General features: G+C 34.7%; 82 protein-coding genes and 2 tRNA genes (2 of these 84 cut by a window edge). 21 read left to right on the forward strand and 63 right to left on the reverse strand.

Going from position 1 to position 115,343, the window contains the following annotated elements; translation table 11 throughout:
- The 34 genes from fucP to CLV33_RS04000 all read right to left on the reverse strand — a co-directional run.
- Positions 1 to 560, reverse strand: partial view of an L-fucose:H+ symporter permease gene (gene fucP, locus CLV33_RS03835; protein ID WP_105472785.1) — the start only. It extends 760 nt beyond the left edge of the window; only the first 560 of its 1,320 coding nucleotides appear in the window; its start codon is at positions 558 to 560; the stop codon falls past the left edge of the window.
- A 110-nt stretch (positions 561 to 670) separates the two neighbouring features.
- On the reverse strand, positions 671 to 2,896 hold the full coding sequence (locus CLV33_RS03840; RefSeq protein ID WP_105472786.1) for a GH92 family glycosyl hydrolase: 2,226 nt from the start codon (positions 2,894 to 2,896) through the stop codon (positions 671 to 673).
- 11 nt (positions 2,897 to 2,907) lie between these two features.
- Positions 2,908 to 5,208, reverse strand: a complete 2,301-nt coding sequence (locus CLV33_RS03845; RefSeq protein ID WP_105472787.1) for a family 20 glycosylhydrolase — start codon at positions 5,206 to 5,208, stop codon at positions 2,908 to 2,910.
- Between the two features lie 10 nt (positions 5,209 to 5,218).
- The gene (locus CLV33_RS03850) at positions 5,219 to 6,721 is read right to left on the reverse strand and encodes a sulfatase-like hydrolase/transferase (protein WP_105472788.1); all 1,503 of its coding nucleotides are present in this window, start codon (positions 6,719 to 6,721) and stop codon (positions 5,219 to 5,221) included.
- A gap of 28 nt (positions 6,722 to 6,749) precedes the next feature.
- Positions 6,750 to 8,051 (reverse strand): alpha-L-fucosidase, encoded by a 1,302-nt coding sequence (locus CLV33_RS03855; RefSeq protein ID WP_211297530.1) that lies wholly within the window; start codon positions 8,049 to 8,051, stop codon positions 6,750 to 6,752.
- A gap of 27 nt (positions 8,052 to 8,078) precedes the next feature.
- Entirely contained in the window at positions 8,079 to 10,406 is a 2,328-nt protein-coding gene (locus CLV33_RS03860; protein ID WP_105472789.1) for a GH92 family glycosyl hydrolase, read from the reverse strand.
- A gap of 34 nt (positions 10,407 to 10,440) precedes the next feature.
- A complete protein-coding gene (locus tag CLV33_RS03865) occupies positions 10,441 to 11,928 on the reverse strand; it encodes a sulfatase family protein (protein WP_105472790.1) in 1,488 nt (495 codons plus the stop codon).
- 5 nt (positions 11,929 to 11,933) lie between these two features.
- A complete protein-coding gene (locus CLV33_RS03870) occupies positions 11,934 to 13,796 on the reverse strand; it encodes a beta-N-acetylhexosaminidase (RefSeq protein ID WP_105472791.1) in 1,863 nt (620 codons plus the stop codon).
- A complete protein-coding gene (locus tag CLV33_RS03875) occupies positions 13,797 to 14,585 on the reverse strand; it encodes an SGNH/GDSL hydrolase family protein (protein WP_105472792.1) in 789 nt (262 codons plus the stop codon).
- A gap of 8 nt (positions 14,586 to 14,593) precedes the next feature.
- Positions 14,594 to 16,021 carry a glycoside hydrolase family 30 protein gene (locus CLV33_RS03880; protein WP_105472793.1) on the reverse strand — a complete coding sequence of 476 codons (1,428 nt, stop codon included), beginning with the start codon at positions 16,019 to 16,021 and terminating at the stop codon, positions 14,594 to 14,596.
- Positions 16,022 to 16,028: 7 nt separating this feature from the next.
- Positions 16,029 to 18,719: a glycoside hydrolase family 3 C-terminal domain-containing protein gene (locus tag CLV33_RS03885; RefSeq protein ID WP_105472794.1), complete on the reverse strand. Its 2,691-nt coding sequence runs from the start codon at positions 18,717 to 18,719 to the stop codon at positions 16,029 to 16,031.
- Positions 18,720 to 18,731: 12 nt separating this feature from the next.
- Positions 18,732 to 20,297: a sulfatase family protein gene (locus CLV33_RS03890; protein ID WP_211297531.1), complete on the reverse strand. Its 1,566-nt coding sequence runs from the start codon at positions 20,295 to 20,297 to the stop codon at positions 18,732 to 18,734.
- Positions 20,297 to 21,685, reverse strand: coding sequence for a sulfatase family protein (locus CLV33_RS03895; RefSeq protein ID WP_105472796.1), 1,389 nt, complete (start codon positions 21,683 to 21,685; stop codon positions 20,297 to 20,299). The genes CLV33_RS03890 and CLV33_RS03895 overlap by 1 nt, the downstream gene beginning before the upstream one ends.
- A gap of 6 nt (positions 21,686 to 21,691) precedes the next feature.
- Positions 21,692 to 24,028 carry a glycoside hydrolase family 95 protein gene (locus CLV33_RS03900; RefSeq protein WP_105472797.1) on the reverse strand — a complete coding sequence of 779 codons (2,337 nt, stop codon included), beginning with the start codon at positions 24,026 to 24,028 and terminating at the stop codon, positions 21,692 to 21,694.
- Between the two features lie 17 nt (positions 24,029 to 24,045).
- Positions 24,046 to 25,818 carry an arylsulfatase gene (locus CLV33_RS03905; RefSeq protein WP_105472798.1) on the reverse strand — a complete coding sequence of 591 codons (1,773 nt, stop codon included), beginning with the start codon at positions 25,816 to 25,818 and terminating at the stop codon, positions 24,046 to 24,048.
- Between the two features lie 6 nt (positions 25,819 to 25,824).
- Positions 25,825 to 27,153: a sulfatase gene (locus tag CLV33_RS03910; RefSeq protein WP_105472799.1), complete on the reverse strand. Its 1,329-nt coding sequence runs from the start codon at positions 27,151 to 27,153 to the stop codon at positions 25,825 to 25,827.
- 31 nt (positions 27,154 to 27,184) lie between these two features.
- Entirely contained in the window at positions 27,185 to 28,759 is a 1,575-nt protein-coding gene (locus tag CLV33_RS03915) for a sulfatase family protein (protein WP_105473122.1), read from the reverse strand.
- A 10-nt stretch (positions 28,760 to 28,769) separates the two neighbouring features.
- A complete protein-coding gene (locus tag CLV33_RS03920) occupies positions 28,770 to 31,361 on the reverse strand; it encodes a glycoside hydrolase family 3 C-terminal domain-containing protein (protein WP_105472800.1) in 2,592 nt (863 codons plus the stop codon).
- A 19-nt stretch (positions 31,362 to 31,380) separates the two neighbouring features.
- Entirely contained in the window at positions 31,381 to 32,778 is a 1,398-nt protein-coding gene (locus CLV33_RS03925; RefSeq protein ID WP_105472801.1) for a glycoside hydrolase family 30 protein, read from the reverse strand.
- 6 nt (positions 32,779 to 32,784) lie between these two features.
- Positions 32,785 to 34,389, reverse strand: coding sequence for an alpha-L-fucosidase (locus CLV33_RS03930; RefSeq protein WP_105472802.1), 1,605 nt, complete (start codon positions 34,387 to 34,389; stop codon positions 32,785 to 32,787).
- Positions 34,390 to 34,404: 15 nt separating this feature from the next.
- Positions 34,405 to 35,925 carry a sulfatase-like hydrolase/transferase gene (locus CLV33_RS03935; RefSeq protein WP_105472803.1) on the reverse strand — a complete coding sequence of 507 codons (1,521 nt, stop codon included), beginning with the start codon at positions 35,923 to 35,925 and terminating at the stop codon, positions 34,405 to 34,407.
- Between the two features lie 11 nt (positions 35,926 to 35,936).
- Positions 35,937 to 37,004: an alpha-L-fucosidase gene (locus tag CLV33_RS03940; protein ID WP_105472804.1), complete on the reverse strand. Its 1,068-nt coding sequence runs from the start codon at positions 37,002 to 37,004 to the stop codon at positions 35,937 to 35,939.
- Between the two features lie 25 nt (positions 37,005 to 37,029).
- On the reverse strand, positions 37,030 to 38,661 hold the full coding sequence (locus CLV33_RS03945; protein WP_105472805.1) for a sulfatase family protein: 1,632 nt from the start codon (positions 38,659 to 38,661) through the stop codon (positions 37,030 to 37,032).
- Between the two features lie 422 nt (positions 38,662 to 39,083).
- On the reverse strand, positions 39,084 to 40,187 hold the full coding sequence (locus CLV33_RS03950; RefSeq protein ID WP_105472806.1) for a LamG-like jellyroll fold domain-containing protein: 1,104 nt from the start codon (positions 40,185 to 40,187) through the stop codon (positions 39,084 to 39,086).
- Positions 40,188 to 40,538: 351 nt separating this feature from the next.
- Positions 40,539 to 41,642 (reverse strand): LamG-like jellyroll fold domain-containing protein, encoded by a 1,104-nt coding sequence (locus CLV33_RS03955; RefSeq protein ID WP_105472807.1) that lies wholly within the window; start codon positions 41,640 to 41,642, stop codon positions 40,539 to 40,541.
- Positions 41,643 to 41,848: 206 nt separating this feature from the next.
- The gene (locus CLV33_RS03960) at positions 41,849 to 43,027 is read right to left on the reverse strand and encodes a PNGase F N-terminal domain-containing protein (protein ID WP_105472808.1); all 1,179 of its coding nucleotides are present in this window, start codon (positions 43,025 to 43,027) and stop codon (positions 41,849 to 41,851) included.
- Entirely contained in the window at positions 43,024 to 45,243 is a 2,220-nt protein-coding gene (locus CLV33_RS03965; protein WP_105472809.1) for a GH92 family glycosyl hydrolase, read from the reverse strand. The genes CLV33_RS03960 and CLV33_RS03965 overlap by 4 nt, the downstream gene beginning before the upstream one ends.
- 1 nt (position 45,244) lies before the next feature.
- Positions 45,245 to 47,581, reverse strand: coding sequence for a glycoside hydrolase family 20 protein (locus CLV33_RS03970; RefSeq protein WP_105472810.1), 2,337 nt, complete (start codon positions 47,579 to 47,581; stop codon positions 45,245 to 45,247).
- 11 nt (positions 47,582 to 47,592) lie between these two features.
- Positions 47,593 to 48,609 (reverse strand): N(4)-(beta-N-acetylglucosaminyl)-L-asparaginase, encoded by a 1,017-nt coding sequence (locus tag CLV33_RS03975; protein WP_105472811.1) that lies wholly within the window; start codon positions 48,607 to 48,609, stop codon positions 47,593 to 47,595.
- 9 nt (positions 48,610 to 48,618) lie between these two features.
- Complete coding sequence (locus tag CLV33_RS03980) at positions 48,619 to 49,734, reverse strand: family 10 glycosylhydrolase (RefSeq protein WP_105472812.1); 1,116 nt, start codon at positions 49,732 to 49,734, stop codon at positions 48,619 to 48,621.
- 2 nt (positions 49,735 to 49,736) lie between these two features.
- Entirely contained in the window at positions 49,737 to 50,807 is a 1,071-nt protein-coding gene (locus tag CLV33_RS03985) for a carbohydrate-binding family 9-like protein (RefSeq protein ID WP_105472813.1), read from the reverse strand.
- Positions 50,808 to 50,810: 3 nt separating this feature from the next.
- The gene (locus tag CLV33_RS03990; RefSeq protein WP_105472814.1) at positions 50,811 to 51,779 is read right to left on the reverse strand and encodes a glycoside hydrolase family 130 protein; all 969 of its coding nucleotides are present in this window, start codon (positions 51,777 to 51,779) and stop codon (positions 50,811 to 50,813) included.
- Between the two features lie 38 nt (positions 51,780 to 51,817).
- On the reverse strand, positions 51,818 to 53,698 hold the full coding sequence (locus tag CLV33_RS03995; protein ID WP_105473123.1) for a sodium:solute symporter family protein: 1,881 nt from the start codon (positions 53,696 to 53,698) through the stop codon (positions 51,818 to 51,820).
- Positions 53,698 to 55,950, reverse strand: a complete 2,253-nt coding sequence (locus tag CLV33_RS04000) for a GH92 family glycosyl hydrolase (RefSeq protein ID WP_105472815.1) — start codon at positions 55,948 to 55,950, stop codon at positions 53,698 to 53,700. The genes CLV33_RS03995 and CLV33_RS04000 overlap by 1 nt, the downstream gene beginning before the upstream one ends.
- A 361-nt stretch (positions 55,951 to 56,311) precedes the next feature.
- Between CLV33_RS04000 and CLV33_RS04005 the strand changes: the two genes are divergently transcribed.
- The 7 genes from CLV33_RS04005 to nagB all read left to right on the forward strand — a co-directional run bounded on the left by CLV33_RS04005 (position 56,312) and on the right by nagB (position 69,776).
- A complete protein-coding gene (locus CLV33_RS04005) occupies positions 56,312 to 57,136 on the forward strand; it encodes a sensor histidine kinase (RefSeq protein WP_317045149.1) in 825 nt (274 codons plus the stop codon).
- A 55-nt stretch (positions 57,137 to 57,191) separates the two neighbouring features.
- Positions 57,192 to 57,902: a LytR/AlgR family response regulator transcription factor gene (locus tag CLV33_RS04010; protein WP_105472817.1), complete on the forward strand. Its 711-nt coding sequence runs from the start codon at positions 57,192 to 57,194 to the stop codon at positions 57,900 to 57,902.
- 246 nt (positions 57,903 to 58,148) lie between these two features.
- Entirely contained in the window at positions 58,149 to 60,656 is a 2,508-nt protein-coding gene (locus CLV33_RS04015) for a T9SS type A sorting domain-containing protein (protein ID WP_105472818.1), read from the forward strand.
- A 550-nt stretch (positions 60,657 to 61,206) separates the two neighbouring features.
- Complete coding sequence (locus CLV33_RS04020; RefSeq protein WP_105472819.1) at positions 61,207 to 64,515, forward strand: SusC/RagA family TonB-linked outer membrane protein; 3,309 nt, start codon at positions 61,207 to 61,209, stop codon at positions 64,513 to 64,515.
- 13 nt (positions 64,516 to 64,528) lie between these two features.
- Complete coding sequence (locus CLV33_RS04025; protein ID WP_170063971.1) at positions 64,529 to 66,250, forward strand: RagB/SusD family nutrient uptake outer membrane protein; 1,722 nt, start codon at positions 64,529 to 64,531, stop codon at positions 66,248 to 66,250.
- Between the two features lie 244 nt (positions 66,251 to 66,494).
- Entirely contained in the window at positions 66,495 to 67,826 is a 1,332-nt protein-coding gene (locus tag CLV33_RS04030) for a sugar MFS transporter (RefSeq protein ID WP_105472821.1), read from the forward strand.
- Positions 67,827 to 67,847: 21 nt separating this feature from the next.
- Positions 67,848 to 69,776 carry a glucosamine-6-phosphate deaminase gene (nagB, locus tag CLV33_RS04035; RefSeq protein WP_105472822.1) on the forward strand — a complete coding sequence of 643 codons (1,929 nt, stop codon included), beginning with the start codon at positions 67,848 to 67,850 and terminating at the stop codon, positions 69,774 to 69,776.
- Positions 69,777 to 69,869: 93 nt separating this feature from the next.
- Here the strand turns inward: nagB and CLV33_RS04040 are convergent.
- From CLV33_RS04040 to CLV33_RS04050, 3 genes are all read right to left on the reverse strand, one after another.
- A tRNA-Pro gene (locus tag CLV33_RS04040) sits at positions 69,870 to 69,944 on the reverse strand.
- Positions 69,945 to 69,966: 22 nt separating this feature from the next.
- Positions 69,967 to 70,050: transfer RNA gene (locus CLV33_RS04045), tRNA-Ser, on the reverse strand.
- 97 nt (positions 70,051 to 70,147) lie between these two features.
- On the reverse strand, positions 70,148 to 72,196 hold the full coding sequence (locus CLV33_RS04050; protein ID WP_105472823.1) for an HD family phosphohydrolase: 2,049 nt from the start codon (positions 72,194 to 72,196) through the stop codon (positions 70,148 to 70,150).
- Positions 72,197 to 72,324: 128 nt separating this feature from the next.
- On the opposite strand from CLV33_RS04050, the gene CLV33_RS04055 reads away from it, so the two are divergent.
- A complete protein-coding gene (locus tag CLV33_RS04055; RefSeq protein WP_105472824.1) occupies positions 72,325 to 73,503 on the forward strand; it encodes an acetyl-CoA C-acyltransferase in 1,179 nt (392 codons plus the stop codon).
- Positions 73,504 to 73,695: 192 nt separating this feature from the next.
- A complete protein-coding gene (locus tag CLV33_RS04060; protein WP_042243301.1) occupies positions 73,696 to 74,445 on the forward strand; it encodes a C40 family peptidase in 750 nt (249 codons plus the stop codon).
- A gap of 47 nt (positions 74,446 to 74,492) precedes the next feature.
- Here CLV33_RS04060 and CLV33_RS04065 read toward each other — a convergent pair whose 3' ends face one another.
- The 5 genes from CLV33_RS04065 to CLV33_RS04085 form a co-directional block, all read right to left on the reverse strand.
- Positions 74,493 to 74,975 (reverse strand): hypothetical protein, encoded by a 483-nt coding sequence (locus tag CLV33_RS04065; protein ID WP_042243298.1) that lies wholly within the window; start codon positions 74,973 to 74,975, stop codon positions 74,493 to 74,495.
- Between the two features lie 82 nt (positions 74,976 to 75,057).
- Entirely contained in the window at positions 75,058 to 75,849 is a 792-nt protein-coding gene (locus tag CLV33_RS04070) for a (Fe-S)-binding protein (RefSeq protein ID WP_105472825.1), read from the reverse strand.
- Positions 75,850 to 76,005: 156 nt separating this feature from the next.
- Positions 76,006 to 77,319, reverse strand: a complete 1,314-nt coding sequence (locus CLV33_RS04075) for a (Fe-S)-binding protein (protein WP_105472826.1) — start codon at positions 77,317 to 77,319, stop codon at positions 76,006 to 76,008.
- A 15-nt stretch (positions 77,320 to 77,334) separates the two neighbouring features.
- Entirely contained in the window at positions 77,335 to 78,297 is a 963-nt protein-coding gene (locus CLV33_RS04080; RefSeq protein WP_105472827.1) for an MlaD family protein, read from the reverse strand.
- A gap of 51 nt (positions 78,298 to 78,348) precedes the next feature.
- Positions 78,349 to 79,437 carry an N-acetylmuramoyl-L-alanine amidase gene (locus tag CLV33_RS04085; RefSeq protein WP_105473124.1) on the reverse strand — a complete coding sequence of 363 codons (1,089 nt, stop codon included), beginning with the start codon at positions 79,435 to 79,437 and terminating at the stop codon, positions 78,349 to 78,351.
- Between the two features lie 159 nt (positions 79,438 to 79,596).
- On the opposite strand from CLV33_RS04085, the gene CLV33_RS04090 reads away from it, so the two are divergent.
- Both CLV33_RS04090 and CLV33_RS04095 read left to right on the forward strand, forming a co-directional pair.
- Positions 79,597 to 82,377, forward strand: coding sequence for a putative LPS assembly protein LptD (locus CLV33_RS04090; protein ID WP_105472828.1), 2,781 nt, complete (start codon positions 79,597 to 79,599; stop codon positions 82,375 to 82,377).
- Positions 82,378 to 82,414: 37 nt separating this feature from the next.
- Positions 82,415 to 82,795, forward strand: a complete 381-nt coding sequence (locus CLV33_RS04095; RefSeq protein WP_105472829.1) for a RidA family protein — start codon at positions 82,415 to 82,417, stop codon at positions 82,793 to 82,795.
- Between the two features lie 4 nt (positions 82,796 to 82,799).
- On the opposite strand, the gene CLV33_RS04100 is transcribed toward CLV33_RS04095, so the two are convergent.
- Positions 82,800 to 84,233, reverse strand: a complete 1,434-nt coding sequence (locus CLV33_RS04100; protein ID WP_105472830.1) for an ATP-binding protein — start codon at positions 84,231 to 84,233, stop codon at positions 82,800 to 82,802.
- A 129-nt stretch (positions 84,234 to 84,362) separates the two neighbouring features.
- Here CLV33_RS04100 and CLV33_RS04105 point away from each other — a divergent pair, with 129 nt between their 5' ends.
- Positions 84,363 to 85,403 (forward strand): GMP reductase, encoded by a 1,041-nt coding sequence (locus tag CLV33_RS04105; protein WP_105472831.1) that lies wholly within the window; start codon positions 84,363 to 84,365, stop codon positions 85,401 to 85,403.
- 68 nt (positions 85,404 to 85,471) lie between these two features.
- Here CLV33_RS04105 and CLV33_RS04110 read toward each other — a convergent pair whose 3' ends face one another.
- From CLV33_RS04110 to CLV33_RS04130, 5 genes are all read right to left on the reverse strand, one after another.
- The gene (locus CLV33_RS04110; RefSeq protein WP_170063972.1) at positions 85,472 to 86,698 is read right to left on the reverse strand and encodes an ATP-binding cassette domain-containing protein; all 1,227 of its coding nucleotides are present in this window, start codon (positions 86,696 to 86,698) and stop codon (positions 85,472 to 85,474) included.
- Between the two features lie 23 nt (positions 86,699 to 86,721).
- Positions 86,722 to 87,582 (reverse strand): N-acetylglucosamine kinase, encoded by an 861-nt coding sequence (locus tag CLV33_RS04115; protein WP_105472833.1) that lies wholly within the window; start codon positions 87,580 to 87,582, stop codon positions 86,722 to 86,724.
- A gap of 86 nt (positions 87,583 to 87,668) precedes the next feature.
- Entirely contained in the window at positions 87,669 to 88,673 is a 1,005-nt protein-coding gene (gap, locus tag CLV33_RS04120; protein ID WP_042243273.1) for a type I glyceraldehyde-3-phosphate dehydrogenase, read from the reverse strand.
- Positions 88,674 to 88,691: 18 nt separating this feature from the next.
- On the reverse strand, positions 88,692 to 89,678 hold the full coding sequence (gene pfkA / locus CLV33_RS04125) for a 6-phosphofructokinase (RefSeq protein ID WP_105472834.1): 987 nt from the start codon (positions 89,676 to 89,678) through the stop codon (positions 88,692 to 88,694).
- Between the two features lie 146 nt (positions 89,679 to 89,824).
- A complete protein-coding gene (locus CLV33_RS04130) occupies positions 89,825 to 94,228 on the reverse strand; it encodes a translocation/assembly module TamB domain-containing protein (RefSeq protein WP_105472835.1) in 4,404 nt (1,467 codons plus the stop codon).
- A gap of 201 nt (positions 94,229 to 94,429) precedes the next feature.
- On the opposite strand from CLV33_RS04130, the gene tsaD reads away from it, so the two are divergent.
- The 7 genes from tsaD (at position 94,430) to CLV33_RS04165 (ending at position 100,584) form a co-directional block, all read left to right on the forward strand.
- Positions 94,430 to 95,452 (forward strand): tRNA (adenosine(37)-N6)-threonylcarbamoyltransferase complex transferase subunit TsaD, encoded by a 1,023-nt coding sequence (tsaD, locus tag CLV33_RS04135; protein ID WP_105472836.1) that lies wholly within the window; start codon positions 94,430 to 94,432, stop codon positions 95,450 to 95,452.
- 167 nt (positions 95,453 to 95,619) lie between these two features.
- The gene (locus tag CLV33_RS04140) at positions 95,620 to 96,258 is read left to right on the forward strand and encodes a peptidylprolyl isomerase (protein WP_105472837.1); all 639 of its coding nucleotides are present in this window, start codon (positions 95,620 to 95,622) and stop codon (positions 96,256 to 96,258) included.
- Positions 96,258 to 96,977 carry a 16S rRNA (uracil(1498)-N(3))-methyltransferase gene (locus CLV33_RS04145; protein WP_042243258.1) on the forward strand — a complete coding sequence of 240 codons (720 nt, stop codon included), beginning with the start codon at positions 96,258 to 96,260 and terminating at the stop codon, positions 96,975 to 96,977. Before CLV33_RS04140 ends, CLV33_RS04145 begins: the two co-directional genes overlap by 1 nt.
- Positions 96,978 to 96,990: 13 nt before the next feature.
- Positions 96,991 to 97,632 carry a DUF4159 domain-containing protein gene (locus tag CLV33_RS04150; protein ID WP_105472838.1) on the forward strand — a complete coding sequence of 214 codons (642 nt, stop codon included), beginning with the start codon at positions 96,991 to 96,993 and terminating at the stop codon, positions 97,630 to 97,632.
- Positions 97,633 to 97,715: 83 nt separating this feature from the next.
- Complete coding sequence (locus tag CLV33_RS04155; RefSeq protein WP_105472839.1) at positions 97,716 to 98,216, forward strand: TrmH family RNA methyltransferase; 501 nt, start codon at positions 97,716 to 97,718, stop codon at positions 98,214 to 98,216.
- Between the two features lie 85 nt (positions 98,217 to 98,301).
- A complete protein-coding gene (locus tag CLV33_RS04160; RefSeq protein ID WP_105472840.1) occupies positions 98,302 to 99,390 on the forward strand; it encodes an AI-2E family transporter in 1,089 nt (362 codons plus the stop codon).
- A gap of 6 nt (positions 99,391 to 99,396) precedes the next feature.
- On the forward strand, positions 99,397 to 100,584 hold the full coding sequence (locus CLV33_RS04165; RefSeq protein WP_105472841.1) for a class I SAM-dependent methyltransferase: 1,188 nt from the start codon (positions 99,397 to 99,399) through the stop codon (positions 100,582 to 100,584).
- Here CLV33_RS04165 and CLV33_RS04170 read toward each other — a convergent pair.
- On the reverse strand, positions 100,568 to 101,026 hold the full coding sequence (locus CLV33_RS04170) for an RNA methyltransferase (RefSeq protein ID WP_042243244.1): 459 nt from the start codon (positions 101,024 to 101,026) through the stop codon (positions 100,568 to 100,570). The two genes, CLV33_RS04165 and CLV33_RS04170, sit on opposite strands and share 17 nt — an antisense overlap.
- A 150-nt stretch (positions 101,027 to 101,176) precedes the next feature.
- Here CLV33_RS04170 and CLV33_RS04175 point away from each other — a divergent pair, with 150 nt between their 5' ends.
- Positions 101,177 to 101,641 (forward strand): universal stress protein, encoded by a 465-nt coding sequence (locus CLV33_RS04175; protein WP_211297532.1) that lies wholly within the window; start codon positions 101,177 to 101,179, stop codon positions 101,639 to 101,641.
- 331 nt (positions 101,642 to 101,972) lie between these two features.
- Here CLV33_RS04175 and CLV33_RS04180 read toward each other — a convergent pair whose 3' ends face one another.
- Together CLV33_RS04180 and CLV33_RS04185 are read right to left on the reverse strand one after the other, a co-directional pair.
- Positions 101,973 to 102,338, reverse strand: a complete 366-nt coding sequence (locus CLV33_RS04180; RefSeq protein ID WP_105472842.1) for a hypothetical protein — start codon at positions 102,336 to 102,338, stop codon at positions 101,973 to 101,975.
- 147 nt (positions 102,339 to 102,485) lie between these two features.
- On the reverse strand, positions 102,486 to 103,136 hold the full coding sequence (locus CLV33_RS04185; RefSeq protein ID WP_105472843.1) for a hypothetical protein: 651 nt from the start codon (positions 103,134 to 103,136) through the stop codon (positions 102,486 to 102,488).
- 82 nt (positions 103,137 to 103,218) lie between these two features.
- Here CLV33_RS04185 and CLV33_RS04190 point away from each other — a divergent pair, with 82 nt between their 5' ends.
- Entirely contained in the window at positions 103,219 to 103,458 is a 240-nt protein-coding gene (locus CLV33_RS04190) for a helix-turn-helix domain-containing protein (RefSeq protein ID WP_105472844.1), read from the forward strand.
- 77 nt (positions 103,459 to 103,535) lie between these two features.
- On the opposite strand, the gene CLV33_RS04195 is transcribed toward CLV33_RS04190, so the two are convergent.
- The 12 genes from CLV33_RS04195 to CLV33_RS04245 all read right to left on the reverse strand — a co-directional run.
- On the reverse strand, positions 103,536 to 103,973 hold the full coding sequence (locus CLV33_RS04195; protein WP_105472845.1) for a JAB domain-containing protein: 438 nt from the start codon (positions 103,971 to 103,973) through the stop codon (positions 103,536 to 103,538).
- Between the two features lie 48 nt (positions 103,974 to 104,021).
- A complete protein-coding gene (locus tag CLV33_RS04200; RefSeq protein ID WP_105473125.1) occupies positions 104,022 to 104,414 on the reverse strand; it encodes a hypothetical protein in 393 nt (130 codons plus the stop codon).
- 223 nt (positions 104,415 to 104,637) lie between these two features.
- A complete protein-coding gene (locus CLV33_RS17495; RefSeq protein ID WP_170063973.1) occupies positions 104,638 to 104,796 on the reverse strand; it encodes a hypothetical protein in 159 nt (52 codons plus the stop codon).
- 51 nt (positions 104,797 to 104,847) lie between these two features.
- The gene (locus CLV33_RS04205; RefSeq protein WP_105472846.1) at positions 104,848 to 105,366 is read right to left on the reverse strand and encodes a hypothetical protein; all 519 of its coding nucleotides are present in this window, start codon (positions 105,364 to 105,366) and stop codon (positions 104,848 to 104,850) included.
- Between the two features lie 121 nt (positions 105,367 to 105,487).
- On the reverse strand, positions 105,488 to 105,937 hold the full coding sequence (locus tag CLV33_RS04210) for a hypothetical protein (RefSeq protein ID WP_105472847.1): 450 nt from the start codon (positions 105,935 to 105,937) through the stop codon (positions 105,488 to 105,490).
- A 2-nt stretch (positions 105,938 to 105,939) separates the two neighbouring features.
- A complete protein-coding gene (locus CLV33_RS04215; protein ID WP_105472848.1) occupies positions 105,940 to 106,314 on the reverse strand; it encodes a helix-turn-helix domain-containing protein in 375 nt (124 codons plus the stop codon).
- A 2-nt stretch (positions 106,315 to 106,316) separates the two neighbouring features.
- Positions 106,317 to 106,841 carry a hypothetical protein gene (locus CLV33_RS04220; RefSeq protein ID WP_105472849.1) on the reverse strand — a complete coding sequence of 175 codons (525 nt, stop codon included), beginning with the start codon at positions 106,839 to 106,841 and terminating at the stop codon, positions 106,317 to 106,319.
- Between the two features lie 84 nt (positions 106,842 to 106,925).
- Complete coding sequence (locus tag CLV33_RS04225; RefSeq protein WP_105472850.1) at positions 106,926 to 108,770, reverse strand: DUF262 domain-containing protein; 1,845 nt, start codon at positions 108,768 to 108,770, stop codon at positions 106,926 to 106,928.
- 24 nt (positions 108,771 to 108,794) lie between these two features.
- Positions 108,795 to 109,448 carry a M48 family metallopeptidase gene (locus CLV33_RS04230; RefSeq protein WP_105472851.1) on the reverse strand — a complete coding sequence of 218 codons (654 nt, stop codon included), beginning with the start codon at positions 109,446 to 109,448 and terminating at the stop codon, positions 108,795 to 108,797.
- A complete protein-coding gene (locus CLV33_RS04235) occupies positions 109,448 to 112,504 on the reverse strand; it encodes a type I restriction endonuclease subunit R (protein ID WP_105472852.1) in 3,057 nt (1,018 codons plus the stop codon). The genes CLV33_RS04230 and CLV33_RS04235 overlap by 1 nt, the downstream gene beginning before the upstream one ends.
- Positions 112,505 to 112,509: 5 nt before the next feature.
- Complete coding sequence (locus CLV33_RS04240; RefSeq protein ID WP_105472853.1) at positions 112,510 to 113,772, reverse strand: restriction endonuclease subunit S; 1,263 nt, start codon at positions 113,770 to 113,772, stop codon at positions 112,510 to 112,512.
- On the reverse strand, positions 113,769 to 115,343 hold the 3' portion of the coding sequence (locus tag CLV33_RS04245) for an N-6 DNA methylase (protein ID WP_105472854.1). It continues 465 nt past the right edge of the window; only the last 1,575 of its 2,040 coding nucleotides appear in the window; the start codon falls outside the window, past its right edge; its stop codon occupies positions 113,769 to 113,771. Before CLV33_RS04245 ends, CLV33_RS04240 begins: the two co-directional genes overlap by 4 nt.

Below are 115,343 nucleotides of genomic sequence, written 5' to 3' on the forward strand. Positions count from 1 at the left end.
TTAGAAGCTTCATCTAAAGCACTAAAATCTGTAATATCATCAGATTGTAAATTCTTCAAAACAAATTGTTGTGCCACAAACAAGCCAACAATCAGCCCTAATGGATTAAAGGCTTGTGCTAAATTTAAGCGTTGAGTTGCAGTATCTTTAGCTCCCATAGCCAGAATATATGGGTTTGCAGCCGTTTCTAAGAAAGCTAAACCAAAAGTTAATATGTATAAACCTAAACAAAAAAACCAAAATAACTCTGTAACAGCAGCCGGATAAAATAATAATGCGCCTCCTGCATATAGACCTAAGCCAATTAAAATACCTACTTTATAAGAATATTTTCGCATAAACATTGCTGCTGGTAAAGCCATACAAAAATATCCGCCATAAAAGGCCATTTGTACCCAAGCAGCTTGAGAATTGCTAAGCTCTAAAACCTTTTTAAACGCTTGTACCATAGGATCTGTAACTGCGTTTGCAAATCCCCACAACGCAAATAATAATGTTACTAAAATAAAAGGCACTACTATTTTTTTTGAAACTACAGGAGATTTGTGAATATTTTCCATATACTATTTTTAATTAATTGATTAGTTAATATTATCTATTTTTAATAGATGATAAATTAGGTGTTTAAATTAACATTATAATACTATTGCGAGTTATTGTATGTTAAGTTTTAGTTTTTTTGTGCTATGTGTTTATTTGGTGCACTACCCAATACAAAATGCAAAACACCTCCTTTTATAATGTCTTGATGACTTATGGTTAACTTATTATAAGGCGCTCCATTTAAAGTCATGGCTTGGATATAGGTATTCTCGTCCGATTGATTTTCGGTAGTTATTTTAAATTGTTTGCCATTTTCTAAATTAATCGTGGCTTCTTTTACATAGGGTGATGTTAAACTATATACACCATCTGCTGGATTTATAGGGTACATGCCCATTGACGAAAACACTAACCACGCACTCATTTGTCCGCAATCCTCGTTACCACAATATCCATCTGGTTCGGTGCTGTATTGGGTTTTTATTATTCTTCTAACCATTTCCTGTGTTTTCCATGGTTGTCCAATATTGTTGTAGAGATATGCTACATGATGACTAGGCTCGTTACCATGCGCGTATTGCCCAATCATGCCTGTGCTGAATATAGGCAATCTATCATCTTTCGAGGGATAATAGGTGAACATAGAATCTAACTTTGTGGCGAATTGTTCTTTACCCACAATTTGCTCTAAACCATTAATATCGTGCGGCACAAACCAAAAGTATTGCCATGCGTTGCTTTCACAAAATTCTTTTGAATATTCTTTGGGGGAAAACGGACTGATAAAATTTCTATTTGCATCTTTCGGGCGGAAAAATGTGGATTCTGAATCGTACAAATTCTTCCAATTGTCGGCTCTTTCGGCAAACGTTTTAGCTATATCATCTTCACCTAAATCTTTCGCTAATTGGGCAATACACCAATCGTTATAAGCATACTCCAATGTTTTAGATACCGACCAATTTTCGTGATGTTCACCAGTGGGCACATAGCCTAATTCTCTGTAAACATCTATTTGTCTGCCATCTTCATTTGCCGAGGCTACACAAGCTTCCAATACTTTTTTAGCATCCATAGGAATGCCTTTAAAATAGGCATCTACAATTACAGGAACCGCATGATAACCAATCATCATATTGGTTTCATTTCCTGCTAAAGACCACACGGGAAGTAATCCCGTTTCGTCGTAATGCGAAAGGAAAGACTTAATCATATCTTCGGTTTCTTTCTGTGCAATAATGGTGTATAACGGATGCGTTGCTCTAAAGGTGTCCCAAAGTGAAAACGTATCATATTTGTTATAGCCTTCGGCTAAATGGTTTTCGCCATCGGCACCTTTGTAAGCTCCATCAACATCACTGTGCAACGATGGTGTTAAAAACACATGGTACAAATTGGTGTAAAACAATTCTTTTTGAGCTTCGCTGGCTTCAATTGTAATTTTAGAAAGATATTTTTCCCAAACAGCATCGGCATCATCAACTGTTTTTTCGAAATCCCAATGTGGTAATTCGGCTTCTAAATTTTTTCTAGCACCTTCTATACTTGCAGAAGACAACGCCACTTTCACTTTTATTTTTTCGCCTTCGGAAGTTTTATAGAACGCAACAATTTTGGTAAACTGACCTTCAACAGAATTCTCATTTATTTTTTCTGAATCTTTAAAGAGTTGTGCGTCATCAAATGGTTTAGAAAATTGCATTACGAAATATACCCTTTGGTCGGCTGCCCACCCTTTAGATTTTCTATATCCCACAATAGTTTGTTGGTCTTCAATAGTGATTTTAGTGTCAACCGGTTTGTCCCAATTCAAACTATAACCTAAATCGAGAATTATTTGACTTTCATCATCCTTTGGAAAGGTATATTGATGAAACCCGACCCGCTCCGTAGCAGTTAATTCGGCTTTAATACCAGAGCTCAGTAAATCTACCGCATAATACCCTGGGCTAGCTTCTTCCCTATCATGGGAAAATTTAGAATAAGGTCTGTAAGCTCCTTCTGGGGTTAAACTTTCAGTAAACCTACTGTTTAAAGGCATCACCAATAAATCGTACATATCGCCTGCACCTGTACCAGAAAGATGGGTATGACTAAATCCTGCAATGGTAGAATCTGGATAAAAATACCCCGCAATCCTATCCCAACCCGGTAATCCGTTGTCTGGACTTAATTGTACCATCCCAAAAGGCACAACAGCACCAGGATAGGTGTTTCCAGGACCATCTGTCCCAGTGAATGTATTCACATAACTGGTTAATCTTTTAGCTGAAAGTTTATCTGGCGTTTTTTCTGATTTACAAGCAAAAAAACCAAAACTTAAAACAACCAATAAAAAACTATATAATTTCATTTTTATCCGCTTTAAAAACCTGTTACTTTTGAGTCTATCGGTTTTAATTTTTCACCTTGTAAACCGTACCACGCATTAATCACCCTTGGATTATCACTCGGTCTGTATTTTATAGTAATTGGGTGCCAACCGGCTTTAAGGGCTACGTTTCCGTAACGTTTTCTTGGTCCGTGCCAACCGCTATTATCCACTACAAGCGTATCCCCTATGTACAAATAATCACCACCATCAGAACGCGTTTCAAACTGATAAATTCCATCTTTTTCAGCTTTAAAATATCCAGAAAACACCATGTTTACAGGTTTTTTTCCTTTAAACTCTGCAATATCAATACTATCTACTGCAACCCATTTTGATGCGCTTTTAATATTTACATCTGTTACACTTTTTAATTTGCCTTGTATTAAATAACGCTTTAACCCCTTTTCAGTAGGTGATATATTAACAGAAGATATATATTCTTTTCTTACAACTTTGGTTTTCTTTATATCGTTATAAATATCGCCTTTATAGGCTCTCGCTTTAATTTCAACGGTATCATTCACCGTAAATGGTTCGGTATATTTGTTGGTCTCTTTTGTTGGAATAGACCCATTGGTAGTATAATATATGTCAACACCTTCTAACGGATAAGCCAATTCTAACTTTACCATAGTGCTATCGACCAAACCGATGGTTTTATCCAACCCTTTTACAATAGGAATGTAATAGTATATGCCGAGTTCTTCAAGTCTTGGATAATGTTGTTCTACTCTGGTATTAAACGCTTCAAAATCTTTATTTTCTTTTGATGCCCAAGCATTTTCCGCAACCGCTAACATACGAGGAAAAGCTTGATATTGCAGGCGTGTAAAACTTGGAATCCACTCAGACCATAAATTGGCTTGAATCCCTAAAACATTGGCTTCTTCTTCGGCAGTAAAGCTTTCTGGTACGGGTTCGTAATTATAAACTTTTTCTAAGCTATTTCCGTCATTTAAATAATCGAAATAATAAGCATCGGTTGGTGTGATTACTAATTCGTTTCCATTTTCAGCAGCCTTTTTCGGTGCTTCTGGTCGCCAACCTCTCCACCACATTACGGCTGCATCTTTGGTTAAACCGCCTTCAACAATTTCGTCCCAGCCCATCAATTTTTTTCCTTTAGAATGTAAAAACTGTTCTATATCACGGTTAAAATGCGATTGCAATTCATGCTCGTCTTTCAAATTATTGTCTTTAATGGCTTTTTGGCAACGCGGACATTCTTCCCATGATCTAATGTTTACTTCGTCACCTCCAATATGGATGTATTCGTAAGGGAACAACTCTACCACTTCGCTTAAAATGTTCTTCATAAACTCATACGTGGTTTCTTTCCCTAAACATGACGGATGTGTAAACACGGTATCCCAACCCGACTCACCAGTACATGATAAAAATGGATAATTATCTATGGCTGCCTTGAAATGCCCAGGCATATCAATTTCCGGAACTACGGTAATGCATCTTTCTTCGGCGTAGGCCACAATTTCTTTTATTTGTTCTTGTGTAAAGAAACCGCCGTATTTGCGCTCGCCATCAATGGTTTTAAACTTAGCTTCATCGATGGTATAAAGCTTGTTTTCTTGGGCACGTTCCATACAAATAGAATCTTGATTATTTGGTGTTCTCCACGCTCCTTTTTCGGTTAATAACGGATATTCTTTAATTTCAATTCTCCAACCTTGGTCGTCGGTTAAATGCATGTGATACGTGTTCATTTTATACAATGCCAAATAATCTAAAAAAGACTTTACCTCATCAATATCAATAAAATGGCGGCTAAAATCGTTATGCATACCACGCCATTTAAAACGTGGCTCGTCCTCTATAACTACCGACGGTACATACCATTCTGCCGAAACTTTTTCCTTACTTTCTATCTCTATAGGCAATAATTGACGAATGGTTTGAATAGCATTAAAAAATCCGCTTTCATCTGATGCACTAATGTTTATTAACATAGGGTTAACCACCAATTTATAAGCTCCTTTTTTTAACCCCGTAACACTTTCAAATATCACAGATGCATCGGTTTCAGAATTCACTTCAGTAAAATTATATCCTGCAGCTGATGCAAATAACCCTTTCAAATAATTAGCTGCCTTTTGTTGGCTGTTATCTTGTACAACCAGCTTTGTATCGGCATTAAATTCAAAAGAACCAGCATTTATTTGCAAACTTGTGGGTTTGGGTATTAAAGCAATATCTTGCTTATTAAAAGAAGGATTTGTTTGCGTGCATGAAATAATTAATACTACTAAAATTAAAAATGTTAAGAGGTTTTTCATTGCTTAGGTTTTATTTTTCGTTTGTTTGCGTACTACTCAACTTTAAAAATTGTTCTTCTGTTGCTAAGCCCATCATGTTATTTTTTCTATGCTTAACACGTTCGGCAGCCTTGTTTAAAAATTCCAAATCTACATCGGTTGGCAAACCTTTTGTTTTGATATACTTTGGGTTATTATCTAAACTCGGTAAAGCATTAACCTTTTTTTGAAATTCGCTTACTACAGATTGTAAGTTTGCATCATCTATTAAATTTTCAATTTCGTACGGGTCTGCTTTTAAATCGTAAAGTCTATGTACTTTTTGAAGCGTGTCCACATATACTTTATACTGCTCGTTGCGCAACACACGATCTCTAAATTGAATAGCATTTACTAGCCATCCTTCTTTATTTATGTGCCCTGGTAAACCACCCATTGAAAGGATGTAATCACGATTGGTATGTGGAGCTTCTTCGTTTAACACCTTGGCAAACGAATGTCCGTCGAGGTTTAACTCAGATTCACTTTTTATACCAGCCAACTCTAAAAACGTCGGCAAAATATCCGTAAAATCAACCAAAGCATCAGTTTCAAAATGTTTATCATCTGGAGTTTTCACAATAAACGGTGCATTAATTCCATTCTCTGACAAGTAGGCTTTTCCGCCTCTAATATACTTACCTTCTCTTTTTCCTATGATGGCCGGCGAGGTACCGTTATCTGTGGTAAATACTAAATATGTGTTATCAGAAACTCCTGATTTTTTTAGATTATCAATAATCTTTCCGATGATAAAATCGGTATAACGCACCATAGCCAAGTGCTTTTCATATTTAGTTTTTACATTTGGTTCTAAAGGTGTGTGTACGAATGGCGAGTGTGTTAAAACCATGGGATAATAAACACAAAACGGATTGTTTTTATTCTCATTTATAAAGTCGATTATAAAATCTGAGAAAATATCTGGACCAAATTTACCTTCGTAAGTTTTGCTTCCTTCCTTTGTAAAAATGTAGGGGTCCCAATAACGTTTACCGCTCGGTGCGTTACCTGACTCAAAGCCCGTCCACACACAAAATTCATCGAAACCCACTTTTTCCATCACATTGGGTTCTATTCTAAAGTCGTTTATTTGCCATTTACCAGCAATACAGGTTTTGTAGCCCGCTTCCTGTAACAATTTTGCAAAACTGGGATTTTTATCGGCATCGAAATTGGCACCATGGCCCCATCGTGGTACATCGTAATGGTTTACCCATCCGTTTTCGTAAGGATATTGTCCTGTAATTAACGCCACACGACTAGGTGTGCATTGTGGCATGGAGTAAACATTGTTAAACTTAATGCTCTTAGTTACCAAAGCATCAATATTTGGCGTGTTCACCTCTGTGGCTCCATAGCTAGGAAACCATTCTTTTCCTAAGTCGTCAACCAAAATGAATATAAAATTAGGCTTTTTAGCTATTTTCGATGGTTTACAGGAAAACGCTAAAAACACTAATATTAAAAAGCTTATATTTTTGAATCTAGTCATAGTTCTCAATGAAAATCAGGGAGATTAACTATTTAATCTTTAACTTCAATATTTCATCTATAGCATCAATATTTTTACTGTCTAAATAAATAAACGTACCTTCTTTCATTTGTTTAAACCTAATTTTTGTTTTACCATCAAATGATGTTGCAGAAACTATTTTTTCTTTCAACTCTGGAATGAATATATACGGTTCTGAAGTTGGATTTAAAATATGCACATATAAAATATTGTCTTTTTTAGTAATGGTCCCCCAATCTTGTGAAGCAATGACGCCTCCTCGGGTACCATAAATGCTTTCACCGTATTTGCTGGTCCATGCTCCAATTTCACCTAATGTATCTACAAATTCTGGTTGAATTTTGCCATTAGGCATAGGCCCTACATTTAATAATAAATTACCGTTTTTACCAGCTGCCTTTACCAAAAAGTGAATTAACTGTTTGGTAGATTTAAACTTCTTGTCATAAATGCTATATCCCCATTTTCCTGCCATGGTTGCACAAGATTCTAATGGCAACTGACTTACATGAACGCCTGCGCTATAACCACCGTGATTTTCTCCTGGTAAATCTCTTTCAAATGTTTGAACATCTTCGCCTGCAATAGGTTGAATATGATGATTGTTCGCAATTAACGTATTAGGACTTAATTTGTGAATTAATGAATATATTTCATCATACTCCCAATTTGCTTCTTTTTGATCCCAGTGGCCATCAAACCAAATCATGCCAATTTCACCGTAATTCGTTAATAATTCAGTAAGTTGGGCTTTCATAAAATCCACATATTCATCCCAAGCTTCGGCATCTCCTTTTTTACCCTGCTTATAATCTTCACGTTTCCAGTCTAATAAAGAATAGTAGAAATTTAATTTAATCCCTTCTTTTTTACAAGCTTCTGCTAATTCTTTCATAGGATCTTTACCATATGGTGTAGCATCTATAATATTAAAATCACTAGCATCCGTATCGAACATACTAAAACTGTCGTGGTGACGTGAGGTAATGGTGATGTATTTCATCCCTGATTGTTTTGCAAGTTTTACCCACGCTTCTGCATTAAAATCTTGTGGATTGAAAAAGTCGGCTAATCTTGAGTAATTATCTGGTTTTATTTTCTTTATAAACATTACCCATTCGCCATCCGCTAAAACGCTGTAAATTCCCCAATGAATAAACATACCAAATTTCATGTCCTGAAATGCTTTACGCGCCTCCAAGTTGCCCTGTGTTGGCGTATATTCTGGCATTGGGTATTCGTAATGTTTCTGTGCACTAGCAACGGTTACGATAAAACTCATTAAAACGACTAAAACTGACTTTCTCATTATATCTATTATTTAATTCTTTAACATTTAATTTATTTTGGGTGTGGCTCCCATTTCAAACTCTAAAACACCACCATTTACAATTTCTTCGTGGGTAATCCAATATCTATCTAAAGTTTTACCGTTTAGTTTTATGGATTGGATATACATGTTTTCAGCTGAATTATTATGTGCTATAATTTTGAATGTTTTCCCTGAATAATATGCGTTATCCAACTTAATTTCAACCTCATTAAACACCGGACTTGTAATTTGATATTTATTATCTCCCGGATTAATGGGGTGAATGCCGATGGATGCTAAAACGTACCACGCCGACATCTGCCCTACATCTTCATTACCGCACAAACCATAAGCATCGGTACCATAAGCTTTATCGCAAATTTTTCGCGTGTATTTTTGAGTTAAATGGGGTGCCCCAGCTTCGTTTAACATAAACGGTACATGGTGCACAGGCTCGTTGGGGTGGTTGTAATAATTGTTCCAAAGGAAATCTTCTGGTGTATTTTCAAAGAATGAAATGAGTTCATTTTTAAAGGCTTCCTCGCCTCCCATTAATGCTTTTAACCCATCAATATCATGCGGTACAAACCATCCTTGTTGGTATGGATTACTTTCTATACACCCTTGTCCGTGTTTGGTTTTCCCTTTCCACTCTAACCACACACCTGCACTATCTTTGGCTCGAAACCAATTGACATCATCGTTCCAAATATTCTTGTAATTTTTACTTCTTTTGAAATACTCATCGGCAATTTCATTTTTACCTAGCGATTTTGCCATAGTTGCTAAACACCAATCGGAATACGCATATTCTAACGTTTTGGAAATGTGTTTATGCGAATACCCTAACGCGCCATTTCCTGTATTATTAACCGTATTTAACGAATATTGAAATGCTTTCTCCACATCGTAGTTACGAATGCCTTTCTGATATGCATCGTTAATGACTGAAACCGCAGGATTCCCCAACATTACTCCCGAGTAAGAATTAAGCATTTCCCAGCGTGGTAAATATTCGCGACCGCTAAATTCTGCCATTTGTAACAACGAATTGATTTCATCATTAACTAAGCTCGGATTGATTATCGTTTGAAGCGGAAACTGTGAACGGAACACATCCCAACCACTAAAAATGGTACGATAGGTAAAATCGTTTGTTTGATGCACTTTCTTATCGGCACCCATATAATTTCCGTTAACATCTGAGAAGGCTCGTGGGTCAATTAAGGTATGATAAAGCGCAGTATAAAAAATGGTTTTCTCCCTATCGGTGGCACCCGAAACCGAAATATTTGAAATGGCTTTGCTCCATAAATTGCGCGCTTCCTGTCTGGTTTTATCGAAATCCCAGTGGTTAATATCGTGCTCCAAATTTTCTTTTGCGCCTTCAATACTTACAAATGAAATACCGCTCTTTACTAAAACCTGCTCACCTTCTTCCGTTTTAAAATTGGTGAAAAAGCCTAAATGCTTCCCTTGCATTTCGGTAGTATCGGTATAGATTTTGGCATTTTTTACAGCATCTTGATAATTATCCCTGCGAATAAAACGCATTTTTCGCGGTACATCAGGAATATCTGCACTCCAAATTCCGTAATCTTTTAACGGCTTGCTAAACTGACAATAGAAATACACGACATAATCGGCATTTCCTGCTCCAGCGCCCCAGCCGCCTCCTTCTGGCGGGCACTTCATCCAACCTTGAATGGTATTTTCGTTTACAACTTTTATGTACTGCTCCGTGGAAGTTCCGCCCACTCTTCGAGACAAATCGATTTGAACGCGAGAGCTATCGCTTTCTGGATACGTAAAACGAATGATTCCTGCTCTTGGCGCCGATGTTAATTCGGTGCGAACCTTATAATCGTCTAAGGTTACCGCATAATATCCTGCTTGGGTCACTTCGGTATCGTGTGAATAGCGCGAACGATAACCGTCTTCTGGATTTTCGGGCACACCACGATTGGTATTTAGTTTACCTACCGTTGGCGTAACCAAAAAATTTCCTAAATCGCCAAACCAACCAATACCGCTCATGTGCGTAAAACTGAAACCTTCCATGGTGGTGTGTTCATAGGAATACCCAGGCCCATTATCGCCATCGGAAACCGTATCTGGACTCAATTGTACCAAACCGAAAGGTGTTGCCGACCCCGGAAATGTTTTACCAAAACCATGGGCATCCTTCGATTTTTTGCCATAGGTAACCGCTCCTATTATAGGATCGATATAATCCACAGGTTCTTTTTCGTCAGCTTTGTCTTTTTTCGTATTTGGTGCGCATGATGCCATCACCAAAACACTTAGCACTACACAAAACCTATACATTATTTTCCTTCTATTAATTATCATTCTTCAATTTTATCTTATTGATTATTGAACTGCATTAGTGTTCGTCTGACGATGTCGCACTAGCTGTTTTAAAAATATCAACCTGCACATCGTTTGTTTGAGATGCTCCGCATGTGGTTCTTCCTTTCTCCACAATCTCTGTCAACTCCTTGGTTAGTTTCTTAACCACTCTAGGATACTTGTCGTACACATTTGTAGTTTCTTCTGGATCCTTTTCCATGTTGTACAACTGGATTTCAGGAAGATTAAGTTCTCTCGCCCTTTTGTCGGTTGGGTTGGTCCATCCACCTGAACCTGGTGTTAGTTCTAACTTCCATGTTTTATTTCTAATGGAAAACTTTCCATGTATAGAATGATGCACCACCAATTTATGGTCTGTTTTGGCATTTTTGTTCTTAAGCATCGGTAATATGCTGTAAGAATCAACACCTGCGTTTTCTGGAAGTTCTACACCAGTTATTTCCGCACATGTGGCCATTAAACTGGTTTGACAAATCAATTTATCGTTTTCTGAATTCGCTTCCACAACCCCCGGCCATCTCACTATAAAAGGAATGCGGTGACCGCCTTCCCAAATATCAGATTTATAACCTCTAAAATTAGCACTAGGATAATGCCCGAATTCTTTTTCTAGTTGACCTGCTTTTGAAACCGGTGCTGAACACCCGTTATCACTTGTAAAAAACACAATAGTATTATCTGCAACACCATTTTCCTCGAGTGCTTTTAAAACACGACCAACCACATAATCGGTTTCCATTACAAAATCGGCATAAGCGCCCATACCACTTTTACCTTGCCACGCTTCTGAAGGCACCACAGGACTATGTGGCGAGTTTAAGGCCAAATACATAAAAAATGGCGCGTCGTCACCTGCTTCTTTTGCGATATACTCTGTGGCATGGTCACCCAAAAACTGTAACATTTTAATGGGTTCCATTTTATCAATCACCTTATCGTCTTTTATCACCGTTTTCATCACTCTTGAGTGGTGAAATCCAATGTAAGAATCGAAACCACGAGTTATCGGACCATCTGGCACTGTTGAGCCTATGGCGGGACCAATTACTTTTTTCCCATCGTAAACCTCAGCAGGGTTACCGTGTTCATCTAAAAACTGAAATCCTAAATGCCATTTACCAATAGCGGTGGTATTATAGCCAACTTGTTTTAGCATTTTTGGAACGGTTAGAATATCATCTGTAATTAGTGGGTCTAATTCTTCGCCCCCACTTAAAACACCTTGTTGTAATCTGGAACGCCACGCATAACGCCCCGTTAACACCGCATATCTTGATGGCGTACAAACAGCAGATGCTGAATGCGCGTCGGTAAACGTCATACCTTCTTTTGATAAAGCATCAACTTCTGGCGTTAAAATTTTTCCTTTTTCTGGGTTTAAAGCTTGTATATCGCCATAGCCCAAATCGTCACAAATAATGTAAACAATATTAGGTTTCTGCTGTGCATAAGCACAACTTACAAAAAGTGTTAATGCTAATACTAATTTTGATATTCTCATGTGTTTTACTTTAATCTTATTTCGGTTATTGCTCCCAAAAGTTCACCGTTCTCTTTAAATAATCCTGCTTTTAAAAGTTGTTTAGCGGTAGTTGTAAAATGCCCAGTATATTTTGTGGACTCCAATGAAGGATCTGTGCCATCTAAGGTGTAATATATATCATAACCAACCGCTTCGGTATCTAAATACACAATAGCTTCATTACGTAATTCATTCACCGCAAATGCAGGATAAATGCTAAACACACTTTTCGCATAATTAACGCCATCTCTATCCAACCTTTTAAAGTGTGAATCTTCTAATGCCTTTTGAAAACGTTCCCAACTTTTTACTTCGGGCTTGCTCCATGACACTTCGGCACTGGCCAAAGTTCTCGGATACAACATATATTCGCAGTGTTCTTCGGTTGGAGTAAATTCTGCCCATAAACAGGTTTGATTCCCCAAAACTAAATTTGCCTCTTCTTGGGTTAATTCTGAAGGAATGGGTTCATGACTATACACTTTTGATAAAGGCAACACCACTTTTGGGCCCACAGGCTCCATAAACGATGGACCTTGCACCTGACTGATGTATGAATAGGTGTAGGATGTCATAATTGTTGGATAACCCTCACGCGGCGCTTGCAATTGCGGTTGATGTTTACCACGTCTCCAAGCCATAATCGTTGCGCCTTTTACACCGTTGCCGCTTAACACTTCGTCCCAACCAATCATCGTTTTATGTTGTGCTGATACGATGTTGTGCATCCGTTGGATAAAATGACTTTGAAGTTCTTCTTCATCCTCCAAATGGTGTTCTTCCATTGTTTTTTGACAATACGGACACTTTTTCCAATTCGATTTATTGCACTCGTCGCCACCAATATGGAAATATTTTGAAGGGAATAGTGCCGCTACCTCTTCAATAACGTCTTCTAAAAATTGGTAGGTTGTTTCTTTTCCGGCGCACAACGCATTATTTGGCGCCTTACCTCCAACAGCAACTTCAAAATTCACCCCTTCTGGCACCTCATCATAACAGAACAAATTCGGATACGCAGCAATTAAAGCTTTACTATGTGCAGGCACATCAATTTCTGGAATAATTTCAACATTTCTGGTTTTGGCATACTGAATAATTTCCTTGATATCTTCCTGAGTATAAAATCCGCCAACAGGTTTGGGCTCATCGGCTGTTGCAGCCTTTCGTTCCCACCAAGGAATATCACCTCTATCAGCTCTCCATGCGCCTTTTTTCGTGAGGTTTGGATATTTTTTAATTTCAATGCGCCAACCTTGGTCGTCAGTTAAATGTAAATGGAACTTATTGATTTTATAAGACGATACTACATCAATTTGTTTCAGTACAAAATCCTTGGTTTGAAAATGGCGCGACACATCTAGCATAACTCCTCGCCATGAAAATCTTGGACTGTCTTTAACCAACATACTCGGCACCGCAGTTTCTTGGTTTACCCTAACCGGAATGGCTTGACGAAGTGTTTGGAACCCGTTAAATAACCCCGCATAATCAGTTGCTTGAATAGTAATTTTTGAAGGAGAAACGTTTAAAATATAGCCTTCTGGTTTTATGCTGCTGGAACGCACTTTTTCAAAAGCGATGTAATTAGAGCTGGCGCTTATTCTACCTTTTTTAACAGGTACATCTAACTTTAAATCGTTCTTAAATTGAGCCGTTACAATGGGTTTTAAATCGTTATAAAACGCTTTTGGAATAAAAACTTGTGTTTGTGCATTTAAATTAAATCCGCCCGACGAAACCTCCACAGATTCGGGTTGCGGTATAAATGCATTTTGAACCACTTGAGCCTTAACTTGAAGAGTAAAGACAAAAATTAATAGTATAAGTGCTAGTTTTTTCATCATTTATAAGTTTTCGGCAATTACTTGAGCAACGCGTTTACCTTGTTCGGTTTTACCTAATTCATTGTAATGCACATTGGCCGGTTTTATATACCATTCTTTTTCATTGGGCTTGGTAAACCCGTACAAATCGTTAATTTTTATTGATGGATAATTGGCTAAAACCTCAAGCGCCGCTTTGTTGTATTTTACGCTATCGCCACCAAATCGTCCGGCATCGCCTTCGTCTGGAACAGGTGTTGTAGTAGCAAAAATGAGTTTTGCTTTTGGGTATTCCTTTAAAAGATACTTGCAGATGTCGTGCAGGTTTTCTTTATACTTTTCTACACTATTTACTAGTTTACCATTGTCCCTATCCAGCTTTCCGTTTTTTACATATTTTAAATCATGTAACCCCACATTAAAGTGAATGACATCCCAAGTAAAATCCCAACCACCTTTTAAATAAGGTTGAAACATGGTAGTTTTCATGGTTTCCATAAACGGAATAAACTTGTTACTTGATTGTCCGTTTTTATGAAAGCGAAATACATTAGCTTTCCCCTCTAATTCTTTTCTCACGGTTGGTGTATATCCGATAGAAATGGAATCGCCATAAATAAACACATTAGGCAATTTTTTATTCGGGTGAACATACTGAAATGCTTCCCCTTTATTAGCTAATTTTTTCCATGCTTCGCGAGCTACTTCCTCATCATATCTATCGCCAAAAAGATTGAATGATGCACAAGACGATGCGCCCATATATAAGGTAGTTGCTCCTAAGTATTTTACAAAATGTCTTCTTTTCATAAATGCTTCTATAAAGTCACCGTTAACGTGTTGAACGACTTAGCTTCTAATGTAGCCTTAATGTCTTTATCGTTTATTTTTAATTCTAAACCCTGATTTTCTTCCGCGGTGTTGTAGGCCAAAATCACCACTTCGTTTTTTGCTTCGTTATAAAAAACGATGGCATTTTCATCATCTCCCGTAGCTTTTAATTTAACCGAACCTGGTGCCACAAATGCACTTAAATGTTTCATTAAATAAAACTCAGGATTGTAAGTAATAGCTTTGGTGTTACTATCAATTGAAATCATGGAGTTTTGCTTCCAGCCCCATTGGCTTTTGCCGGTTTCATCCAATACCATATTCCAGTACATATATGAATTGGCGCCATTTTCAAAATAGTGTTTCATTAAATTGAAGGTATATTCGGCGGCGTTCCAATCGTTGGAGCCATCACCACACTCCGTTTCAGTTTGCATAAGCTCCATATCTGGATAAGTGGCGTGAACCGCTTCAATAGCGCCTTTTCCAGCCCATTGAAATCCAATTCCTTTTATATAATCCTTGGCATTTTTATATTCTACAATATCCGTTACACGCTCTAATTGCGGACGCTCAACTGTTCCTAACCAAATTTCGGTATCTAGGTTTTCTTCTTTAAACTTAGGCCCCAAGTAATCGGCTATTAAAATCCCTAAATCTTGCGGCTTCCATACACATGATGGAAAATTTTGAGCCGAGTTGTATTCGTTTTGCACATGTACGGCCGTAATGTCAATTCCTTCCTTTTCGTAGGCTTTCACAAATTTAGCAAAGTATAGAGCATAGGCTTCAAAGTACTCTGGTTCTGTAATGAAACGAGACACCAATTCTTCGGTAGAACTCCACTCCTCTGGTAAGTCGTTAAATTCCGGATTAGACTTACAAGCATAGTGTTTGCTGTGTTTCATCCATGATGGCGGACACCAAGGCGAGGCCCAAACTTCAACATCTGGGTTTATTTTCTGTGCTTCTTTTATATATGGAATTAATCGTTTTTTATCTCTATCGATAGAAAAATTCTCCATGGCAAAATCACCTTCAGTTTCGTTATGGCTGTACCAATCTACCGCGTAGTCGTTGGCTCCAATAGGCATTCTGCATACACTGAATTTACATCCCGTTTCTAGGTTAAATAAATCGTTTAAAATTTGTTGCTTCTCCTCTGGAGTTACCATGTTAAGAGCTTCCCAACCCAACTCGTTAAAACATCCGCCAAAACCCGTAATTTTTTGTTCTTGGTTTTTGGTATCCACTGAAATAGTTAGGTCTGCCGCAGTTTTAGCCCCCTTCCCTTCATAAGTTTTTTGCTCCCAAACATTAGTATTGGTACTACTTACCCAAGTCACTTTTGTGTCTTCTTTACACGATGAAAAAACAACAATTGCCCCTAATATTATGCCCTTTATAAGTTTCATTTCAGTTTTATTTTACAGTTAAAATTCCTCTTAGTTTAATATCTTTTGATGATGCTCCAATCATGATTCTAAAATCACCTGCTTCAACAACACGTTTTAAATTTATATCTAACATTGATAATGCTTCTGAATTTAATGTGAACGTTACTTTTTTAGATTCGCCCGCTTTTAATGCCATACGTTGGAAACCTTTAAGCGATTTTATAGGTTGTGCAACAGATGACAATTCATCGCGTATGTACAGTTGCACCACTTCTTCTCCATCTAAAGCTCCTGTGTTTTTTATGGTACAGGTTACTTCCACGGCTTCATTTGGTGCTATGTTATTTTTACTGAATTCTAAATTTGAATATTCAAACGTGGTGTAGCTCAATCCGAATCCGAATGGAAATAATGGTTGCCCTGTTAAATTATGATAGTTATCCCCACGACCTGTAGGTTTGTTGTTGTAGTACAACGGGCATTGCGCTTCGTCTACTGGGAACGTAATTGGCAAACGTCCCGCAGGGTTTTCATCTCCAAACAAAATATCTGCAAACCCATTTCCGCCATTTTCACCAGCATACCACGCCATGATAATACTATCCACTTCGTTAATCCAATTGGCCATAGTAATGGCACTACCACCAACTAAAACCACAACCGTTGGTTTGCCTGTTGCGGCAACTGCTTTTATCAAGGCTTCCTGATGCCCCGGTAAAGCCAACAAAGCACGGTCTCTAAATTCGCCTTCGTGGATTCCCGCAAAAACTACAGCCACATCGCTTTTTTCTGCAGCAGAAACTGCGTCTTTTATTTGTTGTTCCCACTCTTGTTCTACTTCGGCATCCCAAACTAGTTTAAATTTGGCATTTCCCGCCGACTCGTAAAATTCAATTTTCACATCATACGCTTTGCCTTCTTCAAAAGAAAATTCCTTTAAAATGGCATTATAGGATTGCTTTTGCCAATTATCGATGAACAGTTTACCATCTAAATACATGCGGTAACCATCATTACCTTCAATTCCTATTTTAAACTTTCCAAATTTTGGAGCTTTAATCTTACCCGTCCAACGCACTGAATACCAATCGTACGGCAGACTTTCATGCGGTGAAAAGAGTGTCCATCCAAATCCGATTTTCTTATCAATACGCTCCACTTTTGGTGTACCGCTTAGAGTAATATTATCAAAGTAATCGCCTTTTAACCCCTCAACAACCTTACCATCTTTTGTTGTAAACAAGTATTTTGATGGAATAACTTGATGATTTTCTTCTTTTAGGGAAACGCCTTCAGCATAGTTAATATTGGCTTCACCTATTTTAGCAGCCACACCGTTGTAAAATGACACTAAATCGTTTCCCGGACCACTATAGCCGCCTAAACGAACGTTTTTAGCATCATGACCAATTAAGGCTACTGTTTTACCCGATTTATTTACTGGCAATGTGTTGTTACTATTTTTAAGTAACACCATAGATTTTGATGCCGTTTTTCTAGCTAATTCTCGGTGTGTTTTATGTCCGTTCCATTTATCGGCTTCTTTAGCATCAACGTAAGGGTCTTCAAATAAACCTAAATCAAATTTTATTTTCAAAATACGGCTTACCGCTTCATCAATCGCTTCAATATCTACCATATCTTTTTCATAAGCTTCCCAAAATAATGAGTAGTGATTGTAGTTGGTTTGAAACATCACATCTAAACCGCCTTCAACCGCATCTTCTGTAGCTTCGGCATAATTTGCAGCCGTAAAATGCAAAACGTTGGCGCCACCTGTTGCACCAGCATCAGAAATTACAAAACCATCGAATCTCCATTCGTCTTTTAATTTATCGCGTAACAACCAAGAATTTGACGTACATGGAGTTCCATCTAAAGAGTTATAAGCCGTCATCACCGAACGTGCTCCCGCTTTTTGAAATACGGCTTTAAACGCTGGGAAATAAATTTCCTCAAGCAAGCGTTCGTTAAAACTAATGGGGTAACTATCGCGACCACCAGCACCTACGTTTGCAACGAAATGTTTTGGTGTGGTAATAACACCTTCATTTTCAAACTCACTTATGAATGCTAAACCCATTTGCGTGGTTAAATAGGGGTCTTCACCATAGGTTTCCTCAACACGTCCCCAACGTACATCGCGTGCAATATTTAAAACCGGAGATAGAATTTGACGAATACCACGCGTTTTAGTTTCTTTTGTAATAGCAGCTGCAACATCGCCAACTAAATTAGTATCCCAAGTAGCGGCTAAACCAATAGCTTGCGGATATACGGTAGCACCATCGCGCGCCAAACCATGTAAAGCTTCGTTAAACGGGATGATTGGAATACCTAAACGGGTTTCTTCTAAAAAGTACTTTTGAAGCGCGTTAATTTCGTTTGCCATATCTTGAGCACTTCCGGTAGAACCGTAATCCATAATTTGCTCTGCGGCATTATCATTTTTTCCTTTAGATGAAATTTGAAAACCGAAAATACCGTGTTTTAACTTGTCTTTCCCGATACTTAAATCGCCAGGAATCATAAACATTTGCCAGAACTTTTCTTCTAAAGTCATACGGCTTAACAAATCTTGCACACGTTCTTCTACAGGTAACTTAGGGTTTTTGTAAGGTGGGTCTTTTTTTGTAGAAAAGGCCAAAGACATAGTTAAAATCCCTCCTAAAACTACCAATACTACAATGTATTTTATGCTATTAATTTTTTTCATCTGATTTGTTTACTATAATTCAATTTCCTTTAGTTTATCTAATTGTGGCCATGAATCTGTACCGTCGTTTTCTTGTTTTGCACCCGTAGTGCTTCTACCGTCGTTTATAATTTTTAATACCTCGGCTTTAAATTCTTTTACAATTTCAGGATGTTCTGCTTGTAAATTTTTGGTTTCGCCTGCATCTCTTTTTATGTTGTACAATTGCACTTTTGGAAGTGTATCGTAAATGGCTTTTTTGGTGTTACTATTTGGGAAACTCCATCCGCCTGAACCTTTACAAAAATTCACTTTGTAATCACCTTTTCTATATGCGAACTCCCCACGAACTGAATGGTGAATGATGCTTTCACGTTTTGGCGTTTCACTATTAGGTAAATGACTAAAACTATCTTCTGCCACGTTATCTGCTAAATCTATATTTAATATATCGGCTACTGTGGCAAAAAAGTCTGTTGTACAAACAAGCTGTTCTGTTTTTGTTGGCTGAATGTTATTTTTCCATGTCATAATATATGGCACGCAATGACCACCTTCAAAAATATCAGATTTTGTACCTCTATAAACATAGCTTGGATTATGTCCTTTAGATTTTAACTGCTTAAAGTTTGCCGTAGGAGAGCAGCCGTTATCACTTGTAAAAACGATTAATGTATTTTCTGAAATGCCATTAGCTTCTAGAGCCTTTGTAACCTCACCAACAACCCAATCGACCATGATTACAAAATCTGCGTACGGATTTTCTAACCCACTTTTACCTTTAAAAGCATCTGTTGGTAAAATTGGTGTGTGTGGTGCAGGAAGCGGCATATACACAAAAAACGGATCGTCCTTTTTTGCATTCTCATTGATATAACTTACAGTTCGATTTGTGATTTCTGGTAAGGCTTGCTCATGGGTAAAATCGTCCGCTGTTAAACCTTTTCTCCAAAATCCTTGTCCAGTGCCTTTCGTATTTTTTGTCGGCACACTTGTTGGCATATCGTTCTCTACCCAAACGTAAGGTGGCATATCTAAAGAACCACAAAAGCCGTAGCTATAATCGAATCCGTGCGTGTTCGGACCATTTTTTATGGGTTTTGTAAAATCTACAACAGGTCTAGATTTTAGGTTATCAATATCTATTCCGAGAGAATCTGGTTGTGTAATGTCCCAGTCCCAACCCAAGTGCCATTTCCCAATAAAAGCAGTATTGTAACCGCTGTCTTTTAAAACATCAGCAATAGTAGTTCGGTTTGGTTTTATTAATGATTTTGAATACCCACTCACCACGCCTTGTTTTAATGATGTACGCCAATTGTAACGGCCAGTTAAAATACCATAACGTGTTGGTGTACAAACCGCAGAACTTGTGTGGGCATCAGTATACATTACGCCGTTTGAAGCCAGCGCGTCGATATTAGGCGTTTCAATTTTTGAATTCTCATTGTAAATAGACACATCGCCAATACCTAAATCATCAGCAAGAATGTAAATGATGTTTGGTTTTGTAATGGTCGTATTTTTCGCTTCTTTTTCTTTACAAGCGAAGAAAACGATACTAATTAAGGTTATTTGTAAAACTGATTTTATGGACATTATTTTTTTAATAAATGGTCTTGATTTCTTTTGTTTTGTTGTAATTCATTATCAAATTCCTCCATCATGCTTCGCAACTTTTTAACAATTTTTGGATGTTGTGATGCTACATTATTTTTTTCAGAAATGTCTTTCTCTAAATGGAATAATTGAACACCATCTTTTTCTGTTATTCTTAGCTTCCAATCACCTTTACGAACCGCTTCTAAAGTTGATTCTTTGTAATAATAAAATCCTTCTTTTTTATGCGGCGATTTGCTTTTTTTACCAGATAATAATTTCCAAATATTTTTTCCGTCTATTTCCTTTTCTGGTAAATTAGCATCCGTTACATGTGCAATTGTTGGTAAAAAGTCTATTGTTGAAGCTACTTCGTGTGTAACGGTTCCTTTCTTTATTTTACCAGACCACTTTGCAATCATTGGCACACGCATTCCGCCTTCATAGGTTAAAAATTTACCACCTCTTAAAGGTAATGCACTACCGCCTTTATCGCCTTTTGAAGTCCAAGGTCCATTATCTGAAGTAAAAATAACGAGCGTGTTTTTATCAATATTTAAATTTTCTAATGTTTTTAAAATTTCACCAACGCCCCAATCTATTTCTTCAATAACATCACCATACAATCCTCGCGCACTTTTTCCTTTAAAATTTTCAGAAGCAAAAAGCGGTACATGAGGCATTGAGTGTGCTAAGTATAAAAAGAAGGGTTCTTCTTTATGCTCTGATATAAAATTTACTGCTTGCTGTGTATAGCGTTTAGAAAGTGTACTTTGATCTACCGGGTATTCTACAATTTCATCTTGTTGAAATAAGGGCACTCTACTTTTTCTCCATTTTTTTTGACGTAAACTATCTATGGTCATCCCTTCTCTAAAAACAACGTTTTTATTCACTTTTGCCTTTGGGTTAACAGACATATCGTTACTAAACGGTATACCATAATAAAAATCGAACCCTTGTTGTGTTGGTAAATATTGTGCTTCGTCCCCAAGATGCCATTTACCAATACAAGCTGTTGCATAATTTTTAGTTTTAAGCATATCTGCAATAGTTGTTTCTTCGCTCGATAAACCACCTGCAATATTTGGCCACAATACTTCTGGTACACCTATTCGTTGTGGATAAGCACCTGTTAACAAGGCTGCTCTTGAAGGCGAACAAATAGACGATGCCGAATAAAAATTAGTGAATTTTATACCTTCTGAAGCCATTTTATCCAAGTTCGGTGTTTTTATTAACGGCGAACCAAATACCCCAACATCTTGATAGCCTTGATCGTCTGTAAAAATGATGATGATATTTGGGGTTGATGCATTGGCTTGTGCTTTAATTGAAAGATTCCAACTAAAGACAAGAAGTAGTGTGATGATGACTAACTTTTTCATGGTTTATTATTTTGAATTTAAATTACCATCAAATGTATAAGTTTCTCCTTTAGATGTATTAAACTCTATGTGCCTATTTCTATAACTTAACGTGCATTTTCCGCCTGCTTTTGATAAAACTTCAACATTTTTTAATTCTGAATTCTCCCAACTAAAACTCAACTCAAAACCACCTCTCGCCACAATTCCAGACACGCGACCTTGTGGTAAGGCGCTTGGTAATGCAGGTAACAATTCTATTTTATCTAAATGACTTTGTAAAATCATTTCTAAAATACCCGAAGCGCCACCAAAATTTCCATCAATTTGAAATGGTGGATGTGCATCGAACAGATTGGGGTAAGAGCCACCACCAACTTTCCCATTTGGTCGTTCGGCAGGACTCAGCAGTTTGTGAAGCAGTTTATAAGCATGGTCGCCATCTCTAAAACGTGACCAAAAATTAATTTTCCAGGCTAAACTCCAACCAGTACCATTATCACCACGGTATAATAGAGATTGTTTAGCAGCTTCCATCGAATCAGGTGTGTCTTCGTAATTTATTTCTTTTCCTGGATGCACCGCCCAAAGGTGCGATACATGCCTATGGTGATTCTCAGGGTCATCCTTATCTTCCATCCATTCTTGTAATTGCCCATGCTTGCCAATTTGGTTAGGTGCAATTTTATCAATCATGGTTTTTAAGGTTGAAGCAAATTCTTGGTCGGTATTTAATAGTTTTGAAGCTTCAATCGTACTTCTAAATAAAGCGCGAATGAGTTGATGGTCCATGGTGGGGCCTGCTACCAATCCGCCTATTTCTGGGGAGTTTGATGGTGAACTTATTAAATAGCCTGTATTCGGATCTTCATATAAAAACTGGCTGTAAAATAGGGCTGCATTTCGCATTAGTGGATAACGCTTTTCTAAGAACACTTTGTCTTGGGTATACAAATAATGCTCCCAAATGTGTGACGACAACCAAGCAGCGCCACCTAACCAAATACCATGGTGGGAAGCGTTTACCGGAGCTGCACCTCGCCAAATATCAACATTGTGGTGCACTATCCAACCATCTGCGTTATAGTGCGCTTTGGCCACTTTTGCTCCTGTAACCGAAAGGTCTTCAATTAAATCGAATAAAGGTTCGTGGCATTCACTTAAATTATACATTTCAACCGGCCAATAATTCATTTCTAAATTAATATTGGTCGTGTAGCTACTAAACCATGGCGGTGTTAATTTATCGTTCCAAATACCTTGAAGTGTTGCAGGTTTCGTTCCCGGTCTGCTGCTAGCAATGGTTAAATATCGTGCGTATTCTACGTACAAAGCCAATAATTGTGGGTCGTTTGGTGTTTCGCTGAAATCTGAAATACGTTGGTCGGTTGGGTTTTTCGACTTTCCGTTATCGCCAAAACTTAGCTGAAAACGGTTGTATAATTTTTGGTAATCATCGATGTGTTTCGCTTTAACGGTATCGTAATTTGTGTTTGAAACTTTGGCTAAAGTTTCAGGCACTATCTTTTCAGGTTCACCGGAAACGTCTTTAAAATCGATATAATTAGTTGCCGCTGTTAGGTAAATTGTAGCATTTGAAGCTTCGCTAACTTGAAGCTTGCCTGCAACATTTTTAATGGTGCCGTTTGTGTTTACTTTTAAGGTTGAAACTCCGCGTAACACTCCATCTTTTACCTTTACCACCAAGGTTTGCGAGTCGTTTGAAGTGATAACCGATTTATCTTCGTGAATGGCATCTAACCATAAATCGAAATTAAGCGCTTTATCCGTACTCGAAGTTAAATTTACCGCAATAATGTGGTCTGGATAACTCACTAGTACTTCACGCTTATATTCTACACCGTTAATCGTGTATGACACCGAACTAATCGCATCGTTTAAATTTAAAACTCGTTTATAGTTGGTGACATTTTCATGGTTTTTAAAGCTGATATACATATCACCAAACGGTTGATAATGCACCTGTTTTAGAGGTTCGCTCATAAACTCATCTTGTGCCAACTTATGTGCTTCCCTGCTTTTACCTTCTGTTAAAAGCTGTCTTATTTCACCTAAGTAATTCCCGGCATCCTCGTTGGAATAATCGTGTGGTTGACCCCGCCATAAGGTTTCTTCATTAAACTGAATATGTTCTTGCGCCACACCACCATAAATCATGGCTCCTAAAGTTCCATTACCAACAGGTAAAGCTTCTGTCCATTTTTTAGCCGGCTCATCGTATTGTAACTTAAATTCGGCTTTTTGTTGTACTTCGACTTTAGAATTTTCACAGTTAACCAGTGTAAATCCTAAAACGAAGACACATAGTGTTTTTATGGTATTATTGACTATTTGTATTTTCATTTCAAAAAGCTCTTATTTTATCCTTTTATTTCGACGTAAAACGGATAGGCATATTTTAATTCGCCCTTACGTTGTAAATAGGTTTTTGGCATAATGGTTATTTCACCCTTTTGCAATTCAATATTATTAAAACTGAAACTGGTTTGTCCATTAGCTTCTATATTTATGGATTTTGTTTGCGTACCTAAATCTAACTCTAGTGTACCTGTCGTATTTATTGGCGCATCGAAATGCACAATAATATCGAAGGTTTTAGTTTCATCTACGATAACATCCCAATAAATAAATTCCTTTTTAATACCTTCTTTTTTTAAGAAAAGGGCATCGTTTTGGTTTAACATCACTGGATTTTCGTGAACAGTGCCAATGATTGGCTTTGGTGAATTTACGATGTGTTCGGATGTTTCCATGGTGTTTAACCAAGTGTCCATTTCATTTTTTAATTCTGAAACCAAATCTTGGTGTTCTGCTGATATATCGTTTTGCTCATAAGGGTCTTCTTTTAAATTGAACAATTCAAACTTATCATTCCCTTCTTCATCTTTACCGACGCCAACTAATTTCATATCACCTTTTCTTGTAGATACATTTCTGTAATGCACTGGAGCTGTTCTTGCCCAATATCTGTTAATAATACGCTCTGGTAAATCTTTCTCTTCTTGCATCAATAACGGTAACAAACTTTGGCCTTTAATATTTAAACTATCAGGCAACTTAGCTCCTGTAAATTCAACTAAAGTTGGTAAAACATCATAATGTGCAGCAGGTGTGTTTATGTCTCTGGCTTCTTTAAAAGCCTTTGGGTAATGCCAAAAACTCGGTACACGAACTCCGCCTTGAAAAACCGAACCTTTCTTACCCCTCATACCAGCAATATATCTTGGGTGCTGCGGACCGTTGTCTGTCATAAAAATAACTAGAGTGTTTTCGTCTATGCCTAAATCTTCTAGTTTTTTAAATAGTAATCTTAAATTATCATCAATATTGGTGACCATTCCATAGACTTTTCTAGAGTTTTCTCTACTGTGGTCGGTAACGTTTGGATAGGGTTTTCCTTGGTTAATTAAACCTGCATCGATATCTACATCTTTGTACATATCGTAATATTTTTGAGGCAGTTGTAATGGGCCATGAGGGGCATTGTACGATAAATACATAAAGAATGGATGCTCTTTATTCTCCTCTACATAATCCATAGCTGCTTCGGTAAACACATCGGTACAATACCCTTGTGTTTGTACTTGTTTACCGTTTTTCCAAAGGATGGAATTGAAATAGCTGCTATCTCTTTTTAAGGTATTTGGCCAATCGCCATATTGCCCAATACCTCCAGATAAATGATTTAAAGTAAAATCGAAACCTTGGTCTTGTGGACGCATAGGATAATTATCACCTAAATGCCACTTGCCAATCATTCCCGTTTTATAACCTGCTTCTTTTAAAATTTCGGCTATCGTAACTTCTGAGGGTGCCATCATAGCACCACCTCTGTACGTATCGTGTACACCAGCTGTCATGGCGTACTTGCCCGTCATTAGTGCAGCTCGTGTGGGTGCACACACAGGGTTTACCGAAAAATCATCGAAACGCACACTTCTTCTCGCTAAACTATCCAGTACAGGTGTTTTAATATGCGGATTACCATAATACCCTAAATCGCCAAAACCTTGATCGTCTGTTATAATTAAAATAACGTTTGGTTTAGAAGTTGTTACTGACTTTTCAACGTTAGCACAACTGCTTAAAACCAATAGAAACAGAATTATATTTAGGTATATTATTCGATTCATAATTAATTAGTTTTTGGAAGTTGCATATACATCGTTAGACCAATCTTCCAATTTTTTCAGCATCGTTTTTACCAACTCTGGATGCTGACTAGCTATATTATTATTTTCGCCTAAATCTTCTCTTAAATTGAAAAGTAAAGGTTCAGCGTCTTTGTTTCTCAGGATAAGTTTCCAATCGCCTTGACGCATCGCTTTTCTTCCTGCGTAACCCCAAAACACATCACGTTCAGGTAAAGGTACTCCTTTAAAAAGGTTATCCTTTAAACTGATGCCATCTAAATCGTCTGGAATTTCACTACCTACAATATCCATTATGGTTGGAAACAAATCCATAGTTAAAATGGTTTCATTATTAACTTGATTAGGTTGAATGGTTCCTGGATACCAAGCCATGGCCGATACGCGATGACCGCCTTCCCACAGGGTAGATTTATAGCCTCTTAAACCGCCGTTGCTTCCCACTTTTTGAGACGCTCCGTTGTCTGAACAGAAAAAAACCAAGGTGTTTTTATCAATTTTTAATTCTTTTAGGGTTTTCATCACTTCGCCAATGCCTTCATCCATAACCTCAACCATTTCTTTGTAAATGGCGTTAAGTTCTTCGTCTGACACTTTGTTTTTTTGCTTAGCACCATTTTTCCAACCTACGTAGCGTTCGGCTGGAGATTGACGACCTTGAAACGGACCATGAGGTGCCTCATGCGGAATGTAAAGCAAAAAAGGTTCGTCTTTATGGCGTTTGATAAAATCAACTGAATGTTTGGTGATTAAGTCTGTAGAATAGCCTTTTTCATTTTTAATGGTATCGCCAACCCACCAATCTTCATAACCTTCTTGGTCTATATGGGAATGGTAATCTACATTCCCGGAAACATAACCAATATATTCATCGAACCCTTGATTAATAGGGTTAAATTCCTTTTTATAACCCACGTGCCACTTACCAAACATACCTGTAACGTAGCCTGCTTTTTTAATGGCATCGGCAAAAGTTTTTTCACTGATAGCTAACCCTTTGTCGCGATGATGCTTTGCGGTTACCACACCATCAATACCCACACGTTGTTGATACTTGCCCGTTAAAAGCGCTGCTCTGGTTGGACTACAAACAGGACCATTAGCATGAAAATCTGTAAACTTGATACCTTCTGCAGCCATTTTATCAAGATGCGGCGTATTGATGAAAGAACTCCCATAACACGACAAATCGCCATAGCCCATATCATCGGCCATTATGATGATGATGTTGGGTTTGACATCTTTCTGTGCTGAACAACTACATGTTGCAAAGGTTAAGAAGCAAATGCTAAACAGTTTTTTGAATGTAGTAATCATATTTATTTGATTAAATGCAATTCTTCGTGAATTAATCGTTCCAGTGGTTTTCAATAATTTGAAGGATTTCTGGATTATCAGCATCAGTATCTCGAAGCATGTCACGTTGCTTTAAGATTTCGGCTTTCATTTCTTTAATAATCTCCTGATATTCTGGGTCGTTGTAGGCATTATGCAACTCCTTTGGGTCTTTTTCTAAATCATAAAAATCCCAGAATTGATTTTGAGCCGCACCTTTAAATCCGTTGCCGTAAAAGAACGCCAATTTGTAACGCTGTCCGCGGATACCAAAATGTCCGGGTCTGTCTTTTGAATGGTCCCAGTAACGGTAATACCCATAATCTCTCCAATCGTTAGGCGTATGTCCTTTTAAATTTTCACGGAAACTGTGCCCTTGCATATCGCTTGGATAATCGATTCCAGCATAGTCTGCGAACAATGCTGAAAAATCCACATTTTCAATTAAATCCTTGTTTCTGGCTCCTGCTCTCACCTCCTTTGGATAACGAATGACGAAAGGCATGTGAATAGACTCTTCGAAAATTAAACGTTTATCGAACCAACCGTGTTCACCTAAGAAATACCCTTGGTCTGCCGTATAAATAACTACCGTATTTTCTGCAAGCCCTGATGCTTCTAAATAAGCTAACAGTTTACCAATGTTGTCATCTACAGCGGCACCAGAACGCATAAAATCTTTCACCATTTTTTGGTAGGTTTTATATCTAGCTTCTTCTTTGGTTAAACCATCAACTGAAAAAGGTAACCCGGGATAATTCATAAAATCTTTACGTAATTCAGGGTTGGCTGTAGCATCTAAATAGCGTTGGGTTAAATTATCCATAGACTGCCCTAAAAACGAACGCCCAGTGGTTGATGCACTACTATCGTAAAACGACTCTGGCACTGGAATTTCATCATCTTTATAAAGGTGAGCAAAACGCTCTGGATAATCGTAAGGTTCGTGAGTGGCTTTAAAATGACACATGGCCATAAACGGTTTGTTTTTATCACGATTTTCAATCCAATCGATAGTCTTATCAGCAATAATATCGGTACTGTAACCTTTATATTGCTTACCGCCTTCGTAATAATCTTTCCAGTTATCTTTTGTCTTTAAAAATGGGTCGTGGTATTCTCCCTGACCAGGAAGCACGCAGTAATAATCGAAACCAGCAGGCTCTTGTTTTAAATGCCATTTTCCTATAATAGAGGTTTGGTAACCACCTTTTTGCATTTCTTTGGCGATGTTATTGTACTGTGGTGATAAACCAGCATCTAAAATTTTAACCCCATTTACATGACTATATTGCCCCGTTAAAATAGTGGCTCTACTTGGTGTACAAATAGAATTAGATACCAAACAATTTTCTAACACCGTGCCTTCTTCTGCCAATCGTGAAATATTTGGTGTATGCACGAAATCTTCTAAAATACCTCCGTAAATACCCCAAGCCTGTGAGGTATGGTCATCAGACATAATGAACAAAATATTCGGTCTTTCTACTTTTGATTCGCTTTCAGCTTTCTTTTGGTTTTCCTTACAACTTGTAATGGTTACCAAAAGCAATAAAACCAGCCCGCTAAATTGAAGTGCTCGATTCATTTTGAAATATTTATTTTGTAACATGAAGTTCTACGGTTTCAAATTTGTTGGATGATGGCCCTATACCAATTTCAAAAACACCAGGTTCTACTACTTTTTTACGCAATTGCGTATCAAAAAACCATAAATCTTCAGGTGTGATTTCAAAACTTACTTTGGTAGATTTACCAGGTTTTAAAGACACTCGTTTAATGCCTCGCAAACTTTTTAATGGTCGTTTTACCGAACTTTCAACATCTTTAATATACAATTGCACCACCTCATCGCCTGCAACATCTCCAACATTAGTCACCTTAACGGAAACGGTAGTTGTTCCTGTTGTGCTGATTTTATCTTTTGATAATTTTAATGTATCATATTTAAAATTGGTGTAGCTCAATCCGTAACCAAATGGGTATAAAGCTTCACCCTTAAAATAGCGATACGTTCTGCCTTTCATATTATAATTTACAAAAGGCAATAAATCTTTATGCGATTTATAAAAGGTTACTGGCAAACGTCCAGAAGGATTATAATCACCAAACAACACATCGGCAATGGCGGTTCCTCCAAGTTCACCTGGGTACCAAGCCTCTACAATGGCCGGTAAATTATCGTTTTCCCAGTTTATTGCTAGTGCACTTCCGTTTAATAATACTAATACAACAGGTGTTCCTGTTTCATGAAGCGCTTTTAATAATTCTTTTTGAATTTCTGGTAACTCGATATCGGTTTTATCGCCCCCATCAAATCCTTTGTAGTTTACTGGCATTTGTTCACCCTCAACACTTGGGGTAATCCCTCCAACAAACACAACCACTTCTGATTTTTTTGCTAATTCAATAGCTTTTTCAAACGATGTTTTTTCTGGTGAAGCCCACATGAATTTTAATTTAGCGGGATAACCTTCGTGATAGTATTTGATATTTACTTTATACGATTTTCCTTTTTCAAGTTGAATAGATTCATCTATTACGCGTCGTTTTGGTTCATTAGTATTGTCAACAATTACTTTACCATCTATAGCCAAGGTGTAACCTTTGTGATGACTTTGAAGTCCTAATCTATATTCACCAGAAACATCAACCTTAATATCTCCTGTATATTCCACTGCAAATTTAGCCTCATTCAAACCTTTAACAGGATTTAAGTTCCAGTTTGAGTTTACCACTTCTTCCACCCTTGTGGTCACTGGAGTTCCTGCAAAATCGTGATTATTATAATATTTAGCTTGTAAACCATTTTCGCCTTCAAAACTCAAAAATTCAGCAGGAACTAAAGATATGGTCGGTTCCTTAGAAATCAACTCAGAACCAGCTTCATAATATACTTTTGTGTTTTCTGAAACTTTACTTTTTATACCATCTAATGGTGTGAAATATTGCGATGGAAATCCGTTGTAGTTTCCTAAAAGCACCTCTAAATCGTTAGCATTAGGCCCTACAACAGCAATAGATTTTAAATCCTTTTTTAAGGGTAACGTCTTATTTTCATTTTTTAATAATACGATAGACTTTTGAGCGGTTTCCAAGGCTAAAGCTCTGTGCTTTTCGGAACTTACCACATCCATTGGAATACTTGCATAAGGCACCATTTCTGTGGGGTCGAACATGCCTAATTTAAAACGGGCTTTAAAAATTCGTTTTAAAGATACATCTACTTCATCTTCTTTAAGTAATCCGGCTTTAACCGCACTTTTTAAATACTCGTAACGCGATCCACAGTTTAAATCGGTACCCGCCAAAACAGCAACTGCTGCGGCCTCTTCTTTAGAATCGGCATAGTTATGATAATCATAAATATCTCGAATAGCATTACAATCTGAAACCACGTAACCATCAAAACCCCAATCTTTTCGTAAAATGTCGTCAAGAAGTAAGTCGCTCGCACAACAAGGTTTCCCCATATATCTGTTGTATGCCCCCATAATTGAATAGGCTTTTCCTTGTTTTACTGTAGCTTCAAAAGCAGGTAAATAGGTATCATATAAATCTCGCTCGGTCGTTATGGCATCAAAAAAGTGCCTTTCTGGTTCCGGACCACTATGTACTGCAAAATGTTTAGGTGTGGCCACTAGCTTTAGATATTTTTCATCGTCACCTTGCATACCCTTTACAAAGCTTACGCCCATTCTTGAAGTTAAATACGGATCTTCGCCGTAGGTTTCTTGACCACGCCCCCAACGTGGGTCTCTGAAAATATTAATATTTGGCGTCCAATAGGTTAACCCTTCGTAGCGCTTATACGAATTGTTACGTTGCGCTTCATGATGTTTTGCTCGAGCTTCATCAGAAATGACTACCGCATCTTTATAAATTAAATCGGTATCGAAGGTTGCTGCTAAACCAATGGCTTGCGGAAATACTGTGGCTTTTCCGGCACGAGCCACCCCGTGTAAACACTCATTCCAGTACTCGTGTGCTGGTACATTCAATCTTGGAATCGCAGGCGCATCGTTCATCATTTGTCCTACTTTTTCCTCTAATGTCATTCTAGACACTAAATCGTCTACACGCTCATCAAAGGATAAAGATGGATTTAAATAGGGTACGTTTTCTTGGGCATTCATTATTACGGAAACCAAGGTAAACGTTAGTAATGGTATTAATTTTGAAATTTTCATTTGTTATAATGACTAGTAGTTATTTATTGTAATTCACTTCCACCACCGAAATGGTATTTGCTGGAATATCGACAACTTGTGCGTGGTCATCTTTCAACCAGATATCGAATGTTTTTACTTTATCTGATTCATTTTTTATGAACAGATAAATAGTATTATCGTCTTTAAGCGTCATAGTATCACCGTACCAAGAAGCTGAAGCTACACGTTTCATTCCTGGTTTCATAAACCTACCAAATAGTGCCATTGCCGCGTAATCTGGATTGTATGTTACCGTTTTTTCTTGTCTGTCAATTGTAATTAAGCTATTCTGCTTCCAACCCCAACCGCTGGAAGAATCTTCATTTAAAATCATGTTCCAATAACAGAAGTTTGGTACACCATGATTAATAAACGAGGCTACCTCATTAAATCTTGAAAAAGCTTGGTCTACGCTATTTTTTCCACCATAGCAATTGCCCTCTGTATGCAACAACTTTATGTCAGGAAATACCGTTTTCATATTCTCAACCTGTCTTGAACTCATATATTGCACGCCAATACCATCAACCGCTTCTCGCCATGTTTTGTTTGAAACAAATTCTAAACCATCTAAACGCTTTGCGGTACGAAATGAACCTGCCCAAATTTCGGCTGGCACATTGTCTTTCTGAAACTGCGGACGTAAATAGTTAATAACGAACTCACCCATTTGCTTTGGCGGCATATGGCACGAAGGGTATTTAGTTGAAATATCCTGTTCGTTTTGAATAACTATTTTATTAACAGTGATGCCTTCTTTAGCATAAGCATCCACATATTTTGAAAAATATTTAGCATACGCCTTATAAATTTTAGGGTCGTCTTTTAAAACGTTTTTCTCCGGAAATTCTTCACCTCTATCCATTAGTCCAGATGCTTTCATCCAACCTGGAGGACTCCAAGGCGATGCGAACAACTCCATTTCTGGATTGTATTTGTAAGCCATTTTAATGTATGGAATAACACTGTTCCGTTCTCTTTCTATAGAAAACTTTTTCATTTCAAAATCGTTTGGAACTTCACTATAGCTGTAAGCATCTATACCAAAATCGCTAGCACCAATGGCCGTTCTACAAACTGTAAAATTTGCACCATTGGCATCGAAAAGGTTTTTCATAATTTCGTTTTGCTGCGCTTCACTTAACGACATTAAAGCTTCTCCTCCAATTTCGTTAAAAGCACCGCCTATACCTGTTATGGTTTGAAAAGTAATATCTGGGTAGATACGTATTGAAATCCCTTGTCCTTCTGAATTTGCTTCCTGTGTTTTAATTGGGTTTGATGCAATATCTTGCCCTTCAATGAGCTCTACATAATGCACTTTCGCTTTATTTTGAGCATTAATAGAGACTATTACAACTAAAAAAGTAATCGTTATACAAACTAACTTTTTCATGATGATTTACTTTTTAAATTTTGCTTTTAAAACCACCGGATAACTTGCACCATTTACAGCAGGCATGTTTATGGTTAATCCTTTGTTGGTTTGTTTAAATGACAGTTTTCCACCATCGTATAATTGTGTCAATTCTTTTAAAATTCCAGGATTAACCTCGCTTGTTTTTGCAAACGAAGGAATTACAAATTCGCCTCCTTTTGGATTCATTACGATAATGTAAAAATCGTCTCCCTTAGTGGTGAAACGTACTTCATCGTGTGCAAAAGCTGGAGTTGCCGTTGTACGTTGGTTAAAATGCTCCCCATGTTTTTGGTTTTCTGTGGCGTTTCTCAGTTCGCCTTCTACGGTCTCAACATCTTCTCCACGAACACTTTTCCCGTCTCCAAAAACTTTCCAAGGGCGTGTACCGTAAATGGCTTCACCATTAATTTTTAACCAATTGCCCACTATTTTCACGCTCTTTTTTATTTCATACGGAATAGTGCCATCTGGATTCAACTCCATACTCAACAACAAGTTTCCGTTTTTACTAACAGCCTCAATAAGCATTTCAAGAATGGTGCGTGCATTATGTGTTAAGTGTCTGTCTTTTTTGTAAAACCAATCGGTAAACGTAATTTCAGATTGCCAAGGATATTCTCTCAGTGTATTACTTCCGCCAGATTCTACTTCGTTAACCGTTCCTTTTGCTTTTCTTTTCAATAGCATTACGGCATCAATTTTTCCATTTTCCTTCAGGCTATTGTTATAAAGTTTTCGAGTTACTTCTTTACCATATTCACCGTAAGTGAAGTTGAACCCGTCGTTATAGAGTAAATCTGGCTTGTATTTATTTACCAGCTCTAAATGGCGTTTTAACCAATTTTCTTTAATGCCTTCAATAATCTCAGGGGTGCGGTCTTCTGGTGCAGGACCGTATAAATCCTTTGGGTCTAAACCTTCCCACCACTTGCCTTTACCATCGGCCTTGGTTAAACGTCCATCGTAGGGCACTCCGGCTTTTTCACCATCTTTATCGGAACCGAAGGTAGGTTTCCACCAATTTAAAAAGCGGTCGTCGTGACTAGTCACTCCAAATTTTAAACCTGCGTTACGTGTAGCTTGTTCAAATTCGCCAATGATATCTTTTTTAGGGCCTACATTCACTGAATTCCACGGGTGATGTGAAGAATCGAACAAATCGAAATGGTCATGGTGATTTGCCAATGCGACAATATATTTTGCACCATTTTCTTTTGAAAAATTGATTAAATATTCAGCATCAAAATTTTCGGCCTTCCACTCGTTAATGACATCTTTAAATCCAAATTCTGAAGGATGTCCGTAGGTTTGTAAATGATACGGATACGCCATTTTACCAAACTTTTGACGCCCCACATCTTGCATATACATATGGCGCGCATACCAACCGCCGCCTTGTTCGGGCACCGCTTGCGGCCCCCAGTGGAACCAAATGCCGAACTTAGCATCTCTAAACCATTCTGGGCATTCGTATTGGTTGGCGAGTTCGTCCCAAGACAACTCGCTTTCTTGCGCATTAGTTTGGAATGAGAACAGCGACATGCAAATTCCTATGATAAAAAAACTAAGTATGTTTACTCGTTTCATGTGCTTTTCTGGATTTTAATTTTTGAAATTATAAGCTTCGGGGTTACCGAAAAGTCCGAATTCAGCTTTAGTTAAATCGGCAAGGTCACCGGTTTCTTCAATTAATTTCTGAAGCTCAAGTTTTAAATCTTCTTTTATATTCGTGTAATTTTCATCATCAATTAAATTAATCAACTCCCACGGGTCGTTTTTAAGGTTGAATAATTGATAGGTGTACTCCTCTTTTTTAGCACTCACAATTAATTTAAAGTCACCTTTACGCACCGCTCTATGGCCGCCATAATTATTAACATGTGCCTTGTAAGCTTCACCTGGCCAAGAATTATAGGCATAAAACATACTTTCTCTCACAGCTTCCTGTTCTCCCGTTATTACAGGTGTTAAATTTTCGGTTTGAACAGATTCAGGAATTTCCAAGCCGGTTAACCCACATAAAGTTGGGAAGATGTCGTGCAAATATGCCAAAGCATCCTTCTTTTGGTTTTTTGGAATATTGGGTCCGCAAAATACCATCGGTACACTCACGCTATGCTCGTACACATTTTGTTTACCTAGAAGTCCGTGTTGCCCCAGTGCCAAACCGTTATCTCCAGCCAAAACAATGATGGTATTGTCGGCTTGCCCAGAAACTTCAAGGGCTTTTAAAATTCTACCAATTTGTGTGTCGGTAGCGGTAATCATCGCGTAGTAATCGGATATTTCTTTTTGAACAATACTTTCTGTTCTTGGAAAAGGCGCTAAAACTTCATCTCGAATATGATCATCGGCAACTTCAAAAGGATGTTGTGGCATAAAGTTTTCTGGCAAAGCAATATCTTTTGCTGGATACATGTCATGGAATTCCTGTGGCGCTGTTCTTGGGTCATGTGGTGCAGTGAAGGCTACATACATTAAAAACGGCTGATCTTCTTTATAAGAATCAATAAACCCAATGGCTGCATCGGCAAATACTTCACTACTAAATTTATCTTCGTTTTTATATGGCTCAGACCAACCTGTTTCAGGCGTATAATCTTTCACCTTGGTTCCAAAATGTGTGGTCATTCCACCTAAAAATGCCGATTTCACATAATCAAACCCACGCTCTACCCAGGGCTCTCCGTTGTGCTGTTTTCCCGTTGCAAACGTGGTATAACCATTAGCTTTAAAGTGCTCCGGAAAGGTTAATTTATCACTTTGGCCTCTCTCTTCTTTATTATATGCAAATTGCGCATATACGTTAGGCTCAATATTAAAATAATGGCGCCCCGTCATCAGCATCGCTCTACTTGGCGAACAAACAGCAGCTGTTGTAGCACCTAAAATGTATGAATTAGTAAAGGCTGTACCGTTTTTAACCAGCCCATCCATATTAGGCGTTTGCACGTTATATTGGTTTAAAGCACCAATAGTACCATTACGTTGGTCGTCGGTAAAAAGAAATAGAATATTGGGTTTGCTAGTTTCTGTTTTAGAGTTTTCCTTAGTATTCTTGCAACCAGTTGCTATAACCGCCACAAGAAGCATTATTGAAAATCGTATGTTTATAGTGCTCATTTTACCCTTAATTAGTTGTCTTCATTTCTAATCATTTCACCCACTTTTCTTAAAATTTCGGCTGATTTCTCTGGCACTACACCATTACCATCGGGACCAACATTAAGTAATAAGTTACCCCCTTTTTGATTGATGTCCTTTAGTTTTTCATACACTACCTGAGGTGATTTCCATGCGGTATCTTTTATTTTAAAGCCCCAAGAATCGTTTAGCGTATAACAAGCTTCCCAGTTGTGTTTAACAATTGAATCTAAATGAAACTGCTCTGGTGTACCGAAATCTTTTTTGAATATTTTACGTTTTGATACTCGGTTATTTATAATTATACTCGGTTTTAATTCTCTGATATATTGATATAAATCGTTGCCATCTTCTACGGTCCACCAATCTACCCAATCCCCATCAAACCACATGATATTGGTGTCGTAATTTTCAATTAATTCCTTTATTTGATTTTTCATGTAGGTAACATATCTATCTTTTTTACCTTCATGCATTTTCATCATTCCCCAGCCATTACCTTCTTCAACGTATTGCGAGCCTTCGTGCCAATCGGTAATACTATAATACGTCCCAAAAACAATACCGTGCTTTTTACATGCGTCTGCTAACTCTTGAATAAAATCTCTACCCTTCATTGGGGTATTGGCAATATCAAATTCTGTATACTTAGAATCCCATAAACAAAACCCTTCATGATGTTTGGTTGTAATTACCAAATATTTCATTTCGGAATCTTTGGCTAGTTTTACTATTTTGTCTGCATCGAAATCTTTAGGGTTCCAAGTGTCTAATAATTTCACATATTCTTCTGATGGTATATTTTGGTTGCCCTGAATCCATTCGGCATAACGCCCTTTATCATTTCCTTTATAAATACCCCCTAACTGACTGTACAATCCGAAATGAATAAACATGCCATATTTTGCATCGTTAAACCATTGCATGCGTTTTGCAAAATCTTCTTCAGATTCTTCTAAGTAATTAATAGGTGCTTTTGCGACTTCATTGGCTTTTTCTTGTTTACATGATACTAGAAAACCACCAACTAATAATAATATGCATAAGTATTGTTTCATTTGATTAGTTTTTGTCTGTTAGATTTTAATGTTTGCCTTGTTTAAAATTTAAATAACGCTTTAAATGCTGCTGATTTAAGGAGTCGCTATCTTTATACTTTAATCGTAATTCTTTTAAGTGTTTATGCATTCTATCTTTAACATCGGCGTAATTTTCGTCGTTGTAAACGTTTTGCATTTCAGATGGGTCTTTCTCTAGATCGTAGAGTTCCCAAGTATCAATATCATAATAAAAATGTATCAATTTATAGCGGTTGGTCCTTACACCGTAATGTCTTTTAACATGATGTTCCCCAGGAAATTCATAGTAGGTGTAATAAATAGCATCTCTCCATTCGCTGGCTTCACCTTTTACTAATTTTCTAAACGATTCACCTTGAATATCCTCCGGAATATCAACCCCGGCATAATCTAAAAACGTAGGTGCAAAATCTAAATTTTGTACAAGTTCATCAACAACTGTACCCGGTTTAATTTCTTTAGGGTATTTCACCAAAATTGGTGTTCTAAACGATTCTTCATACATAAACCTCTTATCAAACCAACCATGTTCGCCTAAATAAAATCCTTGATCGGAGGTGTACACCACAATAGTATTTTCTTCTAATCCGTTTTCCTTTAAATAATCTAAAACCTCACCCACACCATCGTCTACAGATTGAATAGTTCTTAAATAATCGTGCATGTAACGGTTATATTTCCAAAGTGCTAATTCTTTACCTTCTAGCTTTTTTGCCTTAAAATCTGCAATTATAGGATCGTAGTATGCATCCCACGCTACTTTTTGCTCATCGGTCATTCTATCATACTTTTTTTGAAACATGCCTCTGTAGCGTGTTTTAATTTCCCCTTCTTTATCCAACATTTTTAAGTCGTAAACCAAATCCATATGCTCATAAATTCCCATTTCATGAGCAGCGGCAGCAGGTCTTCCTTCGTAATCATCAAAGAAATTTGCTGGAGGATCAAACGTTACATCATCCATTAACGTAAAATACTTTTCTTCGGGCATCCAAGTTCTGTGTGGCGCTTTTTGGTGGTAAAGCATTAAAAAGGGTTTGTCTTTCTCCCTTTTATTTTCTAACCAATCTAACGCAATGTCGGTAGTAACCTTGGTTATGTATCCTGGATAGGTTTTTTTAATACCATTTTCAATAAACTCTGGCGCATAATATTGTCCTTGTCCGGGAAGTACATTAGAGTAATCAAACCCTTGCGGTAAACCATCTAAATGAATTTTACCAATCATGGCAGTTTGATATCCATTTTTTTGAAGTGTTTTTGCAAAATTGTCTTGATCCCAGTTAAACGGACTAACATTATCTACTTTGCCATTTATATGACTATGTTTACCCGTTAACATCACCGCTCTACTTGGTGCACAAATAGAGTTCGTTACGAACCCGCGATTAAAAATGGCGCCTTCCGTGGCAATTCTATCTATATTAGGTGTTTGATTTAAACCATGTCCGTAAGCACTTATGGCCTGAAACGCATGGTCATCACTCATTATAAATACAATATTTGGTTTATTGTTATTTGAAGTCTCCTTTTTTTCTTTACAACTTGCTAACATTATTACAACTGCACTAAAAAAAGTTAGATTGATAAACTGATGTATAACTTTATTTTTATTTTTAGATTTTGTATTGGTCATTTTTTTGTAATTCAATAGTTTAGGTTATTAATAGAAATTGTAGCAACTATTTTAAAATACAATTAGTTCCTCAGCAAGCCCTAAAATTAAACAGAAAGACTAAATTAGACCTTCCTTTTATCGTTTAATAATTTAAACAAATGACTATAAAGTAAAGCACAAAAAAACGTTGATTAAAATTAGTTCGACCAATAACAAATCTAAAAAGGTGTTGGTAATAAATACTGATGAATTATTAAAAAACAGATAGGTTTCTCGAAAATGTTTGCTTAAAAAAATTTACTAGTCAAATTATTATAATAACAAAAGAAGTTAATGGTATAATAGTTTGTTTTTATGCTTTAAATATTATGGCAAAAAAAAAAAACAGTACTAAAAAAATAGTACTGTTTGACTTAAAACTTTAATAATCGATTTACGAATTAGTTTTTAAGAATTTTTAAGTTGGCTACTTTATTATCTTCTATAACTTTAACAATATATAAACCAGAATTTAAGTTTCTCATATCAACAGAATTACCAGAAGTTCTTATAATATTTTTTCCAGTAATATCAAATACACTAATTTGCAACGATTTGTTGCTTTTAGTTTCAAGATACAAAAAGTCTTCTACAGCATTTGGGTAGGCTTTAAGTTCACCAAAAGCAAAATTTCCTGTACTCAGTACATTTTCATTGTAAAGCGCCAGAATTTCTGCCGCAGAAAGTTCTTCGTCAAAAATTCTAACGTCGTCTATTCCGCCACCGTCAAACCATTTTTGGTTATTAGCCCTCGTACCAATAATAACTTTGTCATCGGTTGTAGCCATTACATTTGATGCACCATTTGTGCCACCTCCATCATGAGTAACCTCAACACCATCGATGTACATTTTAATAGCTGATATTAATTCGGTTCCTCCACCTGTAGTATAGGCTACATGATGCCAGTTACCATCTTCTATTACTACAGGGTCGTAATCATAATTTAAACCAGCCCCACCTATTCCTAATTGCATTCTATCATTAGCTCCAGCAATTTGTAAAGTGTTTCTAGCAAAAGTAGCACCATTTGGAGTTCCACCAATTTGTACTATCACATGTGATCCATTGGTACTGTTGTTTCTATCATCGTACCTAAACCAAGCAGATACTGTTCGTGCATCGTTACCAGTAATACCTAAATTGGCGTTACTTATAATTTGAGCATCATAACTTCCACCTCCATTTTGAATTAATGGGAAATTAGCATCTACACCTTCTTCTCCTATTGCAGAAAAGTTTATGGCATAAGACCCTTCTATACTACCAGGTACTGAACCTATACCTGTTAAAAATGAAGTAATAGTACCAGTAGAATATGGCACTGAAACTCCCGTGCTTTGGTTTCCTTCAACGGCGAAGGTTAAACCAAGGCTTCCATCATTATCTAAATTGTTTTCAAACTTTAAATGTACTAACGGTGTTGGTGTTTGTGCTTGCACCGTTGCAAATGCTAAAAACAAGATTGCAACAAATGTTAATTTTTTAAGTAATTTTTTCATCATATGTTAATTTTGTAGATTAATGATTAAATATATGTAGCGGTAGCAGGCAATCCTTTTTTTTTCGACGGACAACACTTCTAAAGCCTTGTTGGTTAAAATATAATTTTATAGTTATTAAACAGTTACAATAAAAAGTTTGATTAATTTTTATAATTAGTCAAATTAAAATATCAGTTTTTTAGAAATCAAACTGCTAGTAGTTTTGTTGTGAAATATCTGTTTAACCTAGCTTTCAATATTTATTCCTTAAATTTTGAAATTACTTGGTCAAATTTTTGAAATGAAAAAAATCCTGTTATATGATTTAGATATAACAGGATATATTTTATAGTTTAATAAATTCTTAATTAATTATTTTTTTAGAATTTTTAAGTTAGCTACTTTATTGTCTTCTCTAACCTTAACAATGTACATACCAGAATTTAAAGCGCTCATATCTACAGATGTACCATAGCTTCTTATAATATTTTTTCCAGTAATATCAAATACACTAATTTGTAACGATTTATCACTTGTGGTTTCAAGATATAAAAAGTCTTCTACAGCATTTGGATATGCTTTAAGTTCATTTTCACCAAAAGCTACATCTCCTACAGAAAGTGCATTACCCCCATTAAAAGTGTTTAAAACTTGAGCCGGTGTTAGGGCAAAATCGTAAATCCTGAGGTCGTCTAGACTACCTCCGTCAAACCATTTGCTTCTAAATTGTAAGTCCATAGCTATAGAGATTGGAGAATCTACTGTAGACAAAGGGCCAGCACCTAATGTTGCGTTGGCTGGAGTGTTTGGCACAAGTACACCATCTAAATAAAAAGCGATGTCTTCTACCTTAGTACCTGGATAAGTAACCGCTACATGGTGCCAAGGTGAATTGGCAGGAGTAACTACGTCCATAATTTTAGATCTTCTGGTTATATTATCAGCACCTTCAAATAAAGCAGTAGATCTACCAGCTGTGTATATTGTTACAAGTCCTCCATTATTTGCATCGACTATAAAAAGGAACCTCCCTTGGTCGGGCACACTAAAACCAGGACCAAAATTAGCTATACAATAATTACCATTACTGGTTGTTAAGTCGTCATCAAATCTAACCCAAGCGGTTACACTACGTGCAGCATTTCCTGTAATACCAGAATTTGCGTTACTTTGAATACCAGCGTCGTCATTATTTTGAATTAATGGTACATTAGGATCAACTGGATCAGCTGAAGCATCAATATTACCAAAATCTAAAGTAGAATTACCTTCCTTACCAGGACTTAGATAAGCTAAATTAGCAGTTCCAACCTCTGTACCAGTAAGTGAAAATGTAAGACCACTTGAACCAGTAGCAGTTAAATCATTTTCAAATCGTAAATGTACAAAAGCATCAGGGTCTTGTGCTTGAGCAGTCGCAAATATTAAGAATAGGATTGCAACAAAAAATAATTTTTTAAGTAATTTTTTCATCATAAGTTTATTTTATTGATTAATATTTAAATTTATATAATAGTAGTGTGTACTCCTTTTTTTTTCGACGGACAACGCTTCTAAAGCCTTGTTAGTCAAAAAAACTGCATCTTTTCAATTATTTCGTAGGAGTTTATTATTTCAATACGTCTGTTTTTCAATACATTAACCTACACAACAAGCTTAATTATCTTAATTAAAAATACTTACTATTCGTACGTTATGTATGCAGAAACCAACCAATGATTCGCTTTTCCTTCTTCAGCCTTTGTTGCGGGAATAGTTATTTTGATACTGTGTTTTCCGGCTTCTAAATCACCTAAATCTACTGCGAATGGCTCTACTTTAGACCCAGGACACCAGTTAGACCTAGAAAGATCTGATGAAGCTAAGCGTTCTTCTATTTCTTTTACCGCACGTTTTCTTGTTTTTGGGTCTCTATAATACGCAGAATCTTTTCTTAACCAAACACCCGAAGTTGGGTTAAACCGTCTAAAAGAAGCACAATCATCACGCCATGGGATTGTATCTAATACTAATTTATTATCGAAGTAAACACTGTTTTTTATTTTGGTAAACTCATCGCCTCCTCTATGACCGCCATGACCTGTGGTGATATAATGCAATTTTACATTCTTCAGGTTTTTTGGTAATTGAAAATTATATTCTAATGGTCCATCAGCGAAGAAATAAGGTAATGCTTGTCCTTTACCATACTTTACGGTGTTCACTAACGACATTACTTTGCGCTGTTTTTTAGCTCTTCCAGAATAGCTCAAAGTTACATCAAATTTATAGCCTGTTTTTGTCCATGAGTCTATCCAAACGCCGATATAGAATGTACCGGTAACCACATCTTCTAAATGCGAAATATCCTGATTCCAAACCACTTCTTTTTCCCACTTCGGAATGTAAACAGGTTTTAAATACTTACGCTCATCGTTACTATAATGTCCAACACCAAAAGGTGTCATAAAACGTAACAATTCTATAACTGGTGTGTAATTACTGGTAGGTAAAACGCCGCCATGTTTCTCTGTGACATAAGATGCCTTTGGGAAATTTGCGTTTCCGTTTGCCACGTCTAGAATTGAAATATCATCAGGATTGGTAATTACAAAACAAGAACCAGATTTATCCCATTTATCACCATTAGATCTTAACTTCAATTTTAAGTGTACATCAGTACCGTTCTCAAAGGTGGGTACGGTTACTTTTTTAATTACCAGGCGCCCACCAAATAATCTTATAACCTCAGGGTCAATATTAGTGCTATCGGGCTTTCCATAATTTATAATTTGATTGGAAAAAACAGTTTGTTCTACACTATTTTGAGAAGACGTTATACCACAAACAACCAGTGATATAGCGATAATTATTTTTTTCATTTTAGATGGATATTAAGTACGGCATCGTTTACCAAATCGGAGTGATTTACAAAATAACCCTTGTGAGGTTTACCATTTAGTTCTATGTTATTGATAGTTCCGTTAGGATTTCCAGTTCTTTTTATTACAAGCTGTTTACCCTTGTAATATTTGGCATCTAAATCGATAGTAATTTTATCGAACATTGGCGCTGTTATCGTATAAAATGGTTCTCCCGGGGAAATAGGATAAATACCCATCATACTATAAATTAACCACGCCGACATCGTACCAGTATCATCATTTCCAGGTAATCCATCAGGTGTGTTTTTAAAATATTGCGCTACTAAACCTCTTACTAGATTTTGACTTCGTTTTTCTTCGCCCTTTACATAATTAAACAAGAATGGATACCCAATATCGGGTTCGTTTGCCATATCGAATTGGTTGGTATCGAAAACCTTTTGTAATTGTTTGGCAAACTCTTTTTTACCCCCCATAAGTTTCATTAATCCTTTGGTATCGTGCGATACCATGAATGCATATTGATACGCATTACCTTCTATAAAGCCAATATTTTTGGTAAAATTGGCACCTGCAAGCGGATTAAAAGGCGTGTACCAAGAACCGTCTGGGTTCTTAGGGCGTAACAATTTAAGTTTTGTATCGTATAAATTTCTATAGGTTAAAGATTGCTTTGAAAACCTTTTATAATCGTCCTTTTTACCTAATCGTTTTGCTAAAAGTGCGATAGCAAAATCGCTAATATTATACTCTTGGGTTGTTGATACCGAACCCGCATTTTTAGTCGTTAAAAACCCGTTAGAAATATATTCTTGTATACCTGGTCTTAATGGATTGTTTTCTAATTGAGTAGCACTTTTTCGCATTGCGGTATATGCCTTTTCTACATCGAAATCAGTAATCCCTTTTAAATACGTATCGGTGAGTATAATGCCTGCAGGGTCTCCAACCATAGTTGTAGTTTCGGTTGCATTTAATTCCCATTTCGGTAACCAGCCACTTTCATCGTAAATTTGAAGCATACTTTTAACCATGTTCGATTGTTGCTTAGGATACACTAACGACATAAGCTGATGCAGGTTACGATATGTATCCCAAAATGAAAATACTGTAAAACGAGTACCATTGGTTTTTAAAGTTTCCCGCGTTGCCATACTCGGGTATTCTCCATTATAATCGTTTAGGGTATTTGGGTGAATTAATGTGTGGTATAAGGCCGTATAAAAAATAGTTTTGTCGTCTTTACTGCCTCCTTCAACTTTTATTTTTGATAGTAACTTATTCCAATTAGATTTAGTTGATGCGTAGATTGCTTCAAATGATAATTGTTCTGTTTCTTTCTTTAAATTCTCTCGAGCATTCTCTATACTAATATAAGATATCCCTACCTTAACTTCCACCTGAGTTGGCTCCTTAAAGTGATATTTAAAATAGGCACCAATACTATCACCTATCACTTCTTTTTTAAAGCCTTCCATAGTTCTGGTTTTACCATTGTAAGGCATCCATTGGGCTTCATGTCCGTTATTTTTATATGGTGTTTTCCAAGTGCCGTAAGAATCGGCGGGTTTACTGAATTGCGCTACAAAGTACAGCGGATACGCCTCTTCTGGTTTATAGTAACAAAACGATCCAACAGTACGCTTACCTTCAATTTCTGTAGGTGATACTATTTTTAAAGATGCCCCCATTTCATTTGTTAAGCCTAAGCCTAAATTGAGTAAAATATTAGATTCTCCCTTCGGGAACGAATACCTTGAAACGCCAACTCTTGTAGATGCCGTAGTTTCAACTTTAACGTTATACTTATTTAATTCTGTGCTATAATATCCTGCTTTGGCAACTTCATTTTTATAAGTACTGCCATATTTTAGATGATTAGTTTCTACTGCACCCGTAGTAGGCATTAATAGCACAACACCTAAATCTGGACAACCTACTCCGCTTAAATTAACATGTGAAAAACCTGTTAAAAATGTATTTTCATGAACGTACGGATTAGACAACCATCTGCTATCTTTTTCCATAGTATTTTGAGAGCCGGAAACGTTAAACGGCGAGACACTTGCCATTCCACGAGGCGCAATAGCCCCAGGATTTGTAGCTCCAAAATTTGAAGTTCCAATAAAAGGATTTACATAATCTACAACCTCTTGTGCTTCTACTACAAATTGCCAAAATAACAGCACTATTAAAAAACACGTAATTCTCATTTTAATGTATTAAAATTTCATCTACAAAAATCCAACCCTCATTTCGTTCTCTTATATGATGAGATAAACTTAGTTTTACTTTTACAACTCTTGCTTTTATGGGCTCGAATTCTAAATTAAACTCTTTGAGTTCTGTTTCTTTATTGGGTTTAAAAGCCCGATTAAAAGATTTTACTTCTACAAATTCCTTTCCGTTTTTCGAAACAAAAACTTGTATCTTGGAGGGATAAAAGATAGCATTTTTTTGATTCTCCATACTTCCGATGGTTACGCGTTTAATGTCTTTCTCCTCTCCTAAATCAATAATAACTTCTGCATCTTCGTTTAACCAAGCCTGCCACCTTCCATCGCGGAAATTTTTAGTTCCACGTAAGGTATTTACAAGATTAAAATCTCCAGACCCTTGATATCTGTTATGGTATTTGGTGATATAATCTACTTTACTAGATACTGCTTTATGAAATGTTATGGTATCTTTAAACACCATTCCTGTTGGCTTATTCTCCTTAAACATAGCGGCCTTAACCACTGTGGTACGCTTTAATTTAATAGGCGTGACAAACTTTGCAGACTGTTCGTTTAATTCTGCATCACCAAAAGCATACCGAATATCTGAATCTAGAAATTCATTGTGCAACGTTAGTTCCACAGATTTATCTTCAGCATTCGCTTCTACTTTTGAAGTAATAATATAAGCACTTTTAGCATAGTTAATATCTAATAACTCGAAACGTTGCATCATAGTTTTTAAACGTCCAGAAAAATCGTTCCAATCTCTTAATTCTTTAGGGCTCCATAGCGTTTCGGATAATGCAGTTAACCTCGGAAAAATCATGTATTGCGAATGGTCTTCCGTTGGTATATGTTCTGCCCAAACATTGGCTTGCCCACCTAAAATATGTTTTGCTTCTTCCGTACTTAGTTCATCAACAATTGGTTCAAAATCGTACACTTTACTTACTGTGATTACCGAGCCACCTGCTTTGGGTTCATACTCTGGAGGTCCTTGGTAATAATCGAAATAGCAATATCCAACCGGAGACATTATAGCATCGTTTCCATATTTTGCAGCTTCAACACCTCCTTTAACACCGCGCCAACTCATAACAGTGGCTTCCGGAGCTAAACCACCTTCTAAAATTTCATCCCAGCCTATTAATTTTTTTCCTTTTGAATTTATAAACTTTTCTATTCGTTTTATAAAATAACTTTGAAGTTCTTCTACATTTTTTAACCCTTCTTGGGCGATACGTTTTTTACAATGTACGCACTTCTCCCAATTGGTTTTAGTAGCTTCATCCCCTCCAATATGTATGTATCTAGAGGGAAATATTTCCATAACCTCTAACAAGATATCTTCTAAAAACTGAAAGGTACTTTCTTTTCCAGCACAATATATATCGGTAATTGGCCATAAAGCACCTGAAGGCACCGCAATTGGTTGCTCATGACATGATAATTCTGGATACGCTGCAATAGCGCTTGAAACGTGCGCAGGCATTTCTATTTCTGGCACTACTTCAACACCCTTTAAAGCAGCATAAGCTACAATGTCTTTTAAATCTTCTTGAGTTAAATAACCACCGTAAGTACCTTTTTCTTTCGGGTTATTTTCTGTTCTTGAATTCCAAGGCAAATGTTCTTGATCTACGCGCCACGCACCAACTTCGGTAAGTTTTGGATATTTTTTTATTTCGATACGCCACCCTTGGTCGTCTACCAAATGCAAGTGTAAAATGTTTAATTTATGAAGAGACAACGCATCAATCGTTTCTTTTATATATGCTTTATTGAAAAAATGACGTGATAAATCCAACATTAATCCACGCCAAGGAAATCTAGGTCCATCAACAATATCAACATTTGGGATTTGCCAATCTATATCTTTTACAACTGTTGTGCTTTCTATTTCTACTGGTAATAATTGTCTTAAGCTTTGTACAGCGTATAAAAATCCTGAGCTATCGGATGCGGAAATTGTTATTCCGTTTTCGTTAACCTTTAATGCATAAGCTTCAGCATCTAAACCAACATCAGTTTTAAAAGCAACATAATTGTTTTTGGGAATTGTACTTACAATAGGCAAATTCCAACCCGAAGCATTTTTAAATTTATCAATGAGTAATTGAGCCGCTATTTTTTGTTGTTGGTTGGAAGCTACAAAAACGGTGTTTTCGTTAAACTGAAACACGCCTGAATTCAGTTGTAAACTCCCTACTTTTGGTATAATTTGTATATCTGATTCTTGATATGCAATACTAGCTTTCTCCTTGCAGGCATTTAGTAAAACAAAGGTAACGGCTAGAATAGAAAAACAACTAAAACATCTGATTTTCATAGCCTTGAATTTTATTTGTTTTTACTTAATTTAAATTCAGATTTCTCCATACGATTTCCGTTTTTCTCATCAAAAACAGCATAATCAAATCCGGGACGCAAACTAAAACCACCATAGTCGCCTTGTTTATTTACGGCTATAAAACCAACTTGTAAATACTCTAAATCTTTATGGTTTGCGTGTTTTTTATAAATACGCTCTACAATTGCTTTACATGCTTCTGTTGGCGATTTACCTTGACGCATTAACTCTACCACCATGGCACTTCCAGCGGTTCTTATCACAGCTTCTCCAAGACCTGTTGCGGCCGCTGCGCCTATATCGTTATCTAAAAATAATCCGGCCCCAATAATTGGAGAATCTCCCACACGACCGTGCATTTTCCAAGCAGCTCCACTTGTGGTACATCCGCCATATATATCACCTTGTTCATCAAGTACTAACATACTAATGGTATCGTGATTTTCAATATTAATTACTGGGGCGTATTTAGACTTTTCTAGCCAGTTTTTCCAAGCTTGTTTAGATTTTTCTGTGAGTAAATTTTCTTCTACAAATCCTTCGGAAAGCGCAAATTGTTTAGCGCCTTCGCCCACTAACATCACGTGGGGTGTTTTATCTAAAACTTTTTTAGCAACCGCTATTGGATGTTTTATACCTTCTAAAAAGGCAACAGAACCACAATCGCTATTATGATTCATAATACAAGCATCTAAGGTAACTTTACCTTCTCTATCTGGAAAGCCTCCGTACCCTACACTTCTAACATTTGGATCTGCTTCTGGTACACCAACTCCAGCTACAATAGCATCTAATGCCGGGGCACCTTTTTTAAGTTGACTCCAAGCTTCCTCGTTTGCCGCTAAACCATGTCTCCAAGTAGAAATAACAATAGGTTTTTTTACTGTTTTGGGCAATGTACCATTAACTTCATCTGCTTTCTTCGAAGTATCGGTACAACCAATAACAGTACTTAACCCAACAGTACCAAGTGCTGCTTTTTTAATAAAATCTCTTCTTTTGGACATTTTAATTCTTTATTCTTTTGAGCTTTTAATGACCTCAAATTGAGCTTCCGTCATGGTATAATCATCAAAAAACGCCACACCTTTAGCGCCGTTATCCTTAGCCTCTTGTATGGCTACTTTTAAATCTTCTGGCGTTAATTTTGGCGTATATAAACCCGTGTGTAATTCTACTGGTTTATCTTCTAAATCTTGAACACCTTGCTTTGTGGCATACCCAATCCAATCTAATTCTTCGTTATAAAAATTATAATAAATCATAGGCAATACCATATCAATGTTCCATTTATCCCAACGTTGGCGTACCATATGGTCGGCCATTTCCGGATAAGGAAATACAGCGGCGCTTAATTTTTTATCGTATTTATGTACCAAATCGTAAGCATCGTTTACTAAAGATCTTATTTCATTTAACCTAAAGTTTTTCCACTCCATATCTATGGCTGGATTCTTCATTTTTCTTGGATCTTTATGATGCATAGCCATAAATTTTTCCACACTAGCATCGGAATAATCGAAATCGTAATCTGGTAATTCTTCTTCCTGTTTTAAGTTGTATTTAGGCAATAATCCTATAGGTAAAAATACGTCTGGATAACGTATATAATCTAAATGCACACTGGCAACGCCTTCAACTTTTGCTAAGCCTTCCACCAAACTTAAAATATGCTTTTTAGCTTCTGGATGACTTGGTGATAACCATTGGTAATACCCAACATATGGTCTGTCTTCTTTTTTAAAGCACGATTTTCCGCTACGACTTACCATGTACCATTCCGGGTGTTTTAATGCCGTTGTATCTCCTGGTCTGTTGGTAGTAAACATCCACGCATGAACTTCTAGTCCTTCTTTTTTTGCAAGTGGCGTTAAGCGTTTAAGTAATATAGGATCTGCGCCAGTGTTTAATAAAACGGCATCGAACCCATAACTTTTTAATTTTTTAAAATGTGCAGTATATGCTGAATCTGATTTTTTATGCCCCACAGTCATCCAACTCCAATATTTAAATTTTGAAGTAGGTTGTTCTGTAGACACTTCCTCACTTTCCGTTACTTTCTTTTCTACACTGTTATTACAGGCTATAATTGATAATAAAATAATTCCGAAAAAAACTTTTACTAATTTCATATTTATTTATTTGTAATGAATTTACTGTCCTCTCTGATGATTAATTGATGTCCAGAAAAAGGACTTTTTACTGATACATTCCAACCCTGACTATGGTTCTCAAGAATTGGTTTAATAGTTTCATTTTCTATTGAAATAGGTTCTGCTAAGAGACTGTCTAAAGAAGTTGCCCAAAGTCCATTTTTGCCGAAATATTGCTTTTGAGCTCTGTACAATTCAAACAGTTTCCATTTAATTTTTTCATCGTTTGAAATTGTAAAACTATCCTTTTCACCTGCTTCTTTTGAAGAAAAAAATACATAACCCCATTTTTCGGGTTCATGCATATTTACTACACCAGTAGGCGACCACACCCAATTGTATTCATGATGAAGTTTTCCATTTGCATCTCGTTTTCTTTGATATTGCCCATCTACAATTTGGTAATCCCAATTTACTCTAGAGAAATTTACTCTCCAAAATTCGTCTTTGGGCACATTTTTATGAAAGTAGCCTTTTTTATAGGCTTTCCATGGAATGGCAATTTCTAACATCCAGCCTTTGTCGGTATCGTTCGGATTATTTATTGTACCATTTACCTTCACTGCCGATTTTAAACCCGTTATATTCCAATCGTTTAACACAACGTTTTCATCTCTATAGGGTTTGCTAATAAATAAATCCCAAGGTGTATTTAGTGCGTTTATTTCTAATTCGTAATAATTATGCGAATCGCCATCAGGATCGATAAAAATCTCAAAATCGTTATTATGAAAAATTATAGTATCACGTTTTACTAAATGTCCCCATACATGCGGTTCTTCCATTATTGCCAAAATGTAGAAATAGGTATTATCCCAAAGCATTTTTACGTGTGTACTATATTTTGGCTTCTTCACACCTTCTATATCAATAAAAGCATCGGTCCATTCTACCTCACTCCATACAACATCAGTATCCTCGCCATCAATTTCTATAGCTTCAGAAGTTTTGTACGCTACATACTTTTTTGGAATAATAGACGTATTTGATTGAGCACACGCCAACAGCGACATGCAGTATAACACCAATAAATATCTACAATTTATATTCATTATTTAAAGACTGTTACGCTTTGTAAATTCTATAACTTCACTTAGTTTACCAAAGGCTAAAGCTACAACAGTATCTGCCGCTCCATAATATACGGCTAACTTATCTTCTTCTTCATCATGTAATGCCGCACAAGGAAACACCACGTTTGGTACATCGCCAGCTTGTTCGTAATTTACAGCTGGCCCCAATAAATAAGGTTGTGTTCTGTACTTTACTTTATCGGGCTCATTTTCATCCAAAAGAGCGGCACCCATAGCGTATCTAAATCCGTTACAGGTATTAATAACACCGTGATAAAGCATTAGCCAACCTTCTTTGGTTAAAATAGGAATTGGTCCTGCACCTATTTTTGTACATTGCCACGCGCTATCTTCAAAGTTTGCAGCTTTCATGACACATCGGTGCTCTCCCCAATATTTCATATCTGGACTATAACTAACGTAAATATCACCAAATGGTGTATGGCCATTATCACTTGGTCTGCTTAACATGGCATACTTTCCATTTATTTTTTGTGGAAATAAAACGCCATTTCTATTAAAGGGTAAAAACGCATTTTCGCACTGAAAAAACGCTTTAAAATCGAACGTATAACCTATACCAATTGTTGGTCCGTGATAGCCGTTACACCAAGTAATCCAATAACGATCTTCAATAAACACAACTCGCGGATCGTATTTATAATCTGACTCTATCATCGATGTATTGCCTTCTTGAAACTCTATAGGTTCATGCGCTATGTCCCAATGAATACCATCTTTACTAAACCCTGCAAAAATATTCATCTGCACCGCTTTATTATCACATCTAAACACCCCAGCAAAACCATCTTCAAACGGTACTACTGCACTGTTGAAAATACTATTAGAGCTAGGAATTGCATAACGGTCTATTATAGGGTTTTCTGTATACCTCCACATTACATCATTACAATGTTCTGGTCGTTCTTGCCAAGGTATCGTTGTCTTCATCTTCAATCTATTAAATTTTTTTTAAGTTGTGTTAAATCTTAATCTTCGGATATGCTACGAACCTTATCCAACCAAGTAAACTTTAAAATTATGGTTGTAATAGAAAAAATAGCTAGTGTAATCCACATTTTAGGATAATCTCGTATCATGAAATAAATAGGTAACAAAATCATACTCGATTGCCAAATAATACCAATAGCACAATTTAACATATCTATGCCAAAGTTATTATTTTTAGTAATGTTTTTATCATCGGTTTTTAGTGCTTTAAGCACAGGGTTCCACCAACCCCAAGGTCTTACATTTTTGTAAAATGCTTTTAAGGTGTTCATAGAGGTTGCTGGCGTTAACCATGTTCCTAAGAAGGAACCCAATAACGATACAAAAAATATAGCTGGAAACATGTAAATCGCAGAAATATGTGATACATTATAGAACCATGAACCTACATCAAAATTATCTTTATTCTGATCGAGCACAAACTGAATTGTAGCAATGAAGAGACCCGACGTCATACCCCAAAAATAGCCCCAACCGTTAAAGCGCCACCAAATCCATTTTAAAAAGTTCGCAGCAACATAACCCCCATAGAGTGCACTTGTTATCCAAAGCGTTATCGCGTTTATAGAATCTGCAAAAAAGCCCATAATAACACCAAGTATTACCACAGCAAAAGAGGCGATATGACTTGCTTTTATATAGTGTTTAGGTGTTGCATTTGTTTTAAAGTATTTTTTATAAATATCGTTTACTATATAAGCTGGACCAGAATTTACAAATGCCGAAAATGTAGACATAAAGGCCGCCAATAAACCTGCAAGTAATAAGCCTTTTATTCCAACAGGCACATGGTTATTAATAACATTAGGTAAAATTATTTCTAAATCGCCAAGATTTAAGGTGGGAGACACTGCCAATTCTGGAGCAATAAACACCAAGGCCAAAACAACTATACCTCCAATAAGTAAATAGCGTGGAATGAATAAAATTAAATTTGTAAATCCACTCATGTAAGCTGCTTCTTTTACCGAGCGCGTAGATAAAATACGCTGCATATCGTAGCTTGGTGTAGGACCAGCAACACTAGCAAAAAAGCCTTTGAACAGACACATCCCTATAAATGCGCCAAACATTTTATACCCTTGTGTGTCTACCAAATTATTAAAGGCTTCAAACTTACCTGTCCAAGTACCTTCTAAAGTGTTTCCGAAGAAAATCGTGCTCCATTCAGTTGAAATAACATTTTGAATTTCTACATCAGACACTGTAACAAAGGCATAAACTGCTATTAAAATTCCTGCAATTACCATGATACCATATTGCAATACTTCGGTTGCCACCACTGAAAACATACCACCTTTTATGGTGTAAATTGTAGTAAGAAAAATAATGATTAGTGCATAACTTTGACTAGATGTGAGTAGTACACTCCCATTTATTAGTAAGCTTAAATCCCAAGGTAAAATTATGGTCATGAATTTACCAACGCCTTCAAAAAAGTAAGCGATAAAACCAACAGAAGCTACTATGGCAAAAATAGCAACAATTAAATGTGATGCTCTTCCGGATCTATCATCGCCAAAGCGTGTTAAAATCCACTCGGAACCCGTCATTATATTAGAACGCCGAATCCAAACGGCAAGGAAAACCATTATGAATACCTGGTTCCAAATAGGCCACATCCACATAAACATAAAACTCTTGGCTCCGTAGAGAAACAAAAGTCCGACCATCCACGCGGTTCCAGAAACATCAAACATACCGGAACCATTACTTAAGCCCAAATAGTACCATTTTATGCTTTTTCCACCTAAGAAATAAGAATTTAACCCTTTGGAGGCACGTTTAGAAACCCAAATACCAACCCCAAGTGTTAATATTACATACAGAACTATAATTAAAACATCAATAATGTCCATTAAAACTCGGTTTTTGTAGTCCCCCAATCTTTATTTGGAGATGCGCCCATTACAAAATGAAGTATACCGCCGTTTAAGATCGTTTCATGAGAAATTGAAGTATTATTAAAAGGCTCACCATTTAAAGTAGCAGATTGTATATAAATGTTTTTATCTGACACATGTTCTGCTTCAATAGTGAATGTTTTTCCGTTAGGTAAATTAAATGTTGAAGTATCAAAAATTGGGCTTCCAATTTCATACTCAGTTGAAGCAGGATTCATAGGATACAACCCTACAGAACTCAACACATACCACGCACTCATTTGTCCGCAATCTTCATTACCACTTAAACCATTTGGTGATGTGTTGTACTGAGAATCTAGTATTTGTCGAGACATAAACTGTGTGCGCCACGGTTTACCAACACCATTAAACATATATGCAATATGATGACTTGGTTCGTTTCCGTGAGCATACTGCCCAATTAATCCTGAAATATCAGCAGATACGTTTGTTCCTGTAATCTCAGAACTTTCTGTAAACAGTTGCTCTAATCTTTCTGTAAATATTTCGTTCCCACCATGTAACATGGCTAAGTCTTCCACAGCATGTGGCACAAACCAGCTGTGTTGCCACGCGTTACCCTCGGTATAATCGGTATGTTCTCTATGGTTGGAGTATTTGGGGTCGAATGGTTCGTGCCAAGAAACACCATCAATAGATTTTCCTCTCATAAAGCCTGTTCCTTTATCAAACAAATGTTCATAAGCTTTAGATCGATTTAAAAATAATTTATAGTCGTCTTCTTTTCCTAAAGCTTTAGCCATTTGTGCTACGCACCAGTCATCGTAGGCGTACTCTAGTGTAATCGTTACAGATTCATCTAATAAATTATAAGGAATGTAGCCATACTTTTTATAATGGTTTAATCCGCGTTCATCTTGCATCATAGTGGTTTTCATGGCTTCATAGGCTTTTTCAGCATCAAACCCTTTTATACCTTTTAAATAAGCCTCTACAATAACAGGAATAGAATGATACCCCGTCATGGTATTGGTTTCATTGGCATAAAGTGTCCAAACGGGTAATATGTTTTTAGTTTCGTAATACGACAACATAGAATTTATAATATCTGAAACCACATTCGGCGACGTTAACGTTAACAAAGGGTGTTCTGCCCTAAAGGTATCCCATAAGGACAGTGTGGAATACGCCGTAAAATCTTTGGCAGTTGCAATCTCATCATTCTCTTTTCGGTATTCACCATTTTTATCACTAAATGTAACAGGTGCAACGTGCGCATGGTACATCGCCGTGTAGAATATTGTTTTAAGCGAATCGGTATCAGTATCTACAGTAATTTTAGATAACACCTCATTCCAAGTGTTTTCGGCTTTTGCCTTTACGCTTTCAAACTCAAAACCAGATGCTTCTAAATTAGCTTTAGCATTTTCAATACCAACCGAAGACAGCGCTACTTTTACCTGTAACTCATTATTTTCAATATCATTAAAAAACAATTGTGCCGCAGTTTTTACACCTTTAATATCTTTGGTATCAACACTTTTATTATCTGCAGCTAAATGATAGCCAATTATGGGTTTTGAGAACTTTGCTACAAAAAACACTTTTTGGTTTTTTGCCCACCCTGTACTAAATCTATGTCCAGAAATGGTAAAGTCGTCCTCTACTTTTAACCCAGAACTTGTGGCTTTATCCCAATTTATGGCGAACCCTAAATCTATAACTACAGATTGTTCGTCGTTAGCTTTAAATGTATACTTATGGTAAGCTGTTCGTTTAGATGTTGTTAATTCTACATTTATATTATGGTCTTCTAAATACACCTGATAATATCCTGGAGAAGCATTTTCATTTTTATGATTATATAATGATTTATAATCTAACGAATCTCTAGATTTCGGCATCTTTACAATATTTACCTCTTTGTTTACTGGCATAAATATTATATCGGCCAAATCGCCAATACCAGTACCACTTAATGCTAAGTGACTAAAACCAACAGCAATAGAATCTGAATAATGATAGCCAGAACACCAGTCCCAACCGCTAATACCATTTACAGGCGTAACTTGCAACATTCCAAAAGGTACCGTTGCACCTGGGTAAGTATGCCCATGGCCACCAGTTCCTATAAAAGGATTTACATATTTTGTTAAAATTTGTGTGTTGTTGTGGTTTTTACTAATATTTTTGCTGCAACTAACTGCAAAAAGAATGAGTGTAAAAAGTAGTATTACTTGTTTCATTTAGGTTTTAGCATATTGATTTTATAAAATTTCATAATTTTAGTTATTAATGAAAGTAATTTAGACGGATAACATAAGAACTCGGCTAAACATCAAAAAAATAAACGACAAAGCTTTTTTATTTAGAATGAAATTTAACTCAAACCAAAACTACAGAATATCAATATTTCATCATGTTATATTTTGGTCGGTATATTTCCTATTCAATGTATTTAAATGGGGAAGTTATTTTGATGATTACGTATATTCTATTAAAACAAACTTATTTGGTTTCCCAATCCACATGATCTTATGTTATTTCAACATATATTACTTAATGCCAAAATTTGTTTTTAAAAAAAGATACTTACCCTATATTATTATGATACTATCTGCCATATTTATTATGGTAATAGTAAAATTTAACCTCACCTATTATTTAGTTAGTAATAATGTATGGCCCGAAGGCCCCGTACCTACAAACACGCTTACCCTTAACTATGTTATTGATATGATGATTGGCGAACTTTACGTTATTACCTTTGTTACCGCCATTAAAATAACTTTAGACTTTTTAAAGGAACACAAACGGGTTGCCGATTTGGAAAAAGCACAACTAGAAACAGAACTTTTGTTTTTAAAAACACAAATATCACCACATTTCTTTTTCAATACTCTTAACAACATATACTCTTTAGCTGTAGAAAATTCTAATAAAACACCTAAAATTATTCTAAAACTATCAGAATTAATGCGCTACCTCTTGTACGATACTGCTAGCAAAAGACAAAGCTTGGAAAACGAAATACTCTGCATACAAAATTATATAGACTTAGAACGTATTCGCCATAACGATCAACTAGAAATAAACATGTCTATATCTGGCGATATACAAGACAAAGAAATAGCACCCATATTACTTTTATCGTTTATTGAAAACGCTTTTAAACATGGCGCCCATAAAAACATTGGAAACGTTAAAATTGATATAAGCTTAACCATTAGAAAAGATTTTCTTTACTTTAGGATAGCCAATCCTATGCCCTCGAAAACTGAACATGAAGAACGTTTTAGTCACTCTAGCGGTATAGGCTTAGAAAATGTAAAAAAACGACTAGCATTAGGGTACCATAAAAATGACTACAAGCTTATTATAAAAAATGTAAAAAATAAGTTTGTTGTAAAACTCAAAATAAAAGTAACTTAATGTTATTTTTCAGCATTTTTAAAAATAAATCAACAGAACAAAAAAGTTAATAGCAATGAAAATAAAATGTTTAATAGTAGATGATGAGCCCTTGGCAATTAATGTTATTAAAAAATACCTAGAACAAATAGAGGAATTTGAGGTAATTAATACATTTACCAATGCTATAGATAGCTTAAACTTTTTAAAAACAAATGCTGTTGACGTTATTTTTTTAGATATAAACATGCCTGTTCTAGATGGCATTAATTTTATAAAAAGTTTAGAAAATCCACCCATGGTAATCATTACAACTGCCTATAAAGAATTTGCAGTTGAAACTTATGAATTAGATGTATTGGATTATTTAATAAAGCCTATTGAGTTTCCTAGGTTTATGAAGGCCCTAAACAAAGTTAACAGAAGGCTCGAAAACAATAAAGCTATTTACGATACAACTAAGGAACGCCCCTATCTTTTTGTTAAAGTTGATAAAAAGAAAATGAAAAAAATATTTTTGGACGAAATATTAACCGTTGAGTCCTTAAAAGATTACTTAAAAATTAATACTACTACAGGAAAGTATATTATACATAGTACCTTATCTGATTTTACCGATTTACTACCATCCAGAGACTTTATAAGAATACATAGATCTTATACAATTGCTATTGACAAAATTGATGCCGTAGAAGGTAATAGTGTTGAAATAGAAGGTCTTAGATATGTTATAGGACGATCTTACATTGAAGCAGTAAAACAGAAAATATTAAATTCTTCTATATAGAATACATCTTGCCTTTACTTTAAATGTTTTTTATCCTGTGTTATTTTTATGAGTGTTTTTTCACCCTTTTATATGCTGGCGTTTTAACCAAAGTAACCCCTTAAAAACCAAATAGTTTAGCTTAACAACAATGCCTCATCGTTTGTACTTAGTTGTCTGTCTATACATTTACAGCATTTAGGGAAAAAATTAGATAGATACTTCTATTCTTTCTACATTAACTGTTTTAATCCTAAACAACATTTAATGATGAAAAAATTACTTAAAAATTTAATGTTCATAATTTTGTTGGTTACTTCGTTTGTCACCTTCGGTCAGGCTAGTTTTCATTTTATAAATACACCTGCAGAATTTCATCCAGACGGTACTTTAGCTACTTCTTCACCCATTATTTTTGAGTTTCGTAATGTGCCTAATGATGCCAACAACCTTATTAGTCTACGTTTTTATTTATATCCGAATGAAGATCCGCTTAGAGCATTTGATGATAATGGCGACCCCATTAATGATAATGTAAACTGGACAGGAGGCAATGATAAGATGAATATGTTGATGGGACTTTTAAATGATGCTGATGTAAATAATGGATTTTACAGAACAGAAACGGTAAATAATGGCGATGGTACCTTTACAAAAACCTATACCGTTTTTAATGTTTCCAATAATGGATCTGGCGATACTTATAAAAACGGAGGTATTGAAGATGGCGCCCATTATGCCCCTATAATAAGAGTTGTACATGCTAACGGACAACCACGATACAATAATTCAGGAGTGCTGGGAATGGGTAATGGAAATAACCCACTTATAGTAGATCAAGCAACTTTAGATCAAAGTCCAGATATTATTGCTACCCACTTTGCATTTTCATATTATCCCCCAGAAGAAAACCAAACTACGGGCAATGGAGAATTTCCGCATATTACAGCAAACTCCTCCATTGATTTACTGGGAAGTGGAGATGGCTCTGGTAAACAAAACCAAATCATAACATTTGACCCGATAGGAAAGAAAAGTACCACTTCGTCGCCTTTTAATGTTACAGCCTCTTCTACTTCGGGTTTAACAAATATAACCTACAGTGTAGAATCTGGACCTGCAACAATAAGCGGTAATACCGTAACTTTAAATGGCTCAGTTGGAACCGTTACCTTAAAAGCGGAGCAGGATGGCAATGACGATTTTAATCCTGCTGAAACCTTTCAACAATTTGAAGTGATAGACCTTAGTACCTTCTCACCTTCCATTTCAACTCGACTAACAGAGGATTACCCTATAGAAATGCCATCATTTTATGCTTATCCTATTTATATAACATCTGCAATAGAAGAAGCCGAATTAATAGCTATAAATAATATAGAAGTTACGGTTGATGGTACCCCAATTACAGTTACAGATGAAAACAATTTACATTATGCACTGTGGACACCCAATGCTTATGGATTTCATACTATAAACATTACTGCCTATGGCTCTAACGGCATTAATACAACAATAACTAAAATTATTGAGGTAACTAATTCCATAAGTACCCAAAACGTTACAACCCTAGATGACGTTGTTATAGAGTTTAACAAAGAAAATAGCCGTAATTTCTATGGAACATATACAATGCCGCAGCATGTTGGTAGTTACAACCAAATTATTGCAAATTTATTGGTAGAATGTCCATCGGAAACAGGAGACTGTGATGATTGGGACCGTAGAGCATTTATTGACGTTAAGGGGCCAGATGGTAATTGGATTCAAATTATTCGATATATTACGCCCTATGGCGTAGGTTGTAATCATGCAATTGATTTAACCGATTATGCTAGCCTACTTCAAGGTGAAGTTGAATTTAGAATGTTTATTGACACTTGGGGAACAGGTGGTTGGCAAATATCTCTGGATTTTGATTTTCAACAGGGGTCACCCCAATATTTATATTCTAATGTTGATGAATTGTGGGATGGTTTCTGGGATCTTGGAGATCCAAATAATCTACAGCCTATTCCTGTTGTTAATTATAGTTACAACAGTAACGTAGAGAGTTCTCATTTGCGTCTATCAAATACTGGTCATGGCTGGGGAAGTAATAATTCTCAAAATGCTGCTGAGTTTTATGAGGCTACCAACTATATAGATGTTGATGGCATACAAAATTACACACAACATTTATGGAACACGTGTAACCCAAATCCAGATAATTGTAGCCCTCAAAATGGCACTTGGAGATTTAATAGAGCGGGCTGGTGTCCTGGTACAATTGCGCCTCCTGACATTATAGATATGACGCCTCAAATTTCTAAAGGCACTGTAGATTTTAGGTATAGACTAGACCCTTCATATGTTGATGAATGTCATCCAAACAACCCTAATTGTATTACTGGTGTAACTTGTAGTGATTGTAATGATGGATTTAACCCTAGATACCATATTGATGGACAACTCATTAATTTTAGTAATACACCTTTAGTTCAAGGAACTTTAGATGTTACAACAATTAATAACACTGCTAACTACAAGTTGCACGCGTATCCAAATCCATCAAATGGTATTTTTCAAATATCGAGCTCAAGTCCATCTAATATTGGTAAATCTGTAATGTATGTAGTAACTGTTTCAGGTGAAATTATAAAATCTTATTATTTCAATTCTGCTGAAGAACTAAACAATACCACATTCAATTTGTCATCATTAGCTAAAGGGCTTTATTTTGTTACTATAGAAAACAATGCTGGCCAAGGTAATTTAAAACTAATTATTGAATAATAGTTCCTTTTAAGTACTATTAAGAAAGCAAAAACTTTAGCATAAATTTAGGTTTTGGCTTAATAAAAATACTATGAACTGTTAAATACTAAATTATTAGAAACCTTAAAATAAACTTCATATAACAAATAATGAGCATTCAACATAAATACAGTATCATAATATTCATTACTCAATTAAGTTTCACAAATAATTAAGGTTTATTTAACATAATGTCTCATTTTTTGTCGAAGCGCTGAAGTTGTTGGTCGAATTTTTTCAACCCTAGAACAAAGAAATATTTAAGTTTAAACACTCAATATAAGGTAAGGAATAAGCATTTTCGGTTTAATATAATAATTGTCCATCTTTACACCTACTTTATTTTGGTATAAACGTATGAAACAACAGTAATTTACTTTTTGCTTAAATTCAATTTATTACTGAAGTTATAAAGCATAAGATAATTAAAACTAAACTAATAAAATTAAAATTTCACTGTATGGTATAAAACTCTCATTCTAATATGAACAACTAATTAACTAATTGTATAATAATAACTAACAAGCTTATGAAAATCAAATTAAACAGTAGGTTTTTCTTTTTTAGAAAAAAACTGCCAATAACACTTATAAATGCACTCTTTTTTATGTGTATTACAAGTGCTTTTGGTGCATCTGTAACTAGTAAAACAATCATCACAATTGAGAACAGTACACAGCAATCTGAAATTACTGGTACTGTAACTGACATAAATGGCCAACCTCTAGCAGGTGCCACTGTTTTAGAAAAAGGAACCCTTAATGGAGCACAAACAGATTTTGATGGAAAATTTTCAATAACACCATCAAATGCAAATGCTACTTTAGTGGTTTCATATATTGGATTCAAAACTAAAGAAGTAGCAATTAACAATCAAACCAACATAGCTATAACTTTAGAAGAAGATGTATCTGCTCTTGATGAAGTTGTTGTTGTGGGTTATGGTACGCAAAAGAAAGTAAACGTAACTGCTGCTGTTTCTGAAATTGGAACCGAAGTATTTGAAAATAGACCTACGGCCAATGCCGCACGATCTTTACAAGGTACAGTTCCTGGTCTGATAATTTCTAATACGACTTCAGGTGGAGAGCCAGGTGCCGATTCTGCCATTAACATTCGTGGTTTTGTAACAAGCCAAGGCGGAGTTATTCAAGATAATCCACCTTTAGTACTTATTGATGGTATCCGCATGAGTATAAACGATATTAACCCCGAGGATATAGAGTCTGTTTCTGTACTTAAAGATGCAGCAGCAGCAGCTATATATGGTTCTAACGCATCGGCAGGTGCCATTTTGGTAACCACTAAAAGCGGTAAAAATGCAAAAGGTAAAGCTAGAATAAGTTACAGGAGTAATATATCTTTCACGCAACCAACTACATATCCAAAATCTGCAAGTCCTATAGACTTTGCTTACACTATAAATGATGCACGAATTAATAACCGCCAAAATCCGTTTCATGATGAGACCGATTTAGCAAATATAAGAGCTAATATGGCAAATCCTGGGAGTGCGCCTTCTATAGTGAGTAATCCTACTGGTAATGCTTGGAATTATGGAGCGATTGGTATTGAAGGTACTGGAGCAACAAATTGGGATGACATCATCATAAAAAAATGGGCTCAAAGAACAAAACATGACTTAAGTATATCTGGTGGCACAGAAAAAGTAAACTACTATGTTTCTGCTGGTGCTTATGATGAAGACGGATTATTAACTCATGGAGACGAATCTTTCCAAAGGTATAACTTAGATGCGAAATTTGGTGCACAGGTTAATAAATGGTTAACCATAGAACTTTATAGCAAGTTCTTAAAAAGTTTTACTGATTTCCCTACGCAGGACGGTAGAGGAAGTGTTATTAGAAATAAAACTCAGGTATTAGATTTACTTACAAAAATAAAACCTACACTGCCGCAATTCGATCCTATTTACGGTGAAGAATTAATTACACATCAATATTATCCATTTTTTAAATACCAACGGTTTAAAACCAGAAATGATCAAGTAATTCTATCGCCTAAATTTATTGTTCAGGCCACAAAAGATCTCAAGTTAAACTTGGAATTAAACTATAGAAGAAATAACAATTTTCAAGAAACAATTCTTTTAGCGCATCAACAAATTGTTCCTAATGGTCTAGTAGATAGAAGACCTCAAGAACAATCTTCGTATTCACCTACAGTATCTAGAACCGAATATTTCTCACCAAATTTTTTCGCTACCTATGATAAAACTATAAATAATCATAATTTTAATCTAACCGCAGGTTTTCAGAGTGAGGTAAATAATTTTTATGCGCTTGCTGGATCCTCACCTTATTTAATTACCAACAACGTTGTTTCATTAAATGCTACGTTGGCGTCACCAGATCAACGTTCCGTTAGCGAAACTAAAAACCACTGGGCTACATTGGGTTATTTTGGTAGAATTAGATATAATTTTAAAGAAAAGTATTTATTGGAATTTACATACAGAAGAGATGGCTCTTCTCGTTTTGCTCCAGAAGACAGATGGGTAAGTGCTCCTAGTTTTTCTGCTGGGTACAACATTGCTAAAGAAGATTTTTGGCCTTTAGAGAGTATTAATACATTTAAACTAAGAGGCTCATACGGTACTTTGGGCAGTCAGCAGGTCGCACCAATTTACGGCTATCTAGCACCTATAAATACAAATGGAACAACAGCATTCTTATTTGGTGGCCAACAAGGTAATTTTTCTCAAACACCTGGATTTGCAGGTGAAAGCTTAACATGGGAAACTGTAAAAACTACAGACATAGGTTTTGATTTGGGTGCATTTAATAATAAGTTAACCGCGGCGTTTTCTTGGTATAGAGTAGATACAGAAGGCGTTATTGGCCCAGGTTTAGAGTTACCAGCAGTATTAGGAGCGACACCTCCTTTACGTAATGTTGGAACCGTTAGAGTACAAGGTTTTGATCTTGAAGTGACATGGAGACAACAATTTGGAGACTTTGGTTATAGTATAAGAGGAGTTCTAAATGATTATCAACAAACGGTTACTGAATTTCCAAATGAAACAAATCTACTTACCAGTAATTTTGCAGGACGTGATTTAGGCGATATCTATGGCTATGAAACCGATGGCTTATTTCAAAGCAATGAGGAAGCTACCGAATATACTGATGCCGTAGACCAAAGCTTTATCAACGGTTTTGCTTATGAAGCGGGAGATTTAAAATATGTAGATCAAAATGGCGACGGTGTTATTAACAATGGTGACAACACTGTAGAAAATAGTGGTGACCTTAAAGTTATAGGTAATTCTACGCCGCGTTACCAATATGGTTTTACGCTTAGCGTGAATTACAAAAATTGGGATTTCAATGCCTTTTTACAGGGTGTAGCTAAACGTGATGTAAATATGGTGCAAGGTAATTCCCAAGGATTTAGAGGACCATCTAACGGGCCATTCCATGCCTTTGTTTGGGAGGGACATTTAGATTATTTTAGACCAGAAGACACTACAAACCCATTAGGCCCTAATTTAGATGCTTATTTTCCAAAACCGTACATGAATGGTGGTGGTAGAACCAATAAAAACTATAGACAAAACACCTCGCACTTTATACAAAATGGTGCTTATATGAGACTTAAAAGTTTACAAATAGGATATTCAATTCCTAAAGATGTTATTAAAAAACTTAACATTGATAATATAAGAATGTACGTTACAGGTGAAAATTTATTTACTGTTAGTGATTTAATGTTTTTCGATCCTGAACAAGTAAGAGGGAGTATAGATCTGTTAGGTAGTGCATCGTCCTACCCACTATCAAGAATAGTTTCATTTGGAGTAAATGTATCATTTTAAAAAAAGAATAATTATGAAAAATATATTAAAACTATTTATTCTAAGTTCAATATTTTCATTTACAGCTTGTGAAGATTTCTTAGAGAGAATTCCTTTAGATGATGTTTCTGAAGCATCCTTTTACCGAAATGCCTCAGAACTTGAGGTTGCTGTAAATGGCTTTTATAACGATTTACCAGGGTGGCCAAATACAAGTGTTGGTTTTGCTATTTTACCAGACGCCAACACAGATTTATTGCTAACCGAAGATCCTAGCAATAGGTTAAGTGGATTAAGCTATGAAATACCCGCAACTACTAGTGGTAGCATATGGAGCTGGAATGAAGTAAGAGAAGCTAACTGGCTTATAGACAAGTTAGACCAAGCATCAGCTAGTAGTGATACTGAGCAAATTTTAATTGACCAATACTCTGGTGAAGCTTATTTTTTTAGAGCTTACTATTATTTTGAATTATTAAGAAGATATGGAGATTTACCAATATATCCTGAATACTTTGACAACAATGACACCGATCTTCTTTTTGCGCCAAGAGATCCTAGAAACGAAGTTGTAGATTTTATACTTTCAGATTTAGACACTGCTATAGGTCTAATGCAATCATTCGCCAACATCTCTACAAAACCAAGAATTAGTAGAGAAGCCGCTCAATTATTTAAAGCAAGAATAGCATTATATGAAGGTACTTGGGAAAAATACCATAATGGTACGCCTTTTGGTGTTGCAGGATCAGACGGAACTAATTATCTGCAAATAGCTGCTAATGCTGCTGAGGCTGTAATGAATAGTGGTGTATTTACTTTACACAGCGATTACAGCACCTTATTTAATCAAGTAGGCTTAAGTGATAATAATGAGGTAATACTTTGGAGAGATTATGATGCTTTACAGTTCTCAAACATTAATAATGTACTACAAATTTCTTGGCCTAATAGATGTGGATATACTAAGTTTGCCGTTGATAGTTATTTGTGTACAGACGGACAACCAATCTCAGTAAGCCCATTATTTAATGATGGAGATAATGAAAGTTTAGCCACTATTGAAAATAATAGAGACCCAAGGCTAGCAGCCACAATCATGGTGCCTGGAGACGTAGTAGAAATAAGAGATGGAGAAACAACTCTATGGGAATTCCCAGACTGGACAGATGCCAACACAGGTAATACCGGTTATGAAAGCCAAAAGTATAGAAACGTAAACTATGATGCCGATTTTAACAATTTTACCTTAAATACATCTAGAATTATTATGCGTTATGCTGAAGCCTTACTAATATTTGCTGAAGCTAAGGCTGAATTAGGAACCATAACACAGTCTGATTTAGATAGATCCATTAACCAATTACGTAATCGTGTTGGTATGCCTGGAATTACACTAGGAGCCATAACTACCGATCCTAACTGGCCAAATTATGGTTACACTTTAACACCTATTATTTATGAAGTACGCAGAGAACGTACTGTTGAATTAATGGCTGAAGGATTTAGAAATGATGACCTAAACAGATGGAGAGCACATGCCTTATTTGATGGAGACCAACCAAGAGGTGCATTTTATAATGATGGTATAGTGAATACTTTCCCTAATAATTCACCTTTAGATGCTGATGGTTTTTTATTACCATTTGCAGCCTTTGGTAATTTTAATTTTGATGAATCTAGAGCATATTTACAACCAATACCTCTAGATCAAATACAACTTAACCCTAACCTAACACAAAACCCAGGTTGGTAAAAAAACAGTTGATTAATAGTTAAATTGTTTGAGTTAGTTTAGTTAATAAGGATTGCCCAAAATTAGGTTTTGTTAAAATTTTTGTATGCTTTACATACAAACGCCTTACTCCTAATTTCTGGGCAATTCTTTATGTAAACAGTACTCTTAAACAATTAATAGTTACTTAAAAATGCTATTAAAACAATAAAATATTAATGATGCGCAAAACTGTACTTACTAAAATATAATATAAAAAAACTATATGTCTTCATCTAAAAATACTGCAGCAACCAATAATAATTTAGTACCAATAGTAATTATAGCTGGTTTATTCTTCATATTTGGTTTTGTAACGTGGATAAATGGTGCATTAATACCTTTTATGAAAACCATTAACGAATTAACCGATGCACAATCGTACTTAGTTGCTTCAGCCTCATATATTTCATTTGTTGTTATGGCACTACCAGCATCTTTTATTTTAAATAAAATAGGCTACAGAAAAGGCATGTCTCTAGGTTTAATAATAATGGCTATTGGAGCACTAATTTTTATTCCAGCTGCCGAAGCAAGAACATATTGGGTGTTTTTAACTGGCATTTTTATACAGGGCATTGGTATGACCTTATTACAAACCGCTGCAAATCCGTATATAACAATTTTAGGCCCAATTGAAAGTGGTGCCAAACGAATTGCTATTATGGGAATAGCAAACAAAGTAGCTGGTGCATTAGGTTCATTAATATTTGGTGCATTATTGCTATCAGGAATAGATAAAGTAAAAGAACAACTCAACACAGCATCAGTTGATGAAAAAGGAGTACTCTTAGATACCATGGCAGATAGTGTTTTTATGCCTTATTTAGTTATGGCTATGGTGCTTACAGTACTTGGTGTATTAATTAGAAAAGCACCTCTTCCACATGTAGAAGCTACAGACAATGAAAATGAAACAAATGATTTTACTACAAAAACTAGTATTTTTCAGTTTCCACACTTGTGGTTGGGCGTATTAACCCTGTTTGTTTATGTAGGCGCCGAGGTTATTGCTGGAGATACTATTATAGCTTATGGAATTTCATTAGGTTTTCCCGCTACCGAAGCAAAATTTTTCACAACGTTAACCCTACTGGCTATGGTATTTACCTACGCTATAGGTGTTGCTCTAATACCAAAATACTTAAAACAAGGAACTGCTCTTAAAATTAGTGCAGTATTAGGAATAGTTTTTAGTGTCTGTATATTGTTAACTAACGGCTTTACATCCGTTTTATTTGTTGCGGCACTAGGTATTTCTAACGCCTTAGTTTGGCCTGCTGTATGGCCATTAACGTTAGAAGGTTTAGGAAAATTCACTAAAACAGGTTCTGCATTATTAATCATGGCCATTTCTGGTGGAGCCATTATCCCGCCTCTTTATGGTAGAATGGTTGATGCCAACAAACATGAACTTGTTACTAGTGGAATTAATGAAGTAAATGCCTTGGCAACAGCATCAACTAACAGTTATTGGATATTAATCCCCTGCTATATTATAATTCTGTTTTTTGCTGTTTGGGGACATAAATATAAAAGTTGGTCAAAATCAAAATAAATATTAAATAAATAAAATACCATGTTAAAGAGTAGTATAGACAAAGCAACAGGTTTTGAAAAAAGATTTGAAAATGTAGGTACAGTAGTTTTTGAAAACTCTACTGTAGCTTCAAAAGCTGTAGCAAAGGAAATAGCAGATTTAATACGGGTAAAACAAGCCCAAAAACAACCATGTATTTTAGGATTAGCAACAGGATCGTCACCAAAAGGACTTTATGCTGAATTGGTACGTTTACATAAAGAAGAAGGACTAAGCTTTAAAAATGTGGTATCCTTCAATTTAGATGAATACTATCCTATGGAACCAGATTCTGTGAATAGTTACGTGCGTTTTATGAAAGAACTTTTATTTAACCATGTAGATATTTTACCCGAAAATTACCATATCCCTGATGGCCTATTACCTAAAGAAGATATTGCTGATTACTGTAGTCAGTACGAAGCTAAAATTGAAGCTTTGGGAGGTATCGATTTACAGATATTAGGAATTGGCGGTAACGGGCATATTGGCTTTAATGAGTCTGGTTCTTTACAAAACTCAAAAACCAGATTGGTAGCATTAGATCATATAACAAGAGTGGCTGCTAGCGGTGATTTTTCTGGCTTAAAAAATACTCCAAGAACTGCAATTACCTTAGGAGTAAAAAAAATAATGGAGGCAAAAAGAGTTATCCTTATGGCATGGGGAGAAGGAAAATCTAATATTATAAAGGCTTCAGTAGAAGATACAGTAACCAACCTTGTACCAGCTTCTTACCTACAAGAACATAATAATGCCACATTTGTACTAGATCAAGCTGCTGCCTCAAAACTAACCCGTATCAATACGCCTTGGCTAGTAGAAAAAATTGCTTGGACAGACAAGCTTATACGTAAAGCGGTTCTAGGCTTAGCCTTAAATTTAAAAAAGCCAATTTTAATGCTTACCGATGCCGATTATATTGAAAACGGTATGAGTGATTTATTAGCAGATTCCGGACCAGCTTACGACATTAATATAAAGATATTCAACAAACTTCAAAACACCATTACAGGATGGCCTGGTGGTAAACCAAATGCAGATGATAGTAAGCGACCAGAACGTGCTGAACCTGCAAAAAAACGTGTACTAATCTTTAGTCCACACCCAGATGACGACATTATTAGTATGGGAGGTACGTTTAAACGATTACATGAACAAGGGCATGAAGTACATGTAGGATACCAAACCTCTGGTAATATTGCAGTTTCTGATGATGAAGCATTACGATTTGCCAGTTTTGTTTGTGATTATAACGATAAGTTTGGTATAGAAAGTACCGAAGCTGAAAATATCTACAAGAAAGCCTCAGCATTCCTTAAAAACAAAAAAGCAAGTGAAATAGATATTCCTGAAGTAAGATATATAAAGGGATTAATTAGAAAAGGAGAAGCCCAATCTACTTGTTATTTTGTTGGAATACCAGATAGCCAAATTCATTTTATGGAACTCCCCTTTTACGAAACTGGTTCTATAGAAAAAAAGCCTTTAGGAGAGCAAGACATAAAAATTACTATGGATTTAATTGAAAAAATTAAACCTCACCAAATATATGCAGCTGGCGACTTAGCAGATCCTCATGGCACTCATAAAGTTTGCTTAGATGCTGTTTTTGAATCTGTTAAACGATTAAAACCTAAAAAATTCATGAAAGATTGCTGGGTTTGGCTATACAGAGGCGCATGGCAAGAATGGGGAATTGATGAAATTGAAATGGCAGTACCTATGGGACCAGACCAAGTTTTAGAAAAAAGAAAAGGTATTTTTAAACACCAATCACAAAAAGATGGTGTGGTATTTCAGGGCACTGATAGTAGGGAGTTTTGGCAACGTGCTGAAGACAGAAATGGTGAAACCGCACATATTTACCATAAATTAGGTCTAGCGCATTATGCTGCAATGGAGGCTTTTGTTAGATGGATGTATTAACATGAGTATTGGCAGAACACTTCCATCTTAACTTATTTCAGGACGGGACATTGTAATAAAAAAAGCCCTTGCATAAATGCAAGGGCTTTTTTGTCGGGGTGGCAGGATTCGAACCTGCGACCTCCGCGTCCCAAACGCGGCGCGATAACCGGGCTACGCTACACCCCGAATTTTGGTTATCTTTATTTTGCGGAGAGACCGGGATTCGAACCCGGGCAACACTTACGCGTTGACAGATTAGCAATCTGCTCCATTACCACTCTGGCACCTCTCCTAAATTTCTTAATGAACTTTAGCAACCTAAATTGCGGATGCAAATGTAATTTAAACATTATAAGAACGCAACTATTTTATTTAAATTTTTGTAAAAATTATTCAGGATATTCTATACGTAAATGGTAAATGTTTGCAAGCTTGTGTTTTAGCACTTTTTTTATAGATTGAATTTCTTTAAACGTAATATTAGCATTTAAAAATTGCTCTTCATCTATTTGTTTATTTATAATGTTTTCAACAAATGCATCAATTTTTGTGGATGTTGGATTTTTTAAACTTTTAGATGCAGCCTCTACACTATCGCACATCATTAAAATAGCCGTTTCTTTACTAAATGGCTTTGGTCCGGGGTATCTAAATAAATCAGAATCTATATCCTTATCCATTTCTTTTGCCTTCATATAAAAATAGTAAACTACGCTTGTACCATGGTGCGTTCTAATAAAATCTATTACACGATCGGGCAAATTATTTTTTCTGGCAATTTCGATACCATTTATAACATGATCGGTAATAATTCTTGCACTTTCTTTTGAAGACAACTCATCATGCGGATTAATTCCTGTAGATTGGTTCTCTGTAAAATAATTTGGGTTTACCATTTTACCAATATCATGGTATAAGGCTCCTACCCTAACCAACATAGCATTTGCTCCTATTTCGTTTGCTGAAGCTTCAGCTAGATTTGCAACATTTAAGGAATGGTGAAATGTTCCAGGAGATACATTTGATAATTCCTTTAAAAGCTTGGTATTAGTGTCTGAAAGTTCTAAAAGCGACACATCGGAGACCAATCCAAACATTTTCTCGTAGGCATAAATTAACGGCTGTACAAATAAGGTTGCAAGACCACAAAGAATAAACAATAAAAATGTATTCCAATTAATAGTTTCTATACTGCCTTCATGAATTACAAAAAACGCAAAATATGCTACAATATAAATAAGTGTAATCTGTCCTACAGATATAAATAAATTTGCGCGCTTGTAGAGTTCAGATACGGTTAAAATAGTTACAATTCCAGCTAGAATTTGTAAAAACATATACTCATAACTATTAGGTACAATAGACCCGAGTAATAGTACCGTAATTACATGGGTAAACATGCCTAATCTAGCATCGAAAAAAGCTTTTAGTACCAAAGGCAACATACATAATGGTACTACATAAAGATACTCTGAGTTATAATTTACAACCAAAGTGGTTATAAACACCATTAATAATACATTAAAGAAAATAAACGTAACCTTAGTATTATTATCAAAAACTTCTATCCTATATTTTCTTAAAAATAATAATAGCATTAATAGTGCTAGTGCCACTAATAATGTATATGCAAACAATATCCAGTTGTAATTGGCCTCATTCCAAACCTGCGACTCATATTCAGATTGTAGCGATTTTAGCTTCTGAAATTTGTCACCTTCTACTACTTCGCCTTTTGAAATAATTAGTGTGCCGCGTTCTACACTGCCCCGTGTGTAAGATATCTTGTTTAGTTCGTCCTGTAATGCTTTTTCGGTAAAGGACTTGTTGTATGTTAAATTAGGTTCTACAATATCAAAAAATATTGATGTAAACTTAGAAGCATAAGTATTTAATCCCTCAGAACTTAACTTTCTTTCTATAAAAGACTTAAGGTCTTCTTGCTCAATTAAATTTTCGTAAACCGTATTTCGCTTTTTTACATTTCCACTTAGAATTTCTACAATCCTATCATCGCCAAAAGTATAAGTATCAGATAACAGCCCTAGAGTATATAAATTTTCTAAAACATCTTTTCCTGAACTTTTTAATTTATTTAATGTTGCTCTGGGTAGTGAATCGGAAAATGTGTTTGAAAATGCAATATCGTAAGCATCAAGGGCAGTTACTTTTACTGTTTCATCCTCATCAAAATATAAAGGTGCCTGACTTTCAATAGAGCGTTTTTCAGAATTAATCTCGTCTTCAGCTTTTTTAATAGCAAAATCAAAAGGAGCGTATAAATTCTCAGATTGCCAAGGCTTCCCCCTTTCAAAATTGTATTTAAATTTTCCACTCTTAGGAAACAAATACACAATTAAAAACGTGGTACATACAAACAATAAAGCTTTGTAAATCAGTGAATGATTTCTGTATAGCTTATTTATGAAGTCTTTCATAGAAGGAGGATAATATTGTCAAATGTAATAAATTCTGTGGGTTATCTAGAATCTTATAATCCAATTAATCCTTATTCTATCTATTAAAAAATGATTATTTTCGCCTTAACTAATTTTAAATTTTCATTATGAATTCAGAAGTAGTTATTGTATCCGCTGCAAGAACCCCAATTGGTAGTTTTTTAGGTGCGTTATCAACTGTACCTGCTACTAAATTGGGTGCCATTGCCATAAAGGGCGCATTACATAAAATTAATTTAAAACCAGAGCTTGTAGACGAAGTGTTTATGGGCAATGTAGTACAGGCAGGCAACGGGCAGGCACCAGCAAGACAAGCCGCATTAGGTGCCGGTATTCCCAATACTGTGCCTTGTACAACCGTAAATAAAGTTTGTGCTTCTGGTATGAAAGCTGTAATGCATGGCGCACAAGCTATTGCTTTGGGTGATGCAGAAATTGTAGTTGCTGGCGGAATGGAAAATATGAGTTTAATTCCGCACTATTTATATGCCAGAACTGGTACAAAATTTGGACCAGGAACTTTAATAGATGGCTTACAGCGTGATGGTTTGGTTGATGCGTACGATAAAAACGCCATGGGTGTTTGTGCTGATGCTTGCGCTACAGAATATAACTTTTCTCGTGAAGCTCAAGACAACTACGCAATACAATCCTACAAAAGATCTGAAGCTGCATGGAACTCTGGTAAATTTAATAATGAAGTTGTACCTGTTGAAGTACCACAACGCCGTGGTGAACCAATAATTGTTGATACAGATGAAGAATTTACCAAAGTAAATCTCGATAAAATTCCAAGTTTACGTCCTGCATTCACAAAAGAAGGTACGGTAACTGCCGCTAATGCTTCTACTATTAACGACGGTGCTGGTGCTGTAGTTTTAATGCGTAAGGAAAAGGCTGAAGCACTAGGTTTAAAAGTTTTGGCAACTATTAAAAGTTATGCAGATGCAGCCCAAGAACCAGAATGGTTTACAACAGCACCTGCTAAGGCTTTACCAAAGGCACTTGCTAAAGCTAGCATCTCCCAAGATGATGTGGATTATTTTGAATTTAATGAAGCGTTTTCTGTGGTAGCCTTAGCTAACATGAAAATTCTAGGATTAACCGATGATAAAGTTAATGTAAATGGTGGTGCGGTTTCCTTAGGACATCCGTTAGGGTGTTCTGGCGTTAGGATTTTAATTACGCTGCTTAACGTTTTAGAACAAAACAATGCCAAAATTGGTGCGGCAGCTATATGTAACGGTGGCGGTGGAGCTTCTGCCATGGTAATAGAACGTTCTTAATAAGAAGTGTGGAAGTATGCAGTAAACAGTAACACTTAGCAGTAAACACTCAAATTTTTATTACCATTACCTTTTATTATGAATATGATACTCCAACAAAACTTAATTAATTTAATTGTTAAAATAAATGGTAGCTATAGCAAGTGTTACAATTTTAATAATTAATAAAATAAGAAATAGTTAATAATTCTTATGCAATACGGAATTTGTAATTTAAGTATCGTTCCTTTACGATTTGAAGCCTCCGATAAAAGTGAATTAGTATCGCAGGTATTATATGGTGAATGGTTTAAAGTGATTGAAACACGTAAAAACTGGAGCAAAATCCGTTTAGCTTTTGATAAATACGAAGGTTGGATTGATAACAAACAATATGTAGCTATTGAAGCTGAAGATTACGAAACACTAAGCTCTGAAAACTTAAAACTTTCCATGGATTTAGTAGAATTTGTTCAAGATGAAAACGGACAACTCTACCCCATTCAATTAGGTGCAACACTAAACGGGCTACATCTTTTAAAACATAAGTTTGATGGTACTTTAACCGAAGGCGTTATTAGTAAAAATAATATTGTTCAAACTGCATTTATATATTTAAACAGCCCGTATTTATGGGGCGGAAAAACACCCTTTGGAATCGACTGCTCTGGTTTTACTCAAATGGTATATAAACTAAATGGCTACACATTGCTTCGTGATGCCTCCCAACAAGCCACACAAGGCGAAGCTTTAAGCTTTATAGAAGAAAGCGAACCCGGAGACTTGGCTTTTTTTGATAATAATGAAGGTGATATTATTCATGTTGGTATCATCATGAAAGACAATTACATTATCCACGCTCACGGTAAAGTGAGGATTGACCGACTAGACCATTCTGGAATTTATAATGTAGACACTAAAATGCATACACATAAATTGCGAGTGATTAAGAAGGTGGTTTAGAATTGCGCTTAGTTAGGATTATTCGCTACGCTTTTTAATAATAAAAATCACAAAAACCTAGCATGCCAACTTTCGCTAGCAGGGACTTCCCAATTTTCTTTAAACTCTGCTATGTTGTTTACTAAGTTGTTAAAAACAATAGTATTTTTAGAAATGGCACGCTGTTTTGCCATTTTTTTGAAGTCGGTTAATGATTTGTAAGCAATAAATTCGCCTTGTTTGTAAGACACATTCATTTTATCCATTAAATCTACGTTGTATTCTTTTTCTAATTGTTGAATAAAATGTACAGAGGCATCAATAGAACATCCAGTAGCTGCATTTAAGTTTTGATTTAACCCTAAAACTATAAACCGCTTGTATTTAATAACATAACCTGCCTGTAAGTCACTCCCATGTGCTGTCCAGTTTTCAATAAAAACGTTTAATTTGGTTTCTATTTCGGCGATTTCCTCTGGAGTAAACGAACGGTTGGCTTGATATATCCAAACTCTTGATTCTTCTGGTAATTTATTGAAGTCTACTAACATTATGTTGATTTACGATTTTAGAATAACGATTGATAATTTAAAAAACACTCTCTACTGCGTTTGATGTAACACTGGACACTGCTTATAAATTTCCTGTATTAGCAATTAATTCAGCGATATCAAGAACCTCAATTTCAGCTTCCTTTTCTTTAGCTTTAATACCATCAGTCATCATAGTATTGCAATACGGGCAACCGGTTGCAATAATATTAGGATTGGTTTCTAGCGCATCTTCGGTTCTCAAAATATTAATATCCTTATCCCCTTTTTCTGGTTCTTTAAACATTTGTGCACCACCTGCACCACAACATAAAGCTGTACTTTTGTGGCGTTTCATTTCTACCAAATTTGCTTTGGTGTTTTGTAACACTTCCCGTGGGGCGTTGTATTCGTTATTGGCTCTACCTAAATAACATGGGTCGTGAAAGGTAATGCGTTTGCCTTTATAGGTATCACCAGAAACTTTTAATCGTCCAGAGGCTATTAAATCTTTAATGTATTGTGTATGATGAAATACCTGGTAACTACCGCCTAAACTTGGATACTCATTTTTTATACAGTTATAGGAATGTGGGTCGCAGGTTACAATCTTTTTTATTTCGTAACCGTTGAGCAACTCAATATTCATTACAGCTTGCATTTGAAACAAAAACTCGTTTCCTGCGCGTTTTGCAATATCACCTGTACTGCTTTCTTCTTGTCCAAGTACTGCAAAATCTACATTTGCAGCGTTAAGGATTTTCACGAAAGCTTTGGTTATTTTTTTAGCACGATCATCATAACTTCCAGCGGAACCTACCCAAAATAAAATTTCTGGTTGTTTGCCTTCTGCCATGAATTCTGCCATTGTTTTTACTTTGAGTGTTTCGCTCATAGTGTATGCTTTTTAAAAGTTACAATCTAAATATTGTAGACGTTTATGTTATGTTTTGGACGGTACTCGCGTTAGGGATTGAGGCATTTGTTGAAGCTCCTCGACGCAGGAGAGAGCGACTGCCGAAAGCCCGACCCCTTGTGGGTAACGCCATAGTTATTCGTCTTTCCAGTTTAATCGGTCCATTTGGTTATAAGGCCAAGGCGCACCGTTGTTTTCTATGTTAGACATCATATTATTTAATTCTGAAGGTGCTGCACTTTGCTCCATAACCAAATAGCGACGCATGTCTAAAATAATAGACAATGGGTTGATGCTTACCGGACACTCCTCTACGCAGGCGTTACAGGTTGTGCATGCCCAAAGCTCCTCAGCTGTGATGTAATCGCCCAATAATTGTTTGCCATCGTCTTTGAATTCGCCATTATTGGCATCGATATTTTTACCAACTTCTTCTAGCCTATCCCTAGTATCCATCATAATTTTTCTAGGGGAAAGCTTTTTACCTGTTAGGTTTGCAGGACACGCCGATGTACAACGCCCGCATTCTGTACAGGTGTAAGCATTTAATAACTGAATTTGGCTTAAATCTTGTACATCGCTGGCACCAAACTTGGCAGGGATATCATCTTCTGCGCCTTCGGCTGGAGCTGCAAAAGGGTCGGCATCTGGATCCATCATCAGTTTTACCTCTTTTGTTACAGCATCTAAATTATTGAATTGCCCTTGTGGATTTAAACCTCCAAAATACACATTTGGGAATGCTAAAATTATATGTAAATGTTTTGAAAAATAAAGATAATTAAGGAAAATAAGAATACCTATAATGTGTAACCACCATGCACCACGCTCTATAATATGCAGCGTTCCTTCAGTTAATCCTGAGAACCAAGGTGCTATGTATTGGCTTATTACATTTCCTGTGTTTAGTGATTGAAATTCTACATCGGTAGCATTCATAACCAAAAAGAGCGTCATTAACACCACTTCAAAATATAGGATTAAATTCCCATCTGTTTTTGGCCATCCAGTCATTTCGCTCTTCATAAAACGAGCCAACTTTAGCACATTTCGTCGTATCCAAAAAACGATAACTGTTATAAGCACTAAGCAGGCTAAAATTTCGAACGTGCCTATTAAAAAGCCGTAAACGGAAACTGGTAGAACCTTTAAACCTATGCGGTGCGTACCGAACAGCCCATCAATAATAATTTCTAAAACTTCAATATTTATAATGATAAAACCAACATAAACTACTACGTGCAAGAGTCCAGAAATTGGCCTACGTACCATTTTACTTTGGCCTAGAGCAATGTTTATTACGTTTTTCCAGCGCTGGGATTTATTATTGGAAGCATCTACATCGTGTCCCAACTTAATATTCCTAATAAGTTTTTTAACGTTTTTTGTAAAATAACCAATACCGATTATTAATGTTATGGCGAAAAGTATGTTAGGTAAATAAGTCATAAACTACACGGCTAATTAATCTTCGTCTTTTATTTCGTTTCCTTCGGCATCGTAACGTTTTGGCTTTTTACCAAATAATGAAAAGTGTACGTATCGCTTAGGGTTTAATTTCATGTCTTGTAGCAATTGTTCTAATTGCAGGCTTGCTCCTTCTAAATTATCATACAACCCTTCGTCTTTAAGAAGTTTTCCTATAGAGCCTTCGCCACTGTTTATTTTTGCACTAATACCATTAAAATTCTGAATTGTAGATTCTAGGGCTTTAATGGTTTGTTTTAGATCTGCTTCTGCTAATTCGTTTGTAGTTTTAGATAGGTTTGAAGAAATATTCTCCACATTATCTAAGGTAGTATTTAATTTTTCCTGGTTTAAAGCAACTAGAGTTTTTAACGAGGAGGATGTGCTTTTAAAGTTTTGCATCACATCATTTAATCCTGCAACGCTAGCCCTAAGGTTTTCCTTGGTTTTAGCATCAAAAACATCATTAATGTTAGAAAGTAATGAGTCTGCACCCACCATCATAATTTCAATTTTTTCTTGTAGCGGTGTTAGGCGCTGGTTTACCAATTCGGTTAAGCCAGCTTTAACTCGCCCTTCTAAAAAATCGCCATCTTCTGCTGTTTCAGCGCCATCAAAAGCAGGAATGATAGCTATTGCTTTTCCTCCTATTAAACCTGTTTCGTATAGTTCTGCCTTACTGTTTTTAGAGAATTCAAAATTACTATCTACCATTAGTTCAATAGAAAGTTTCCCAGAACCATCACCTTTAAAACCAATGCTAGTTACCTTACCAACTTTTAATCCATTAATGGTTACTGGTGTTGATGGTACTAAGCCTTCAACATTGTTATATTCGGTATAAAACGTATCGGAAGGGTTGAATAAATCTTTGCCTTTTAAGTAGTTAAAGCCATAAATAAACAAAACTATACCAGATAAGACTAATGCGCCTACTTTTACCTCTCGTGAAATTTTCAAAATTTGCTTTCTTTTAAAAACAAATTTAAAATAAATTTAGATAGGAACTTATTAATTTGACCTTGTTTTTAGAACATCGGCTAATGGAACGTTGTTACCATCTTTAAAAGCTACTACAAAACTTGAGGTGTAGCCTTTGGCTTTTGCTTCTTTAACCAAGGACTTAGCTTGATTATAATCTGAAGTACTGCCGTAAAAATATTTATATAAATTGCCTTGTGTAGCTCTAGAAATATTATTTAAGCCTTTAAAATTATAGGGTTTTGGTTCTAATTTTCTAGAACTAGCAGCTATTTGAACTTTAAACGTAACACCCTCAAACTCCATTTCATCTTCTTCAATTAAATCTTTTGTATTGATTTCGCTTACAGTATTAAGTTCTATAGTTTTTTTATAATTAAGGATAGCCTCTGTAATAGATTTAGACATTTCTAACTGACCTTTTCTTGAGTTTAAGTATCTCCCTTCCTTATTATTAGTTAAAAACCCTAATTCTACCAAAACACTAGGCATTACGGTTTGGTGTAATACTATAAAACCTGCCTGTTTTACCTTTCTGTTTTTACGGTTTAGTTTTACAAAATTGTCTTGAATTAAACTTGCTAGATAAATACTTTGGTCTAAATACTCCTCCAGTCCAAGAATAATAGAAATAGCATCTTCTGGAGAGTTTGGGTTAAAGCCTGCATAGTTTTTTTCGTGGTCGTCCTCCTTGAAAATTACCGAGTTTTCTTTTTTAGCAACCTCAAAATTAGTTTTGTTTCTGTGCAACCCTAAAACAAAAGTACCAGCACCGTAGGCTTGCGAGGTATGTGAATCGCAGTGTACTGACACAAATAAATCTGCCTTTGCTTTATTGGCAATCTTACCACGAACAAATAATTCTACAAACTCATCTGTTTTTCTAGTGTATACTACTTTTATATTTGGGTTTTTCTCTAGTTGTTTCCCCACTTCTAGAACAACTTTTAAGGCAATGTCCTTTTCCCTGTAGCCATTTCCTAAATTTCCAGGGTCTTTACCACCGTGGCCTGCATCTAAAACCACAACAAATTTATCCTTCGTTTGTGCTTCAGTAAAGGACGAAAATGTTAATACTATTATAAAACATACGAAACTTAATACTGTGTTCGTTTTCATTTGGTAATTGTTAAAGTTTGAATTTATCATTCAATTTTACCTAAAAAGGCTTAGTTTTTGATAATTTGCTAACCGTAAAACGGATTTATAAAATGGTTTATTTTATCAGAAAATATTTCTGTAGAAATATAAATTAAACCCAAAAAAATATATGTAATTTTGGCGTTTCAAAAATCGAGCCATACTTTTACAAAAATACATTTAAAAGCGTTGCGTACAAACCAATTTAAAATACTTTTTGCATTGAGTTTTACAGTGTTTATCAACACTTTTAGCTTCGCTCAAGACATCCCAAAAAAGGGAGAACCTATAGAACCAAAACCTGAAAAAACATTAGATACGGTTACTAAATCTCTAGATAGTTTAGTAAAAATAGTAATTCCTGAAACGCCTAAAGACACAACAGTAGTAGATTCCATAACACCTAAAAAGAAAGAATTTTTAGAAAATATTGTAATCTACAAGGCTACAGATTACACCTCTTTAAACCAAAGAAAACAAAAACTGTATTTATTTAATGAGGCTGAAATAACTTACGGAGATCTTAACATTAAAGCAGGAGACATTACAATAGATTACCAGAAAAACGAGGTTTACGCTAGAGGAATAGTAGATTCTACAGGAGCATATACTCAATCGCCTGTTTTTGATCAAGGTGGCAATGTAGTGAAACCAGACTCAATATTATTTAATACAAAAACACAAAAAGCATTAATATACAACAGTATTACAGAGCAAGGCGAGGGTACTGTAATTGCTAAAATCACCAAAAAAGAAAACGATTCGGTTTACTTCATCAAAGATTCTAAATATACTACTGCAGAGAATTTAGATGACCCAGAATATTACATACTTCTTAAAAAAGCAAAAATAGTTCCGAAGAAAAAAATTGTTACAGGGGCTGCACAAATGTATATTTACGATGTGCCAACACCAATCTGGATGCCTTTTAGTTTCTTTCCCCAAAGGCCCGCAAATACATCTGCTTCTGGGGTGCTTATCCCAACGTTTGGTGAACAAAACGAGCGTGGTTACTTTCTACAAAATGGGGGGTACTATTTTGCTATTAGTCCACATATAGATTTGGCACTTATGGGCGATTATTACACCAACGGTAGTTATGGTATAAGAGGCGAAAGCACCTATGCGCTTAAATATAAATTTAGGGGTAATTTTGGGTTTAGGTACGAAAACCTTATTTCTAGCGAACGTGGTTTCCCTGATTACTCTAAAACCACGGTGTATAATATTAGATGGTCCCATAGTCAAGATGCCAAGGCTAGCCCTAATTCTAGATTTTCAGCTTCGGTAAATTTAGGGAGTAGTACGTTTTACAGGGCATCATTAAACCAAGCCACTACTGGTGCTTTTTTAAATAATACCCTAGCATCATCCGTTTCTTATTCCAAAACATTTCAGGGAGAACCACAAGTAGATTTTAGTTTAACAGCTACGCACTCCCAAAACACACAAACGCAGCAAATTAACATGACTTTGCCTACCTTTCAGGGTAATATGGGGCGTGTTTTTCCTTTTGCTCCCAAAACTGGCACAAAAAAAGGCCTAATTCAAAATATAAGTTTTCAATATAATGTACGTGGTGAAAACAGAATTCAAACCACAGATTCCTTGTTCTTTAAAAAAGAAATGTTTGATGATGCAAAGTCTGGCTTTCAACATACCATACCATTGAGTACCAACTTTAAAGTTTTTAAACATTTTAGTGTAAGTGCGAGTACTAATTTTAATGAAGTGTGGACGTTTGATACCGTTGAAAAACGCTATGATTTTGAAACACAAGAAACCATAACCGACACCATTAAAGGTTTCGATTCTTTTAGAACATATAATTTTAGCACAAGTATAGGAACTACAATTTATGGTATGTTTAATTTTGAAAAGAAGGGTGAGAACAAAAAAATAAAAGCCATTAGGCATGTTATGCGTCCTGCAATTAGCTATAATATAAATCCTGCTTTTGATAGGTACTACGATAGCTATGAAACAGAAGTTGTTACAGCCGATGGTATTACCATAGACGATATTGAGTACACTCGTTTCGAACAAAGTTTATTTGGTTCACCAAACAAAACATTTTCCAGTTCTATGGGAATTTCACTTTCTAACAACTTCGAGGCCAAAGTAAGGGATAAAGACTCCACTAAAACAGACCCCAAAAAGGTAATGCTATTAAACAACCTTAATTTATCTACGGCTTACAATTTTGCAGGAGACTCTCTGCAATGGAGCCCTGTAAGACTTAATGGCGGTACCCAATTATTCGATCGTAAACTAAGTGTTAACTTTAGTGCAACATTAGATCCTTATGCGTTAGATAATAATAATAGAAGAATAAATACATTTAATATTAACAATGGCGGAAGTTTATTTAGACTTACCAGCGCCAATATGAACATGAGCTATACACTTTCTAGCGAAGGTAGTAGTAAAAAAGATGGCCAACGAGATGCCAGCACCGAGGAAAATATTAGAAACGGCGGGCGAGCCGATGATTTGTTTGGACGCTCTGAGGATTTTACCAGCAAACGTTTTGACCCTGATGCAGAAAAGAACAACAAAGATGAAAACAAAGACTTTTATAATTTTAAATTACCTTGGAGTTTGAGACTTGCGTATGCTGTAAATTATTCTAATCAGAGGCGCAATAGTGAGATTTCATCGCACTCCTTAATGTTTTCTGGTGATATTGAATTGTCTCCAAAATGGTCTGTTGGAGGTTCTTCAGGATACGATTTTAAAAACAACGCATTTACATTTACACAACTTCGGTTTGAACGCGACTTGTTGAGTTGGCGTATGAATTTTAGTTGGGTGCCGTTTAGCTCTAGAAGTTCATGGAATTTCTTTATTGGCATAAAATCTAACTTACTTAAAGATTTAAAATACGAACAACGAAGACAACCAGACCAAACGCTATAATTTAAGCTTCTTAGCTTAATTATTAAAAAGTTATAGAATGAAAAAAATAATAACAACCCAAAATGCACCTGCCCCGTTAGGGCCATACAATCAAGCAATACTAAGCGAAAATACACTTTATATTTCTGGACAAATTGCTATTAACCCTAAAACAGGAGCATTGGTTATTAATGATATAACATCTGAAACTTTGCAGGTAATGCAAAACCTAAATGCGGTTTTAAATGCAGCAGGTTTTTCATTCAATAATGTTGTAAAATCATCAATATTTATTAGTGACATGGATAATTTTACAGCTATAAACGAAGTGTATGGCAGCTATTTTGATAATGCTACAGCACCTGCAAGAGAAACAGTGCAAGTAGCAAGATTACCAAAAAACGTAAACGTAGAAATAAGTATGATTGCTGTTAAATAATACCCTAAGATGCTTGTTCTTCTTTCTTTAAAGCATATTTTTTTAAAACGCTATTCAATTTTTTGTTATCTATAGGTTTAGCTAAAAAATCGTCAACGCCAGCGGCTTTAGCTTTTTCAATATCCTCCTCAAAAGCACTGGCAGAAACTGCAACTATTGGAATTTTATTTTTAGCATACTTATCAGAATTCTTTATAATTTTTGTGGCTTCGTAACCGTTAATTTTCGGCATATAAATATCCATAAAAATCATGTCGTAATCTATAACTTTATAGAGGTTTACAGCATCTAGCCCGTTAGTAACAAAGGTACAGTCTGCACCGTGCTGTTCTAGCAAAAATTTAATTACTTTTTGGTTCATTTTATTGTCTTCGGCTACAAGAACATTAAATCTAAAATCAAATTTGTTTAGCAGTATTGGTTTTTCTTTTGGTGGTTCCGCTATAACATTAAGGGTTTTTTGCAACTGTAAACTAAAATAAAAGGTAGAACCTTCATTTTCCTTGCTTTCAAACTTAAGTTCACCACCCATAAGCGCTACTAGCTTTTTAGTTACAGAGAGTCCAACTCCAGAGCCTCTATAATGCTTTACGTGATTAGAGTTTTTTTCTTCAAAAGCATTAAAAGCATGCTGTTGCTCGTAACTACTCATACCTATACCAGTATCTTTTACATAGAATGAAACCACCTGTAAATTATCATAAGTCACCGTGTGGTCTATAGTTATACTTACTTTGCCGCTGTTGGTAAATTTAATAGCATTGTTCACCAAATTAATAAGCACTTGTTGAATTTTACCCATATCACCCAACAATAAAAAGTCGTGCTTTTTATCTACAGAAAACTCGTATTCAAATTCTAAACCTTTCTCCCAAGCTTGGTATTCAAAAATTTTAAACAGTTTGGTTAAGTCTGCCTTTAAATTAATGGGAACAGACTCTAATGTCAAATCAGAATCTAAACCTTTAGAATTATTCAAAATCATATTAATGAGTTGCAACAAATGTTCTGAGGAATATTCGGCAATTTCAACCTGAGCCTTTTGGTCTATATCTAAATCGGTATTTTTTAGCATTCTAACCATACCTAAAATAGTACTTAGAGGAATACGAATTTCATGACTCATATTTGCTAAGTAAATAGATTTGTGTTCTGATGTTTCTTTAGATTTTTGTAACTCCAGCTCTAACTCGTTAATCTTGGTATTCAAATAAGATTCTACTACATCATTTTCCATTTGAGACCTCATGGTATATAGCAACACACCTGTTATTATAATTAAAACTATAAAAATTAATAAAGCTAAGGTTGAAAAGTAATTAGAATCGTCTGAAACATTTTTGCCCAAAAAAAACAATACACCTAGAGTTAAGATGCCCAATAGGGAAACAACTGTCCACAGTTTAAATGCCATTTTAGACTTGGGGGGAAATTTCATTTTTAACAATTAATTATACTAAAGATACGAAACAAAATTAATTTATGGATCGCAGCAAATATAATTTCGTTTTATGGATTAAAAATATAAATTCTTGTAATTTTGAATATCACCAAAAACCACCTATAAATGCGTATAGAATATGATATAAAATTAGGATTTAAAGATGTAATGATTCGCCCTAAGCGATCTACGTTAAAAAGTAGAAAGGAAGTAAGTTTAAAGCGTGAATTTAAATTTATGCACAGTTCTACAACTTGGTCTGGAATTCCTATTATTGCGGCAAATATGGATACTGTTGGTACTTTTGAAATGGCAAAAGCACTTTCTAAGGAAAAATTGTTTACAACCATACACAAGCATTACACTACGGGAGAATGGACACAGTTTTTCAAAAATTCAAAAAGTGATATTGAAAATTACATTGCTGTTAGTACAGGAATTGGTAAGCAAGATGCCTTACGCCTTTCTGAAAACATTAAAGCAAATCCTAAATTAAAGTATATATGCATTGATGTTGCCAATGGTTATTCTGAGTACTTTGCAGATTTTGTTAAAAGAACAAGGGATACTTATCCTGAAAAAGTAATTATTGCTGGTAATGTTGTTACAGGAGAAATGGTTGAAGAACTGCTTTTATCTGGTGCAGATATAGTTAAAGTTGGTATAGGTCCAGGATCGGTATGCACCACACGTGTAAAAACGGGTGTGGGTTACCCACAACTTTCGGCAATTATTGAATGTGCTGATGCAGCTCATGGTTTAGGCGGACAAATTATTAGCGATGGTGGCTGTACAACTCCTGGAGACGTTGCTAAAGCTTTTGGAGCTGGTGCCGATTTTGTAATGTTAGGTGGTATGTTTGCAGGTCATGACGAAAGTGGAGGCGAAACCATTGAGAAAAATGGCAAAACTTTTAAAAAGTTTTATGGTATGAGTTCTGCTACTGCAATGGATAAACATTCGGGTGGTGTTGCAGATTATAGAGCTAGTGAAGGTAAAACAGTAGAAGTACCTTATCGTGGTAACGTTGCAGATACCGTAAAAGATATTTTAGGCGGTTTACGCAGTACCTGTACTTATGTTGGTGCATCACGATTAAAAGAACTTACCAAACGTACCACGTTTATTCGTGTTGCAGAACAAGAAAACAAGGTTTATACCAAATAGGCTATGGCAGTTTTTTGTTATTGATAAATTAAGCTTTAAGCATTTAATTAAACTTAGAAATATTTGGGCTACTTCTCGTTTAATAGTTTACCAATAGAGCCTGTAGCTTGTGGAATAAGCTCGTACACAAAATCTGGATTAATATGCGGCTCCTTTCTGTGAGACACATAAATTATTGCGGTATTACTTTCTTTAGCTATTTTATTAATTAATTCTGAAAAAATTTGTGCATCGGTATCATCAAGACCATTAGTAGGTTCGTCTAAAATAAGTAATGGTGGATGTTTTACCATAGCTCTAGCTATTAATACCAAACGCTTATGCCCACTAGATAAAAAATGGAAACTTTTATCTTTTATATGATGCATGTTAAGCAATTCTAACCACTCTCTTGCTATTTTTAATTGTACATCGGTAGGATAGCTATACAGCCCTATGGAATCTAAAAACCCAGAAACAATCATGCTCTCTATGGTATCTTTACGCTTAAACCCACGTAACATTTCTGAAGAATAAAACCCAATGTGTTTTTTTATGTCCCAAACAGTTTCACCAGTGCCCTTTTTCATTCCAAACAAGGTCATATCTTGCATATATCCTTTTGGGTTGTCTCCTGAAATTAATGATAAAATTGTACTCTTTCCAGATCCATTTTGCCCTATTAACTGCCAAAATTCGTTCGGTTTAATTTGCCAAGAAATATTGTTTAAAATGGGTTTATTTTTATAACTAAGGCTTACATTGTTTAAGGAAACAAGATATTGAAATGTTTTAAATTCTGTTTTGTAGGGTTGAGGCAATGTTTTTACAAAATGACTTGTAGGGTTACTTAATTTTACATTATCATATAGCTGTAAGTTATTTTTTTCAACTGTATAAATTGTATCGATAAAGGCTAAGAAATCGCGTTTTCTTGTGGCTATCTGGATAATTTTTGTCTTGTAACTTATGTCTTTAAGTATCGTTTTTATTTTAGACTGTGTTTCTACATCTAAACAATCAAACACATTATCTAAAACCAAATAATCTGATACATCACGAGATAAAATATGATTTAATAACGCTCTTTTACGTTCCCCTTCAGAAGAATTTTTAAGACTATTATTTGTTTCGGTTTTAATGCTAAAACGTTCGTGACGGGTTTCTTCTTCAATAAATCGATTGATTGTTATTTCAGAAAAAATGGCACCCTTTTGAGGTGCCAATTCGGGGAAAAACTCCCCAGAAGTTATATTTTTTATAAGGTGTGTTTTACTTTCCTTATTCGATATGTAAATAATAATATGATTTTGCACAATATTTTTAGTTTAGTGCAATATTACAAATCTTTAGTGTGAAAAGGTACTAATCCATCAATAGGTCTACGCTCGAAATTGCCAACTTTAAAGCCCATTTCTTCAGCTACCTCCCTTATTTCCTTTTGAGCAAAATATGCAATAGAACCCGCAAAATGTACAGGTACAGTTTTGAGTTCATCTTTAAATTGCATAATCATATTTTTAGCAAATAGGCGAATACCGTCTTTTATTAATTTAATGGTATAATCTGAATCTTTGTGCAGAAACATAAACTCTGCAAAATTGGCTAAATATGCATTTGGACTTGGTTGTTTGTACAAATTGTACTTTATAAAATCTGCATCCATGTTATACTTAGCACCAAAAGCTATTTTTACATTTTCTGGCATGTGATTAAAGTAATAATCCCTTATAAGCTGTTTACCATAATAATTACCAGAAGCATCATCCATAAGCGTATATCCAAGCGATTTAACACGTTGGTGCAATACTTCACCATCGTAATAACTACAGTTGGAACCAGTACCCAAAATACAAACCACAGCAGCTTCTTTAGGATGGCTAATTGTAGAGTATACAGCAGCTAAAGTGTCTTCGTTAACCTCAACATGAGCGTTAGCAAAAATATCTTTTAAAACATCTGACAGTAGTTCTCTTGCGTTTTCGGTTCCACAGCCTGCACCATAGAAAAACACATGGGTTACTTTGTCTTTATTATCGTATAACTCTTTACTTTTATTGATGATTTTATATAGTTTTTTCTCACTTAAAATTGCTGGATTAAGGCCTTTTGTTCTCACCTTTTCCATTAATTTATTTCCGTTTGTATCTACAGCCAACCAATCGGACTTTGTAGAACCACTATCAACAATTAAAACCATAATTTTTTTGAGTATAAAAAAACTCCACAGGCTACTGTGCCAAAACACAATAACTCTGTGGAGTTATTAGTAATTTACATTATTTGTTATTTAACAGATGCTATGTACTGAGCTAGATCAACTAATTTAGTTGAATAACCAAACTCATTATCGTACCAAGATACTAATTTAAAGAAATTATCATTTAAAGCAATACTTGCGCCTGCATCGAATACACTTGTCATTGGTTCTGAAACGAAATCTTGAGATACTACTAATTCTTCAGTATAACCTAAAACACCGTTTAATTCTCCTTCAGAAGCTGCCTTTAAAGCTGCTTTAACCTCATCCCAAGATGCAGATTTTTCGGTTCTTACAGTTAAATCAACAACCGATACATCTGGAGTTGGCACTCTAAATGCCATACCTGTAAGTTTACCATTTAATTCAGGAATTACCTTACCTACTGCTTTTGCAGCACCTGTAGAAGATGGAATAATATTAGCTAACGCACTTCTACCACCTCTCCAGTCTTTTTTAGAAGGACCGTCAACTGTCATTTGTGTTGCAGTTGTTGCGTGTACTGTTGTCATTAAACCTTCTATAATTCCGAAGTTATCATCAATAACTTTAGCTAAAGGCGCTAAACAGTTTGTAGTACACGACGCGTTTGATACGATGGTATCGCTAGCAGTAATTTTTTTGTGGTTTACACCCATTACAAACATTGGAGCATCGGCAGAAGGTGCAGAAATTGCAACTTTTTTAGCTCCAGCCTTAATGTGTGCTTGTGCTTTATCTAGTGTAGTAAAAATACCTGTACAATCTAAAACAACCTCAGCACCAACAGCATCCCATTTTAAATCTTCTGGGTTACGTTCTGCTGTAATTCTAATTTCGTTTCCGTTTACAACTAAGTTACCGTCTTTAATATCTACGGTACCGTTAAATCTTCCATGAACAGAATCGTATTTTAATAAATACGCTAAATGGTCAACGTCTAATAAATCGTTGATTCCTACTATTTCAATATCTGGTCTAGAAGCTGCTACTCTAAAAGCGATTCTACCTATTCTCCCAAATCCGTTAATTCCAATTTTTAATTTTGACATGTTCTTATTTATTAATGTTTATGTGCTCATTATATCTGAGACACGAAGTAATTCTAAATTAATTTTCGATTTTCCTTTAATAGCTTGATCTAGAGGGGTTAATTCCATTTTATTATTTTTTAAACCAACCATGTAGTTAGTTTTACCCTCCATTAAAGATTCTACGGCCTTTACCCCCATTCTACTGGCAAGCACCCTATCGAAACAAGACGGAGAGCCACCGCGTTGCATATGCCCTAAAACAGACACTCTAACATCGTAGCCTTCCATGTTTTCGTCTACAAAATCTTTTAGCTCAAAAATATTCTTTCCTATTTTATCGCCCTCAGCAACAATTACAATACTTGAGGATTTTCCAGATGTTCTACTCTTGTTTAAAGATTCTACTAAACGATCTAATCCTAAATCTTCTTCAGGTATTAAAATTTCTTCAGCACCACCAGCTATACCAACATTTAAGGCTATATGCCCAACATCTCGCCCCATAACTTCAATAAAAAATAATCTGTTGTGGGAACTTGCGGTATCTCTAATTTTATCAATAGCTTCTACTACAGTATTTAATGCTGTGTCGAAACCTAAAGTATGTGTTGTACCAAAAATATCGTTATCAATAGTACCGGGAATACCCATTACCGGGAAGCCGAATTCCTCATTAAAAATCATAGCTCCTGTAAAGGTACCATCACCTCCTATAGCAACTAAGGCATCTATTCCTGCTTTTACAAGTTGGTCGTGCGCTTTTTTACGCCCCTCTTTTGTTCTAAATTCTTTAGATCGTGCAGATTTTAATATGGTACCGCCTTTGTTAATTATTCCCTTAACACTACGAGCACCTAAAACTTCAAAATCTCCATTCATTATACCCTCGTAGCCTTGATAAATACCAACACATTCTATATTATGAAACGCACAGGTTCTTACTACCGAGCGAACTGCAGCATTCATACCTGGAGAATCCCCTCCTGAAGTAAAAACACCGATTTTTTTAATTTCTTTTGACATTAATTCTTTTTATTTCGAGGTAAAATTACTAAACAAAAACCATATTTATATAACATATGTCATATTTTAATAATATATTAAAACTATAACGTTTTAGTTAACAAATAAGGAGTAATTATGAATAAAAATAGTAGGTTGCAAAGGTTTTAACCTTCTTTTTTAGAGGATTTTATCGATATGAAACTAGGGAGTGCCTCGGTTTCCTGTGCTTGATTATTTTCTTTTGGAATGGTTTGTTGTTCTGGGTTTTTTTTGAATAAATTTCTAATGAGTTCCTTGAAGGTATCGAAGTCTACATTATAAGATAAACCAACGCCTTGTGTATAGCCTACGTTTTGACCAAAACTTTGAATGTTATTTTCTCTATTGAATACTTTGGCAGATAATGTTCCATCTTCATTTAAAAGAAAATTAATCTCTAAATCTCCCGCAATAACAGTTTGTGTTTCTCCCGCGCCCCCTACCGGCACACCTACACTGCCGTTAAAAAATACCTTATCGTTTATTTGGGTTTGAAATGTGGCTACAACCCTATCATCGGTTTGATAATCTGGTCGGTTTTGTCCGGCTTCGTAATTAAAACCGAAATTAATTTTTCCATCTTCTGAAGTAAAAATACCGTTTACAATACCGTTTAGTCGTTCTGCAATAGTACCAGAAACATTTAACTCTCCTGAGCCTCTATTTTGAAACGAGCCTCCTGTAGCTAGGAAGTACAGTGCTTGGTTTTCTTTCTCAGCATCTGAATCTAGTCTATATTGTAATTCTGATTTTATTGTGGAATTAGCATTAGGGAACTCAAAATCAAAACTAGGTACTGGCCTTTCTAAATCGCCATTTAATGTAATATTTAATTCTACGGGAATGCTCCTATTTATTGGGTTGTCTAAAAGTGGGGACGGATTGGTTTGTGTTCTATAAGTTGCCAACATATTTATTTGTGCCTTTAAAGGGTCGCCTTCCCATGCCACGGTTCCACCTGGTTGTACTATAAATTGCTTTTGCACTAAGCCTCCATAGGCAAAATTGTAAACACCTTCAAACACAGAGAAATCGCCCCACATATCAAACTTTCCGTTTGTGTTTATTTCAACCAATAAACCGCCTACACCTCGCCCCTTTAAAGCATGCCCAGTTTCTTTATTTATAATAATTTCTAGTTCGGCATCTTGGGTAACATCCAAATCGAAATCCAGTTCTAAACCTTCAACATCTTCTAATACAAAATCTTCTCCCTTTTCCCTAGCCTCTTTCTGCTCTGGCGTAATAAAATGTATAAACGAGTTGTCTCCAAAGGATTCCGTATCAGATAATGGTATTTTAAAAACTGTTCCTTTTTTAGTTTCTCCTACCACGCTAATTACCAATTCTTCGGTTGGGCCATAAATGCTTGCCGTACCCCCAACAAAACCAGTACCATAATACAAGGATTCCTCTGCTGCTTTGGTATCTAAAACTAAAAGTCTATCGGTTGATAGCCCTAAACCTAATCTCCAATCTGATAAATTATTATGACTTAATTTACCATTTAACTCTGCCTTAGAGTTGTATTTTGTATCTGTTAACTGTACATCACTAAACAAAAAACTCTGTTGTTCTAACCCAACTTTTACATTATCATTAAATTGATAATCTACATTTAAGTATGGTATAGTAAAGCCTCCACCGTTTAGTGTAAGCGTTCCAACAATATCTGGTCTTTTTAAATCGCCCACAATGGTTGCTTCTCCAGAGGCATCGCCTCTAATATTAGACAAAACACCTGATAATAGAGGGTTAAGCGGACTTAAATTAAACCTATCGAACCCTAAATCTACATTTATACTTGTACTTTTTCCTCTTACTTTAATATCTCCAACGGCATTAAAGCTCTGTTTTATATCGTCTTTAATACTAACATCTACATTGTAACTGGTAAGATCTTCGTTACCAATTATTTTGGCATTAAAATCGCCCAAATAAAAATCGTTAACTTTAAAATTATCTACAACCACTGTAGAATTTGGTAAATAACTACCGTTTTGCTGAAGAATATCTAACTTACCATTAACCCTACCATTAAGCTTTAAGCTGTCTATATCTGGAATTATCTTGGATAGCCTTACATCTTTAAACTTTAGTTTTAAATCTTTTTCTGTAGAATCTTTTATAAAACCAGACAAAGTAACCTCTTCCTTACCATGGTTGATGTTTAATCTATCTATTTCAATAGAAGATAAATCTTTAGTAAATGAAATTTTATTGAATTTATCATCGCCACCATTAATATACCATTTATAATCCTTAACTGTAACATCTGACGTTTTAAAGCCTATTACAGAGTTATTTTCTTTGTTTATAGTATGGTAAAAACTAAGGTTAAACTTATCATTATTGCGTTTTCCCCCAGAAAATTCTGAACGCATAAAAAGCGTATCGTTAATCGTTACATTGATTAAACTAAATTTTGATGCGTTGTAATATTTGGTATTAATACTATCTACCTCCACATAGGTATTAAATAAAGGGTTACTGTTATCTACCTGTAGCTCTATATCCTTAACAAAATTGTCTAAAAGGTTTATTTGGGGCGATTTAAAGGTGAGTTTAAATTTATTTGCATCACTGTGTATACTGCCCCGTATAAAAGTGTTCTTACCTAGTTCTACTTCTGGGTACAGTACCTCTATTATTTTATTGTATATTTTGAAGTTAAAATTAATTCTTTGGTTATCTGCTACCGCATAGGGCTTGTAATTGGTATATATATTACCAATAGAGTTTTCTAAAAGTTTAACTATATCGCGTACAGCAAATTCCCCATTTATACCACCTTCAATAATATCGGGAGAATCTATATCTACATATCGTGTTTTTCCTTGAAAACGTGAGGCTATTTTAAAACTTTTAAAATTATAGGTATCGTGTTCGTTTTTATAAGATGTATTTCTAAAAGTTATTCTACCATAGGCATCATCTAGACTACTACTGTTCATGTTCATATTAACAGTACTTTTAAAAATAGAAATACTGTCTTTTTTAACGAAGTTTAACTTGTTTAAGTCTGCATAATCAACTTCGGCCTCAAAATCGTATTTATTTATAACCTCAGAATAATCTATTAATCCGTTGAACTTTAGTTTTAAATTTTCGTCATTAACCAATAAAATACCATCGAATATTTTGTTTCTTATTTTACCCGAAACTTGAGTTTTATTGTAATCGTAATTATTATAATTTAATTGAAATATATCGCCTTTTACTTCTGTATCTATGGTTTCGGCTATAAAACCATGTCCATTTACATCTAGGTCTAAAGACACCTGACCTACTTTAGGTTCTTCAATAAATGTACCTAAATTAAAGGTATCTAAAACTATTCGCCCTTTGTAGGAGGCATTATCAATATCGTTTATTTTAGTAATGTGCAAGTTAGAGTTTACAAACCCAAGCTCGGTATCCATTTTAATATCAGCATCTACTTTTGATGCTGTAATTTGTGAGTTTCCTGTAATTTTAAATTTACCCAACCTATCGAAAGACGAAGGTATTGCTGCTCCCAGAACATTTGGCAATAGTGCTTTTAAATCTTTATAAGTTGATGTAAGGTTAGTAAACTCACCATTCATTAAAAAGTCGTTAGTGGCTTTACTAAACAGGTTTTTAAAATCTATGTTACCGTAAACCTTAGTGTTTGTACTTGTAGTAAGTTCTAGGTTTTTAGCCTCTAAATCGTTAAGGGTTCCAGACAAATTAACACTAAACTTTGTGTGTTGGTTTTTACCAAATTCGTTATAAAATGTGTTTAATTCGTCCATTAACACATTAGAATCCTTAAATGAGGCTTCAAGCGTTACCTTATCTGTAAAAAACTGTAAATCTTCGCGTTTGTAATAAAATTTAAGGTTTCCTTTTAAAACAGAGTTTTCAGTTTTAACTTCAAGCTTATCAAAAGTCATGCTAGATAAGGTGTACTTAAAATTGGTCATTAAATTTTTAACCGCTACACCTCTACTATCGTTAAAAGACAGTGTATTTATTCGCGTACTTACATCGCTGCCATTAATTAAAAAATTGGTAGCGTTAATGTTTAAATCATTAAATTCTAACACCTTGGTGGTTTCCCTGTTTTCGTCTAACAGCCTAAAGGTGCTATTGTAAATTGTTACATCGCTAGAAGACAACAAAAAACTACCTTCTCCTTCTTTTGGGTTATCGCCTTCTAACTTAGCAACAAAAACATCTAGATTGGTTTCTTGATAGTCTTTATATGTTTTTATATTGAACACCAAATCCATAATATCAATATCCCCAAAAACCAACTGACCGTTCATTAGGTTTGAAAAACTTAAAATAGACGTGTTTAGTTCTTGAATATTTATAAGGGTATCTTGTTTAAAATCTTCAACATAAATATTTTTTAGCTCTACATCGCCATTAAATTGTAGCCCTACTTTTTCAATATTAATATTGGTTTTAAACTCTTGGTTTAATCGTTTGGTAGCATAATTACCTAAATTGGTTTGTACCGATGGAATAGAAAGAATAAGCACCAAAATAATGAAGAGCAATAAAATTATTGCGATTATCTTATATAATATTTTGAGTACTTTTTTTATGATTTACGATATTAAAACTCATTATACATAAACACAAAAACTAACACTACTTAACTATGAAATAATGCCTAATTTTGCAGTTACGAAATAAAAAGGAAAACAGATGTTTAACTTGTTTTCAAAATTAACAATTATTGTGCCTAATATTAAGTAATGGCTAAACAAAATATTTTTATCCTTGGCATTGAGTCTTCCTGTGACGATACCTCTGCTGCTGTTATACACAACGGCAAGGTTTTAAGCAATGTTGTAGCAAGCCAAAAAATACACGAAGCATATGGTGGTGTAGTACCAGAACTAGCATCTAGGGCACACCAGCAAAATATTGTACCTGTAGTACACCAAGCACTAAAAAAAGCAAATATTACCAAGGCGCAACTTAGCGCTATAGCTTTTACAAGAGGCCCTGGTTTAATGGGAAGTTTATTGGTAGGTACATCTTTTGCTAAATCTCTTGCTTACGGTTTAAACATTCCCTTAATTGATGTTAACCACATGCAAGCACATATTTTGGCACATTTTATTGAAGAAACAAATTTTAAAAAACCACCATTCCCATTTTTAGCTATGACTATTTCTGGTGGCCATACACAAATTGTAAACGTTGAAGATTACTTTAGCATGATGGTAATTGGAGAAACCATAGACGATGCCGTTGGTGAGGCTTACGATAAAAGTGGCAAGATTTTGGGTTTAGGGTATCCTGCAGGTCCTGAAATTGACAAACGGGCGCAATTAGGAAACCCTAAAGCGTTTACCTTTACCAAACCCAAAGTTGATGGGCTAAATTTTAGCTTTTCTGGGTTAAAAACGGCCATTCTTTATTTTATACAGAAGGAAACTAAAGCAAACCCCAATTTTATAAATGAAAATATAAATGATATTTGTGCATCTATACAATACACTATTATTGGCATTTTAATTGATAAATTAAAAAAAGCGACTAAAGCAACAGGTATAAAACATATTGCCATTGGTGGCGGGGTTTCGGCTAATTCTGGTATTAGAAAAGCATTACAAGATGGAGAGCAAAAATTTGGATGGACCACCTACATTCCAAAATTTGAATATACCACCGATAATGCTGCTATGATTGCCATTGTGGGCTATTTAAAATTCTTAGAGGCCAATTTTGCCGAACAGGATATAATGGCTTCGGCACGATTAAAAATTTAGTTTTTAGTAGGCAGTATTCAGCAAAATAATATTGATTAAGTATTTCGACTTTGGAGATTAGGGAACTTTTAGTAAGTTGTAAACAAACAATTCTTAAAAACTTATCTAAACCTAAAATTTATCATAGGGTTTAAAAATTAAATTTGAAAAAATTTAAAACAAACACCATGAAACAACACCTACTATTGTTAAGTTTTTCAATTTTCACACTCCTACTAAATGCCCAAACAAGTACAGAAGAAGCTTTGGCAACCATAGAAACCCAAGAACAAGCAAAACAATTTATTAAAGACAAATACAGCTTTAACAGCAAAATATTTGTTTTTAATGAAGAAAAACACAAAACCCAACTCGCTAAAGCCTTGTTTAAATTAGAAAAAGGACAGGTAAAACAAGAAAATAGCGAATACGATAAAACACTTTACAAAATTTTAGATAAAACTATCAGTTCGTATTACAGAGTTTCCTATATTTTTTTAGATGGCAATACCCATAGTCTAGAAAGTATTAACGCGCTTAGAAAAACATTAATTTTGAAGTACAACAACGGTATTTCGTTTAATGATTTAGCAAATAGGTATTCAATGGACACCAATGCTAAAAAAGGTGGAGACACAGGGTGGTTTACTCTTGGGAATATGCACCCAGATTTTGAAAACGCCATATCTACCAATGCGCATAACCTAAATGATGTTTATACAGTTGATATTCCCTCAAAAAATTGGTATTATGTAGTTTTACAAACCTATAAACCAAAAGATATTACCGAAATTGAAGTCCTAAAAATTATAGAACCTATAGACTAATGCAACTGTTTTACAACCCAGAAATTAGCGCGAATTCCAAAGATTTTTCTTTTCCAAGGGAAGAAAGCAAACATATTGTAAAAGTTCTGCGAAAATCTGTGGGAGACCAGTTGCATATTACTAATGGCAAAGGCTGGTTGTTTACTGCCAAAATTGTTGTTATAACTAACAATAAATGTTCGGTAAAAATTGTTTCAAAAGCTAAACAAGAACATCACCCGTATAATTTACACCTAGCAGTTGCACCTACTAAAATGAACGACCGCTACGAATGGTTTTTAGAAAAAGCAACTGAAATTGGTATTGATAGCATTACCCCAATTATTTGCGACCACAGCGAAAGAAAAGTAATTAAAACTAACCGTTTCGAGCGTATTTTACAATCTGCCATGAAACAATCTCTAAATTGTTATTTGCCAAAATTAAATAAGGCCATTAACTTTAAGGATTTTATAGCACAAGATTTTAAAGGGCAATTATTTATAGCGCATTGTGAAGAGACCAATAAAAAATCATTAAAAAAGGGGTTATTGCCCAAAACAGATGTTACTATTTTAATAGGGCCAGAAGGCGATTTTAGCACCAAAGAAATAGATTTGGCTTTAAAAAACAATTTTATTCCTGTAACTTTGGGAACAACAAGATTGCGAACAGAAACGGCTGCTATTGTAGCATGCCATTCGGTTGCGTTTGTAAACGAAGTCCTAAATGGGCAGTAATGTATTCTAAACAATGAAACATCTTTTTTGTATTTTAACCAGCTTATGTTTTTTTATCTCGTTTTCCCAAGATTTGGCAGTTTTAAAATATAAAGGTGGTGGCGATTGGTACAGTAACCCTACAGCGTTACCTAATTTGATAAAATTTTGCAACCAAAACATTAAAACAAAAATAAGCGAGCAACCTCAAACCGTTGAAACGGGAAGTACAGATATTTTTCAATATCCACTTTTGCACATGACAGGACATGGTAATGTGTTTTTTAATGAAGATGATGCCGAAAACCTACGTAACTATCTAATTTCTGGTGGTTTTTTGCATATTGATGATAATTATGGCATGGAACCTTTCTTGAAAAAGGAACTTAAAAAGGTTTTTCCAAATGATGAATTGGTTGAAATTCCAACAACTCACCCTATTTTTAATATTGTTTATAAATTCCCAAATGGATTACCAAAAATACATGAGCACGATGGTAAGCGCCCGCAAGCTCTAGGTATTTTTTATGAAGATAGATTAGTGTTACTGTTTACTTTTGAAAGTGATTTAGGCGATGGTTGGGAAGACCCTGAGGTGCACAATGACCCTGAAGATGTGCGACAAAAAGCTTTAAAAATGGGCGCAAATATTGTGAAGTATGCTTTTGAGAATTAAAAAAACTAACCTCCAAAAAAGTAACTCTTACTCAAACGTAGACCATTCACTCCTGACTCCTAACTCCTAACTCCTAACTAAAATTGCAACTTACCCATTACACCTCTAACTTCAAAAAACAAAAATTCCCAATTATATTGGTAAGCGATAATGTTACCAACGCCCCAAACATAGGGAGCCTTTTTAGAATTTCTGATGCTTTTGGAATTGAAAAACTTATCCTTTGCGGAGAGCATATTCCGTTAGGTAGAAAAATGACAAAAACCTCTAGAGCTACCGAAAAAGCGGTTAGTTATCAAATAGAGACATCTGCTTTTACTGTTGCAAAAACGCTTAAAGAAAATGGTTACCAAATCATTGCCTTAGAAATTACATCAAACAGCATACCTGTAAACGAGCATATTTTTTCTAAAGAAAAACCAATTGCAGTATTTGTAGGTGATGAAAATTTTGGAGTTTCAGAAGATATATTACAACTGTCACATCAAATCGTTCATATTAATATGTTTGGACAAAATAGTAGTATGAATGTAGTACAAGCTACCAACATAGCACTTTACGAAATCACTAAACAATTTATATAGGCGTTTTTGCGAATAAAATCAGGTAATCTCATCAATATACTGCTATCAAACTTACTTCATAATAACAAATTACTATATTTACTACATGAATTCTAAAACCATTTCAAACGGTATTTTAAGAGCCGTATCAATAATAGTAGGTGTTGCGGTTTTACTTTACTTATTGTACCAAATACAGTCGGTAATTGGCTATGTAGCTATTGCTGCTGTAATTTCGCTAATAGGTAGGCCAATTGTGCTGTTCTTAGAACGTAAACTAAAATTTAAAAATACCATAGCTGTAGTAGTAAGCATGGTAATATTACTAGGGTTTTTTGCAGGATTGGTGGGACTCTTCATCCCGTTGGTTATAGAACAAGGTCAAAATTTATCTTTATTGAACATTGAGCAACTTCAAGATAATATTGAAAATTTATATGCCGAAATTTTAACGTATTTTGATTTACATCAAATAGATGTAGAACAATCCTTAAAGGAATCGAACCTGCTTTCAAAAATAGATTTTGCATTAATTCCAGATTTTTTAAATTCCATTATTAGCGGCTTAGGTAGTTTTAGCATTGGTCTGTTTTCGGTATTATTCATCTCTTTTTTCTTTTTAAAAGACAGTAGATTATTCGAAAATGGCATTTTAACCTTTATTCCAGAAGGAAAAGAAAGTAGATGGAAAACCTCCTTTACACAAATTAAGGATTTACTATCTCGCTATTTTGTAGGGTTAATTTTTCAAATCCTCATTCTATTTATTATTTACATGATTGGGCTATTAATAATTGGTGTAGAAAATGCTATTGTTATTGCGTTTTTGTGCGCTCTACTTAACCTTATACCATATGTTGGCCCTGTAATTGGTGCTGTTTTAATGCTAACATTAACCATGACTAGTAATTTAGGCGAAAGTTTTAGCGAGGTAATATTACCTAAAACCTTCTGGGTGCTTTTAGTATTTATTATTGGGCAATTAGTTGATAATTTTGGAAGTCAGCCAATTATTTTCTCTAAAAGCGTAAAATCGCATCCTTTAGAAATCTTTTTGGTAATACTCACCACAGGTATACTCTTTGGAGTTATTGGCTTAATAATTGCAGTACCTGCATACACAGCTATAAAAGTAATTCTAAAAGCTTTTTTATCTGAAAATAAGATTGTTAAAAAGCTGACTAAAAACCTATAGTTTAGTTTGAATAAACATATTTTAAATACTGAAATTCAGAATTTTATAAATTATAATATAAATTCTGATATAAATGTTTTGGTTTTGAAAGGCACTAGCTTTTCAAATGTAAAAACTTCTGAAATTGTTGAACAGATTGAAGCTAAAAAACGCTGTAAAACTAAGCTTTCTACATGGTTTAAAACTAAAAACATTTATTATCCCAATAAGCTAAATATAGAGCAAACTTCTTCTGAAATTACTGCTAAATACAAATCTGAATTAATATCGGGCCAATCAATAATTGATATTACAGGAGGTTTTGGTGTAGACTGTTTTTATTTCTCTAAACAATTTAAAAGGGTTGTGCATTGCGATATTAATTCAGAACTATCAGCCATTGTAAAATACAATTATCAACAGTTAAAAATTGATACTATTGAAACTCATAATACGAACGGTTTAGACTATTTGCAGCAGAATGATATTCACTACGATTGGATTTACGTTGACCCATCAAGACGGCACGATTCCAAAGGAAAAGTGTTCTTTTTAGGTGATTGTCTACCTAATATTCCTAAACATCTAGAGCTATTATTTAGCCGTAGTAAGAATGTAATGATTAAAACATCGCCTTTATTAGATATTTCGGCAGGTATAAATGAATTGGAATATGTTAAAACAATTCACATTATAGCAGTAAATAATGAAGTTAAAGAATTATTGTGGATATTAGAAAAAGGATATTCAGAACACATATTAATTAAGACTACTAATATTAATACTGATAAGCGAGAATGTTTTAGTATTCAACTTGAAAATGAAAACTATACAGCACCATACAGTAAACCACTTACCTATTTATACGAACCAAACGCCGCCATTTTAAAGTCTGGCGCATTTCAGGAAGTTTCAAAACAGTTAAATGTATTTAAACTTCACCAACACTCCCATTTGTATACCAATGAACAATTAGTCTATTTTCCAGGAAGGATATTTATAATTGAAAACGTAGTTCCCTATAATAAAAAAGAAATAAAAGCATTGGGTTTAAAAAAAGCGAACATTACCACACGTAATTTCCCTGAAACGGTTAAAAATATCCGTAAAAAATTTAAAATAAATGACGGAGGAGAAACCTATCTTTTTTTTACTACAGACTTAAATAATAACAAAATAATAATAGAAGCCAAAAAACTTAAGAACGTGGTTTAGCAATACCCCTATCGTACAATACAATACTTCCTGCAACAGAAACATTTAAACTTAATTGAGATTTAAATTTTACTAAAAAATGAGACTTCTCTATAGCTTCATTTGTTAAACCATGATCTTCTGCCCCAAGTAAATACACACAGCGTCTGGGATGATGAAATGTTTCTAATGGTTCAGCAGTTTCCGTTAACTCTACCCCTACCAACCTTGCGCCCTTTGGTAAATTCTTATAAAACTCATTAAAAGTCTCATAATGAAAATAAGGCATTGCCTTTACTGCATTGTGCGTATCGCATGCTTGTTTTGCATACCTATTTCCTATAGTAAAAATAAAACTAGCTCCTAAATTTTGAGCAGAACGCCATAAAACCCCAAGGTTTTCCGGGGTTTTCCCGTTTTGAATACCAATACCAAAAAACTCGTTTGTAAAATTATCATTCATAAAAACAAAAATAAAAAAGATAATAGCGCTTTGTGTAATTTTTAAAGCTGTAGTTTAAATCTGTTATTAGAACTTTAATGAAAATACACAACTAAAACACTGAAATACTGATTTTTATCATTAATCTTTTAATTAAAATTTCTTAAATTAATGCTTATTGTAACACCTATTGTGATGAAAAATATACTAATCCCTATTGAATTTGATAACATAGCGCAGCAATTAATAGACATGGGCGCTTCCTTAGCTGAAAAGTTCCATTCAAAAATTTGGTTAATCCATATTGCAGCACCAGAGCCTGATTTTGTGCAATACACTAGTGGCACAGGGCCTAATGATGAAAGAGAGGCCAGAGCTGAAGTACTAAAAAGGGAACGAAGAATAATCCAGAAATACTCTGATGAACTTAATGATAAAGGCATATCATCTAAAGCTTTAATGGTGCAAGGACAAACCATTGAAACCATCATGGAAAAAGTTGAATCGTTAAATATCGATTTGATCATAACTGGAAACAACAAACATGGTTTTATATATAAACTTTTTATAGAAAGCGTAAGTAATGAAATTATTAAAAAATCTGAAATACCCGTTTTATTGGTACCACTTGGATAAAGTGTATATATTCTTTTAATTTATAAAAAAGTAATAAAAACAAAAAAGCCACGTCATAACTGACATGGCTTTATGTGATCGCGACAGGATTCGAACCTGTGACCGTCTGCTTAGAAGTCTGTATCGAATCTTATCATTTTATTTCAAATAGCTTCATTTGATTGATAAACAAACACTTACAAAACTATTATTTTCCTTTATTATCACATAAAAGCACTTGGTTCTTCAATAATTGAACCTATATTGAACCCAAAAATAGACATTTTCATTGGAATTGTAATTCTGCAATAATTGCAAAATTTGCAAATTTGTATAAAACGCTAAATCTAAATTATTCAAATTCGACGGAACTAATTATTGCATTAAGAATACAGCTAAGACTAATTGTATTTTTAAAATCATCTCTATCAATAAACAATTCCATCTCTTTATTAAAATGAGAAAACACGTTTAAGTGATATTCCTTACCGTTTCCTAAATAGTCTAAATAATTTACTGAGAAATGTATTAATTCCTCGTAGTAAAAACTTTCAATAGTGCTAAACCATTCCTTTAGCTTTAAACCATCATTTTTAACTAAAGCGTAAATCTCTAATTGTTCTTTGCAGGAAGGTTCAAACTTATGGTATCTTGACACTTCTTCTAACTGCTCAAATAAATCTACAAACTTATCTTCTGCTGTTACATATTTGGACAAAGGTGGTAATTCACCCTCTCTAAGAGATTTAAGATGATTGTATTCGTCTTGGTTTTTGAGTAACCAAAATTCAACTTTATCTATTGAAATAATACTATCAACAGAAAGATTAGATAATAATTTTAAACTATAGAAATTGATTTTGACTTAATCTATTAATTTGATTGTACCCCACAATTCTGGGACATTTTTACTTTTGGTTGGATAAGAAAACGTGTAATAATAATTCTTATGCTTAAAACTTGCAACTATCATTTTAGGTTGTTGGTCTCCATCAAAGGTCATTTCATAACTTTGTATAATAGCAGCTTTGCCTTTAACATTACTATTTTCCTTACCTAATGGCATCATATCAATTCCTTGCTGTTGTAAGTTTCTGGTAATTTTCTCATTTTGATTATTAGAATAATCATCTAGGCTAGAAAAGTCATCAGCTATCACATACATAATATTAAAGTAGTCAACACCTTTAGTTAACACCAACATACCTGTCTTAGGGGTGTTCATACTTTCATCGCTTTTTATAGACCAGCCATTTAATTCAAATACAATATCCTGAATTTTTTTAAAATCAGATTGTGTAGGTTGAGATTTGGATTTATTATCATAGGAATTTATTGCTGTCTTTATCTTTTCTTGGTTTTTTGGATTTGAAAACCACTCCTCATTTTCTTTTTCTAGCTTATCCCCATAGCCTCTAATTACAGGTATAGCAATTAAACCTCCTATTACTAAAAACAGAACTAAGGCAATTGGAATTATTTTCTTAACTAAGATATTCAGTTGTTTTTTATTCATTTTGATAAGATTTTAAACTTGCCATATATGACATGTAATTAAACAAATTTAAACCATTTATTCACTTGTCAAATATGTCAAGTTGAAAAAATCAGTTTTATTAAAACATATAGGTAAGCGAATTAAAGATATTAGAGTAGCCAAAGGCTTATCTCAAGTAGATTTAGTCGGTAGAATTGAAGGTAAAATTGATACTACAAATATTTCAAGAATAGAATCTGGAAGAACTAATCCAACAATTTTTACTTTATATAGAATAGCTGAAGCATTAGAAGTTCAATTATCTGAAATAACAGGATTCCAAGAAACTAAGGAAGATTAAAAAAACGCTATTTATATATATCTATCCTTCAGTATAGATTTTAAAAAATGGTAGATTTTGGGTGCTTTCTAGCTCAATCACATTTGCGATTCATCTACGAAACTATAATATCCTTCTCTTGATAGTATGATATGGTCAAGGACTTTGACATCCAAATAGTTTCCTGCTTCTTTAAGTTTTTGTGTTAACCGGATGTCGGTGTCACTAGGCTTAAGATTTCCTGATGGATGATTATGAGCTATGATTATACTTGAAGCGTTACACTTTAAAGCGACACTAAAAACCAACTTAGCATCCACAATAGTTCCAGATACGCCCCCTTTAGATAAAGGATAAATACCAAGTACTTGGTTGTTTCTATTTAATAGTAACACCTTAAATTCCTCTTGTAACTCTATGGTTTTCTGAGACCAGCAAGACAAAAGCAGTTCATAACTATCCTTACTGTTAGTAATCTTTACTTTGTCTCTATTACCTGAAGTATAAGAGACTTTTATTTCCTGTATTGTATTCATAATTCAAAAAAATGATGCCCAAAACATTTAGTCTTGGGCATGTTGATTTTAACTAGATAGTAATGGGTGATGTTCCTCACTAGCAGTTTCACTAGGAACAAAATCATCAATTGTGGATTCACTCATATCCTCTCTTCCTGATGGTGTTTCAGGAACATACTGATACCTGTGTGACAATTGTATAATCTCACCTGTTTCCTTGATGGTGTAGTCATAAGGTTCACATACTATTTTGGCTATTTCACCAGGAATTTCTGTTCCCAATAATGACTTACAGGTTTCTTCATCAAAAGTTGATGAAATGGATGCTTTTCTTGCTGTAGCGTAGAAGTTATTAGTTTCTCTACTTTGCACTAATTCTACACCACCTTGAATGATTAAAGCAAAAAATATATTGCCTTCATCAGATTCTCTTTGTTGATAGTTAACAATTCGTACCATGTTTTTAAATTTTTGAGTTGAACATTTCTTTTCGTAAAACAACATCTTCAACTATCAGAAAAGGAACAGCTATCACCTTGTTCATTTTTTTCTTGACGACTAAAAATTTTTGTTTTACTCACAAAGGGGTGGGGATTCCCCTTTGCTCAAGTATGGGTGGGGGTATTGAGAAGGTGATGCGTGTTTGAATTATTCTTACCAGAAAAAAAATTTTAAAAAAATTTTAGCTCAATGGATCTAATTCGTCGGCTTTTTTATTTGCCCATTCTAAATATTCATTAACCTCATTTTCAGTAACGTCTGACTCTGATAATTTTGATTTATATGCCTGTAGGTAAGAACGAATAATATTTGCAGTTTTATAGCTTTCAGCATCAGACAAAAGTTTATGGTACTTTTCTTTTTCTATAGCTATTTGCTTGAGTTTTTCTTCTTATAGGATTCTTTGAGCTTCCTTTTTTTCTTCTTCAATTTTTTGCTGTTTGCGTAATTCTGCCCACCTTAAACTATCTTTTTCTATGAACTTATAAATTACTTCAAGATAGTCCTCTAAACTCTTAGAATCTTTTTCCAACCAACCCTTACGAGCGTAACTGCCTACTTGAAATTCTAGTTTTTCACTTTTTACATATGGATTAGTTCCATACCCAGAAGAATCTTTAATTCGTTTCCTAAAATATTTCTGCCGTAGATTAATTTCTGTTAGTTGTCCATACATTTCGATATGACATAGTTGGTATTCAAATTTTATAGTATGGTTGTTTTCTTCAAGTTTCTTAACGAGCTTATCCATAAACATCAAAGCCCTTCTTCTTAATTTTGGTTCTGTATGTATTGGTAGAAACTGACTATTAAACTTTTTCCATTCTTCCCAACTCACGTTCTTTTCCTTATCCAGTCTTTCTAATTCAAGTTCGGTTTTTTGGACGAGTGGATGATATTTTTTAGGCATATTTTTAACGCTTAATCTACGTTATTCAATTATGAAATTATTTTATATTATAAACGTAGCACAATTTAAAAGGATAGTTTCCTAAATAAAGAATCACAATAACACTTAGTTTAAGAGTTAATTAGTTGTCATTTTTTCTTTGTAGAGATAACATTTTTTGCGGTGAAACCACAGGTAAGATTATACCCTGCATATTAGTATTGGATAAACGCTCAAAAATAATACCTCTAGCTGTAGAAAAACTTATACCCAATAAAGTAGCTATGAAAAGTCCAGAAAAAACAGGTAAATCATCCTCATTTAATTCAAAGTGTTCATTAAGACCATCAACCCTAAAATGAAAATCAAAAACAAAACGAGCTTTAGCTTCTGAGGAAACTTGATCATGAATTAAATCAATAAATAACCCAATTTTCACTCTTTCATCTTTTAAATTATGCATTGTGTTATGGGCTATATTAATCTTAAAATTATTTTGCCCTTTTTGCTGTAAGTCTTTAATCGAACTTTCCACAATATTTATATGGAAAAGATGAATTTTTTCAGGGTCTATTTTAGCTTGATTACTCATTTTTAAATAGCCTCACTAAAAGTTGTTTCTTCATAGTCATTTATAGCATCCTCCAAATCTCCACCCTGAATAGATCCTAAATAAACGTATTCTATTTCTTTGATTGGTTCTATATTGATTAGATTAATATTTAGAACCTCTTCCATTTTTGTGATACTCTTCAAAGTAAGGTTATGCAAACCAGATAACCATTTAGAGACTTCAGATGGTGATTTTCCCAACATGGCTGCAAATTCTTTTTTCTTAATACCACGTTCTTTCAGTACAGAACATACCTTTACCGTTATAGCTAAATTGCGTTCAACAAATCTATCTATTTCAGTATTTTGATTAGCCTCTAGCCAGTTATCTAATATGTTGTTTTTCGGGAATTTCATAATCAATAAAAGAGTTTAAATTTTTCATCGCATTCAATCAAAGTACAATCTTCGTTCCAAATTATATCTTTATCTCTGAATGCTTGGTCTATTGCCTTTGTCAGTTGATTAGCCAATAAGAAGTGTGTTTTTACGTTTGGGCAGTCTTGAGCATACTTTGCTGTTTTAACATCTCCACTAAACAAAAAGACCACACCCTCACTAGCTCGTAAACAATACAATCTTAGAGTGTTGTTTTTCTTTTTGCCATTTTCGATATAATACGGTTTTTTGTCTTTGCCAACTGGTGGTAATGCAGAAGCATCAGCTGTGAGTGCTTCATTTCTGAAAAAACGGTTCTGTGCGCCATACTTTTTTCCGATTACTTGCAACCATCTAAGTATATGATATAGTTTATTTTTATTAACACCCTCATGTTGTTTAACAAACTTTTCAAATAAAGTTTCTTTATTATCGTCTAATGCAACTGAATAATAAGCAACTTTATTATACTTAAATAATGGTTTTATGTGTGCAAATTTATTCACTTATAAGTTAATCTACAAATATTTTTCACTTTTAAGTTAATTTTATGATGTAATTGTTTTTATTAAAGTTGTCTATTTTGCTTATTAATTTAAACTATTACACAATTTCTCAACTTGTTTATATAGTTGTTTAGTCCTTTCCACTATAAAGGTATCAAAATCATCTTTCTTTAATAATTCAATCATGCTTTCATCTATAAATTGTGATTTCATTATATCTATAAATTCATCTTCTTTACCTGCCAATTTATATTCTTCTTGAAAATCAGCTATATATTCACTAGGTAATTTAGAACCTATTTTATTATTATTTGTTTCCTTAGTCAACAGAGCGATATTTGCAATATTATTAATAATATCATCGTATTTATGATTCTCAAACCGTTTTACAATTTGCTTACCTAATTTTGATTTCTTTGGAAATATATGATGTTCCTCTAGTCTGTTTTTGCCAGAAACACTTCTTGACGGTTTAAACCCGCTATAAAAATCTTTTGCATTATTTGATTTAAGCAGTAAAATTATGGCTCTATATATTTGTTGACTTTTATTGGAATAATAAGCATCAAACAACTGCAAATTAGAAACGGAAGAATTAGCTAAGTAATTAAAATTCCTAGTGTTTTCATTAGTCAATTTTTGTAACTTTTGATCGTAGTCCGTTTTTGAGTCGATAAGTAGATTAAAGTCCTTTGCAATCCTTTCGCTTTGCGCTCCTGGATAACGATTCTTTAAAAGAGTATTCCAAAACCATGATTTTAGAAATTCATTTTGCTTAACATCCAATGTCTTAAAATGTGAAATTGCGCCAGCTAAGAATTTCATTAAAGGATTATATCTATTTAATTCAGCAGTTTCGATGAAAAAATGATTGTTCATAAATTGAACTAAAGAATGAAACTTATCATGCAATAACTTGGTGTTTGCTTTTAAGACATCTGTATTTAATTTTAATACCTCACTACCGATAAATTTCTTTTGTAGCATTATTGTTGTGAGTTGAAGCATATCTTTATTATCAATCAATAAATCTACCTTGTCTAACTCTAAATTTTCAATGTTATCAAAGTAATTATTACTCACTGTACCATCATAGTTAATTATATTATAGAACGTTCTTAAATCAAAAAATCCCTCATCAAATTTTCGATAGGTTTTGGCAACCATAATATCAAATATTGATAGTTTAGTATTCTTGGTGTTAATACGCTCAAAAACTTCAAGTACTTCTTCCAAAGAACCTTTTTGTTCTATTTCATATACTTTTCTATATAATATTTCTTTTTCTAACTCTTTTAATTTTTTATTGTAATCATTTTTAAACCGTAACATTTTAATTTCTTCGTCTTGATCATCGGTATCAAACCATTCTTCAACTTCTTCATCATCGAAACTATAAGCATGTTTAATTTTTACAAAACGGTGTCCGAATTTTGCATATAATTCTTTCTCAGTATATTCTTTTAACATGATTGGGGCTTGAGGGTCATCAAGGTTGTCAAATTTTTCATCATCATATATCCACCTTAATTCTGCATCTTCCCCTTTATACTCTGAGTCCCAATACAGATTAAGAACTTCTCGTTTACGTGTGTTATTACCTCTATAAATATCCTTGTTTGTAAAAGCTAATGTTAAAGCTGTAGTTCTCTGCTGACCATCTAATAAATATGTTACATCTTCCTGTTTGTCTTCAGGTATCTTTATATCCTTTACTTTTGCACCAACAGCTCTTCTTGCCAATTCATCTCCACCTTTCCAAATAAGAATAGAGCTAATAGTGTAGTTTCTATGTAAACTATCTATCAATAACCGTACTTGATTTTTATCCCATACAAATGGTCGTTGAAACTCTGGTAACCAGACCTGTTCTTTATAAGCTACATCAATTAAATCCTTAATATTAAAATCCTTATTAGTATTACTCATTCTTTATTCAAGTTTGTTTTTTATTTAAAGGCTATTCCCATAAGTGTCTAACCATTTTATAGCTGCTTTATAATCTGGGTAAAAACTACGTAACAATACCCAAAATTTTATTTTATGGTGTTTCACCAATGTATGTACTAACTCATGAATGATTAAGTAATCTATAACAAATTTAGGTGCTTTAATCAATCTCCAGTTGTATGATATATTATTATCAGTTGAACAGTTGCCCCACTTCTTTTTAGGGCTTCTTATGTAAATATCGTTGTAAGAAAAACCAAACCTATCAGCTAACTCCTCTGTACGTGCTACTAAATATTTACGAGCCTGTTTCTTATACCACTGGTCTTGTGTTTTTTTATCTAATAAATCTTTCTTACTTCTGATAGTGAAAAACTGATGGTCTATAATGCTTTTATACTCATAAGTATCATCATAAAAATAGCTATACCTTTGTCCAAAAAGTAATAGTTGATTACGTTGTAATTTTATTTTGGACTTTTTAGCAAAGAACTTTTGATTTTTCTCTATCCAATATTTACGCTTTTCTAATAGCTCACTTATTGAATCTTCTGGAAATGTCAATGGGACTATTAACCTAACAGACTGATCTTCGTTAACCTTAAGCCTAGCATGCTTTACATCTTTACGTATTATATTTACTTGATTTGTAGTCATTAATCAATCTTATAGTTTTTAACGACTATTTTCATTATTTGAGCAATTAGCTCTTCTTCTTCATCAATTCCTAAATGCATATACTTGTTTTGTGAGGCAAAAATTTCTACCCCAACTGTTAAGCGTTGTATTTCATTAGGTATGTCTTGCCAACCTATAAATAACTTAGGTTTAATGGCTACTTCATATAATTCATTTGCAAATTCTTTACATAATTTCTCATCAAAACGGTCTTTGAAGTGATTTTGTAATAATGTAAATATCTCAAAGCGACCTTTATCTTCAAACCCCATTTTTTGTGGTAAAGTAGCTATATCGTCTAATTCTGAATATAAGGCACTTAATTTATCTATTAAATCTTCTATAGCTTCATTTTCATTCTTTTTAGACTCAATTAAGGCATCTAATCTTTCTTGAAAAGCAATGTAAATTGGGCTACCAGACTCATTAACCCTAATTACGGTTTCAATATCCCTAATGATTTTTTCAGCTTTATCATGAGGGTTTAGTTTACTATCTTTTAATTTATCTAAATAGTTTGAATCTATATTTATTGCTGGTAGATGTCCTTTAAAATCTAATAGCTTAGATGACTCTTCAATTAATTTTCTAGTTTTTTGAGCATAAATTTCAGCATCAAAATCTATACGTCTAAATTCTTCTAAGTAAATTTCATAAATAGCATTTAACCATAAGTATTTATCTCTTGAAGATTTCAGAGATGGATGTGGTGAGATGGCTTCCCACAATTGTAATACTTCCTTATATTCTTGCTCAAATTTACCTTGGTCTAAAGTGCTTAATACTCTTGTGATTTCTATAGCACATTCATAAGTATCCTCTAATTTGATATGAGCAAAAGATTTCATAACATCATCTAAAACTTTAGGAAACTGCTCTGCTAAAGTATCTACATCTTCAAACTCTCCAATATCTTCAGGGTCATAATTTAAGGCTTCGGTATAATTAGTAAATACACCTACATAATCTACAATACGACCAAATTCTTTTGATAAGCCAGTAATTTTATTGTCATAAGGTCTGTTGGTTCTTGCTACCGCTTGTAATAAATTATGATCTCGGATTGGACTATCTAAATACATTGTTTGCTCAATAGGTGCATCAAAACCTGTTAAAAGCATATTGCAAACAATTAGTATTTTAAGATTATTTCCTTTTTCTAATTCCTCCTTTGTGATTGGCTTTTTAAAATTTTTAATAAGCCTTTTGCGCTCTTTATCTTCTTTGTAATGTGGCTCGAAGAGTTGGTATTTTTCATCATCTTCATAGTGTCCTGTTGAGAATATTACAGCCACTTCTGATGGGTCAAAATATCCCATTAATGTATCATAATACTTAACACATGCTTCTTTATCACATGCTACAATTTGAGCTTTAAAACCTTGCGGCTCTACGGTTTCCCTGAAGTCTTTTGCTATATCTTCAGCTAATACATCTACACGTTCAGGATGTTTTAAAAAGACTTTCCAAGGTTGTACTTTTCGTTCTACTAATTTCTTTTCGTCTTCAGTTAAATCAGCAGTTATCTCTTCGTAACCTTTTTTTAATTTTTCTTTATCTAAAAACCATTCTTGTGGACCAAATGTGTAACGTATTTTTTTTGTAGCTCCATCATCAATAGCATCTTTAATACCATATTTATCCAAGTAATATTCATGTCCTTCTTCTTTCTTTATCCCAAATTCTTTATGTGTTTTTGGAATTGGTGTTCCTGTAAATGCAAAGCGTCTTGCATTTGGTAAAGCATTTTGCAGTTCGATTTGAAAATCTCCATATTGTGTTCTGTGAGCTTCATCAATAAGAATGATCACATTGTCTCTTACATCTTTTGCTTCTCCTAACTCTCTAAATTTTTGAATGGTAGTTATATATACACCTGAAGGTGCTTTTTCTATAATGTATTTTAAATCTCCAATGTTATTAACTGGTCTTGCATTAGGAAACTCGCAATCATCAAAAGTACCTCCTATTTGTTCTCTTAAATCTTTACGGTCAACTACTATATAAATTGTTGGGTCTTTTAGTTTTTCTTCTTGTGTTAGCTTTTGTGCTGTATAAAGCATTGTTAAACTTTTACCAGAACCTTGTGTGTGCCATATAACACCTTGTTTTAAATCGGTATCTCTAACTCTTTCAACAATTTTATTGGCTGCACGTAGCTGTTGGTAACGAGCTACTTTTTTAATAACTTTTGATTCATTACGTTCAAAAACAATAAAGTTTTTAAGTATATCTAAAACTCTTGCTGGTTGTAACAGTCCAATAATTCCTAATTTCATTTTTTCTAAAACTTCACCGTTTGGTAAAGTTTGCACCTTAAAATGAAAGTATCCATCGTCTTTTTTCTCTACTTCACATAAATCATTTTTAGAGTCTAAAATGGGATTTGTTGATGACGTGTCTATCACAGTATTTTTCCATTCACCAAAGTATGATTGAGATGCACCAGGTACACCAAACTTTGTTATACGACCATTACAAGCCACTCCAAAACAATGGCACATAAATAATTTTTCTGCACGTTGGTGATATGTAGAAAACTGTTTTACACCTTCAACCCAATTTGTACCTTTTCTTGCTCTTTGTTTTGCTTCTATAGGAATTAAAGGCAAACCATTTACCAAAAGCATTATATCTGTTTTAACCATTTTATACCCTTGTACCCAATATTGATTGGTTACTATAAAATCGTTTTTCCAAATATTTTTAAAATCTATAATTGCAATTTCTATATCATCACCTTCATAAGCTATTGTAGATGTTTTGGCTATACGGTTTAAAAATTGTTCATTTCCTAATATAGGGCTAGGATTGTTCAAAATATGCAATAATTGATCTATTGCAATTTGAGCAACGTCTTTAGAAACATTATTTATTTTTTGAACTTTATTGAGTAAAATATCTTCTATAACAGGCACAGAAAATGGACGATTATATTTTTTAAGTTGACTATTAGGTATGTATTGCCAACCCATTTTAGAAAGCCATTCTATGACTGGCTTTTCTGCACCTTTAAATTCTGATAATTTACCCATGTTGATTACATTTTAGTTTGATTTAATAGCTTTTCTACTTCTTTTACATTAACCCTTTTTTTACCTGTAAGCAATTGTTGCATTAGAGATTTTTTAAGTCTTTCTAAAGATTTTATTTTTCTGTTTTTTGACACAATGTTATCCCATAAAACATCAAGTTTTTCTTTGATTTTAATTTGTTCATTCTCAGGCGGAATTGGTAAAAGAACTTTTGAGAGGTTAGGCTTAGATATTCCATAAACTTTAATCCCTGTTGCCAGTCTTTTAATATTAATTGATACTTTGTAAGTTTCAAAAACATAACTAGCAAAACCTAAAATAAAGTCTCCTGCAATAGGTCTTAAATGTAGTGTGTGTAAACTCGCAATAATTTTTTTTTGGTTTGTATTAATCACTTCAATACATTTACCAACACCATCCCAGTCTTCTGAAGCATCGGCAACTATAATGTCACCTTCTTTTATGTATGTAAATTTTTTGGATAGTGCTTCAGGTATTTTAGGTAATTTATCATCATTTAAATCTAATATCCTGTTTAGACTCGTATGAATATCACCATAATGTATATGATATACATCGCCTTTTTCGATTTCTTTTGAACGAGAATAAGAAGCTGTTGGGTAAAAATCAAAGCATTTTTTTACTTTTTTCAATTGCCATTCCAAAGGAACTTTACCAAATTTTTCATCTATATAAAACTCATCTTCTTTACGCCAAGTACCATCAGGTTTTAATTTACCTGTCAGCAAGTTTTGTATTAAGGCTTTTTTTAGATTTTCGGTTGCATTTATACTTTCTTTTGCTAGTTGTATTGATTCATCTACTTTTGTTAAGATACCTGAAATAGCTTTTTGTTCTTTGACATCATTAGGTATTTTAATTTTAATTTTTTTTATTCTTGGTGCTGGTAATTGTGGGACGCCTGTACTTTCAATTGCAAATTTTAATATATGGTTGATGTAAAACGTAATGAATTTGCAATCAACTTCATTTTTAGGAATCAAAACTAACAATCTAACTATTGCATCAAAAGGTGTGTCTCTATATTCAGCATGACCTAAATCTCCTCTTCCTGTTATCGTTATACTTCCTCCGTTAAATCTTGGCTTTGATGTGTAGCCATAAAGCCCTTTTTCACTTAAAGAATTTGAGTATATTGGAAAAGGTGTTTCTTCGGAATATTTTTTTGAAAAAAACTTTTTCTGTAAATCACCAGCAACTTTTACATCAAATAAATCACCTAATTTAATTTTAGATAATGAACTCATATTTTCAGGCTATTTAAAACTTTGTTTATAGTATTTTCTACTAATGATTCTTTTGATATGATATTCTTGTAATTATCTATAGCTTCATTTAAATCAATTTCTTCTTCAGGCTCAAAGGTGTCAACATATCTAGGAATATTAAGGTTAAACTCATTATCTTCTAACTCTTCCTTATCTACAATAGAAAAATAACGCTTACGTAATTCTGGGTCTTTTAGCATAGTCATTAACTCCTGCTTTACATCTAAAATACCCTTACGTTCTTTTTCTGCTAACTTATTTGCTATATCAATAGCTTCTTGTTTTTTTGTTTCTAATTCTGCAACTGCTTTTTTAGCTTTCTCAATAGTATTTAGTTGTGTTTTAGACAACTTTTTACCTTGTGTTTCAATAGCTTGCATTTTTTCTTGTACAGCAATTAGTTTTTCTTTTAAACGAAGAATATCTTCATTAAATTCTAAGTCAATTTCAGCCAACTTAAAATCTAAATCCTCTTGTATGATATTATATAAGCGTTCTTTTTGTTCTGCAATCCATTTCTCTGCAATTTTTATATCTCCCCAACTTTCTAGAATTGTAGAAATACGCAACATATCATGAGGTTGTAGGATATTCATATTAGGCTCTTCTAAAGCCCAACCTTCTTTGGCGGCATAAATCATTAACACCTTGTCTTTACGATGCTCTGGTTTGTATTTATTGATAAATAAAATAGAACCTGGTATGGTTGTACCATAAAATAAATTACCAGGTAAAACAACAATAGCATCTATAATGTTGACGTTAGAAGTAAACTCACCATTTTCATCTACTGGACCTTGTAGTAAACCTCTACGAATAAGGTACTCATCATCTGCTTTACGGTTTTGCCCATCTTCTTCTTTTGTTTTTTCTGGCTGACCTCTAAACAACACTCCTTGAGGGCAAACTATACCAGCTTTACCATCTGGCTTTAAAGAAGCTACAATATGTTGAATAAAGGCAAAATCACCATTTGAAAATGGCGGTAAACCATAATTAAATCTATCGTAAGGATCATTAAAATCTTCCTTACCTGTATATTCTAATTGAGGTGAGCCATCTTTTTTATTTTTAACTTTTCCTTTTTTATCTTTTTTTGGCGAACCATTTTTCCACCAATTTTCTTGTGAAAATGGAAAATTAGCCATTACGAGGTCAAACTTCTTTATTTCAAGTTCATTATCCTCTTCAGTAAATTTTGGATCTTTAATGGTATCTCCTTTTTCAATTTTTCCATCCATACCATGAAGAATCATGTTAATACGAGCAATTGCCCACGTATTCCAAGTATCTTCTTGTCCATAAAGTCTAACAGCTTTTGGATTACCATAATTGACTTTACAATATTTTGCAGCATTTATTAAGAAACCACCAGAACCACATGTTGGGTCATATACTTCATCTCCTTTCTTAGGTTTTAGATAACGGACTATAATATCCACAACTTCTTGAGGTGTATAAAATTGCCCAGCAGTTGTTCCTCCTTTATTTTCGTCAGCAAACCGTTTTATTAAATACTCATAAGCATCACCCAATACATCTACAGAAGC

Origin of the sequence: Jejuia pallidilutea (assembly GCF_002973595.1) — a bacterium.
Taxonomy (GTDB): domain Bacteria; phylum Bacteroidota; class Bacteroidia; order Flavobacteriales; family Flavobacteriaceae; genus Jejuia; species Jejuia pallidilutea.

Coding starts and splice junctions, on each gene's coding strand:
- CLV33_RS04195 (WP_105472845.1), bottom strand. CDS start 103,973: ATGAATACAATACAGGAAATAAAAGTCTCTTATACTTCAGGTAATAGA.
- CLV33_RS04105 (WP_105472831.1), top strand. CDS start 84,363: ATGCGTATAGAATATGATATAAAATTAGGATTTAAAGATGTAATGATT.
- CLV33_RS03985 (WP_105472813.1), bottom strand. CDS start 50,807: ATGAATATAAATTGTAGATATTTATTGGTGTTATACTGCATGTCGCTG.
- CLV33_RS04075 (WP_105472826.1), bottom strand. CDS start 77,319: ATGACTTATTTACCTAACATACTTTTCGCCATAACATTAATAATCGGT.
- CLV33_RS03840 (WP_105472786.1), bottom strand. CDS start 2,896: ATGAAATTATATAGTTTTTTATTGGTTGTTTTAAGTTTTGGTTTTTTT.
- CLV33_RS03880 (WP_105472793.1), bottom strand. CDS start 16,021: ATGAAACTTATAAAGGGCATAATATTAGGGGCAATTGTTGTTTTTTCA.
- CLV33_RS04000 (WP_105472815.1), bottom strand. CDS start 55,950: ATGAAACAAGTAATACTACTTTTTACACTCATTCTTTTTGCAGTTAGT.
- CLV33_RS04235 (WP_105472852.1), bottom strand. CDS start 112,504: ATGGGTAAATTATCAGAATTTAAAGGTGCAGAAAAGCCAGTCATAGAA.
- CLV33_RS03990 (WP_105472814.1), bottom strand. CDS start 51,779: ATGAAGACAACGATACCTTGGCAAGAACGACCAGAACATTGTAATGAT.
- CLV33_RS03915 (WP_105473122.1), bottom strand. CDS start 28,759: ATGAATCGAGCACTTCAATTTAGCGGGCTGGTTTTATTGCTTTTGGTA.
- CLV33_RS04215 (WP_105472848.1), bottom strand. CDS start 106,314: ATGAAATTCCCGAAAAACAACATATTAGATAACTGGCTAGAGGCTAAT.
- CLV33_RS04020 (WP_105472819.1), top strand. CDS start 61,207: ATGAAAATCAAATTAAACAGTAGGTTTTTCTTTTTTAGAAAAAAACTG.
- CLV33_RS04055 (WP_105472824.1), top strand. CDS start 72,325: ATGAATTCAGAAGTAGTTATTGTATCCGCTGCAAGAACCCCAATTGGT.
- CLV33_RS04065 (WP_042243298.1), bottom strand. CDS start 74,975: ATGTTAGTAGACTTCAATAAATTACCAGAAGAATCAAGAGTTTGGATA.
- CLV33_RS03855 (WP_211297530.1), bottom strand. CDS start 8,051: ATGAGAAAGTCAGTTTTAGTCGTTTTAATGAGTTTTATCGTAACCGTT.
- CLV33_RS03945 (WP_105472805.1), bottom strand. CDS start 38,661: ATGACCAATACAAAATCTAAAAATAAAAATAAAGTTATACATCAGTTT.
- CLV33_RS04145 (WP_042243258.1), top strand. CDS start 96,258: ATGCAACTGTTTTACAACCCAGAAATTAGCGCGAATTCCAAAGATTTT.
- CLV33_RS04150 (WP_105472838.1), top strand. CDS start 96,991: ATGAAACATCTTTTTTGTATTTTAACCAGCTTATGTTTTTTTATCTCG.
- CLV33_RS04240 (WP_105472853.1), bottom strand. CDS start 113,772: ATGAGTTCATTATCTAAAATTAAATTAGGTGATTTATTTGATGTAAAA.
- CLV33_RS04100 (WP_105472830.1), bottom strand. CDS start 84,233: ATGAAATTTCCCCCCAAGTCTAAAATGGCATTTAAACTGTGGACAGTT.
- CLV33_RS03890 (WP_211297531.1), bottom strand. CDS start 20,297: ATGTCCATAAAATCAGTTTTACAAATAACCTTAATTAGTATCGTTTTC.
- CLV33_RS03905 (WP_105472798.1), bottom strand. CDS start 25,818: ATGAATCGAATAATATACCTAAATATAATTCTGTTTCTATTGGTTTTA.
- CLV33_RS03895 (WP_105472796.1), bottom strand. CDS start 21,685: ATGAAAAAGTTAGTCATCATCACACTACTTCTTGTCTTTAGTTGGAAT.
- tsaD (WP_105472836.1), top strand. CDS start 94,430: ATGGCTAAACAAAATATTTTTATCCTTGGCATTGAGTCTTCCTGTGAC.
- CLV33_RS04060 (WP_042243301.1), top strand. CDS start 73,696: ATGCAATACGGAATTTGTAATTTAAGTATCGTTCCTTTACGATTTGAA.
- CLV33_RS03980 (WP_105472812.1), bottom strand. CDS start 49,734: ATGAAATTAGTAAAAGTTTTTTTCGGAATTATTTTATTATCAATTATA.
- CLV33_RS04010 (WP_105472817.1), top strand. CDS start 57,192: ATGAAAATAAAATGTTTAATAGTAGATGATGAGCCCTTGGCAATTAAT.
- CLV33_RS03910 (WP_105472799.1), bottom strand. CDS start 27,153: ATGATTACTACATTCAAAAAACTGTTTAGCATTTGCTTCTTAACCTTT.
- CLV33_RS04230 (WP_105472851.1), bottom strand. CDS start 109,448: ATGACTACAAATCAAGTAAATATAATACGTAAAGATGTAAAGCATGCT.
- CLV33_RS03965 (WP_105472809.1), bottom strand. CDS start 45,243: ATGAGAATTACGTGTTTTTTAATAGTGCTGTTATTTTGGCAATTTGTA.
- CLV33_RS04185 (WP_105472843.1), bottom strand. CDS start 103,136: ATGAATAAAAAACAACTGAATATCTTAGTTAAGAAAATAATTCCAATT.
- CLV33_RS04025 (WP_170063971.1), top strand. CDS start 64,529: ATGAAAAATATATTAAAACTATTTATTCTAAGTTCAATATTTTCATTT.
- CLV33_RS03865 (WP_105472790.1), bottom strand. CDS start 11,928: ATGAGAATATCAAAATTAGTATTAGCATTAACACTTTTTGTAAGTTGT.
- CLV33_RS03870 (WP_105472791.1), bottom strand. CDS start 13,796: ATGATGAAAAAACTAGCACTTATACTATTAATTTTTGTCTTTACTCTT.
- gap (WP_042243273.1), bottom strand. CDS start 88,673: ATGTCAAAATTAAAAATTGGAATTAACGGATTTGGGAGAATAGGTAGA.
- CLV33_RS04030 (WP_105472821.1), top strand. CDS start 66,495: ATGTCTTCATCTAAAAATACTGCAGCAACCAATAATAATTTAGTACCA.
- CLV33_RS03900 (WP_105472797.1), bottom strand. CDS start 24,028: ATGAAAATACAAATAGTCAATAATACCATAAAAACACTATGTGTCTTC.
- CLV33_RS04070 (WP_105472825.1), bottom strand. CDS start 75,849: ATGAGCGAAACACTCAAAGTAAAAACAATGGCAGAATTCATGGCAGAA.
- CLV33_RS04050 (WP_105472823.1), bottom strand. CDS start 72,196: ATGAAAGACTTCATAAATAAGCTATACAGAAATCATTCACTGATTTAC.
- CLV33_RS04005 (WP_317045149.1), top strand. CDS start 56,312: ATGATACTATCTGCCATATTTATTATGGTAATAGTAAAATTTAACCTC.
- CLV33_RS04200 (WP_105473125.1), bottom strand. CDS start 104,414: ATGGTACGAATTGTTAACTATCAACAAAGAGAATCTGATGAAGGCAAT.
- CLV33_RS03970 (WP_105472810.1), bottom strand. CDS start 47,581: ATGAAAATCAGATGTTTTAGTTGTTTTTCTATTCTAGCCGTTACCTTT.
- nagB (WP_105472822.1), top strand. CDS start 67,848: ATGTTAAAGAGTAGTATAGACAAAGCAACAGGTTTTGAAAAAAGATTT.
- CLV33_RS04115 (WP_105472833.1), bottom strand. CDS start 87,582: ATGGTTTTAATTGTTGATAGTGGTTCTACAAAGTCCGATTGGTTGGCT.
- CLV33_RS04015 (WP_105472818.1), top strand. CDS start 58,149: ATGATGAAAAAATTACTTAAAAATTTAATGTTCATAATTTTGTTGGTT.
- CLV33_RS03860 (WP_105472789.1), bottom strand. CDS start 10,406: ATGATAATTAATAGAAGGAAAATAATGTATAGGTTTTGTGTAGTGCTA.
- pfkA (WP_105472834.1), bottom strand. CDS start 89,678: ATGTCAAAAGAAATTAAAAAAATCGGTGTTTTTACTTCAGGAGGGGAT.
- CLV33_RS03885 (WP_105472794.1), bottom strand. CDS start 18,719: ATGAAAAAAATTAATAGCATAAAATACATTGTAGTATTGGTAGTTTTA.
- CLV33_RS03960 (WP_105472808.1), bottom strand. CDS start 43,027: ATGAAAAAAATAATTATCGCTATATCACTGGTTGTTTGTGGTATAACG.
- CLV33_RS03950 (WP_105472806.1), bottom strand. CDS start 40,187: ATGATGAAAAAATTACTTAAAAAATTAACATTTGTTGCAATCTTGTTT.
- CLV33_RS03940 (WP_105472804.1), bottom strand. CDS start 37,004: ATGAAACAATACTTATGCATATTATTATTAGTTGGTGGTTTTCTAGTA.
- CLV33_RS04140 (WP_105472837.1), top strand. CDS start 95,620: ATGAAACAACACCTACTATTGTTAAGTTTTTCAATTTTCACACTCCTA.
- CLV33_RS03920 (WP_105472800.1), bottom strand. CDS start 31,361: ATGAAAATTTCAAAATTAATACCATTACTAACGTTTACCTTGGTTTCC.
- CLV33_RS03955 (WP_105472807.1), bottom strand. CDS start 41,642: ATGATGAAAAAATTACTTAAAAAATTATTTTTTGTTGCAATCCTATTC.
- CLV33_RS03975 (WP_105472811.1), bottom strand. CDS start 48,609: ATGTCCAAAAGAAGAGATTTTATTAAAAAAGCAGCACTTGGTACTGTT.
- CLV33_RS04205 (WP_105472846.1), bottom strand. CDS start 105,366: ATGCCTAAAAAATATCATCCACTCGTCCAAAAAACCGAACTTGAATTA.
- CLV33_RS03995 (WP_105473123.1), bottom strand. CDS start 53,698: ATGGACATTATTGATGTTTTAATTATAGTTCTGTATGTAATATTAACA.
- CLV33_RS04085 (WP_105473124.1), bottom strand. CDS start 79,437: ATGAAAACGAACACAGTATTAAGTTTCGTATGTTTTATAATAGTATTA.
- CLV33_RS03935 (WP_105472803.1), bottom strand. CDS start 35,925: ATGAGCACTATAAACATACGATTTTCAATAATGCTTCTTGTGGCGGTT.
- CLV33_RS03850 (WP_105472788.1), bottom strand. CDS start 6,721: ATGACTAGATTCAAAAATATAAGCTTTTTAATATTAGTGTTTTTAGCG.
- CLV33_RS04225 (WP_105472850.1), bottom strand. CDS start 108,770: ATGAGTAATACTAATAAGGATTTTAATATTAAGGATTTAATTGATGTA.
- CLV33_RS04210 (WP_105472847.1), bottom strand. CDS start 105,937: ATGAGTAATCAAGCTAAAATAGACCCTGAAAAAATTCATCTTTTCCAT.
- CLV33_RS04170 (WP_042243244.1), bottom strand. CDS start 101,026: ATGAATGATAATTTTACAAACGAGTTTTTTGGTATTGGTATTCAAAAC.
- CLV33_RS03845 (WP_105472787.1), bottom strand. CDS start 5,208: ATGAAAAACCTCTTAACATTTTTAATTTTAGTAGTATTAATTATTTCA.
- CLV33_RS04175 (WP_211297532.1), top strand. CDS start 101,177: ATGCTTATTGTAACACCTATTGTGATGAAAAATATACTAATCCCTATT.
- CLV33_RS04160 (WP_105472840.1), top strand. CDS start 98,302: ATGAATTCTAAAACCATTTCAAACGGTATTTTAAGAGCCGTATCAATA.
- CLV33_RS03875 (WP_105472792.1), bottom strand. CDS start 14,585: ATGAAAAGAAGACATTTTGTAAAATACTTAGGAGCAACTACCTTATAT.
- CLV33_RS04095 (WP_105472829.1), top strand. CDS start 82,415: ATGAAAAAAATAATAACAACCCAAAATGCACCTGCCCCGTTAGGGCCA.
- CLV33_RS03925 (WP_105472801.1), bottom strand. CDS start 32,778: ATGAAAAAGTTAGTTTGTATAACGATTACTTTTTTAGTTGTAATAGTC.
- CLV33_RS03930 (WP_105472802.1), bottom strand. CDS start 34,389: ATGAAACGAGTAAACATACTTAGTTTTTTTATCATAGGAATTTGCATG.